Source organism: Variovorax robiniae (genome assembly GCF_037889955.1).
Lineage (GTDB): Bacteria > Pseudomonadota > Gammaproteobacteria > Burkholderiales > Burkholderiaceae_C > Variovorax > Variovorax robiniae.
The window spans coordinates 281,567-395,273 of sequence record NZ_JBBKZS010000004.1 but is presented as its reverse complement, the minus strand read 5'-3'; the positions used below and the strand labels follow the sequence as shown (position 1 = coordinate 395,273).

The 113,707-nt window shown below is 65.8% G+C and carries 105 protein-coding genes, 1 tRNA gene and 1 pseudogene (2 of these 107 cut by a window edge); 54 read left to right on the top strand and 53 right to left on the bottom strand.

Annotated elements, in window-relative coordinates:
* Together WKW79_RS12845 and WKW79_RS12840 are read left to right on the top strand one after the other, a co-directional pair.
* Window positions 1–516 carry the 3' portion of a PLP-dependent cysteine synthase family protein gene (locus WKW79_RS12845; RefSeq protein WP_340335535.1) on the top strand. 549 nt of this gene lie to the left of the window's left edge, so the window shows 516 of its 1,065 coding nt (coding positions 550–1,065); its start codon lies off the left edge, out of view; it ends in the stop codon at window positions 514–516.
* Window positions 513–1,565 (top strand): lipocalin-like domain-containing protein, encoded by a 1,053-nt coding sequence (locus WKW79_RS12840; protein ID WP_340335534.1) that lies wholly within the window; start codon window positions 513–515, stop codon window positions 1,563–1,565. Before WKW79_RS12845 ends, WKW79_RS12840 begins: the two co-directional genes overlap by 4 nt.
* Before the next feature lie 10 nt (window positions 1,566–1,575).
* Here WKW79_RS12840 and WKW79_RS12835 read toward each other — a convergent pair whose 3' ends face one another.
* The 11 genes from WKW79_RS12835 to WKW79_RS12785 form a co-directional block, all read right to left on the bottom strand.
* Window positions 1,576–2,532: an SMP-30/gluconolactonase/LRE family protein gene (locus WKW79_RS12835; protein WP_340335533.1), complete on the bottom strand. Its 957-nt coding sequence runs from the start codon at window positions 2,530–2,532 to the stop codon at window positions 1,576–1,578.
* Window positions 2,529–3,515 (bottom strand): branched-chain amino acid ABC transporter permease, encoded by a 987-nt coding sequence (locus WKW79_RS12830; protein ID WP_340335532.1) that lies wholly within the window; start codon window positions 3,513–3,515, stop codon window positions 2,529–2,531. Before WKW79_RS12830 ends, WKW79_RS12835 begins: the two co-directional genes overlap by 4 nt.
* 6 nt (window positions 3,516–3,521) lie before the next feature.
* The gene (locus WKW79_RS12825; protein ID WP_340335531.1) at window positions 3,522–4,397 is read right to left on the bottom strand and encodes a branched-chain amino acid ABC transporter permease; all 876 of its coding nucleotides are present in this window, start codon (window positions 4,395–4,397) and stop codon (window positions 3,522–3,524) included.
* 66 nt (window positions 4,398–4,463) lie between these two features.
* A complete protein-coding gene (locus WKW79_RS12820; RefSeq protein ID WP_340335530.1) occupies window positions 4,464–5,657 on the bottom strand; it encodes an ABC transporter substrate-binding protein in 1,194 nt (397 codons plus the stop codon).
* A gap of 11 nt (window positions 5,658–5,668) precedes the next feature.
* The gene (locus WKW79_RS12815; protein WP_340335529.1) at window positions 5,669–6,865 is read right to left on the bottom strand and encodes an ABC transporter substrate-binding protein; all 1,197 of its coding nucleotides are present in this window, start codon (window positions 6,863–6,865) and stop codon (window positions 5,669–5,671) included.
* Between the two features lie 25 nt (window positions 6,866–6,890).
* Window positions 6,891–7,601: an ABC transporter ATP-binding protein gene (locus tag WKW79_RS12810; protein WP_340335528.1), complete on the bottom strand. Its 711-nt coding sequence runs from the start codon at window positions 7,599–7,601 to the stop codon at window positions 6,891–6,893.
* Entirely contained in the window at window positions 7,601–8,371 is a 771-nt protein-coding gene (locus WKW79_RS12805; protein WP_340335527.1) for an ABC transporter ATP-binding protein, read from the bottom strand. The genes WKW79_RS12810 and WKW79_RS12805 overlap by 1 nt, the downstream gene beginning before the upstream one ends.
* Before the next feature lie 184 nt (window positions 8,372–8,555).
* Window positions 8,556–10,118 carry a DHA2 family efflux MFS transporter permease subunit gene (locus WKW79_RS12800; RefSeq protein WP_340335526.1) on the bottom strand — a complete coding sequence of 521 codons (1,563 nt, stop codon included), beginning with the start codon at window positions 10,116–10,118 and terminating at the stop codon, window positions 8,556–8,558.
* 26 nt (window positions 10,119–10,144) lie between these two features.
* On the bottom strand, window positions 10,145–11,512 hold the full coding sequence (locus tag WKW79_RS12795) for an efflux RND transporter periplasmic adaptor subunit (protein WP_340335525.1): 1,368 nt from the start codon (window positions 11,510–11,512) through the stop codon (window positions 10,145–10,147).
* A gap of 31 nt (window positions 11,513–11,543) precedes the next feature.
* Window positions 11,544–13,031, bottom strand: a complete 1,488-nt coding sequence (locus tag WKW79_RS12790; protein WP_422823883.1) for an efflux transporter outer membrane subunit — start codon at window positions 13,029–13,031, stop codon at window positions 11,544–11,546.
* Window positions 13,012–13,563 (bottom strand): MarR family winged helix-turn-helix transcriptional regulator, encoded by a 552-nt coding sequence (locus WKW79_RS12785; protein WP_340335524.1) that lies wholly within the window; start codon window positions 13,561–13,563, stop codon window positions 13,012–13,014. The genes WKW79_RS12790 and WKW79_RS12785 overlap by 20 nt, the downstream gene beginning before the upstream one ends.
* Before the next feature lie 76 nt (window positions 13,564–13,639).
* Here WKW79_RS12785 and WKW79_RS12780 point away from each other — a divergent pair, with 76 nt between their 5' ends.
* Entirely contained in the window at window positions 13,640–15,427 is a 1,788-nt protein-coding gene (locus tag WKW79_RS12780) for an ABC transporter transmembrane domain-containing protein (RefSeq protein WP_340335523.1), read from the top strand.
* 8 nt (window positions 15,428–15,435) lie between these two features.
* Here WKW79_RS12780 and WKW79_RS12775 read toward each other — a convergent pair whose 3' ends face one another.
* Window positions 15,436–16,680, bottom strand: coding sequence for a chitinase N-terminal domain-containing protein (locus WKW79_RS12775; RefSeq protein WP_340335522.1), 1,245 nt, complete (start codon window positions 16,678–16,680; stop codon window positions 15,436–15,438).
* A 585-nt stretch (window positions 16,681–17,265) separates the two neighbouring features.
* Here WKW79_RS12775 and WKW79_RS12770 point away from each other — a divergent pair.
* The 14 genes and pseudogenes from WKW79_RS12770 to WKW79_RS12705 all read left to right on the top strand — a co-directional run.
* Window positions 17,266–17,814, top strand: a pseudogene (locus WKW79_RS12770) (carbohydrate-binding protein); the annotation flags it as partial.
* A gap of 234 nt (window positions 17,815–18,048) precedes the next feature.
* Window positions 18,049–19,323 (top strand): chitinase, encoded by a 1,275-nt coding sequence (locus tag WKW79_RS12765; RefSeq protein WP_340335648.1) that lies wholly within the window; start codon window positions 18,049–18,051, stop codon window positions 19,321–19,323.
* Window positions 19,324–19,516: 193 nt separating this feature from the next.
* The gene (locus WKW79_RS12760) at window positions 19,517–21,679 is read left to right on the top strand and encodes a glycosyl hydrolase family 18 protein (RefSeq protein ID WP_340335521.1); all 2,163 of its coding nucleotides are present in this window, start codon (window positions 19,517–19,519) and stop codon (window positions 21,677–21,679) included.
* Window positions 21,680–22,050: 371 nt separating this feature from the next.
* On the top strand, window positions 22,051–22,470 hold the full coding sequence (gene gspG, locus WKW79_RS12755) for a type II secretion system major pseudopilin GspG (protein WP_340335520.1): 420 nt from the start codon (window positions 22,051–22,053) through the stop codon (window positions 22,468–22,470).
* A gap of 15 nt (window positions 22,471–22,485) precedes the next feature.
* Window positions 22,486–23,655 carry a type II secretion system F family protein gene (locus tag WKW79_RS12750; protein ID WP_340335519.1) on the top strand — a complete coding sequence of 390 codons (1,170 nt, stop codon included), beginning with the start codon at window positions 22,486–22,488 and terminating at the stop codon, window positions 23,653–23,655.
* 2 nt (window positions 23,656–23,657) lie between these two features.
* Entirely contained in the window at window positions 23,658–25,328 is a 1,671-nt protein-coding gene (locus WKW79_RS12745; protein WP_340335518.1) for a GspE/PulE family protein, read from the top strand.
* Entirely contained in the window at window positions 25,309–26,094 is a 786-nt protein-coding gene (locus WKW79_RS12740; protein WP_340335517.1) for a hypothetical protein, read from the top strand. The genes WKW79_RS12745 and WKW79_RS12740 overlap by 20 nt, the downstream gene beginning before the upstream one ends.
* 77 nt (window positions 26,095–26,171) lie before the next feature.
* The gene (locus WKW79_RS12735) at window positions 26,172–26,633 is read left to right on the top strand and encodes a hypothetical protein (protein ID WP_340335516.1); all 462 of its coding nucleotides are present in this window, start codon (window positions 26,172–26,174) and stop codon (window positions 26,631–26,633) included.
* The gene (locus WKW79_RS12730) at window positions 26,630–27,190 is read left to right on the top strand and encodes a hypothetical protein (RefSeq protein WP_340335515.1); all 561 of its coding nucleotides are present in this window, start codon (window positions 26,630–26,632) and stop codon (window positions 27,188–27,190) included. Before WKW79_RS12735 ends, WKW79_RS12730 begins: the two co-directional genes overlap by 4 nt.
* Complete coding sequence (locus WKW79_RS12725; RefSeq protein ID WP_340335514.1) at window positions 27,187–27,726, top strand: hypothetical protein; 540 nt, start codon at window positions 27,187–27,189, stop codon at window positions 27,724–27,726. Before WKW79_RS12730 ends, WKW79_RS12725 begins: the two co-directional genes overlap by 4 nt.
* 32 nt (window positions 27,727–27,758) lie before the next feature.
* On the top strand, window positions 27,759–29,612 hold the full coding sequence (locus tag WKW79_RS12720; RefSeq protein ID WP_340335647.1) for a secretin N-terminal domain-containing protein: 1,854 nt from the start codon (window positions 27,759–27,761) through the stop codon (window positions 29,610–29,612).
* A gap of 44 nt (window positions 29,613–29,656) precedes the next feature.
* Window positions 29,657–30,130: a type II secretion system protein gene (locus WKW79_RS12715; protein WP_340335513.1), complete on the top strand. Its 474-nt coding sequence runs from the start codon at window positions 29,657–29,659 to the stop codon at window positions 30,128–30,130.
* Window positions 30,117–30,515, top strand: coding sequence for a type II secretion system protein (locus tag WKW79_RS12710; protein ID WP_340335512.1), 399 nt, complete (start codon window positions 30,117–30,119; stop codon window positions 30,513–30,515). The genes WKW79_RS12715 and WKW79_RS12710 overlap by 14 nt, the downstream gene beginning before the upstream one ends.
* A gap of 22 nt (window positions 30,516–30,537) precedes the next feature.
* Window positions 30,538–31,062, top strand: a complete 525-nt coding sequence (locus tag WKW79_RS12705) for a type II secretion system protein (protein WP_340335511.1) — start codon at window positions 30,538–30,540, stop codon at window positions 31,060–31,062.
* 90 nt (window positions 31,063–31,152) lie between these two features.
* Here WKW79_RS12705 and WKW79_RS12700 read toward each other — a convergent pair whose 3' ends face one another.
* The 28 genes from WKW79_RS12700 to WKW79_RS12565 form a co-directional block, all read right to left on the bottom strand.
* Window positions 31,153–31,584 carry a DUF1178 family protein gene (locus WKW79_RS12700; protein ID WP_340335510.1) on the bottom strand — a complete coding sequence of 144 codons (432 nt, stop codon included), beginning with the start codon at window positions 31,582–31,584 and terminating at the stop codon, window positions 31,153–31,155.
* 11 nt (window positions 31,585–31,595) lie between these two features.
* On the bottom strand, window positions 31,596–32,186 hold the full coding sequence (locus WKW79_RS12695) for an NUDIX domain-containing protein (RefSeq protein ID WP_340335509.1): 591 nt from the start codon (window positions 32,184–32,186) through the stop codon (window positions 31,596–31,598).
* Window positions 32,179–32,493: a DUF2818 family protein gene (locus WKW79_RS12690; protein ID WP_340335508.1), complete on the bottom strand. Its 315-nt coding sequence runs from the start codon at window positions 32,491–32,493 to the stop codon at window positions 32,179–32,181. Before WKW79_RS12690 ends, WKW79_RS12695 begins: the two co-directional genes overlap by 8 nt.
* A 4-nt stretch (window positions 32,494–32,497) precedes the next feature.
* Complete coding sequence (nuoN, locus tag WKW79_RS12685) at window positions 32,498–33,988, bottom strand: NADH-quinone oxidoreductase subunit NuoN (protein ID WP_340335507.1); 1,491 nt, start codon at window positions 33,986–33,988, stop codon at window positions 32,498–32,500.
* 22 nt (window positions 33,989–34,010) lie between these two features.
* Window positions 34,011–35,486 (bottom strand): NADH-quinone oxidoreductase subunit M, encoded by a 1,476-nt coding sequence (locus tag WKW79_RS12680; RefSeq protein WP_340335506.1) that lies wholly within the window; start codon window positions 35,484–35,486, stop codon window positions 34,011–34,013.
* A gap of 25 nt (window positions 35,487–35,511) precedes the next feature.
* Entirely contained in the window at window positions 35,512–37,542 is a 2,031-nt protein-coding gene (gene nuoL, locus WKW79_RS12675) for an NADH-quinone oxidoreductase subunit L (protein WP_340335505.1), read from the bottom strand.
* Between the two features lie 12 nt (window positions 37,543–37,554).
* Window positions 37,555–37,863 carry an NADH-quinone oxidoreductase subunit NuoK gene (nuoK, locus tag WKW79_RS12670; RefSeq protein WP_340335504.1) on the bottom strand — a complete coding sequence of 103 codons (309 nt, stop codon included), beginning with the start codon at window positions 37,861–37,863 and terminating at the stop codon, window positions 37,555–37,557.
* Window positions 37,860–38,519 carry an NADH-quinone oxidoreductase subunit J gene (locus WKW79_RS12665; RefSeq protein ID WP_340335503.1) on the bottom strand — a complete coding sequence of 220 codons (660 nt, stop codon included), beginning with the start codon at window positions 38,517–38,519 and terminating at the stop codon, window positions 37,860–37,862. Before WKW79_RS12665 ends, nuoK begins: the two co-directional genes overlap by 4 nt.
* 27 nt (window positions 38,520–38,546) lie before the next feature.
* Complete coding sequence (nuoI, locus tag WKW79_RS12660) at window positions 38,547–39,056, bottom strand: NADH-quinone oxidoreductase subunit NuoI (protein ID WP_340335502.1); 510 nt, start codon at window positions 39,054–39,056, stop codon at window positions 38,547–38,549.
* A 13-nt stretch (window positions 39,057–39,069) separates the two neighbouring features.
* Window positions 39,070–40,146, bottom strand: a complete 1,077-nt coding sequence (nuoH, locus tag WKW79_RS12655; protein WP_340335501.1) for an NADH-quinone oxidoreductase subunit NuoH — start codon at window positions 40,144–40,146, stop codon at window positions 39,070–39,072.
* Window positions 40,143–42,314 carry an NADH-quinone oxidoreductase subunit NuoG gene (gene nuoG / locus WKW79_RS12650; protein ID WP_340335500.1) on the bottom strand — a complete coding sequence of 724 codons (2,172 nt, stop codon included), beginning with the start codon at window positions 42,312–42,314 and terminating at the stop codon, window positions 40,143–40,145. Before nuoG ends, nuoH begins: the two co-directional genes overlap by 4 nt.
* Window positions 42,315–42,330: 16 nt before the next feature.
* Window positions 42,331–43,671: an NADH-quinone oxidoreductase subunit NuoF gene (gene nuoF, locus WKW79_RS12645; protein ID WP_340335499.1), complete on the bottom strand. Its 1,341-nt coding sequence runs from the start codon at window positions 43,669–43,671 to the stop codon at window positions 42,331–42,333.
* On the bottom strand, window positions 43,671–44,201 hold the full coding sequence (locus WKW79_RS12640) for an NADH-quinone oxidoreductase subunit NuoE family protein (protein WP_340335498.1): 531 nt from the start codon (window positions 44,199–44,201) through the stop codon (window positions 43,671–43,673). The genes nuoF and WKW79_RS12640 overlap by 1 nt, the downstream gene beginning before the upstream one ends.
* Entirely contained in the window at window positions 44,198–45,451 is a 1,254-nt protein-coding gene (locus WKW79_RS12635; protein WP_340335497.1) for an NADH-quinone oxidoreductase subunit D, read from the bottom strand. The genes WKW79_RS12640 and WKW79_RS12635 overlap by 4 nt, the downstream gene beginning before the upstream one ends.
* Window positions 45,451–46,059 (bottom strand): NADH-quinone oxidoreductase subunit C, encoded by a 609-nt coding sequence (locus tag WKW79_RS12630; protein WP_340335496.1) that lies wholly within the window; start codon window positions 46,057–46,059, stop codon window positions 45,451–45,453. The genes WKW79_RS12635 and WKW79_RS12630 overlap by 1 nt, the downstream gene beginning before the upstream one ends.
* A 7-nt stretch (window positions 46,060–46,066) precedes the next feature.
* The gene (locus WKW79_RS12625; RefSeq protein WP_340335495.1) at window positions 46,067–46,549 is read right to left on the bottom strand and encodes a NuoB/complex I 20 kDa subunit family protein; all 483 of its coding nucleotides are present in this window, start codon (window positions 46,547–46,549) and stop codon (window positions 46,067–46,069) included.
* Window positions 46,550–46,551: 2 nt separating this feature from the next.
* A complete protein-coding gene (locus WKW79_RS12620; protein ID WP_213953384.1) occupies window positions 46,552–46,911 on the bottom strand; it encodes an NADH-quinone oxidoreductase subunit A in 360 nt (119 codons plus the stop codon).
* Window positions 46,912–46,969: 58 nt separating this feature from the next.
* Window positions 46,970–47,054 (bottom strand) — tRNA-Leu (locus tag WKW79_RS12615).
* A 118-nt stretch (window positions 47,055–47,172) separates the two neighbouring features.
* On the bottom strand, window positions 47,173–47,601 hold the full coding sequence (gene secG / locus WKW79_RS12610) for a preprotein translocase subunit SecG (protein WP_340335494.1): 429 nt from the start codon (window positions 47,599–47,601) through the stop codon (window positions 47,173–47,175).
* A 44-nt stretch (window positions 47,602–47,645) separates the two neighbouring features.
* Window positions 47,646–48,401, bottom strand: a complete 756-nt coding sequence (gene tpiA, locus WKW79_RS12605) for a triose-phosphate isomerase (protein WP_340335493.1) — start codon at window positions 48,399–48,401, stop codon at window positions 47,646–47,648.
* A gap of 12 nt (window positions 48,402–48,413) precedes the next feature.
* Window positions 48,414–49,409, bottom strand: coding sequence for an NAD(P)H-quinone oxidoreductase (locus WKW79_RS12600; protein ID WP_340335492.1), 996 nt, complete (start codon window positions 49,407–49,409; stop codon window positions 48,414–48,416).
* Between the two features lie 60 nt (window positions 49,410–49,469).
* The gene (gene pnp, locus WKW79_RS12595) at window positions 49,470–51,830 is read right to left on the bottom strand and encodes a polyribonucleotide nucleotidyltransferase (RefSeq protein WP_340335491.1); all 2,361 of its coding nucleotides are present in this window, start codon (window positions 51,828–51,830) and stop codon (window positions 49,470–49,472) included.
* 204 nt (window positions 51,831–52,034) lie between these two features.
* Window positions 52,035–52,301: a 30S ribosomal protein S15 gene (rpsO, locus tag WKW79_RS12590; RefSeq protein ID WP_007837783.1), complete on the bottom strand. Its 267-nt coding sequence runs from the start codon at window positions 52,299–52,301 to the stop codon at window positions 52,035–52,037.
* A gap of 91 nt (window positions 52,302–52,392) precedes the next feature.
* Window positions 52,393–53,322, bottom strand: coding sequence for a DMT family transporter (locus tag WKW79_RS12585; protein ID WP_340335490.1), 930 nt, complete (start codon window positions 53,320–53,322; stop codon window positions 52,393–52,395).
* Between the two features lie 104 nt (window positions 53,323–53,426).
* Complete coding sequence (locus WKW79_RS12580) at window positions 53,427–54,224, bottom strand: helix-turn-helix domain-containing protein (protein ID WP_340335489.1); 798 nt, start codon at window positions 54,222–54,224, stop codon at window positions 53,427–53,429.
* A complete protein-coding gene (locus WKW79_RS12575; protein WP_340335488.1) occupies window positions 54,224–55,387 on the bottom strand; it encodes a pyridoxal phosphate-dependent aminotransferase in 1,164 nt (387 codons plus the stop codon). Before WKW79_RS12575 ends, WKW79_RS12580 begins: the two co-directional genes overlap by 1 nt.
* Before the next feature lie 28 nt (window positions 55,388–55,415).
* The gene (locus tag WKW79_RS12570; protein WP_340335487.1) at window positions 55,416–56,000 is read right to left on the bottom strand and encodes a chalcone isomerase family protein; all 585 of its coding nucleotides are present in this window, start codon (window positions 55,998–56,000) and stop codon (window positions 55,416–55,418) included.
* A 193-nt stretch (window positions 56,001–56,193) separates the two neighbouring features.
* Window positions 56,194–57,486: a branched-chain amino acid ABC transporter substrate-binding protein gene (locus tag WKW79_RS12565; protein ID WP_340335486.1), complete on the bottom strand. Its 1,293-nt coding sequence runs from the start codon at window positions 57,484–57,486 to the stop codon at window positions 56,194–56,196.
* A 136-nt stretch (window positions 57,487–57,622) separates the two neighbouring features.
* Between WKW79_RS12565 and WKW79_RS12560 the strand changes: the two genes are divergently transcribed.
* Entirely contained in the window at window positions 57,623–57,997 is a 375-nt protein-coding gene (locus WKW79_RS12560) for an Hsp20/alpha crystallin family protein (RefSeq protein ID WP_340335485.1), read from the top strand.
* Between the two features lie 182 nt (window positions 57,998–58,179).
* Window positions 58,180–58,896 carry an alpha/beta hydrolase gene (locus WKW79_RS12555; RefSeq protein ID WP_340335484.1) on the top strand — a complete coding sequence of 239 codons (717 nt, stop codon included), beginning with the start codon at window positions 58,180–58,182 and terminating at the stop codon, window positions 58,894–58,896.
* Here the strand turns inward: WKW79_RS12555 and tsaD are convergent.
* Entirely contained in the window at window positions 58,856–59,893 is a 1,038-nt protein-coding gene (gene tsaD / locus WKW79_RS12550; RefSeq protein WP_340335483.1) for a tRNA (adenosine(37)-N6)-threonylcarbamoyltransferase complex transferase subunit TsaD, read from the bottom strand. The genes WKW79_RS12555 and tsaD overlap by 41 nt on opposite strands.
* Before the next feature lie 61 nt (window positions 59,894–59,954).
* Here tsaD and WKW79_RS12545 point away from each other — a divergent pair, with 61 nt between their 5' ends.
* The 11 genes from WKW79_RS12545 to cobA all read left to right on the top strand — a co-directional run bounded on the left by WKW79_RS12545 (window position 59,955) and on the right by cobA (window position 74,180).
* The gene (locus tag WKW79_RS12545; protein ID WP_340335482.1) at window positions 59,955–61,205 is read left to right on the top strand and encodes a nitrate- and nitrite sensing domain-containing protein; all 1,251 of its coding nucleotides are present in this window, start codon (window positions 59,955–59,957) and stop codon (window positions 61,203–61,205) included.
* A 315-nt stretch (window positions 61,206–61,520) separates the two neighbouring features.
* The gene (locus tag WKW79_RS12540) at window positions 61,521–62,765 is read left to right on the top strand and encodes a CmpA/NrtA family ABC transporter substrate-binding protein (RefSeq protein ID WP_340335481.1); all 1,245 of its coding nucleotides are present in this window, start codon (window positions 61,521–61,523) and stop codon (window positions 62,763–62,765) included.
* A gap of 13 nt (window positions 62,766–62,778) precedes the next feature.
* Window positions 62,779–63,717: a nitrate ABC transporter permease gene (ntrB, locus tag WKW79_RS12535; RefSeq protein ID WP_340335480.1), complete on the top strand. Its 939-nt coding sequence runs from the start codon at window positions 62,779–62,781 to the stop codon at window positions 63,715–63,717.
* On the top strand, window positions 63,714–64,544 hold the full coding sequence (locus WKW79_RS12530) for an ABC transporter ATP-binding protein (protein ID WP_340335479.1): 831 nt from the start codon (window positions 63,714–63,716) through the stop codon (window positions 64,542–64,544). Before ntrB ends, WKW79_RS12530 begins: the two co-directional genes overlap by 4 nt.
* 35 nt (window positions 64,545–64,579) lie before the next feature.
* Complete coding sequence (locus tag WKW79_RS12525) at window positions 64,580–64,999, top strand: globin family protein (protein WP_340335478.1); 420 nt, start codon at window positions 64,580–64,582, stop codon at window positions 64,997–64,999.
* A gap of 16 nt (window positions 65,000–65,015) precedes the next feature.
* On the top strand, window positions 65,016–65,912 hold the full coding sequence (locus WKW79_RS12520; RefSeq protein WP_340335477.1) for a GAF domain-containing protein: 897 nt from the start codon (window positions 65,016–65,018) through the stop codon (window positions 65,910–65,912).
* Between the two features lie 27 nt (window positions 65,913–65,939).
* A complete protein-coding gene (gene nirB, locus WKW79_RS12515; RefSeq protein WP_340335476.1) occupies window positions 65,940–68,453 on the top strand; it encodes a nitrite reductase large subunit NirB in 2,514 nt (837 codons plus the stop codon).
* 14 nt (window positions 68,454–68,467) lie between these two features.
* A complete protein-coding gene (nirD, locus tag WKW79_RS12510) occupies window positions 68,468–68,896 on the top strand; it encodes a nitrite reductase small subunit NirD (protein ID WP_340335475.1) in 429 nt (142 codons plus the stop codon).
* A gap of 663 nt (window positions 68,897–69,559) precedes the next feature.
* Window positions 69,560–72,385 (top strand): nitrate reductase, encoded by a 2,826-nt coding sequence (locus WKW79_RS12505; protein ID WP_340335474.1) that lies wholly within the window; start codon window positions 69,560–69,562, stop codon window positions 72,383–72,385.
* A gap of 95 nt (window positions 72,386–72,480) precedes the next feature.
* The gene (gene ybiB, locus WKW79_RS12500; protein WP_340335473.1) at window positions 72,481–73,386 is read left to right on the top strand and encodes a DNA-binding protein YbiB; all 906 of its coding nucleotides are present in this window, start codon (window positions 72,481–72,483) and stop codon (window positions 73,384–73,386) included.
* Window positions 73,383–74,180: a uroporphyrinogen-III C-methyltransferase gene (gene cobA, locus WKW79_RS12495; protein ID WP_340335472.1), complete on the top strand. Its 798-nt coding sequence runs from the start codon at window positions 73,383–73,385 to the stop codon at window positions 74,178–74,180. Before ybiB ends, cobA begins: the two co-directional genes overlap by 4 nt.
* On the opposite strand, the gene WKW79_RS12490 is transcribed toward cobA, so the two are convergent.
* Window positions 74,181–78,038 carry a M48 family metallopeptidase gene (locus WKW79_RS12490; RefSeq protein ID WP_340335471.1) on the bottom strand — a complete coding sequence of 1,286 codons (3,858 nt, stop codon included), beginning with the start codon at window positions 78,036–78,038 and terminating at the stop codon, window positions 74,181–74,183. It lies immediately after the preceding gene.
* 122 nt (window positions 78,039–78,160) lie between these two features.
* Between WKW79_RS12490 and WKW79_RS12485 the strand changes: the two genes are divergently transcribed.
* The 8 genes from WKW79_RS12485 (at window position 78,161) to WKW79_RS12450 (ending at window position 83,354) form a co-directional block, all read left to right on the top strand.
* Window positions 78,161–79,288, top strand: coding sequence for a sterol desaturase family protein (locus WKW79_RS12485; protein ID WP_340335470.1), 1,128 nt, complete (start codon window positions 78,161–78,163; stop codon window positions 79,286–79,288).
* Complete coding sequence (locus tag WKW79_RS12480; protein WP_340335469.1) at window positions 79,288–80,073, top strand: YaeF family permuted papain-like enzyme; 786 nt, start codon at window positions 79,288–79,290, stop codon at window positions 80,071–80,073. Before WKW79_RS12485 ends, WKW79_RS12480 begins: the two co-directional genes overlap by 1 nt.
* Before the next feature lie 64 nt (window positions 80,074–80,137).
* Window positions 80,138–80,359: an addiction module protein gene (locus WKW79_RS12475; RefSeq protein WP_340335468.1), complete on the top strand. Its 222-nt coding sequence runs from the start codon at window positions 80,138–80,140 to the stop codon at window positions 80,357–80,359.
* On the top strand, window positions 80,356–80,667 hold the full coding sequence (locus tag WKW79_RS12470; RefSeq protein ID WP_340335467.1) for a type II toxin-antitoxin system RelE/ParE family toxin: 312 nt from the start codon (window positions 80,356–80,358) through the stop codon (window positions 80,665–80,667). The genes WKW79_RS12475 and WKW79_RS12470 overlap by 4 nt, the downstream gene beginning before the upstream one ends.
* Before the next feature lie 2 nt (window positions 80,668–80,669).
* Window positions 80,670–81,905 (top strand): BaiN/RdsA family NAD(P)/FAD-dependent oxidoreductase, encoded by a 1,236-nt coding sequence (locus WKW79_RS12465; RefSeq protein ID WP_340335466.1) that lies wholly within the window; start codon window positions 80,670–80,672, stop codon window positions 81,903–81,905.
* A 152-nt stretch (window positions 81,906–82,057) separates the two neighbouring features.
* Entirely contained in the window at window positions 82,058–82,270 is a 213-nt protein-coding gene (gene rpsU / locus WKW79_RS12460) for a 30S ribosomal protein S21 (protein WP_007833691.1), read from the top strand.
* A 92-nt stretch (window positions 82,271–82,362) separates the two neighbouring features.
* Window positions 82,363–82,812 (top strand): GatB/YqeY domain-containing protein, encoded by a 450-nt coding sequence (locus tag WKW79_RS12455; RefSeq protein ID WP_340335465.1) that lies wholly within the window; start codon window positions 82,363–82,365, stop codon window positions 82,810–82,812.
* An 80-nt stretch (window positions 82,813–82,892) separates the two neighbouring features.
* On the top strand, window positions 82,893–83,354 hold the full coding sequence (locus WKW79_RS12450) for an NUDIX domain-containing protein (RefSeq protein ID WP_340335464.1): 462 nt from the start codon (window positions 82,893–82,895) through the stop codon (window positions 83,352–83,354).
* On the opposite strand, the gene WKW79_RS12445 is transcribed toward WKW79_RS12450, so the two are convergent.
* Window positions 83,351–84,097 (bottom strand): sulfite exporter TauE/SafE family protein, encoded by a 747-nt coding sequence (locus WKW79_RS12445; RefSeq protein WP_340335463.1) that lies wholly within the window; start codon window positions 84,095–84,097, stop codon window positions 83,351–83,353. The two genes, WKW79_RS12450 and WKW79_RS12445, sit on opposite strands and share 4 nt — an antisense overlap.
* 127 nt (window positions 84,098–84,224) lie before the next feature.
* On the opposite strand from WKW79_RS12445, the gene WKW79_RS12440 reads away from it, so the two are divergent.
* Entirely contained in the window at window positions 84,225–85,121 is an 897-nt protein-coding gene (locus WKW79_RS12440; RefSeq protein ID WP_340335462.1) for a LysR substrate-binding domain-containing protein, read from the top strand.
* Here WKW79_RS12440 and pmbA read toward each other — a convergent pair.
* Entirely contained in the window at window positions 85,116–86,498 is a 1,383-nt protein-coding gene (pmbA, locus tag WKW79_RS12435) for a metalloprotease PmbA (protein ID WP_340335461.1), read from the bottom strand. The two genes, WKW79_RS12440 and pmbA, sit on opposite strands and share 6 nt — an antisense overlap.
* A gap of 100 nt (window positions 86,499–86,598) precedes the next feature.
* Here pmbA and yjgA point away from each other — a divergent pair, with 100 nt between their 5' ends.
* Complete coding sequence (yjgA, locus tag WKW79_RS12430; protein ID WP_340335460.1) at window positions 86,599–87,255, top strand: ribosome biogenesis factor YjgA; 657 nt, start codon at window positions 86,599–86,601, stop codon at window positions 87,253–87,255.
* A 116-nt stretch (window positions 87,256–87,371) separates the two neighbouring features.
* A complete protein-coding gene (mog, locus tag WKW79_RS12425) occupies window positions 87,372–87,956 on the top strand; it encodes a molybdopterin adenylyltransferase (protein WP_340335459.1) in 585 nt (194 codons plus the stop codon).
* Window positions 87,957–88,311: 355 nt separating this feature from the next.
* Here the strand turns inward: mog and cysE are convergent, their stop codons facing one another.
* Together cysE and WKW79_RS12415 are read right to left on the bottom strand one after the other, a co-directional pair.
* Window positions 88,312–89,130, bottom strand: coding sequence for a serine O-acetyltransferase (gene cysE, locus WKW79_RS12420; protein WP_340335458.1), 819 nt, complete (start codon window positions 89,128–89,130; stop codon window positions 88,312–88,314).
* Complete coding sequence (locus WKW79_RS12415) at window positions 89,114–89,881, bottom strand: RNA methyltransferase (protein ID WP_340335457.1); 768 nt, start codon at window positions 89,879–89,881, stop codon at window positions 89,114–89,116. Before WKW79_RS12415 ends, cysE begins: the two co-directional genes overlap by 17 nt.
* Before the next feature lie 114 nt (window positions 89,882–89,995).
* On the opposite strand from WKW79_RS12415, the gene WKW79_RS12410 reads away from it, so the two are divergent.
* From WKW79_RS12410 to WKW79_RS12380, 7 genes are all read left to right on the top strand, one after another.
* Window positions 89,996–91,021 carry an inositol monophosphatase family protein gene (locus WKW79_RS12410; protein WP_340335456.1) on the top strand — a complete coding sequence of 342 codons (1,026 nt, stop codon included), beginning with the start codon at window positions 89,996–89,998 and terminating at the stop codon, window positions 91,019–91,021.
* Window positions 91,021–93,273 carry an FUSC family protein gene (locus WKW79_RS12405; protein WP_422823882.1) on the top strand — a complete coding sequence of 751 codons (2,253 nt, stop codon included), beginning with the start codon at window positions 91,021–91,023 and terminating at the stop codon, window positions 93,271–93,273. The genes WKW79_RS12410 and WKW79_RS12405 overlap by 1 nt, the downstream gene beginning before the upstream one ends.
* Window positions 93,270–94,376 (top strand): mechanosensitive ion channel family protein, encoded by a 1,107-nt coding sequence (locus WKW79_RS12400; protein WP_340335454.1) that lies wholly within the window; start codon window positions 93,270–93,272, stop codon window positions 94,374–94,376. Before WKW79_RS12405 ends, WKW79_RS12400 begins: the two co-directional genes overlap by 4 nt.
* 1 nt (window position 94,377) lies before the next feature.
* Complete coding sequence (locus tag WKW79_RS12395) at window positions 94,378–94,557, top strand: hypothetical protein (RefSeq protein ID WP_340335453.1); 180 nt, start codon at window positions 94,378–94,380, stop codon at window positions 94,555–94,557.
* Window positions 94,558–94,562: 5 nt separating this feature from the next.
* On the top strand, window positions 94,563–94,988 hold the full coding sequence (locus WKW79_RS12390; RefSeq protein ID WP_340335452.1) for a DUF1810 domain-containing protein: 426 nt from the start codon (window positions 94,563–94,565) through the stop codon (window positions 94,986–94,988).
* Window positions 94,989–95,077: 89 nt separating this feature from the next.
* Entirely contained in the window at window positions 95,078–95,671 is a 594-nt protein-coding gene (locus tag WKW79_RS12385; protein ID WP_340335451.1) for a PadR family transcriptional regulator, read from the top strand.
* A 2-nt stretch (window positions 95,672–95,673) separates the two neighbouring features.
* Window positions 95,674–96,510, top strand: a complete 837-nt coding sequence (locus WKW79_RS12380) for a siderophore-interacting protein (protein WP_340335450.1) — start codon at window positions 95,674–95,676, stop codon at window positions 96,508–96,510.
* Window positions 96,511–96,535: 25 nt separating this feature from the next.
* On the opposite strand, the gene WKW79_RS12375 is transcribed toward WKW79_RS12380, so the two are convergent.
* Window positions 96,536–97,048: a MarR family winged helix-turn-helix transcriptional regulator gene (locus WKW79_RS12375; RefSeq protein ID WP_340335449.1), complete on the bottom strand. Its 513-nt coding sequence runs from the start codon at window positions 97,046–97,048 to the stop codon at window positions 96,536–96,538.
* Between the two features lie 83 nt (window positions 97,049–97,131).
* Here WKW79_RS12375 and WKW79_RS12370 point away from each other — a divergent pair, with 83 nt between their 5' ends.
* The 3 genes from WKW79_RS12370 (at window position 97,132) to WKW79_RS12360 (ending at window position 100,086) form a co-directional block, all read left to right on the top strand.
* Window positions 97,132–98,124, top strand: a complete 993-nt coding sequence (locus WKW79_RS12370; protein WP_340335448.1) for a Bug family tripartite tricarboxylate transporter substrate binding protein — start codon at window positions 97,132–97,134, stop codon at window positions 98,122–98,124.
* An 8-nt stretch (window positions 98,125–98,132) separates the two neighbouring features.
* A complete protein-coding gene (locus WKW79_RS12365) occupies window positions 98,133–99,452 on the top strand; it encodes a sulfatase family protein (RefSeq protein WP_340335447.1) in 1,320 nt (439 codons plus the stop codon).
* A 118-nt stretch (window positions 99,453–99,570) separates the two neighbouring features.
* Entirely contained in the window at window positions 99,571–100,086 is a 516-nt protein-coding gene (locus WKW79_RS12360) for a hypothetical protein (RefSeq protein ID WP_340335446.1), read from the top strand.
* Window positions 100,087–100,183: 97 nt separating this feature from the next.
* On the opposite strand, the gene WKW79_RS12355 is transcribed toward WKW79_RS12360, so the two are convergent.
* The 3 genes from WKW79_RS12355 to WKW79_RS12345 all read right to left on the bottom strand — a co-directional run bounded on the left by WKW79_RS12355 (window position 100,184) and on the right by WKW79_RS12345 (window position 103,415).
* Entirely contained in the window at window positions 100,184–101,725 is a 1,542-nt protein-coding gene (locus tag WKW79_RS12355) for a DHA2 family efflux MFS transporter permease subunit (RefSeq protein ID WP_340335445.1), read from the bottom strand.
* Complete coding sequence (locus WKW79_RS12350) at window positions 101,722–102,183, bottom strand: MarR family winged helix-turn-helix transcriptional regulator (RefSeq protein ID WP_340335444.1); 462 nt, start codon at window positions 102,181–102,183, stop codon at window positions 101,722–101,724. The genes WKW79_RS12355 and WKW79_RS12350 overlap by 4 nt, the downstream gene beginning before the upstream one ends.
* A 239-nt stretch (window positions 102,184–102,422) precedes the next feature.
* Complete coding sequence (locus tag WKW79_RS12345) at window positions 102,423–103,415, bottom strand: Bug family tripartite tricarboxylate transporter substrate binding protein (protein ID WP_340335443.1); 993 nt, start codon at window positions 103,413–103,415, stop codon at window positions 102,423–102,425.
* Window positions 103,416–103,546: 131 nt separating this feature from the next.
* On the opposite strand from WKW79_RS12345, the gene WKW79_RS12340 reads away from it, so the two are divergent.
* Window positions 103,547–104,098: a cupin domain-containing protein gene (locus tag WKW79_RS12340; RefSeq protein WP_340335442.1), complete on the top strand. Its 552-nt coding sequence runs from the start codon at window positions 103,547–103,549 to the stop codon at window positions 104,096–104,098.
* A gap of 27 nt (window positions 104,099–104,125) precedes the next feature.
* On the opposite strand, the gene WKW79_RS12335 is transcribed toward WKW79_RS12340, so the two are convergent.
* Both WKW79_RS12335 and WKW79_RS12330 read right to left on the bottom strand, forming a co-directional pair.
* Window positions 104,126–105,157: a helix-turn-helix domain-containing protein gene (locus WKW79_RS12335; RefSeq protein WP_340335441.1), complete on the bottom strand. Its 1,032-nt coding sequence runs from the start codon at window positions 105,155–105,157 to the stop codon at window positions 104,126–104,128.
* 162 nt (window positions 105,158–105,319) lie between these two features.
* Entirely contained in the window at window positions 105,320–106,351 is a 1,032-nt protein-coding gene (locus WKW79_RS12330) for a helix-turn-helix domain-containing protein (RefSeq protein WP_340335440.1), read from the bottom strand.
* Window positions 106,352–106,538: 187 nt separating this feature from the next.
* Here WKW79_RS12330 and WKW79_RS12325 point away from each other — a divergent pair, with 187 nt between their 5' ends.
* Both WKW79_RS12325 and WKW79_RS12320 read left to right on the top strand, forming a co-directional pair.
* Window positions 106,539–112,598 (top strand): hypothetical protein, encoded by a 6,060-nt coding sequence (locus WKW79_RS12325; protein ID WP_340335439.1) that lies wholly within the window; start codon window positions 106,539–106,541, stop codon window positions 112,596–112,598.
* A 25-nt stretch (window positions 112,599–112,623) separates the two neighbouring features.
* Window positions 112,624–113,532 carry an amidohydrolase family protein gene (locus tag WKW79_RS12320; protein WP_340335438.1) on the top strand — a complete coding sequence of 303 codons (909 nt, stop codon included), beginning with the start codon at window positions 112,624–112,626 and terminating at the stop codon, window positions 113,530–113,532.
* Between the two features lie 33 nt (window positions 113,533–113,565).
* Here the strand turns inward: WKW79_RS12320 and WKW79_RS12315 are convergent, their stop codons facing one another.
* Window positions 113,566–113,707, bottom strand: partial view of an AI-2E family transporter gene (locus WKW79_RS12315; protein WP_340335437.1) — the end only. It continues 1,778 nt past the right edge of the window; 142 of the gene's 1,920 nt are visible here — the last part of the coding sequence; its start codon lies off the right edge, out of view; the stop codon is at window positions 113,566–113,568.

Below are 113,707 nucleotides of genomic sequence, written 5' to 3'. Positions count from 1 at the left end.
CATCCGGTGCCGGCCTGGATCGTCGTCGGCGCGGGCACGGGCGGCACCAGCGCAACCATCGGGCGCTTCGTGCGCTATCGCTGCCACGACACGAAGGTCTGCGTGGCCGACCCCGAGGGCTCGGTGTTCGGCGCCTACCACCGCACGGGCGATGCAACGCTGACTGCAGCGGGCTCGCGCATCGAAGGCATCGGACGCCCGCGCGTGGAGCCCAGCTTCATTCGCACACTGGTGGACCGGATGGTCGAGGTGACCAATGCGGATTCGGTGGCCGCGATGCGTGCGCTCTCGACGCTCATCGGCCGCAAGGTCGGGCCGTCGACCGGCACCAACCTGGTGGCCATGCTCGCGATCGCGCAGGAGATGCGCGAGGCCGGCCGGCAGGGATCGATCCTGTCGCTGCTCTGCGATGCCGGCGAACGCTATCTTCCCAGCTACCACGATGCCGATTGGGTGCGCGAAGCGTTCGGTGACGTCGGCGCGGCCGAGCGGCGCATCGAGGCCTTGCTGCAATGACCCTGCGCCTGTCGCGCCGCCACCTGCTGCTAGCTTCACTGCTGCCGCTGCCGGCCTGGGCTTTGCCGCCGCGCACCCTGCAGTTTCCGCGCGACTTCGGCAGCCATCCCGAGCTGCGCACCGAGTGGTGGTACATCACCGGCCAGGCAACGGCAGGTCAACGCATGTTCGGCTACCAGGTGACCTTCTTTCGATCCCGCGTGGACGAGACGCAAGCCATGCAATCGGCCTTCGCGGCCAAGCAGTTGGTCTTTGCGCATGCCGCCATCACGGATCTGGCCGGCGGCAAGCTGCTGCACGACCAGCGCATCGCGCGGGCCGGCATGGGCGTGGCCGAGGCGAGCGAAAGCAATACCCGCGTGCACCTGCGCGACTGGTGGCTCGAGCGCAAGGCCGATGTCTACAGTGCCCGCATTCCGGCCAATGGCTTCTCGCTGGACCTGCGCTTTGCGACGACGCAACCGGTGCTGCTGCAAGGCACCGCGGGCCTGTCGCGCAAGGGGCCGGAGGAGGTCCAGGCCAGCTACTACTACAGCGAGCCGCAGCTCGCGACGAGCGGCCGCATCACCTTGCATGGCCAGCCCTTCGACGTCCAGGGCAAGGCCTGGCTGGACCATGAATGGAGCGAGGCCTACATGCATCCCGATGTGGCGGGCTGGGACTGGATCGGCATGAACCTGGCAGACGGCAGCGCCCTGATGGCCTTCAGCATGCGCCTCAAGAAAGGCGGCGTGCTCTGGGCCGGCGGTTCGTTCCGAACGGCCGGTGGTTCGTCGAGGTCATTCGCGCCGGGCGAGGTCGCATTCGAGCCTCTGCGCACCTGGAAAAGCGCCTCCAGCCAGGCGAGCTACCCGGTCGAATGGAAGGTGCGCACGCCCGCGGGCAACTTCATCGTCAAGGCCCTGCTGGACGACCAGGAACTCGACAGCAGAGGCTCGACCGGTGCGATCTATTGGGAAGGCCTCAGCGATCTGCTCGACGAAGAGGGCAAGCCCGTGGGACGTGGGTACCTGGAGATGACAGGCTACGCGGCGGCGCTGCGGCTCTGATGCAACGCAGTCATGCGCTTGCGGGCAAAGGCGCCTGCGCCCCCTGCGCGTTCACATACAGCGAATAGACCGACTGGCTCGCCGTCATGAACAACCGGTTGCGCGCCACCCCGCCAAAGCACAGGTTGGCGCAGCGCTCCGGCAACGTGATGTGCCCGATGGGCGTGCCGTCCGGCGCGAACACCCGCACACCGTCATTGCCCTCGCCCATGCCCCAGCCGGCCCAGAGGTTGCCATCGGCATCGCAACGGAAGCCATCGGGCCGCTCGCCATCCTTGCATCGGTAGAACACGCGGTCGTTGAAAAGCTGGTCGCCGCCATCGCTGACATCGAACACGCGGATGTGGGGTGGCACCGCACCCGACTCGACCACGTACAGCCGCTTCTCGTCCGGCGAAAAGCACAGGCCGTTGGGCCGGTTCACCCCACTCGCCACCACAGTCGCACGGCCCGTCTTGCCGTCCACGCGGTAGATGTTGGTCGGCAGTTCAGGCTCGGCCTTGTGCCCCTCGTAGTGCCCCAGGATGCCGAAGGGCGGATCGGTGAACCAGATGGAGTCGTCGGACTTCACCACGATGTCATTGGGCGAGTTGAGCCGCTTGCCGTCGAACTTGTCGAGGATCACGGTCACGCGCCCGTCGTACTCGGTGCGCGTCACGCTGCGGCTGCCGTGCTCGCAGCTCAGCAGCCGCCCTTGCCGGTCACGCGTGTGCCCGTTGGCGAAGTTGGACGGCTGCCGGAACACCGTCACATTGCCGCCCTGCTCGTCCCAGCGCATCACGCGGTTGTTGGGGATGTCGCTCCACAGCAGGCAGCGCTGGTCGCCGAACCACACCGGCCCTTCCGCCCAGCGCATGCCGGTGGCGATCCGCTCGATGGCGGCACTGAAGATCATGTACTTGGCGAAGCGCGGGTCCAGCGCCTGCACCGCGGGATCGGGGTAGCGCGTGGCAGGCTGCCAGGTCATTTGGCGTGTCCTCGTTGCCGGTCGATGAAGGCGATGATCTCGCCCATGATCCCGCGGCGGAAGGCCAGCACGCAGATCACGAAGATCAGGCCCGTGACCATCGTCACCGACTCGCCCAGCGTGTTGAACCAGTCGATGGTCGTGATGCGCGCGAGGAAGTTGCCCAGCTCGCCGATCTTGTTCTCCAGCAGCACCACCACCGCCGAGCCCACCAGCGGCCCCGACAGCGTGCCCAGGCCACCCACCAGCGTCATCAGGATCACCTGGCCCGATGCCGTCCAGTGCACGTCGCTCAGCGTGGCAAAACCCAGCACCAGTGTCTTGAGCGAGCCGGCCAGGCCCGACAGCGCCGCCGAGATCACGAAGGCCAGCAGCTTGAAGCGGCTCACGTCATAGCCCAGCGACAGCGCACGCGGTTCGTTCTCTTTGATGCCCTTGAGCACCTGGCCGAAGGGCGAATGGATGGTGCGCACGATCAGCAGGAAGGCCGCCACGACGATGACCAGCGCGACGTAGTACATCGTCAGGTCGTTCGACAGGTCGATCACGCCGAACAGCTTGCCGCGCGGCACGCCCTGCAGGCCGTCTTCGCCGCCGGTGAACTTGGCCTGCAGCGCGACGAAGAACATCATCTGGGCCAGCGCCAGCGTGATCATCGAGAAGTAGATGCCCTGGCGGCGAATGGCCAGGACGCCGAACACCCAGCCCAGCAAGGCGCCGGTCAGCGTACCGGCGATGAGCCCGATCTCGGGCGTCAGGCCCAGCACCTTGATCGCATGGCCCGCGACATAGGCGGAGCCGCCCAGGAAGGCCGCGTGGCCGAACGAAAGCAGTCCGGTGAAGCCCAGCAGCAGGTTGAAGGCGGAGGCGAACAGCGCGAAGCACATCAGCTTCATCACGAACACCGGGTAGGCGCCGAAGAACGGCGCGAGGATCAGCGCAAGCAGCAACAGCGCATAGACGACGGAGGAAATCTTCTTCATGCGCTCTTACTTTTCTTTGCCGAACAGGCCGGCCGGACGAATCAGCAGCACGATGACCATGATCACGAACACCACCGTCGAGGAGGCTTCCGGATAGAACACCTTGGTGAATCCCTCGATCACGCCCAGGCCCAGCCCGGTGAGGATGGCGCCCATGATCGAGCCCATGCCGCCAATCACCACCACCGCGAACACCACGATGATGAGGTTCTGCCCCATCAGCGGCGACACCTGGATCACCGGCGCCGCCAGCACGCCCGCAAACGCCGCCAGCCCGCAGCCGAAGGCATAGGTCAGCGTGATCATCAGCGGCACGTTGACGCCGAAGGCCTCGACCAGCCGCGGGTTCTCCGTGCCGGCGCGCAGGTAGGCGCCGAGGCTGGTCTTCTCGATCACGTACCAGGTCGCGAAGCAGACCACCAGCGAGGCGACGACGACCCAGGCACGGTAGTTCGGCAGCACCATGAAGCCCAGGTCGGTGGCGCTCGACAGCGCATCCGGCGCGTCATAGGGCAGGCCCGAACTGCCGTAGATCGAGCGGAACAGGCCCTCGATGAGCAGCGTGAGCCCCAGCGTCAGCAACAGGCCGTAGAGATGGTCGAGCTTGTAGATCCAGCGCAGCAGCAATCGCTCGATCAGCACGCCGAGGATGCCGACCACGATCGGCGCCAGCAGCAGCATGAACCAGTAGTTGATGCCCAGATACTCCATCGCCATCCAGGTGAAGATGGCGCCCAGCATGAACAGCGCGCCGTGCGCGAAATTGATGACGTTGAGCAGCCCGAAGATCACCGCGAGCCCCAGGCTGAGGATCGCGTAGAACGAGCCGTTGACCAGCCCCAGGAGGAGCTGGCTCAACAGGGCCGGCATCGATATGTTCATGTGAAAGAGATCAGTTCCTGCAGGTCGCCACGCACGGCCGCGCGAAGCGGCCGGGTGGCAAGGTCGTTACTTCCAGAGGGCGCACTTGCTCTCGGCCTTGGTCGTGAAGACCTCGTCGCCCTTGAGCTTCTGCACCAGCTTGTAGTAGTCCCAGGGCTGCTTGGATTCAGCCTGCGACTTCACCTGCATCAGGTACATGTCGTGCACGAAGCGGCCGTCCTCGCGGATCGTGCCCTTGGCGTAGAAGTCGTCGATCGGCGTCTTCTTCATCTGCGCCATGACCTTGTCGGCGTCGGTCGTCTTCGCGGCTTGCAATGCCTTCAGGTAGGTCATGGTGGCCGAGTAGTCGGCGGCCTGGATGTCGGTGGGCATGCGCTTGACCTTCTCGAAGAAGCGCTTGCCGAACTCGCGCGTCTTGTCGTCCAGGTTCCAGTCCCAGCTCGTCGTGACCAGCAGGCCTTCGGCGTTCTTCAGGCCGATGCTGTGCACGTCGGTGACGAACACCAGCAGACCGACCATCTTCATGGTCTTGGTGATGCCGAATTCCTTGGCCGCCTTGATTGCGTTGATGGTGTCGCCACCGGCATTGGCCATGGCCAGCACCTGCGCCTTGGACTGCTGCGCCTGCAGCAGGAAGGACGAGAAGTCGGAGGTGTTGAGCGGATGCTTGACCGAGCCGACCACCGTGCCGCCCTTCTCCTTCACGACCTTGGTCGCGTCGGCTTCCAGTGCCTGGCCGAAGGCGTAGTCGGCAGTCAGGAAGAACCAGCTCTTGTCGCCGCGCGCAATCACGGCGCTGCCGGTGCCCTTGGCCAGTGCAACGGTGTCGTAGGCGTAGTGCACGGTGTACGGGCTGCATTGCTCGTTGGTCAGCGCCGAGCTTCCGGCGCCGTTGACCATGAACACGCGCTTCTTCTCCTGCGCCACCTTGGCCATCGCCAGGCCGGTGCCGGAGCTGGTGCCGCCGAAGAGCATGGTCAGGCCCTGCGTGTCAATCCACTCGCGCGCCTTGGAGGCGGCGATGTCGGCCTTGTTCTGGTGGTCGGCCGTGAGCAGCTCGATCGGCATCCCGTTGACCTTGCCGCCGAAGTCGTCGATGGCCATCTGGATGGCGGTCGCGCCGCCCTTGCCTTCCACGTCGGCATAGAGGCTGGACATGTCGGTGATGAAACCGATCTTGACCTTTTCCTGGGCTTGCGCAGCACCTGCTGCAAGTGCGATGGCCACGGTGATGGCCGAGAGAGCGAGGGTCTTTTTCATGGGTCGGTTCCTTATTTCCAGATGGCGCACTTCGATTCGGCTTGCGTGGTGAAGACCTGCTCGCCAGGCAGCTTCTTGATCACCTTGAGGTAGTCCCAAGGCTGTTTGGACTCGGCGGGTGACTTGACTTCGACGAGGTACATGTCATGCACATAGCGACCGTCGGCGCGGATCTGGCCCTTGCCGAAGAAGTCGTCGATCTTCATGCTCTTGAGTTGGGCCATCACCTTGTCGCTGTCGGTGGTCTTGGCGGCGGCGACGGCCTTCAGGTAGGTCATGGTGGCGGAATAGTCCGCGGCCTGCACGTCGGTCGGCATGCGCTTGGTCTTCTCGAAGAAGCGCGTGGCGAACTTGCGGGTGTCGTCGTTCAGGTCCCAGTACCAGCTGGTGGTGTGCACGAGGCCCTCGGTGTTCTTCAGGCCCAGGCTGTGGATGTCGCTCAGGAAGATCAGCAGACCCGCCAGCTGCATCGACTTGCCGATGCCGAATTCCTTGGCGGCCTTGATGGAGTTGATCGTGTCGCCACCCGCATTCGCCAGACCCAGGATCTGCGCCTTGGAGTTCTGCGCCTGCAGCAGGAAGGACGAGAAATCGGATGCGTTCAGCGGATGCTTGACCGAGCCCACCACGGTGCCGCCCTTGGCCTTGATCACGGCGCTGGTGTCGGCTTCGAGCGCGTGGCCGAAGGCATAGTCGGCTGTCAGGAAGAACCACGTCTTGCCGCCACGGTCAACGACGGTTGCGCCGGTGCCCTTGGCCAGCGCCACGGTGTCGTAGGCGTAGTGGACCGTGTAGGGGCTGCACTGCTCGTTGGTGAGCGCCGAGGTTGCTGCGCCGTTGTTGAAGTAGACGCGCTTCTTCTCCTGCGCCACCTTGGCCGTCGCCAACGCGGTGCCGGAACTGGTGCCGCCGAAGATCATCGTCACGCCGGCCGTGTCGATCCACTCGCGCGCCTTGGAGGCGGCCACGTCGGCCTTGTTCTGGTGGTCCGCAGTGAGCAGCTCGATGGGCTGGCCCAGCGCCTTGCCGCCGAAGTCGTCGATCGCCATCTGGATGGCCGTCGCGCCATTCTTGCCTTCGAGGTCGGCATAGAGGCTGGACATGTCGGTGACGAAGCCGATCTTGACTTTCTCCTGCGCCTGGGCCGGCGCTGCGGCCAACGCGAGCGCGCCAATGGCCAGCGCCAGTGCGGTGAATCGAACTCTCATGCTTTTCTCCATGCGATCAAATGAATCAAACCCCCAGCAGCTCGTTGAGCACGGGCATCTTGGCCTCGAGCTCCTTCGCGCTGAAGGCTTCCACGATGCGGCCGTGCTCCATGACGTAGAAGCGGTCAGCCAGCGGCGCGGCAAAGCGGAAGTTCTGCTCCACCATGACGATGGTGTAGCCCTTTGACCGCAGCGTGACGATCATGCGGGCCAGCGCCTGCACGATCACCGGGGCCAGGCCCTCGGAGATCTCGTCGAGCAGCAGCAGCTTGGCGCCGGTGCGCAGGATGCGCGCCACGGCCAGCATCTGTTGCTCGCCACCGGACAGCCGCGTGCCCTGGCTGTTGCGGCGCTCCGCCAGGTTGGGGAACATCGCGTAGATCTCATCGACCGACATGCCCTTGTCCGCGCCCTTCAGCGCGGGCGGCAGCATCAGGTTCTCCTCGGCCGACAGGCTCGCGAAGATGCCGCGCTCCTCCGGGCAGTAGCCGATGCCGAGGTGCGCGATCTTGTGCGTGGGCAGGCCGACTGTCTCGGTGCCGTGCACCTTGATGCTGCCCTTGCGGCTGCCGGTCAGGCCCAGCACCGCGCGCATCGTGGTGGTGCGGCCCGCACCATTGCGGCCCAGCAGCGTGACGACCTCGCCCGGCTGCACCATCATGTCGACGCCATGCAGCACATGGGACTCGCCGTACCAGGCGTGCAGGTCCTTGATTTCGAGTGCGGGAGTAGCCATCAGTGTGCGCCTTGGAGCTGGCCGTCCGTCGTGCCCATGTAGGCCTCCATGACCTGCGGGTTCCGCGACACCTCGGCGTAGGGGCCTTCGGCGAGCACCGCACCGCGTTGCAGCACGGTGATGGTGTCGGCGATGGTCGAGACCACGCTCATGTTGTGCTCGACCATCAGGATGGTGCGGCCGGCCGACACGCGCTTGATGAGTTCGGCGACGCGGTGCACGTCCTCGTGCCCCATGCCCTGCGTCGGTTCGTCGAGCAGCATCAGCTCGGGTTCCATCGCGAGCGTGGTGGCGATCTCGAGTGCGCGCTTGCGGCCGTAGGGCAGGTTCACCGTCAACTCACTCGCCAAGTCTTCCAGCCCGACCTGCGCAAGCAGTTCACGTGCCCGCGCTTCGAGCGGCTTGAGCGACTTCTCGCTCTTCCAGAAGTGGTACGAGGTGCCGAGCGCGCGCTGCAGGCCGAGCCGCACGTTCTCCAGCAAGGTGAGGTGCGGGAACACGGCCGAGATCTGGAACGAGCGGATGATGCCGCGCCGCGCGATCTGCGCGGGACGTTCCTGGGTGATGTCCTGCCCGTTGAAAAGGATCGTCCCGGAGGTCGGTTCCAGGAACTTGGTCAGCAGGTTGAAGCAGGTGGTCTTGCCGGCGCCGTTGGGTCCGATCAGCGCATGGATCGCGCCGCGTTGCACCGCGAGGTCGACCTTGCTGACAGCCGTGAAGCCCTTGAATTCCTTGGTGAGCTGGCGCGTTTCGAGAATGATGTCGCTCATCTCGCGCGCTCGCCCTTGTGCTGGCGGAAATTTACGGTCATGCAGTCCATCGGTGCGCGCTGCCCATTGAGCGCGCACGGATGTTAGGCGTGGCTACATGCCCTTCCTACTGGGGCAAATGCCTATGCTGCAGTGCAACGGGGCGCCGTCCTACGCGCCCCGTGTAAGCCTGTTGTCAGAGACCCTAATGCGCCCCGGCCGCCGCGTCACCGGCCCCTGCCCCGCCCTTGACCGGACGCGCGAGCCATACCAGCGGGATCAGCATGATGAACAGCACCGCGGAGGCATAGAACAGGTCGTTCGCGGCCAGCATGAAGGCCTGCTGGTCGACCAGGCGGTTGATCTGCCCCAGCACCTGTTCCGCACTGAACCCGCTGTTGGCCAACCCCGCCATCGCGCTGCTCGCCGCGGTGTTGCCGTTGACCACCGCTTCCGCGAGCTGCGCGTGATGCAGCGCGGCGCGGTCCTCCCACACCGTGGTCGCGATCGAGGTGCCCATCGCGCCCGCCGTGATGCGCAGGAAATTCGACAACCCCGACGCCGCCGGAATGCGATCCGGCGTGAGACCCGACAACGTGATCGTCACCAGCGGGATGAAGAAGAAGGCCATCGCCACGCCCTGGATGATGGTCGGGATCATCAGCGTCCAGAAGTCGGCCTGCGTGCTGAAGCGCGAGCGCATGAACAGCACCAGCGCGAACACCAGGAACGAGAAGGTCGTGTAGCGCCGCGGGTCCACCTTGGCCACCGTCAGCCCGACGATCGGCGAGAACACGATCGCCAGCAGCCCCACCGGCGCCGTGATCATGCCGGCATCGGTGGCGGTGTAGCCCATCCACTGCTGCAGCCATAGCGGCATGATCACCACGTTGCCGAAGAAGAGGCCGTAGGCGACCGCCGTTGCAAAGGCGCCCGTCCAGAAGTTGCGGCGCTTGAACAGCGACAGGTCCACCACCGGATGCTCTTCGGTCAGTTCCCAGATCAGGAAGAAGGCGAAGGCGACCACCGCGATCACGGCCAGCGTGACGATGGTGCTCGAATGGAACCAGTCCAGTTCCTTGCCCTTGTCCAGCATGAGTTGCAGCGACCCGACCCACAGCACCAGCAACCCGAGCCCGATCGCATCGATCGGCACCTTGTAGGTCGCGCTGTCGCGATTGCGGTAGGTGCCCCAGGTGATGGCCGCGGCGACGAAGCCGACCGGCAGGTTGATGTAGAAGATCCACGGCCACGAAATGTTGTCGGTGATCCACCCGCCGAGCAGCGGCCCCATCACCGGCGCGACCAGCGTGGTCATGGCCCACATGGCCATCGCCAGCCCGGCCTTGGCCTTGGGATAGCTCGCCAGCAGCAAGGTCTGCGACAGCGGGATCATCGGGCCGGCGACAAAGCCCTGCATCGCGCGGAACAGGATCAGCGTCGTCATGTTCGGCGCCAAGCCGCACATCAGCGAGGTCAGCATGAACAGCACGATGCTCAGCACGAACAGGCGCACCTGTCCGAAGCGCTGCGTCATGAAGCCGGTCAGCGGCACGGCGATCGCGTTGGCGACCGCGAAGCTGGTGATGACCCAGGTGCCTTGCGTCGTGCTGACGCCGAGGTCACCCGAGATGGCCGGCAACGACACGTTCGCGATCGACGAGTCGAGCACGTTCATGAAGGTGGCCGCGGAGAGCGCAACGGTGCCCCAGACGCGCGCGGCGCCTTCGAGGGGTGCGTGGGCTACGTGGGCGGGAGCGGTAGCCATGAAAGGACTGGAAAGCTACCGGTGGATCAGCTGCGCGGCATCGACAGCGCGACCGCCGCCGAATGCGGGCCGCTGTTGGCCTGCGGCGTCTCGGCCGAGGCGCCGGGGCTTGGCACTGTCGGCGTGGGCGTCGCCGGCTGCTTGCCGGCCTGGGGCGCATGCGCACCGCCGATGTTGGCGGCGATGATGCCGCTCACCACGGCGTTGGCGCCTTCATCGAGCGCCTTGTAGACGGCGGTCTGCGTCAACGCGGCGGCGCGCGGCGCGTCGGCCAGCATCTTGCCGTCCTTGTTCGACACGTCGATGGTCGCGTCCATCGACAGGCCCACGCGCAGCGGGTTCGTCTTGAGCTGCTCGGCGTCCAGCGCGATGCGCACCGGCACGCGCTGCACCACCTTGATCCAGTTGCCGGTGGCGTTCTGCGCCGGCAGCAGCGCGAAGGCGGAGCCGGTGCCCACGCCCAGGCCCGCAACCTTGCCGCTGTACTCGACCTTCTTGCCGTACAGGTCGGCGGTCAGCTTGACCGGCTGGCCGATGCGGATGTTGCGCAGTTGCACTTCCTTGAAGTTGGCATCGACCCAGACCTGGTTCAGCGGAACGATGGACATCATCGGCGTGCCGGCCGCGACGCGCTGGCCCAGTTGCACGGTGCGCTTGGCCACGTAGCCGTCGACCGGTGCGGGCATGGCGACGCGCTGCGTGGCCAGGTAGGCCTCGCGCACCTTGGCGGCGGCGGCGAGCACGGCGGGGTGCTTGTCGATGCTGGTGCCTTCGGTCAGCGACTGGTTGCTCACCAGTTGCTCGCGCGCCGACACCACGCCGGCCTGGGCCGCGGCCAGTTGGCTCTTGGCCACCGACAGCGCAGTTTCCGAGTGGCTCAGTTCTTCCTTCGACACCGCGCCGTTGCCGGTCAGGGCCTGGCGGCGCTTCAGGTCTTCCTGGGCGCGTGCGATGTCGCTCTGGGCGCGAACGATGTCGGCCTGGCGCAGGTTGACCTGGGCGGCGAGGGAGCCGTTGTTGGCGTACAGCGTGCGCACCTGGCGCACGGCCTGGGCCAGCGCGGCTTCCGATTGCTCCAGCGCGACCCTGGCATCGGCCGGGTCGAACTGCACCAGCGGCTGGCCGGCCTTCACGAAGTCGGTGTCGTCGGCGCTGATGGACATGACCGTGCCGCTGATCTGCGGCGTGATCTGGATGACGTTGCCCTGCACGTAGGCGTTGTCGGTGTCCTCGTAGTGGCTCGCGACCAGCCACTCGTAGGCGGTCCACGCACCACCGGCGATGACGACGGCGACCGCGAGCGCGGTCAGTGCACGGCGACGCTTGCCGTTGGGTGCGGGAGTGGCGGCCGGTTCTGCCGCGGCGGCGGCGCTGGGGTTGGCGGTGTCGGTCATTTGCGGGCTCTCTGAATGGGTTGTGAAGCGTTCACTGGATCTTGTTCGGGGCGGCCAGCGCGGCGGTGCTGGTCTCGCTGTTCGGCTGCCAGCCGCCGCCGAGGGCGCGGGCCAGGCCGACTTGCGTGTCGAGTGCGCGGGCCGCCAGGTCGACAGCCTGCCGGCGCTGGAGCAGCACGGTGGTCTCCGCGCTCAGCACGTCGAGGTAGTTGCCAAGGCCGGCCCCATAGCGCTGCGTGGCGATCTCGTAGGCACTCTCGGCCGCGGCCTGCGCGTCACGCTGCTGGGCCTGCTGCCGGACCACCGACTGCACCGAGGTGACCGAATCGGCCACGTCGCGCACGGCGTCCAGCACGGTGCTGTTGTAGCTCTCGATGGCCGCGTCCAGGTCGGCCGACTTGCCGCGCAGGTTGGCGCGCAGCCTGCCGCCTTCGAAGATCGGCAGGCGGATCGCCGGGCCGATGCCCCATTGCTGGCTGCCCGACTTCAACAGTGAGTCGACGCCGATCGACTGGAAGCCGGCGAAGGCGACCAGGTTGACGTTGGGATAGAACTGGGTCTTCGCGTTCTTCACGTCCTGCATGGCGGCCTCGACCCGCCAGCGTGCCGCGGCGATGTCGGCGCGGCGGCCGAGCAGGTCGGCCGGCAGCACCGGTTGCAGCGCCATGTTCTTGATCGCGGCCAGTTCGGGCGACTTCAAATTGGCGGTGACGTTGGGCTGGCCGACCAGCGCGTCGAGTGCGTGTTGCGACAGCGCGATCTGCTCGTTGATGGCTTCGATCTGCTGACGCGCCTCTGGGATGCCGCCTTCGCTCTGGCGCAATTGCAGGCGGGTGTCGAGGCCGGCGGAAACACGGTCCTGCACCAGGCGCAAGGTCTCCTCGCGCTGGGCCAGCGTGCGCTTGGCCACCACCAGCTGGTCGTCCCAGCGGGCCCACAGCAGGTAGCCGCGCACCACGTTGCTGGCAAGCAGCACGCGCGCCGCGTCGGCATCGGCGGCGGCCGCATTCGTCGCGCCGATGGCTGCGTTCAGGGCCGAGCGGTTCTTGCCGAAGAAGTCGATTTCCCAGCTGCCATTGAGCTGCAACGTGCCGGTCTCCTGGATCGAGCCACCGAGCGGCGCCGGGTAGATGTAGTTCTCGCTGAACAGCTGGCGCGTCAGGTCGAGGCCGGCGCCGACTTGCGGCAGCTCATTGGCGCCAACGACCTGGCTCTGCGCGCGGGCGCGGACGATGCGGGCCTGGGCCACTTGCAGGCTCGGGTTGCCTTGCAGGGCCTGGTCGACCAGCGCGTTCAGCTGGCTATCGCCGAAGGCCAGCCACCATTGGCTGGCCACGGTGACCTCCGGCGTGGTCTGCGCGGGCAGGTCGAGCGCGGCGGCATCGCGCAATTGCGCGGTCGAGCCGGTCTTGCCCATGTCGGCACAGCCGGCCAGCAGCACGGCCAGGGCGGCAGCGGCGACGGCAGTGCCGCGGCGCGCCGCCTTCATGGCGGAGGAATCAGGAGGAAGAAGGGTCATTTTTTTCTCCACGGGCCGACAGGGCCTGTGCGTTGTCGAGGATGCGGCGCAGGAAGTTCTTGAGTTGCTCCCACTCCTCCGCGCTGAAGCCGGCCAGGTGCTCGTTCTGCACGCGGCTCAGGATGTAGGGGACTTGCTCGGCGGCGATGCGGCCTTCGTCGGTCAATTCGATGTTCACCACGCGGCGGTCGGCCACCGAACGCACGCGGCGGCACAGGCCCTTCGCTTCCAGGCGATCCAGCAGGCGCGTCATGGCGCCGTTGTCGAGCTGGCATTCGCGCGCCAGTTCGGCGACGGTGGCGGCCTGCCCCATGTGCAGCTTGTGCAGGGGCACCCATTGCGGGAAGGTGGGGCTGCCGGGCTCGCACATGTTGAGTTCGACCGACTGGCCGACGGCCGTCATGATGCGCCGCATCAGGTAGCCGATGCTCTCTTCCGACCGGTAGTTCTCGCCCGTGTAAAAGCTCGGCACGGCGCGCTCCGGCTCGGCATCAGGGACGTCGGGCTGCGCAGGAATGTCACGAACTGTCATGGAACAAATATTAGTTGCCTCGGCAATTATTGTCAAGGCGACCTTTGTGCCGGCAGGGTTTAGTTAGAATCCTCCGATGGCTGCAATCGCTTCGTCGTCTTCCCCTGCGAAGGGCTCGCCCCAATCGCTTTCCGGCCTCGCGCCCTTCCTGCGGCCTTATCGACTCCAGATCTCGCTCGCGGCCCTCTTCCTCGTGCTGGCCGCCGTCACCACCCTGGTCTTTCCGATGGCCTTGCGCAGCCTGATCGATGGCGGCCTGGTTTCTACCGACAAGGGCGAGCAGACGATGGCGCTGCGCGACCACTTCCTGGCGCTGTTCGGCGTGGCGGTGGCACTCGGGCTCTTTTCAGCGGCGCGCTTCTACACCGTGAGCTGGCTCGGCGAGCGCGTCACGGCCGACCTTCGCAATGCGGTGTACTCCCATGTGCTGCGGCAAAGCCCTGCCTTCTTCGAAACCACACAGACTGGTGAGGTCTTGTCGCGCCTGACCGCCGACACCACCCTCGTGCAGACCGTGGTCGGCTCGTCGCTGAGCATGGGCCTGCGCAATGCGGTCATGGGCGCCGGCGCGCTGGCCATGCTGGTCTGGACCAATCCTTACGTGATGTTCCAGGTGCTGCTGATCCTGGTACTCGTGGTGCTGCCGAGCATGTGGTTCGGCCGTCGCGTGCGCAAGCTCTCGCGCGCCAGCCAGGACCGCGTGGCCGACTCCAGCGCCATCGCGGCCGAAGTGCTGAACGCCATTCCGGTGGTGCAGAGCTACACGGCAGAGGCGCGCGAGGCCGAACGCTTCGGCACCTCGACGCAGCATGCCTTCCTCACCGCCGTGCGGCGCACCAAGGCACGCTCGGTGCTGGTCGCCTTCATCATCATCGCGACCTCGGCCGCGCTGCTGTGGGGCCTGTACCAGGGCACGCAGGCTGTGCTGCATGGCGACATCACGGCGGGGCACCTGGGCCAGACCGTGGTCTACGTCATCATCCTGGCCAGTTCAGCGGCCGTGCTCGGCGAGGTGTATGGGGATCTGCTGCGGGCCGCGGGCGCCACCGAACGCCTGATGGAACTGCTGCATGCGGAATCGGCCATCGTGTCGCCGGTCAACCCGGCGCAAACGCCGGTGCCGGCCGCCGGCAGCGCGATCCGCCTCGAGGACGTCACCTTCCACTACCCTTCGCGCCCGCAGACGCCGGCGCTGCGCCACTTCAGCCTGGACGTGACGCCTGGCGAAACGGTGGCGCTGGTCGGCTCCAGCGGCGCGGGCAAGAGCACGGTGTTCCAGTTGCTGCTGCGCTACTACGACCCGCAGTCGGGCCGCATCGTGCTGGACGGTTCCGCCTTGACGGACCTCTCGCTCGACCAGTTGCGCCACCGCATCGGCCTGGTGCCGCAGGACGCGGTGATCTTCTCGACCAGCGCGCTGGAAAACATCCGCTACGGACGGCCGGAAGCCACCGAGGCCGAGGTCCACGAAGCCGCCCGCGCCGCCTTTGCCGACGACTTCCTGCGCGCCCTGCCCGAGGGCTACGACACCTTCCTGGGCGAGCGTGGCGTGCGCCTGTCGGGCGGGCAGCGCCAGCGCATCGCCATCGCACGCGCCATCCTCAAGAACCCGCCGCTGCTGCTGCTCGACGAAGCGACCAGCGCACTGGACGCCGAAAGCGAGCGCATGGTGCAGGCCGCGCTGGAGTCGGCGATGGAAGGCCGCACCACCCTCGTGATCGCGCACCGACTGGCCACGGTGCAGAAGGCCGACCGCATCATCGTGCTCGACCACGGCGGCATCGTGGAGCAGGGCAATCACGCGACGCTGGTGGCGCAAGGCGGGGTCTATGCGCGCCTGGCCGCGCTGCAATTCGCTGGCTGAAGATTGGTCTACTGGCCGGGCGCCGATCGAGGCCGGTTGGTCGCGCGCCGAACGAGCGCCAAGGATGGACTGTCGAAGCATTGCGTTCCGGCGCAGACGCGGACCATGGCGGACGTGGGCGCGTTGGCCGTGGGCAGCAACGCGTCGCCGCAGTAGCCGGCAACGGCGGTCTCCTCGTCCTGGCTGCTGACGGCGGGGCACTGGCTGACCGTCTGCTTCGCCACCAGCACTGTGTCGGACGCGGGGTTTCGCAATTGCCAGCTGTCGGGCGGCCCCGTGTCATAGGCATAGGGCAGGCGCCAACTCACCAGCCATTCCCCTTGCGGCGTCACGCTCGATTGCAGCAGGATCGTCGGGGGACGCGGCACCGGCAGCAGCACGGTGACCCGGGTCGAATCGCTGGCCACGCACTGGTTGGCACTGCAAAGATTGATCCGCAGGTCATGCGCCTGCGCGCTGGGCGACTCGATGCGAATGACACCGGACTGGACCGCACGGTCCGAGGGCGCAAACCTGCGTGATTCGACGACCACGGCATCGTTGTCGAGCAACTGCCAGTACTGCCCCGGCTGCCCCCACCACAGGTTCCACCGCACTTCCAGCGGCCCGCCGGTATTGACCGAAGGCATGGACTCGATCTGCGGCTTGCCGGGCGAGGACTTGTCCTCACCACCCACCCAGGTCACGGCATCGTACCTGGCGCACAGTGGCTCATTGCCGGTGCCGGTACTGCACAGGTTGATCATCAGTTCATGCCGCCCGGGGACCAGTTTCAGGGTGTAGACGCCGCTCTGCATCGCCAAGGTCCTCACGCTGAAGGACGGCCCCTCCAGCCCGCTGTTGCTGGCGATCGCGCGCTGCGTGAATTGCCGGCCGCGGTAGCGCAATTGACCGTTGTCCCAGATCTCCCAGTACTGCACAGGAATTCCGTAATTCAGGTCCCAGCCGATGTCCACGGAGCCGGTGTCCGAGGTCGCCGGGATCGGGTCGAATCCCGGCGTGTTCGGGCGATTGATGGTCGTATTTGAAAAGCTCTCGGGTGAAAGAGGAATGCCCGGCAACGGCTGGATGGAAGGATCGTTGGCCACAGGCGGCGGCGGAAGGGGAACGGGTGTGCACGCCAGCAGACCGCTTTCGTCCGGCTGGCATGCGACATCGGCGGCCTGCTCCGCTTCGTCTCGCGTTACGCGGATCTGCGCGCCGGCAATAAGCGGTAAAAACAGGAAGAGCGCGTTGCAGAAACTTTTATTCATGGAGGTAACTTCGCATCTGCGACGACATGGTTATTCCGGCTTGGGGTCTCAAATAATTCGTCACGTATATTAATTAAAATACTCGGACGAGAATCATTCTCGCTATTGCGGTTATTTGAACGAACTCGAATGTGAAAATGTGTAAATATATCTTCGACAACACTCTGAACAATATCCCCGCAGCGAAGTCTCGAGCCAAATGACCCTAATTGCATGTCAGGCAATGGGCCATTAATACTTTGGAATTAATAGACGCATCCGGCCTAATTGGCTGATATGAATCCGGCCCGGCCGCTTGGGCCGCCTGCCAGCAGAAGCAATGCACATTGCGCGCCCCCGCGGAGAACCCGCGCACCGACAGCCGCCCCATTTGGTATTGAGACGTGCCCGACATTTTTCAGGCGCCGCTCATCAAGCCTGTCAAACCCCAATTGAGTCAGGGCTTTTGTCAGAGAGTCCGGCCCGAATTCAGCGCCTAGGGGCGCGTGTAAACGCCTCGTCGGCAGGGTCTTTGCGGTTACATATTTCGTTTACAGGGTCACCCGAAGCGCTAACCATACGTCCCGCTCAAGACTGGAAAGAATCATGCATTCATTCAAAGTTCGATCGGCGACTGCAATTGCACTATTAGCAACAGCCGCCGCGACTTGGTCTGCAACGCCGTGGCAGGAGGGCGCCACGTACAAAGTGGGAGACGTGGTGACTTATAACGGCCGTGATTACGCGGCCATTCAAGCGCACACGGCCTACATCGGAGCGAATTGGACACCGTCGGGCACGCCGACCCTGTGGCGTGAACTCGGCGCCGCCGCGCCGGCGCCGGCACCCGCTCCCGCACCTCCAGCGCCGGCACCGGCACCCGTTCCAGTACCTCCCCCGCCGCCACCGGCGCCTGCACCTGTTCCAATACCTCCACCACCGCCCGCTCCGGCACCCGTTCCGGTACCGCCGCCTGCGCCGGCTCCTGCCCCCGCGCCAGCACCCGCGCCGGCGCCAGCCCCAGCCGGTTGCTTTGCGGCGTGGTCCGCATCGCAGACCTATGCCCAGCCGGGTACGCGCGTCACGCATCAAGGACGCAACTACCAGAACAAGTGGTGGACGAGTGGCGACGACCCCTCCAAGAGCGGGGCCTACGGCGCCTGGCAGGACCTCGGCGCATGCGGCGGTGCACCAGCTCCCGCGCCTGCATCCTCGCCAGTTCCACCGCCCCCCGCACCGGCGCCGGTGCCAGTCCCGCCGCCGCCGCCGCCTGCGCCTGCGCCTGCGCCTGTCCCCGTGCCGCCACCACCGCCCGCGCCAGCGCCAGCGCCCGCACCGGCACCGGCTCCCGTCCCGGCACCCGCACCTGGCGCGTCCAACAAGCCGCAGGTGACCTTTATTGCCGCGCCTACCGGCTATCCGACTTCAGCGCAATTCACAGCGACGGAGACCGATCTCGGCAAGAGCGTGTCGGCCACCGACCCGGGCGTGCTAGACCGGATTCGCGCGGCTTTGAGAACCTTGCCGGACCAGCAAGTCGATGCCATTGCAGCAGGCGCGGCAGCCAATCCGGACAACGTCAAGCGTGTCGAACGCCTGCTGCCCGCGGCCAAGTTCGACGAGATGTTCCCCGTCCGGAACATCAAATACACCTATCTCAACCTGCTGAAAGGCATTGGCAAATTCCCGGCGTACTGCGCGACCTACTCCGATGGACGCGATTCCGATGCGATCTGCAAGAAATTGCTCGTCACATCCTTCGCCCATTTCGTGCAGGAGACCGGCGCCAATTGGCCATCCCTGACGCCAGCCACCGCACGCGGATACCCCGACCAGAACAATGCCGTGCTGGCCACGATGCCCCAAGGCACGGCCATACCGTCGCATCACCAGGGACTCTGGTACCTGCGCGAGTCCGGCTACCAGGAAGGTTCCGCGGTCGGGTCTTACCAGGACTGCTATACCGGCCAGGGAAGCACGATCTTCTCGGTCTTCTACGCCTGCGGATTCAATTCACAAGGCGCGACGCTGGATTATTTCGGGCGAGGCTCCAAACAACTCTCCTGGAATTACAACTTCGGGCCATTCAGCAAGGCTGTCTACGGCGACCCGGCCGTCCTCCTTGACGATCCCGGAAGAGTCGCGGACACCTGGTTGAATTTCGCTTCGGCCGTCTGGTTCGCGGTCACGCCGCAATCTCCCAAGCCATCCATGATCTGGGTCGTCGACGGCACCTGGAAACCCAATACGGTGGACGTGGCCAACAACATGACGCCCGGATTTGGTGCAACGGTTCACATCATCAACGGCGGCATCGAATGCGGCGGCGGAACCGAGCGGCAGCAAGTGATCAACCGCATTGCCGCCTATCGCGCATTGGCCGGTGAAATGGGCGTCGTCATTCCTGCGGATGAACAGGTGGGATGCGCCAACATGAAGGGCTTCCAGCCCGGCTCGGCCGCGGTCACAAAGGTCTACCTCGACAAGGGATGGAATTACAACCCGAGCAACCCGGGTGGCGTCAGTTGGTCCTGCCAATTGGTGGATTACCAAATGCCTTTCTCCTTGGTCAATCCCGGCGATTACCAACTCTGCGTCAATTACATGTTCCGCGGCCAGGTCTTCTGGAAGGGCAACATGGTCATCGACAACACCAAACAATAACCTGCGCTGCGGTCACACGCCGGCAAATGACACGAAGGAGAAGGATCCGCCAAGACTCGAATTCATCGCCAATCAGATGCACTGGAAAATTAAACCATCCTAATTTATGCAACAGTGCAACCCACTATCTATTTTGAGGGTGAAAATAATGCGTTCATTCAAAGTTAGATCAACAATAGCGGTTGCATTGTTAATGACTGCGGCTTCCGGCTGGGCGGCCACGCCATGGCGCGAAGGTTCGAACTACCAGGTCGGCGATGTCGTGACCTACAACGGGCGCGACTATGCGGCGATCCAGGCGCATACGGCGTACGTCGGCGCGGGCTGGACGCCCTCCACCACGCCCACACTGTGGCGGGAAATCGCCGGAGCGCCTGCGCCATCGCCGGCCCCGGCGCCAGCACCCGTGCCCGTCCCGCCACCTCCCCCCGCTCCCGCGCCGGCCCCTGTCCCGGTTCCGCCACCACCTCCGGCGCCAGTCCCGCCCCCGCCTCCCGCGCCGGCACCCGCACCTGCTCCGGCGCCCGCACCTACCGCCTGTTTCCCGGCATGGTCGCCGACGCAGGCTTACGCAACGGCTGGCACGCGGGTCACGCACCAAGGACGCAACTACCAGAACAAGTGGTGGACCAGCGGTGACGATCCTTCGGCAAGCGGCGCCTATGGTGCGTGGCAAGACCTGGGCGCTTGCAGCGGTGGGCCGGCACCCGCTCCCGCTCCCGCGCCAGCGCCCGTCCCGGTGCCGCCACCACCTGCACCGGCGCCGGCCCCCGTTCCGGTTCCACCACCCCCGCCTGCGCCGGCACCTGCGCCAGTTCCGGTGCCACCGCCACCGCCCGCACCGGCGCCTGCGCCTGTGCCGGTTCCACCACCGCCGCCGGCGCCGGCACCCGCCCCCGTCCCGGTGCCACCACCGCCGCCGGCGCCCGCACCCGCGCCCGTGCCGGTTCCGCCGCCACCTCCAGCGCCGGCACCCGCACCCGCACCCGCACCGGCCCCAGCGCCTGCTCCCGCCCCGGCGCCAGCCGCCGGTGGCCCGGAAGTCGGCGCCTATTTCGCCCAGTGGGGCATCTATGGCCGCGGCTACCAGGTCAAGACCATCGACACCAGCGGCTCGGCCGCCAAGATGACCTTCCTGAACTACGCGTTCGGCAACATCTACAAGGACTCCGACGGTTCCTATCGCTGCAAGGCGGGCGTCAACCAGCTGGAGGCCGGCGCGACCGACCCGAACGCACCCGGCGCCGGCAACGGCGGGGATGCCTGGGCGGACTACCAGAAGGGCTTCACCGGCACGGACACGATCGACGGCGTGGCCGACGCCTGGGGTTGGCCGCAATGGGACGACCCGCGCAACGGCAAGTCCGGTCCGCTCAAGGGCAACTTCAACCAGTTGAAGAAGCTCAAGGCCAAGTACCCCAACATCAAGATGATCATCTCGTTGGGTGGCTGGACCTGGTCCAAGCACTTCGGCGCCCTGGCGACGACCGATGCCATGCGCAAGACCCTCGTCTCGTCCTGCATCGACGTCTACATCGACGGCAACCTGCCCTTCGACACCGCCTCCAACGCGGGTGGTCCGGGCGTGCTGGCCGGCGTGTTCGACGGCATCGACATCGACTGGGAATTCCCCGGCGGTGGCGGCCAGCCCTACAACGTCGTCGATGCGAACGACAAGCAGAACTACACGCTGCTGCTGCAGGAATTCCGCCGGCAACTGGACACCAAGGGATCCCAGACTGGCAAGAAGTACCTGCTGACCGTCGCCATCAGCGCGGGCAAGGACAAGATCGACAAGACCGACCCGGCCAACTACAGCAAGGTGCTGGACTGGATCAACATCATGGCCTACGACTACCACGGCGGCTTTGAATCGACCGGGCCGACGGACTTCCAGGCCAACCTGTACCAGGATCCGGCCAGCCCGAATTCCAAGGACCCGGTGCTGTCGACCTACAACACGGACAACGCCGTGAAGCTGCTCCGGGCAGCCGGCGTGCCAGCCCAGAAGATCATCATCGGCATCCCGTTCTATGGCCGCGGATGGACTGGCGTGGGCAACACCAACAACGGCCTCTACCAGAAGGCCGCGAAGCCTGCGGCGGGAACCTACGAGGCCGGCATCGAGGACTACAAGGTGCTCAAGAACGCGCCCGGCACGGTCTACACGAACCAGGCCGCAAAGCAGACCTGGAAGTACGACGGCAGCACCTTCTGGAGCTACGACACGCCCGCCGACGTGCAGACCAAGGTGGACTACGCCAAGCAGAACGGTTTGGGCGGCGTGTTCTCCTGGTCGCTCGATGGCGACCTCAATGGCGAACTCATGAACGTCATGAGCAACATGAGGAAGTAGCGGCGCCGCACCCGTCGGCGTCGCGAGGCGCCGACGGGCCTGTCGCGCATGCGGTGAGCAAGGCCCGCATGCGATCGACCACCTTTCTTGCACAAGTTCGGCCGGGAGTTTCCCGATGGGTTTCATGCAAACAGCGCCACCGTTCGACGACCTGTCGTTTCAGGGCCCAGATGAAACTCATCCATCGCAGACCCCGCCATGGGCTGCGCCGAAGGCAGGACGCGGACGACAGGTCCGCGCTTGCCGCTGCTTCCCAGCCAGGGATCCCCATGCGCCACGCTGCGCGACAGCCGGGTCGGCACCGCCTGTCGCGCGCGAATGCATGAAGCGCATTTGATTTCCCCACTCACAGATGGATTGGAAAATCGGAAATGACAAACCGCTTGCGCAAATCCGGCTTCACGCTCCTGGAACTGCTGGTTGTCCTCTTGATCATTGCGTTGCTGGCCGGGTACGTCGGACCGCGCCTGTTTGGCGAAGTGGACAAGGCCAAGATCAAGGCCGCGGCCAGCCAGATGAAAACCCTCAGCGATGCGATGGACCACTATCGCCTCGATGTCGGCTCGTACCCCACCACCGAACAGGGCACCAAGGCGTTGGTCGCCAAGCCCGACGGCGCCGGCAACAAGTGGCAAGGCCCCTACCTGGCGAAGGATGTCCCGCTGGACCCCTGGGACCATCCCTATGTCTACAGGAAGCCCGGAAAAGCCGGAAAGGAATACGACCTGATCAGCCTGGGCGCAGACGGAAAAGAAGGTGGGAGTGGAATAGACGCGGACATCGAATACTGACGTTGGCAAACCGCGATGCGCTACAAGGTCAAGGTCCTGGCCCAAGGGCAATTGCAAGAGCGCGATGTCGATGCGCCCGATGAAAACGACCTGCGCCGCCAGGTTGTCGCGCAGGGCCTGCAACTGGTGGGGTGGAAAGCGCAGAAGCAGTTTTCCCTGCGCAAGACCGAATTTGGAATTTCCCTCTTCACGCAGGAATTGATCGCCCTGCTGGAAGCGGGCTTGACGCTGGTGGAAGGCGTCGAGACGCTCAAGGACAAGAGCGCGCACGACACCAATCGGATCGTGCTGGGGCGCATCGAGGAAGGCTTGTACCAGGGGTTGACCTTTTCCCGGGTGCTGTCGCAAATGCCGGAATATTTTCCACCCCTGTATATCGCAACGGTCAGTTCCGCGGAGCAGACCGGGCACTTGGCCGACGCGCTCAAGCGCTACCACCATTACGACAGCCGCTTGGGCATCGTCAAGAAAAAGGTCATGTCGGCCATGATCTACCCGCTGGTGATCATTTCGACGGGGGCGGGCATCATCCTGTTCCTTCTGTTCTGGGTGATTCCGAAATTCAGCCAGATCTATGCGTCGATGAAGAATATTCCGTTCAGCGCGGAAGTCATGCTGTGGTGGGGAGAACTGGTCCAGGCGCACGGCATGGTGATGTTCATCGGCATTGTCGGAACGATCGCGGGTATTGTTTTCTTCCTGCGGACCGAAGCGGTGCGCGAGAAGATCAAGGAAGTTTTCTGGCGCCTGCCGCGCCTGGGTGAATACCAGCGCATTTTTGCCCTCACGCGCTTCTACCGCACCACCAGCCTGCTGCTGGCCGGCGGCGTTTCGGTCGTGGGCGCGATGGAAATGGCCGAGCAACTGCTCGCGCCCAAGATGCGAGTCCAGATGGCGAAGGCACTGACCGATATCAGGTCCGGCCAGTCCGTGTCGGCCACCTTGCCGCGCTACGGCATGACCACCTCGGTCTCCGAGCGCCTGCTGCGGGTGGGCGAGGAAGGAGGCGACTTGTCCGCCATGTTCGAGCGCTCCGCCCAGTTCTGCGACGAGGAGGTGGACCGCGCCATCGACCTCGTCACCAAGTTGGTCGAACCCATCCTGATGCTCGTCGTGGGCGCGCTGGTGGGTGTGATCGTCTTTCTTTTGTACATGCCGATTTTCCAATTGGCCGGGAATGTCTGACCATGGACACCACAAAGATGCCGCTGAACCTGGATTTGATCCAGAGAATGCGCGAAGGCAAATCGGAAGAGCAGAGCCTGTCGCAACGCCTGCAAGCCAACCTGCACCTGGACGACGAGAAATACGTCGATTCGGTCGCGCAATTCCTAGGCTTGCCGGTGATCGAGCGCGAGCGCATGGACATGGGCAAGCCGCGCTATGACCTCGTGTCTTACGCGGAAGCGATCGCGCGCCAATGCGTGCTGCTGGAATTCACGGATGGTGATCGCGTACTCGTGTATGGCGAGCCCTTTGACGTGGTCACGCGCAACTGGGTCACGCAACGGCTGCAAATTGAATACCGCAGCGCGGTCGCACATTACGAGACCGTCAAATCCTATTTGCAGCAGTTCGAATCGTCCCATCGAACGATGGAGCAGATTTCAGGCTCCGGGAACATCGAAGCCGGCGAAGTCAATGCCATCGAGATCTCGCTGGCCAGCATCGCCCACGATACGAATCCGGTGATCAAGTTCATCAATTCGACGCTTTACGACGCGCTCAAGTCCAAGGCGTCGGACATTCACATGGAGAGCACCCCCAACGGGATGGAGGTGAAGTATCGGATCGACGGCGTGCTGCTGCACGTCGGCGGCGCCAATGGGACGGATACCGCAGAGCAGGCCATCTCGCGCATCAAGGTGCTGGCCGATCTCGACATTTCCGAGCGGCGAATTCCGCAGGACGGTCGTTTCAAGGTCCTGATGAACCAGCGGGACATCGATTTCCGCATTTCGATCATGCCGTCCATCCACGGCGAGGACGCCGTGCTGCGCGTGCTCGACAAGCAGGCCGGCGGCACCATGACGCAATTGCGCCTGGACGGCCTCGGCCACGAGCCGGACAACGTGGAAGCCATCCGCAAACTGGCCAATGAACCGTACGGCCTGCTGCTGGTGACGGGCCCCACCGGCTCCGGCAAATCGACCACGCTCTACGCCATCCTCTCGGAAATCAATACGGGCGAAGAAAAGATCATCACCATTGAAGACCCTGTCGAATTCCAGCTCGGCGGCGTCCTGCAGATTCCGGTCAACGACAAGAAGGGCCTGACCTTCGCCCGCGGCCTGCGCTCCATCCTGCGGCACGACCCCGACAAGATCCTGGTCGGCGAAATCCGCGACGGCGAGACCGCCGGCATCGCGGTGCAGGCCGCACAAACAGGCCACCTCGTGCTCACCAGCGTGCATGCCAACGACTGCTTCTCCGTGCTGGATCGCTTCCTGCACATGGGCGTGGAACCGCACAGCTTCGTGGATGCGCTGATCGGCGTGGTGGCGCAGCGCCTGATCCGCAAGATCTGCCCGCATTGCATCACCGACGACGACGTGGATGCAGAGTTGCTGCGCCTTTCCGGCCTGACGCCGGAGGACGTGGCGGACTGGACATTCCGCAAGGGCGCGGGCTGCCAGGTGTGCCGCAACACGGGCTTCCTCGGCCGGCGCGCCATTGCCGAAGTGCTGCGCCTCAACGACGACCTGAAGCAGGCACTGATCCGCCGCGCCCCGCCCAGCGAAATGAAGGCGCTGGCCCGCAGCAGCGGCTACATGTCGATGCGGCGCATGGCGTTGCGGCAGGTCGCACGCGGCGAAACCACCCTGCAGGAGGTCAATCGTGCCACCTTTGTGGATTGACCACTCACTCTGGATCCTGAACGGCCATCTGCGCCTGCTGAGCACGGTGCGCTGGTCGAAGGCGCCCGGGCAGGAGCAATTCATCGAGATCGACAACACCGTGGACGACATCGTCCTGAGGCTGCAGGAAGTCCTGCTGCAAGCACCCCATGGCCCCTTGCGAATGGACGGCCTCGAGGTCCACGTCGGCTCCCCGTGGATCAAGTACGACATCGTTCCCTGGCAGGAAGGCCTGCGCAAGCCTGGGGACTGGGCGGATTACGCCAGGATCATCATGGGCCAGCATTTCGACACGGACGCCATGGGCTGGCACGTCACCGTGTCGGAAGGCGACTATGGCGAATCCCGCGTGGCCGCCTCCATCGACGAGGTCCTGTACCAGGCCATCCTCTCCTTCGCCAAGTCGCAGCGCCTTCAGATACGAGCCTTCGACACCGCGCTGTTCGCCACGGCCAACATGTTCGCGGACAAGCTGGTCGCACCCGAATTCGCATTGGTGGTGCTCGAGCAGAAGCACACCAGCTATGCCTTCCATCGCGACGGCGTGTGGCAAGGCGTGGGCTCCTTCCCCATGCGCAGCGAGCAGCCTGACGGCAGCCAACTCGCGGCGCTGCTGCGCGATGCGGCGATGTTGAGCAGCAATCCCCTGCCAAAACAGGTCTATCTGAGCAGCTACAGCCGGATGCCGAGGGAATTGCAAAGCATGGCGGGGTTCACGCCGAGCTGGCTGGGCTTGAGCTTTCCGCAGGAAATCACGGCCAGGTAGTTTCAGCCATGAAATTCAAGCCAATTCACCTGGATTTTTGCAAGAAGGCGAGGCCCTTCCCTTGGCTCGGCGCGGCCTTGCTGGTGATCGGCGGGCTGGCATTGGTCTGGCAGGCCCATCGCGAAGAAAACATCAGCTACCGCAAGGACCAGGTCGACATGCGCGCCGACAGGCTGGCGGAGCGCGCCAGGGATCTGGACCCCGAGGGCCAGGCCCCCGCCGAGCCCGGCACCGAAGAGGTCGTGGCCGCGATCGTGGCCAAGCAGCAGGAGGCGCCGACGGTGGGCCTGCGCCTGCTGGAAAAGACGTGGTCGCGGGAAATCGCCTATTTGCGGGTCGACGTGGAAACGCTGGAGCGAAGCGTCAAGATCGAATTCGAGGCCAAGCAGCGCGAAAACATCCTCGCCCTGGTCGACACCATTTCAAAACAGCCCGAGGTCGACCGAGTCACGCTGGTCCGGCAGACCGCCAAGGTCACCGACCCCTTCCTCCCAAGCCAAGCGCAAGTCGAATTCTGGTGGAAGGAAACCCCGCCATGAAAAAGATGCCGGAAAGCGGACGCCTGTTGTGGCAGATGGCAAAACTGCCGGCATTGACCGGGCTTTACGGCATTGTGGGCATCGTGATGGTGGTGCTGGCGCTGGTGTCATTCTTCGACAAGCAACGCCCGGTCGAGCGTGATCTCGATGCGCGCGAAATCGAACTGGCGCAGAAGGAACTGGACCTGGCAAGGCGCGCCAAGGAATTGGCCGAACCGCCGGATGCCAATGCGCCACTGCCCCGCAGCGTGGTGCGTACGGAAGAAACCTACACCACCTTCCTGCGCGCCGGCGTGCGCCTTGCCGCGCAAAACCATTTGAAGGGCACGCAGATCGAATACCGCACCCTGTCCGAAGCGGGCGGACGGCTGGTCCGCTATGGCGTGCAATTCCCGGTCGTCGGCACCTATCCGGACCTGCGCAATTTCGTGATTCAGATCAGCCAGATTCCCGGCGTCCGGATCGAGCACATGGAATTCACCCGCACGCAGATCGGCGATACCGAGGTCTCCGCGCAGATCCAGCTGAGCTATCTGACCCAGGTCAAGAAGCCATGAAAGTGTCGCGGCCCATCCTGATCCTCGCCATCCTGGCGATCCTCTCCGCCTTGTATTTGGCCTGGCGCGACCGCACCGAAGACAACACGGTCCAGGTCGCCATTCGCCGGCCCGTGACGCCCGCTCCCGCTCAACGAGGGGGCCCGGCCGGGGAAGACCAAGGCGCTACGCCGGCACAGCCGGTGGAAATCAATCTCTTCGGCCCGCAAACCTGGGCGCCACCGCCTCCCCCGCCGCCTCCACCACCCACACCCGAACAAATTGCAGAAGAAATCCGGAGAAATCCGCCAAGACCTCCGCCATTGCCATTCCAGGTCGTCTCGATCTGGCGCCAATCAGGCACCACCTACATCGGAATTACCGCCAATGGCCAGGACGTGATCGTTTGCCAGAAATGCACGCTGCCCGGCAGCATCCGGCGCGGCGATACGCTGCTTCACAACTACCGGCTCGACCAGATCAGCGACAGAAGCCTGGTGTTTACCTTCCTGCCTCTAAAGATAAAACAAGAACTGCCAATAGGGGACATGCCGTGAACAGATTGCTGACCTCGATCGTGACGTCGATCATGCTGACCGCCTGTGCCAATTACGGCATGAAATCGGCCAGCGACCAGGCGCTTGCACAGCCCAGCCCGCAGCAGGCGTTGATCGAAATGCGCGACAGGTTGGCGGCCAATCCGCTGGATATCGACACCCGGACCGCCTACAACGTCATGCTCAACAACTACACCAACAGGTTGTTGAACGAGGGTGCGGCCGCCCTGCAATCGGGCGATACCGACCTGGCGGCGGCGCGCTACGAGCAGGTGCTTTCCTGGGATGCGCAGAACGCCCGCGCGCAGGAAGGCCTGCGCCTCGCGGGCATGGGACGGCGCCACGAGATGATGCTGCGCTACGCCACCAGCATCCAGGACAGCCGTCCAGAGCAGGCCCTCACGATCCTGCGCGACCTGCTCAATGAAAATCCGCGCAATATCCTGGCCATCCAATTGCGCACCACGATCGAGGGGCGGTTGACCCGAGACGTCAACCTGCGTCCGTCCATCGGCGAAGAAATGAAAAAGACGGTCGCCATGCAATTCCGCGACATGCCGATCGTCAACATGATCGATTTCATTTCCCGCATCACCGGCGTGAATTTCATCTTCGACCGCGATGTGCAAAAAGCGGCCACCACCACCATATTTGCGCGCAGCACCACCGCCGAGGACGCATTGAATCTGGTCCTGCTCACCAATCAATTGGACAAGAAGGTATTGAACGACAACACCATCCTGATTTATCCAAAGCGCCCGGACAAGGACCGCGACTACAAGGACCTGGTCATGCGCACCTTCTATCTCAACAACGCCGACCCGAAACAGGTCGTCGCGATGATCAAGCAGATGACCAAAACCAAGGACGTCTACATCGACGAGCGCCTGGGCATGCTGGTCCTGCGCGACACGCCGGAAGTCGTCGCGGTGGTCGAACGACTCATCACCGCGCAGGACCTGCCCCAGTCCGAAGTCCAGTTCGACGCGATGGTGCTGGAGGTCAACGGCTCCGACATCCTGAACATGGGTGTCCGCTACCCTGACACCGTCGGCTTCACGGTGGGCGGCATCACCGAAAACGGAATCTTCACACCCGGCCAGATCACCCTGCGCGACCTGAACAACATCAACAAGGGCAACGTGCTGGTCAATCTCGGCGATCCGACCATCTCGGTGAACCTGGCGCACAGCACCACCTTCGGCAACATCCTGTCGAACCCCAACATCCGCGTGAAGAACCGGGAAAAGGCCAAGATCCTGATCGGTGACCGCTTGCCGGTGGTCACCACGACCAATTCCAACGGCGTCGTCAGCGAAACGATCAACTACCAGGACGTCGGCCTGACGCTGAACGTGGAACCCTCCATCGGCCAGGATGGCAGCGTGGGGGTGAAGATCCAGCTGGAAGTCTCCAACGTCACCAGCACGATCCGCACGCAAACCGGCCTGCTCGCCTACCAGATCGGCACCCGCCGCGCGGAAACCAACATGAACGTGAACGACGGGCAGACGCAGGTGCTGGCCGGTCTCCTGTCGCGCACCACGCAACGCAGCAGCCAGGCCATTCCGGGTATCGGCGACCTGCCGGTGCTGGACCGGATCTTCGGCAACAGGGGCGACACCGCCAACAAGACCGAACTGGTGCTGCTGCTCACGCCGCACATCGTGCGCAACACGCCGATCCCCGGCTCGGACATCACCAATTTCGCGAGCGGCACCGAAGGCAGCATCTCGATGACGCCGACGATGCTGCGCACCCAGGGCGGGCTTTCCGTCACCGCTTCGCCCGGCGGCGCGCCCGGCCAGCCACCGCCTCCGGGGCCGCCGCCCCAGGCGCAACCACCCGGTCCGCCGCCACAGGGCGGCGGCTTCGGCAGAAGGTGACCCGCTTGCCTGCGGCACATCGCGGAATTCGTGACGAGGGCACCATGCGCAAGGCTTCGGGCTTCACGCTCATCGAACTGATCGTCACGCTGACCATCCTCGCGGTGCTGTCGACGGTGGCGCTGCCGCTCTCGCAGATCGCGACGACCCGCAGCCGCGAGCAGGACCTGCGTCGCGCCTTGTGGCAGATCCGCGGCGGCATCGATGCCTACAAGAAGGCCTACGACGACGGCAAGCTGCCGAAGACGCTGGATTCCTCCGGTTATCCGCCCAAGCTCGGCGTACTGATCGAAGGCGTGCGCGACGCCACGGATTCCACCGGACGCCGGATTTACTTCTTGCGCCGCATTCCCCGGGATCCATTCTGCGATTGCCCCAGTCGCAGCAACGAGCAAACCTGGGGGTTGCGCAGCTACTCCAGCCCTCCGGACGCTCCGCAGGAAGGGCGCGATGTGTTCGACGTGTATTCGATGTCCAAGGGACTCGCGGTAGACGGGACCTCCTATGCAGACTGGTAAGCGTCCACGGGCGGGATGGCGGCAACGCGCCTTCACGCTGATCGAACTGCTGGTGGTGCTGGCCATCATGGCGACCCTGCTGACGCTGGTCGTGCCACGCTATTTCCAGCACACCGATCGCGCCGCGGAAACCGTGCTCAAGCACAACCTCATCGCCATGCGCGACTCCATCGACAAGTTCCGCGCCGACAACAACCGCTACCCCGCCAACCTGGAAGAGCTCGTGACCAAGCGCTACCTGCGGGAGATTCCGATGGACCCGGTGGCCGGCACCAACAACGCCTGGGTCATCACCAGCCCGCCGGATGGCACGCCGGGTGTGTACGACGTGAAAAGCTCGGCCAAGGACAAGGACCATGACGGCAAGCTGTTCACGGAGTATTAGGGAGGGCCGCAGCAGGTCCACCTTGCGGCGCACGTTCTCTCGCATGCACGAGCGGGGGCAGGTCCCGCGGCTGCGCAAGGCGCAGCGCGGCTTCACCCTCATCTGGGCCTTGATGACAGTCTTCATCCTGGGCATCTACCTGGGCGAGGTCGGCACGCTGTGGGGTACGGAAATCGCCCGGGACAAGGAGGAAGTCCTGCTGCACCAGGGCGACGAAATCCGCGAGGCGATCCGCCGATACATGGAAGCAGGCGGCGCCGCCGGCGGCATGCAATACCCGCGCAAGCTCGACGACCTGGTCAAGGACCCGCGCGTCCCCTTCGAGCGACGCTTCCTGCGAAAGGCCTACAAGGACCCGATGACCGGCAAGGACTGGTCCTATATCGGCGCGCCGGGCGGCGGCATCATGGGCGTCTACAGCAGCGCCAGCGGCACGCCCTTCAAGCAGGAGGACTTCCCGAAGGTGTACAGCTCCTTCACCAGGCAGACTTCCTATGAAGGATGGAAGTTCGCGCACTACCCTGGCAGTGCGGGGCTGCGACGCTGAATCACCCCGAATCGCCTGCGGCAAGGGTGCGAACCCGCCGGGCCGGCAAAGCCATCCCAGGCATTGACGCCGGTGGGCGTCAACCGCCGTCTATTGCAGCGTTTCCTTGAGCACTGCAGGGATGGGCAACTGCAGCACGGGAATGCCCTCCTCCGCCAGTGCCTCGGCCTGCTCGCGCGTGGCCTGGCCGCGAATGCCCCGGTCGGCGGCTTCGCCGTAATGGATCCTGCGAGCCTCGTCGGCAAAGCGTTCGCCCACGTCCTCCGTCCTTGCCATCAACTCACGCGCGGCCTTCATCCAGCGCGCCGATGCTTCTGTCGCCACCGGCTGCTCGCTCGGCTGAGATGGCGCGGGCGCGCCCAGGTTGAGGCGCGGCGCGCTCAGCAACTTGGTGATGCGGGTGTCGCTGCAAACCGGGCACTCCACCAACCCGCCGGCCAGTTGCGTCTCGAACGCTTCGTTCGACGCGAACCAGCCTTCAAAGCCGTGCCCCAAGGCGCATTGGAGGTTGAGGACCTTCATGCCACCGATTATCAGGCTCCGCCCGATCCGTCCAGGGGCTGCCAGTCGAGTGACCACGCGCCGGACTGCACGTTCTGCAGCCACAGCGTGCAGGTCAGCGTCTTGGCATCGGTCACGGTGCCGTCGCGGCACCAGCCCATCAGCTCCTCGGGCGTTGCGGTGATCACGTCGAGGAACTCGCCGTGGTCGAGCTGGCGCGCGCCCAATTCGAGCCCGCGCGCAAAGTACACATGGATGATCTCCGTCGAATAGGCCACGGCCAGGTGCATCGCCCCGGCATGCGCCCACTCACGTGCGCGGTAGCCCGTCTCTTCCAGCAGCTCGCGCTGGCCGCACAGGAACGGGTCCTCGCCCGCGTCCAGCTTGCCGGCAGGAAACTCCGTCATCACATGGCCGATCGGGTAGCGGAATTGCCGCTCCAGCACCACGCGCCCATCATCGAGCAAGGGCACCACCACCACGGCGCCCGGATGCACCACGTACTCGCGCGTGGCGCTGTGGCCATCGGGCAGACGCACGGTGTCGCGGCGCGCGACCAGGAAATTGCCCTCGAATAGCAACTCGCTGTCCGTGGCCTCTTCTCTCAGATGTGAATCAGGCATGGCCGCCTTTGCGGTGTTTGAGCAGGTAGCGCCAGGTGAAGCCGGGGAACGCCAGCACCAGGAACATCGCGCCCGTCACGGCGTAGAACTCCCAGCCCTGCGGGGCGATCTGGCCGACACGTCGTTCGAAGAGCAGGCCGACGCCACCCGCCACGAAATACATGACGACGAGTTCCGCCAGGCGAACGGCCAGCGACTTCGCGCCCGACAGCGGGATCACCGTCAGCAGACGCTCATTGACAAAAGGAAGGTTGGCCGCGACCAGCGCCACCAGCAGGACCACCCAGACCGACGCTGCCTGCGACACAGGGTCAGGTGGCCAGCGTGGCCACGATCGCCTTTGCGCAGAGCGTCATGAGGCCGCCCGGCAGGATGCCGAGGATCAGGATCAAGGCGCCATTGATCGACAGCACCGTGCGCACATCGAAAGGCGCCGACACCGTCGTCGCCGTCACCGGCGCATCGAAGTACATGACCTTGACCACGCGCAGGTAGTAGAAGGAGCCGACCAGCGACATCATCACCGCGAACACCGCGAGTCCGATGTAGATCGGCTGGCCCGATGCAATCAGCGCCTGCAGCACCGCGAACTTGGCATCGAAGCCGACCAGCGGCGGCAGGCCCGCCAGCGAGAACATCGCGATCGCCATCACGCCGGCATAGAGCGGGCTACGCTGGTTGAGGCCGGCCAGGTCGACGATCTCCTCGCTCTCGAAACCCTCGCGCGCCAGCAGCAGGATGATGCCGAAGCTCGCCAGCGTCGTCAGCACATAGCTGATGACGTAGAACATCGAAGCGCTGTAGGCGTACTGGGCGTTGTAGGTGTTGTCGTTGACCACGCCGGCCACCAGGCCAAGCAGCAGGAAGCCCATCTGCGCGATGGTCGAGAAGGCCAGCATGCGCTTCAGGTTGCTCTGAGCGATGGCCGCCAGGTTGCCGACCAGCAGCGAAGCCACGGCCAGCACGGCCAGCATCTGCTGCCAGTCGATCGCCAGCGGCAACAGGCCTTCCACCAGCAGGCGGATGATGATCGCAAAGGCGGCCAGTTCCGGTGCGGCGCCGATCAGCAGCGTCACCGCCGTCGGAGCGCCCTGATACACGTCAGGGACCCACATGTGGAAGGGCGCGGCACCGACCTTGAAGGCCAGGCCCGAGACGATGAACACCAGGCCGAAGACCAGCACCTGGTGGTCCACCTTGCGGCTCGCGATGGCCTTGTAGACCTCGTTGATGTCCAGCGAACCCGTCGCGCCGTACAGCATCGACATGCCGTACAGCAGGAAGCCGCTGGCCATCGCGCCGAGCACGAAGTACTTCATCGCCGCTTCGCTCGCCACCGCATTGTCGCGGCGCAGCGCCACCAGGGCGTAGCTCGACAGCGTCAGCAACTCGAGGCCCAGGTAGATCATCAGGAAGTTGGCGCCCGACATCATCACGAAGATGCCGAGCAGCGCGAACATGCTGATGGTGAACATCTCGCCGCCGCGCAACATGCCGCGATCGGCCGCGTACGGGCGACCGTAGACCAGCGTCACCATCAGCGCGATGGTCGCGAAGCACTTGAGCCAGTTGCCCATCGGGTCGCTCACGACCAGGCCGCCAAAGGCGTAGGCCGTCGTTCCACCGGCCGCATTGAGGCCCGTAAGCAAGGCCACGACGGCCAGCGTCAGCGAGGTCAGCAGATAGGTGCGCGTGCGGCGCGGGCTCTTGTCGCCGATGTCGACCAGGCAAATGATGCAGGCCATGACCAGCAACACGACCTCGGGGTAGACGGGAGCCAGCCAGCTGAGTTTGTCAATCATCTCGTTCTCTTCTTCAGCGGGTTCAAGGCAGCTTGGACACGGCGACGTGCTTCAGCAATCCGTCCACCGAAACGTTCATCACGTCGGTAAAGGGCTTCGGATGAATACCCATCCACAGCACGGCGATCGCCAGCAGCGACAGCATCAGGAACTCGCGGCCGTTGATGTCCGACAGTTCCTTGACGTGGTCATTGCCGGGGTCGCCCAGGTAAACGCGCTTGTACATCCACAGCGTGTAGGCCGCCCCGAAGATCAGCGCCGTGGCCGCCGCGAAGCCGAGCCAGAAGTTGGCCTTGACCGCGCCCAGGATCACCATCCACTCGCCCACGAACCCGGCGGTGGCCGGCAGGCCGCAATTGGCCATCGCGAACAGCAGTGCAAAGGCGGCGAACTTGGGCATGGTGTTGACCACGCCGCCGTAGTCCGCGATCTGCCGCGAATGCACGCGGTCATACAGCACGCCGATGCAAAGGAACATCGCGGCCGACACGAAGCCGTGCGAGATCATCTGCACGATGCCGCCCGACACGCCCAGGTCGCTGAAGATGAAGAAGCCGAGCGTCACGAAGCCCATGTGGGCGACCGACGAATAAGCCACCAGCTTCTTCATGTCCTGCTGCACCAGCGCGACCAGGCCCACATAGATCACGGCGACGACCGACAGCGCGATGATGAACCAGGCCCACTCGTGCGAGGCGTCCGGCGCGATCGGCATCGAGAAGCGCAGGAAGCCGTAGGCGCCGAGCTTCAACATGATGGCGGCCAGCACAGCGGAGCCACCGGTCGGCGCTTCCACGTGCACATCGGGCAACCACGTGTGGACTGGCCACATCGGGACCTTGACCGCGAAGGCCGCAAAGAAGGCGAAGAACAGCAGCGTCTGCGCCGTGCTGCCCAGCTTGAGGTCGTGCCAGCTCAGGATGTCAAAGCTGCCGCCCGAGGTGTTATAGAGGTACACCAGCGCGACCAGCGTCAACAACGAGCCGAGCAGCGTATAGAGGAAGAACTTGAAGGCCGCGTAGATCTTGTTCGGGCCGCCCCAGATGCCGATGATCAGGTACATCGGGATCAGCGTGGCCTCGAAGAACACGTAGAACAGGATGCCATCCAGCGCGCTGAACACGCCGATCATGAAGCCCGAGAGAATCAGGAACGCGGCCATGTACTGGTTCACGCGCTCGGTGATCACTTCCCAGGCCGAGATCACGACCACCACGGTGATGAAGGCCGTCAGCAGCACCAGCCACAGCGAGATGCCGTCGACGCCGACGTGATAGTTGATGTGGAAGCGGTCGATCCACGGCGCCTTCTCCACGAACTGCATCTTGGCAGTCGTGATGTCGAAGCGCGTGTACAGCGGAATCGTGACCAGGAAGCTCGCGATGGAGCCGACGAGTGCGACCCAGCGCACCATGCGCACGTGCTCCTCGCGACCGAACGCCAGCAGCACGGTGCCGATGACGATCGGCATCCAGATGGCAAGGCTCAACAAACCCATTTTTCTTTTTCTCCAGTGCTGCCGGTCAAGGCTTGACCCAGATGAAGTACGTCATCAGGACGAAGACGCCAAGCAGCATCGCGAATGCGTAGTGGTAGATGTAGCCGGTCTGCAACCAGCGCACCGCGGCGGAAATACGGCCGACCAGCTTCCAGGAGCCATTCACGATGGCGCCGTCGATGATGGCCTGGTCGCCGCCCTTCCACAGGCCCACGCCCAGCGCGCGAGTGGCGCGTGCGATGACGTTCTCGTTGAACCAGTCCATGTAGTACTTGTTGTCGAGCAGGTTGTAGATCGGGCTGAACATGCGCTTGATCGCGGCCGGCAGCGCCGGGTTGATCATGTACATGTAGAACGCAGACGCCACGCCCGCGAACGCCAGCCAGAACGGCAACGAGGTCAGGCCGTGGATCGCCATGGCGACCGGGCCGTGGAAGGCTTCTTCCATTTCCTTCATGGCATGGTGCTTCGCAGCGTCCACGAAGATTGCGTCCTTGAAGAACTCGCCATAGAGCATCGGCTGGATCGTCATGAAGCCGATCACGACCGACGGGATCGCCAGCAGCACCAGCGGCAGCCAGACCACCCACGGGGATTCGTGCGGCTTGGCATCGTGCCCGTGGTGATCGTCGTGGCCATGATGGTCGTCATGGTGGTGCGCGTTCGGGTTCTGGTCGTAGCGCTCCTTCCCGTGGAACACGAGGAAGTACATGCGGAACGAATAGAAGGCCGTCACGAACACGCCCGCCATCACCGCGAAGTAGGCAAAGCCCGACCCCCACAGGTGGCTCTCATGCACCGCCTCGATGATGCTGTCCTTCGAATAGAAGCCCGCGAAGAACGGCGTGCCGATCAGCGCCAGCGAACCCAGCAACGAAGTGATCCAGGTGATCGGCATGTACTTGCGCACGCCGCCCATCCAGCGGATGTCCTGGTTGTGGTGCATGCCGATGATGACCGAGCCGGCACCGAGGAACAGCAGCGCCTTGAAGAATGCGTGCGTCATCAGGTGGAACACCGCGACCGAGTAGGCCGAGGCACCGAGCGCCACCGTCATGTAGCCGAGTTGGGAGAGCGTCGAGTACGCGACCACGCGCTTGATGTCGTTCTGGATGATGCCCAGGAAGCCCATGAACAGCGCCGTGATCGCACCGATCACGAGTACGAAGCTCAGCGCCGTGTCGCTCAGCTCGAACAGCGGCGACATGCGCGCCACCATGAAGATGCCGGCCGTCACCATCGTGGCGGCGTGGATCAGCGCGGAGATGGGCGTCGGGCCTTCCATCGAGTCGGGCAGCCACACATGCAGCGGGAACTGCGCGCTCTTGCCCATCGCGCCGATGAACAGGCAGATGCAGATGACCGTGATCAGCATCCATTCGGTGCCGGGGAAGGTCAGCTTGGCCAGGCTGTCCGCCTTGGCAAAAGCTTCCGCATAGCTCAGCGTGCCGGCATAGGCCGCGATGAGGCCGATGCCGAGGATGAAGCCGAAGTCACCCACGCGGTTGACCAGGAAGGCCTTCATGTTCGCGAAGATCGCGGTCGGGCGGTTGTACCAGAAGCCGATCAGCAGGTACGACACCAGGCCCACCGCTTCCCAGCCGAAGAACAGCTGCAGCATGTTGTTGCTCATGACGAGCATCAACATCGAGAAGGTGAACAGCGAGATGTATGCGAAGAAGCGGTTGTAGCCGTCGTCTTCCTGCATGTAGCCGATGGTGTAGATGTGCACCATCAGCGACACGAAGGTGACGACGCACATCATCATGGCGGTGAGGCCGTCGACCAGGAAGCCGACTTCCATCTTCAGGCCGCCGACGACCATCCATTCATAGATGGTTTCGTTGAAGCGGGCGCCGTCGGTCACGACGCTCTTGAGCGTCATGGCCGAGATGACGAAGGCCACGAACACGCCGAGGATGGTCAGCGAATGGGTCACCGTGCGGCCGAGGCGGTCACCGGCGAACTTGGTCCCGAACACGCCCGAGACGACGGCGCCCAGCAACGGCGCCAATGGCACGACGAGCAGGGTGGATGCAGATAGCGTTGCGCTCATGGTGATCTCTTGTTATCCCTTGAGTGCGTTCAATTCGTCGACGTTGATGTTCGACTTGTTGCGGAACAGCAGCACCAGCAGCGCCAGCCCGATGGCCGACTCGGCCGCGGCCACCGTCAGGATGAAGAACACGAACACCTGGCCGTGCATGTCGCCCAGGTAGTGCGAGAACGCGACGAAATTCATGTTGACCGCGAGCAGCATCAGTTCGATGCACATCAGCAGCACGATCAGGTTCTTGCGGTTCAGGAAGATGCCGACGACCGACATCGCGAACAGCATGGCGCCAAGCGACAGGTAATGAGGGAGCGACAAGGTCATGCTTTTTTCTCCGCTGCGGCCGTGGGTGCCGTTTCAGCCGGCGGTGCCGGGGCTGGTGCAGGTTGCGTGGCGGCCAGCTTGACCACCGCCATGCGATCGCGCGCCTTGACCTTGACCTGGTCGTCGACGTGAACGAACTTGGTGTCCTTGCGTGCCCGCAGCGTCAGTGCGATGGCCGCGATCATCGCCACCACGAGGATGACGGCCGCGATCTGCACGGGATAGAGGTATTCGGTGTAGAGCAGGATGCCCAGCGCCTTGGTGTTGGACACCTGGCTGGCCGCCGTCTGCGCCACGGCCGGCATCTGGCGGAAGAAGCCGCCCATGAGCACGTAGGCCATTTCGAGCGCGATGACCACGCCAACCGCTGCGGCCAGCGGGAAGTGCTTCCAGAAGCCCTGTCGCAAGCTGTCGACGTTGAGGTCGAGCATCATCACGACGAAGAGGAACAGCACCATCACGGCGCCGAGGTACACGAGCACCAGCACGACGGCCAGGAACTCGGCCTGCAACAGCAGCCACACCGCCGACGCCTGCGAGAACGCAAGCATCAGGTACAGCACCGCATGCACGGGATTGCGCGCGGTGATCACCCGGAAGGCTGCGAACAGCAGCACGACCGAGAACAGATAGAAGAAGCCAGTCTTGACGTCCATGGAATTTTTCTTTGGGGCGTCTGCCGTTTAGCGGTACTTCGCGTCCGCGGCCTTGTTGGCCGCGATCTCGTTTTCGTAGCGGTCACCCACGGCCAGCAGCATTTCCTTCGTGAAATACAGGTCGCCGCGCTTTTCGCCGTGGTATTCGAGGATGTGCGTCTCGACGATCGAATCGACCGGGCAGCTTTCTTCGCAGAAGCCGCAGAAGATGCACTTGGTCAGGTCGATGTCGTAGCGCGAGGTGCGGCGCGAACCATCGTCACGGACTTCCGATTCGATGGTGATCGCCACCGCCGGGCAGACGGCTTCGCAGAGCTTGCAGGCAATGCAGCGCTCTTCGCCGTTTTCATAGCGGCGCAACGCATGCAGGCCGCGGAAGCGCGGGGAAAGCGGTGTCTTTTCCTCGGGGAACTGGACCGTGATCTTGCGCTTGAACGCGTATTTTCCGGTGAGCATCATGCCCTTGAACAACTCCGCGAGCATGAAGCTCTTGAAGAAGTCCTTGACCGAAAAGGAGGAGGCAGCAACGGCTGTCATTTTTTCTCTCCGCTTATTTCCAGATGTTCCAGGGCGTCTGCATCCAGCCCCCGACCACCAGCAGCCACACCAGGGTGACCGGAATGAAGATCTTCCAACCCAGACGCATGATCTGGTCATAACGGAAGCGCGGGAAGGTGCCGCGAATCCAGATGAACAGCGAGACCACGAAGAAGGTCTTCGCGCCCAGCCAGATCCAGCCCGGAATCCAGTCGAGGAAGCCGACCGGCGAGAGCCAGCCGCCCAGGAACATCAGCGCGGCCAGGATCGACACCAGCCACATGCTGGCGTACTCGGCCAGGAAGAAGATCGCGAAGCCCATGCCCGAGTACTCGACCATGTGGCCGGCCACGATTTCGGCCTCGCCTTCCACCACGTCGAAGGGGTGGCGGTTGGTCTCGGCCACGCCGGAGATCACGTAGACGATGAAGATCGGCAGCAGTGGTAGCCAGTTCCAGGACAGGAAGCCCAGGCCCATGTTGGCGAAGGTGCCCTTGCCCTGCACCGCGACGACGTCGCCGAGGTTCAGGCTGCCAGTGACCATGATGACCACGACCAGGCAGAAGCCCATCGCGATTTCATAGCTCACCATCTGTGCCGAAGCACGCAGCGCGCCGAGGAAGGCGTACTTCGAGTTCGAGGCCCAGCCCGCGATGATCACGCCATACACCTCGATGGAGGTGATCGCCATGATCAGCAGCAGGCCGGCGTTGACGTTGGCCAGCACGGCTTCCGGGCCGAATGGGATCGCCACCCAGGCGGCGAGCGCCGGCATGATGGCCATGATCGGGCCGAGACGGAACAGGCCCTGGCTCGCGGCCGAGGGGTTGATCAGTTCCTTGGTCAGCAGCTTGAGCGCGTCGGCGATCGGCTGCAACAAACCGAAGGGGCCCACGCGGTTGGGGCCGAGACGCACCTGGATGAAGCCCAGGAACTTGCGCTCCCACAGCGTCAGGTAGGCCACGGCGCCCAGCAGCGGCAGCAGCACGCAGACGATCTTGATCAACGACCAGATCACGGGCCAGCCACCGCCGACCCACCAACCAGCAGAACTCAGTCCGCGGCCAAATCCGTAGATGGCGTCGATCATGCGGGAACTCCGTCGAGCGTCGGAACAGTGCCGCGCACAGCCTGGCCGCGGGCATCTGCTGTCAGCTGAAGCGAAGTCGCGCGTCGCACCAGGCCGTCGAGTTGATAAATGGCCGCCACCGCAGGCACCACGGAGGCGCCTTGCGCCACGGCAGGGAAATTGCCAACTGCGGGCGCCGCATTGCTCAGGCGGTCCGCCGGGACATGCGTCGCAGCCGCACCCTGGACGGATGCCAGCACTTCTTGCGACGACTCGAAGTCGAAGCCTTGCAGGCCCAGCATGTTGCCCAGCACGCGCAGCACCTTCCAGCCCGGACGTGCGCCGCCTTGCGGCTTGACGACGGCGTGGAAGCTCTGCACGCGGCCTTCCGCATTCACGAAAGTGCCCGGCGTTTCAGTGAAGGGCGCGATCGGCAGCAGCACGTCGCTGAACGCGAGGTTGGCCTTGAACGGGCTCAAGGTCACGACCATCTGCGCATGCTCGAGGCCGGCCGGCGCATCGGCGCCGATGGCCGAGTCGAACTCGGGCTCGTTGTTCAGCAGGATCACGGCCTTGAGGCCGCCCGTCAGCATCTGGGCCGCGTTGAGGCCACCGCTCTTCGGCGTGGTGCCGACCCATTGCGCGCCGACCGTGTTGGCGGCTTCGGTGAGGTAGCCGACGCTCGCGCCAGTCTGCTCACCGATCCACTGCGCGATCGCCAGCAGTTGCGAAGCCTGCGGATGGTGGGCGGCAGCATTGCCGAGCAGGATGGCCTTGCGTTCGCCGCCGAGCAGCGACTTGGCAAGTGCCTTGGCCGCATCGTTCGCATCGCCTGCGGCCGGCGTGGCAACGCCCTTCTCCGCACCGATGGCCGACGCCAGGTTGTTCAGCGCCAAAAGCCATTCGCCCGAAGAAGCCGTCTGCGCACTGGCGAGCGACATCGCCCAGCCATCGCGCGAAGCGAGTTCCTTGCTCGAATTGATCGAGTGAACCGCCCCACCCTTGCGCGCCGCCTGGCGGATGCGTTGGGCAAACAGCGGATGGTCCTTGCGCAGGTTCGAGCCGACGACCAGCACGCGTTGCAGTTGTGACAGCGAGGCGATCGAGGTGCCGAGCCAGCGGATGCCGCTGGTCGCGGTGAAGTCGGCATTGCGCAGGCGATAGTCGATGTTGTCGCTGCCAAGGCCACGCACCAGGCCGCTGGCCAGCGCCAGTTCTTCCACCGTGCTGTGCGGGCTCACGAGGGCGCCGATGGCCGCAGCGCCATGGTCGGTCTTGATCTGGCGCAGGCCGTTCGCGACGTATTCCAGCGCGGTCTGCCAATCGACGGCCTGCCACTTGCCGCCCTGCTTCAGCATGGGCTGCGTCAGGCGTTCGTCGCTGTTGAGCGCTTCATAGGAGAAGCGGTCGCGGTCGGCGATCCAGCATTCGTTGACGTCCTCGTTCTCCAGCGGAACGACGCGCATCACCTTGTTGTTCTTGACCTGCACGATCAGGTTAGCGCCCGAGGAATCGTGCGGCGCCACCGACTTGCGGCGCGACAGTTCCCAGGTGCGGGCGCTGTAGCGGAAAGGCTTGCTGGTGAGCGCGCCGACCGGGCAGATGTCGATCATGTTGCCGGAGAGCTCGGAATCCACCGTCTCGCCGAGCACCGTCGTGATCTCGGAATGTTCGCCGCGATGGATCATGCCGAGCTCCATCACGCCAGCCACTTCCTGGCCGAAGCGGACGCAGCGCGTGCAATGGATGCAGCGGCTCATCTCTTCCATGCTGATCAGCGGGCCGACGTCCTTGTGGAACACGACCCGCTTCTCTTCCTCGTAACGCGAAGAAGAACCGCCATAGCCCACGGCCAGATCCTGCAACTGGCATTCACCGCCCTGGTCGCAGATCGGGCAGTCGAGCGGGTGATTGATGAGCAGGAACTCCATCACCGATTGCTGGGCCTTGATGGCCTTGTCGCTCTTGGTACGGACGATCATGCCCTGCGTCACCGGCGTGGCGCAGGCCGGCATCGGCTTGGGCGCCTTCTCGACATCGACCAGGCACATGCGGCAGTTGGCCGCGATGCTGAGTTTCTTGTGATAGCAGAAGTGGGGGATGTAGGTTCCCGCCTTGTCGGCCGCATGCATGACCATGCTGCCTTCGGTGATCTCCACCTTCTTGCCGTCGATTTCCAGTTCAACCATATGTTTTTCCCGTCCCTCAGGCCTTGGCGGCCGCTGCAGGGACGTAGCCCGGAATGAGCGCCTCGAACTCGTGGCGGAAGTGCTTGATCATGGCGCGCACCGGCATCGCCGCAGCGTCGCCCAATGCGCAGATCGTGCGGCCCTGGATGTTGTCGGCCACCGAGTTCAGCAGGTCCATGTCGGTGGCCTTGCCTTGCCCGTTGTGGATGCGCTCGACCACGCGGTACAACCAGCCCGTGCCTTCGCGGCAGGGCGTGCACTGGCCGCAGGATTCGTGCATGTAGAAGTACGACAGGCGCTTGAGCGACTCGACCATCGAACGACTGTCGTCCATGACGATCACGGCGCCCGAGCCCAGCATCGAGCCGGCCTTGGCGATGGAGTCGTAGTCCATCGTGCATTCCATCATGATGGACGCCGGCAGCACCGGCGAGGACGATCCACCCGGGATCACCGCCTTGAGCTGGCGGCCCTTGCGCACGCCGCCGCAGAGTTCGAGCAGCTTGCTGAACGGCGTGCCCATCGGCACTTCGTAGTTGCCGGGCAGTTCCACGTCACCGCTGACCGAATAGATCTTGGTGCCGCCGTTGTTCGGCTTGCCGCATTCGAGGTAGGCCGGACCACCGTTGTTGATGATCCGCGGCACGGCCGCGAAGGTCTCGGTGTTGTTGATCGTCGTCGGCTTGCCGTAGAGGCCGAAGCTCGCCGGGAACGGCGGCTTGAAGCGCGGCTGGCCCTTCTTGCCTTCGAGCGATTCGAGCAGCGCGGTTTCTTCGCCGCAGATGTAGGCGCCGAAGCCGTGGGCCGCGTGCAACTGGAAGTTGTACGTGCTGCCCATGATGCCGTCACCCAGGTAGCTGGCCGCACGCGCCTCTTCCAGCGCTTCTTCAAAGCGTTCGTACGACGCGAAGATCTCGCCGTGGATGTAGTTGTAGCCGACGCTGATGCCCATCGCGTACGCGGCGATGGCCATGCCTTCGATCACGATGTGCGGGTTGAACTGCAGGATGTCGCGGTCCTTGCACGTACCCGGCTCGCCTTCGTCCGAGTTGCAGACGAGATACTTCTGGCCCGGGAACTGGCGGGGCATGAAGCTCCACTTCAGGCCGGTCGGGAAGCCCGCGCCGCCGCGGCCACGCAGGCCGGAGCTCTTGACCTCTGCAATCACCTGGTCCGGCGTCATGCCTTCGGTCAGGATCTTGCGCAGCGCGGTGTAGCCGCCGCGCGCTTCGTAGTCGGCGATGCGCCAGTTGGTGCCGTCGAGGCCCGCATAGATCTGCGGCTCGATGTGGCGATTGTGGAAGCAGGTCTGGACGCCCGTCGCCTGGAACTGGGCGAGGACTTGATCGGCGTTCATCACGAGGCACTCCCTTCGGCCGCACGCAGGCCGTCGATGAGCTGGTCGAGCTTGTCGTTGCTCATGAAGCTGCACATGGTCACGTCGTTGACCAGCATCACCGGCGAATCGGCGCACGCGCCCAGGCATTCGCTCTGTTGCAGCGTGAACAGGCCATCCGCCGTGGTGTCGCCCATCTTGATGCCGAGCTTCTTCTCCAGGTGCGCCAGCGCAACCACGCCGTCGCGCAACTGGCACGGCAGGTTGGTGCACACGTTGAGCTTGAACTTGCCCACCGGATGCTGGTTGTACATGTTGTAGAAGGTCGTCACTTCATGGACGGCAATCTGCGGCATACCAAGGTAGTCGGCAATGACCTTCTCGCTGTCGATGCTGACCCAGCCGTGCGCCTTCTGCACGATCTGCAGGCAGGCCATCACGGCCGATTGCGCCTGCTCGGCCGGGTACTTGGCGACCTCGCGCGCAAACAGTGCGCGCATCGCGTCGTCGATCACCTGCGGGCTCGCAGGCGTGTGGTGGGGATTGCTCATCGATCGATCTCTCCGAACACGATGTCCAGGGTTCCGATCACCGCCACGGTGTCGGCGATCATGTGGCCGCGCGCCATTTCATCGAGCGCGGCAAGGTGCGCGAATCCGGGCGCGCGAATCTTCAGGCGATAGGGCTTGTTGGCGCCATCGCTGACCAGGTAGATACCGAACTCGCCCTTCGGGTGTTCGACGGCCGCATAGGCCTCGCCTTCCGGCACGTGGAAGCCTTCGGTGAAGAGCTTGAAGTGATGGATCAGCTCTTCCATGTTGGACTTCATGGATTCGCGTGCGGGCGCCGCCACCTTGTGGTTGTCGGTGATGACCGGACCCGGGTTCACGCGCAGCCAGTCGACGCACTGCTTGATGATGCGGTTGGACTGCGCCATCTCTTCCATGCGCACCAGGTAGCGGTCGTAGCAGTCACCGGTCTTGCCCACGGGGATGTCGAAATCCATGCGGTCGTAGACGTCGTAGGGCTGCGTCTTGCGCAGGTCCCAGGCGATGCCGGAGCCGCGCAGCATCGGACCCGTCAGGCCGAGGCTCAACGCACGCTCTTGCGTCATCACGCCGATGTTGACCGTGCGCTGCTTCCAGATGCGGTTGTCGCTCAGGAGTGTGTGGTACTCCTCCATGTGCTTCACGAAACGCTTCGTGAAGTCATCGATGAAGTCCAGCAGCGAACCCTGGCGGTTCTCGTTCATGCGAGCGAGCGCCTTGGCATTCTTGATCTTGCTGACCGTGTACTGCGGCATGGTGTCCGGCAGGTCGCGGTAGACGCCACCCGGACGGAAGTAGGCCGCGTGCATGCGCGCGCCCGACACCGCTTCGTACATGTCGAACAGGTCTTCGCGTTCACGGAACGCATAGATCAGCACGGTGGAGCTACCGCAATCGTTGGCATGCGAGCCGAGCCACATCAGGTGGTTCAGCAGGCGCGTGATCTCGGAGAACATCACGCGGATGTACTGCGCACGGATCGGCACTTCGAGGCCGAGCAGCTTCTCGATCGCCAGGCAGTAGGCGTGCTCGTTGCACATCATCGACACGTAGTCGAGACGGTCCATGTACGGCAACGATTGGATGAAGGTCTTGCCTTCTGCGAGCTTTTCAGTGGCGCGATGCAGCAGGCCGATGTGCGGGTCGGCGCGTTGCACGACCTCGCCGTCCAGCTCCAGCACCAGGCGCAGCACGCCGTGTGCGGCCGGGTGCTGCGGGCCGAAATTCAACGTGTAATTCTTGATGTCGGCCATTACTGCAGGCCTCCATAGTTCTCTTCGCGGATGATGCGCGGCGTGACTTCACGCGGCTCGATCGTCACGGGCTGGTAGACCACGCGCCGCAGTTCTTCGTCGTAGCGCATCTCGACATGGCCCGACAGCGGGAAGTCCTTGCGGAACGGATGACCGATGAAGCCGTAGTCGGTCAGGATGCGGCGCAGGTCGACGTGGCCATCGAACACGATGCCGTAGAGGTCGAAGGCCTCGCGCTCGAACCAGTTGGCCGAATTCCAGATGTGCATGACCGAGGGAATGACGGGGAAGTCGTCGTCCGGGCAGAACACCTTGACGCGCACGCGCTGGTTCAGCGACACCGACAGCAGATGGGACACGGCGCAGTAGCGCGGGCCATCCCATTCCGTGTCGCGCCAAGCCGAGTAGTCCATGCCGCAGATGTCGATGAGCTGCTCGAACTTGCAGCCAGGCGCATCGCGCAGCGCTTCCATCGCCTCGAGGTAGGCGTCGGCCTTGACGGTCACGGTGACCTCGCCCAGCGCCACCTTGATGCTGGCGACTTTGTCGCCGAGCGCGGCGGAGATCGTGTCCCTGAGGACTTCGGGAGCAATCGCAAAAGTGGTCATGAAATGCTCAGGCCCGCGCGATGGTGTTGGTTCGGCGAACCTTCTGCTGAAGCTGGATGATCCCGTAGATCAGCGCTTCGGCGGTTGGCGGACAGCCCGGCACGTAGACGTCGACCGGCACGATGCGGTCGCAGCCGCGCACGACCGAATAACTGTAGTGGTAGTAGCCACCACCGTTCGCGCACGAACCCATCGACAGCACCCAGCGCGGCTCCGCCATCTGGTCATAGACCTTGCGCAGCGCCGGCGCCATCTTGTTGCACAGCGTGCCGGCCACGATCATCAGATCGGACTGGCGTGGACTGGCACGGAACACCTCGGCGCCGAAGCGGCCGATGTCGTAGCGCGCGGCAGCCGCATGCATCATCTCGACCGCGCAGCAGGCCAGACCGAAGGTCATGGGCCACAGCGAGCCGGTCTTGGCCCAGTTCACTACGGCGTCGTACGACGTGGTGACGAAGCCTTCCTTGAAAACGCCTTCAATGGCCATTGTTATTCCCAGTCGAGCGCGCCTTTTTTCCACTCGTAGACGAAGCCCACGACAAGGATGGCGAGAAAGATGACGACGGCCCAGAAACCTGCTGCACCCACTTCCTTCAGCGCGACGGCCCACGGAAACAGGAAAGCGATTTCAAGATCGAAAAGGATGAAGAGGATGGCCACCAGGTAGTAGCGGACATCGAACTGCATGCGGGCATTTTCGAAAGCTTCGAAGCCGCACTCGTAAGGGGAGTTTTTTGCAGAGTCGGGACGATTCGGCCCGAGGATGTAGCCGAGGATCTGGGGCGCAATGCCTACCCCGATACCGACCAGGATGAACAACAGGACTGGGAGGTATGTTTCGAGGTTCATCGGGAAGGTTCTATCACCGCTTGCCACGGGCAGGAAGCGATTTCCTGCCCGTGAGATTTGGTGCGGTCGGCGAGACTCGAACTCGCACAGCTTTCGCCACTACCCCCTCAAGATAGCGTGTCTACCAATTTCACCACGACCGCGGTTTTTCTTGTCTATCTGGATGGCATGAGGACCGTGAAGGATTTGGCTTTCCAGACAGAGTCAGAGTTTACCCTGAAATGAAACGTTTTCTTGCACCGAGTGCATCGAACTACGTATTTACTTTGCAGGAATCTGCGCTGCGCCACCAGCGGGTGCGGCCGGTTCTGCGGCCGGTGCAGCAGTGCCCGCCGCCGGAGCTGGCGTCGCAGGGATTTGCGCGGCCGAACCCGACGCCGGAGCGACCGGTGCGGGCGCTGGTGCGGTGGTCGCGGCGCGCTCGATCAGGCTGCCGCCACCGCTGCTCGGGCGAGCATGGCTGAGGTAGGCCAAGCCGAGCGTGCAGGCGAAGAAAACCGCCGCCAACACCGCCGTGGTGCGCGACAGGAAATTGGCGCTGCCGCTTGCACCAAAGAGGCTCCCGGCACTGCCGCTGCCGAAGGCCGCACCCATGTCGGCGCCCTTGCCATGCTGGATCAGGATCAGGCCGATCATCGCCAGCGCCGCGAGCATCTGCACGCCCGTCAAGATGTTGAGAAACACGTTCATTCGTTCTTACTCCAGGTTCGATTCGTATCGCAGTGCGCTGAGGCTCAGCGCGCTGCCGCAATGATTTGCAAAAAGTCAGGGGCCTTGAGCGACGCACCGCCGATCAAGCCACCGTTGATGTCGGGTTGTGCGAGCAACTCGGCCGCATTGGCCGCATTCATGCTGCCGCCGTAGAGGATGCGGATGCCGGCCGCGTGTTCGCTCGCGGCGTGATGCAACTGCGCACGCAGCAACGCGTGCACCGATTGCGCCTGCGCGGGCGTGGCCGTCTTGCCGGTGCCGATCGCCCACACGGGCTCATAGGCCACCACGATTTCGCTGATGCAGTGGCCATTGACGTGGATCACCGCGGCGAGTTGCCGCTTGACCACTTCCTCGGTCTGGCCTGCCTCGCGTTCCGCCAGCGTCTCGCCGACACAGACGATCGGCGTAATACCGTTGGACAATGCGGCGGCCGTCTTCGCGGACACCGTCGCGTCCGTCTCGCCGTGGTACTGGCGGCGCTCCGAATGCCCGACGATGGCATAGCGCACGCCAAAGTCCTTCAACATCGCGCTCGACTGCTCGCCGGTGTAGGCGCCTTGCGCCTGAGCCGACACGTCTTGCGCACCCAGCGCCAGCGGCGAGCCCGCCACCAGCGACTGCACCTGCGCCAGGTAAGGCGCCGGCACGCACAGCGCGACGTCGCAGGCCGGTTCGCCCACGCCCTGCTTCAGCGCTTCCACCAGCGCCGCGTTGGCAGCCAGGCTGCCGTTCATCTTCCAGTTGCCCGCGATCAGCTTGTTCTTGTGAATCGTCATTTCTCGATTGCCCTACCAGGTCAGCACGATCTTGCCGATGTGCTGGTTCGACTCCATCAGTTCGTGCGCCTTCACCGCGCCGCCCTGCTCTCGCGCCGCGAAGCGGCTGTGGATCACGGGCTTGATGGCGCCGCGTTCCAGCAATGGCCAGACCTTTTCGCGCAAGGCCTTCGCGATCGCGGCCTTGAATGCGATGGGGCGTGGACGCAGCGTCGAGCCGGTGACCGTCAAACGCTTGCGCAGCACCAGGCCCGCATTGATCTCGCTCTTGATGCCGCCCTGCACGGCGATGATCACGAGCCGGCCGTCTTCGGCCAGGCATTCGATCTCGCGCGCCACGTAGCTTCCGGCGACCATGTCGAGGATCACATCGACACCCTTGCCGCCGGTCAGCTTCTTCGCTTCCTCGACGAAATCGGCAGTCTTGTAGTTGATCGCATGGTCGGCGCCGAGTTTCAGGCAGGCTTCGCACTTGTCGTCGCTGCCACCCGTCACGATCACCGTCGCCCCGAGCGCCCTGGCCAGCTGGATCGCCGTCACGCCAATGCCGCTGGAGCCACCCTGGATCAACAGCGTTTCACCGGCCAGCAAGCGACCGCGTTCGAACACGTTGCTCCAGACGGTGAAGAAGGTCTCGGGCAGCGTGGCCGCCTCGACGTCACTCCAACCCTTGGGCACCGGCAGGCATTGCGCGACCGGGGCGACGCACAGCTCGGCATAGCCACCACCCGCGACCAGCGCGCAAACGTGGTCGCCGACCTTCAGGCCGGCGGCAGCCATCGCCTCGGCATCGCCGGAAACGACTTCGCCTGCCAGCTCGAGGCCAGGCAGGTCGGACGCACCCGGCGGCACCGGATAGTGGCCGGCGCGTTGCAGCACGTCGGGCCGATTCACGCCGCTGGCCGCCACGCGGATCAGCAGCTCGCCGGCACCCGCGACAGGCGCGGGGCGCTCGGTCAGGCGCAGCACCCCGGGGGCGCCGAACTCGGAGATTTCAATAGCTTTCATGGGACCCAGCCGCTATGAAAAAAGGCCGGGGCGCCTTCCGGCAGCCCCAGCCAGTCGACCTCAAGGCTGACGGTCGCCGTTGTCGCCTTCGACGCGCGAGGCGAACACGCTTTGGCCTTCGGCCAGGGCCGGTGCGGCTTCGCGTTGTTGCTGCGGTTCGTTGCGCGGCTCGCGCGGCGCCTCGTTGCGCTCGCCTTCGAAGCGCGGTGCACGCGGCTCGCGCGGCTCACGGTCGCCACGCGGCGGACGATCGCCACGTTCACGACGCTCGCCACCGCGGTCGCCGCGGTCTTCACGCGGTGCACGCTCCTGGAATTCCATGCCGGCCGGACGCTCGGTCAGGGCCTTCATCGACAGCTTGACGCGACCCTTCTCGTCGGTTTCCAGGACCTTGACCTTCACGATCTGGCCTTCGCTCAGGTAGTCGGTGACCTTCTCGACGCGTTCGTGCGCGATCTGGCTGATGTGCAGCAGGCCGTCCTTGCCGGGCAGCAGGTTGATCAGCGCGCCGAAGTCCAGGATCTTGGTGACCGGGCCTTCGTAGACCTTGCCGATTTCGACTTCGGCCGTGATCTGCTCGATGCGCTTCTTCGCAGCTTCCGCCTTTTCAGGATCGGTCGACGCGATGGTGATGGTGCCGTCTTCGTCGATGTTGATCTGCGTGCCGGTTTCTTCCGTCAGTGCGCGGATGACCGAGCCGCCCTTGCCGATCACGTCGCGGATCTTCTCGGGGTTGATCTTCATCGTGAACAGGCGCGGTGCGAAGTTCGACACTTCGGCCTTGGCCTCGCCCATCGCTTCCTGCATCTTGCCGAGGATGTGCATGCGGGCTTCCTTGGCTTGCGCCAGTGCGACCTGCATGATTTCCTTGGTGATGCCCTGGATCTTGATGTCCATCTGCAGCGCGGTGATGCCGTTGGTGGTGCCCGCAACCTTGAAGTCCATGTCGCCCAGATGATCTTCGTCACCCAGGATGTCGGTCAGCACCGCGAAGCGGTTGCCTTCCTTGATCAGGCCCATGGCGATGCCGGCGACGTGCGCCTTCATCGGCACGCCGGCGTCCATCATCGACAGGCAGCCGCCGCAGACCGAAGCCATCGACGAGGAGCCATTCGACTCGGTGATTTCCGAGACGACGCGGATGGTGTACGGGAACTCTTCCTTGGTCGGCAGGCAGGCGACGAGCGCGCGCTTGGCCAGGCGGCCGTGGCCCACTTCGCGACGCTTGGTCGAACCCATGCGGCCCACTTCGCCGGTGGCAAAGGGAGGCATGTTGTAGTGGAACAGGAAGCGGTCTTCGTACTCGCCGGCCAGTGCATCGATGCGTTGTGCATCGCGCTCGGTGCCCAGCGTGGTCACGACCAGCGCCTGCGTTTCACCACGGGTGAACAGGGCCGAGCCGTGGGTGCGCGGCAGCACGGAATTGCGGATCTCGATGGGGCGCACGGTGCGCGTGTCGCGGCCGTCGATGCGGGGTTCGCCTTCGAGGATCTGGCTGCGCACGATCTTCGCTTCGATGCCGAACAGCAGGTCGTTGACCTTGCCGGCGTCGAAGGGTTCGCCGCTTTCCTTGAGCGAGGCCATCACGGAAGCGTTGGCTTCGCGCAGGGCTTGGGTGCGGGCTTGCTTGCTGCGGATCTGGTAGACGGCGCGCAGCTTTTCTTCGGCCAGGCCCTTGACCTTCGAAACAAAGGCTTCGTCTTCGGCCGGGGCTTGCCAGTCCCACACCGGCTTGCCGGCGTCGCGCACGAGTTCGTGGATCGCGTTGATGGCGATGTTGGCTTGTTCATGGCCGAACACCACGCCGCCGAGCATGATTTCTTCGCTCAATTGCAGGGCTTCGGATTCGACCATCAGCACGGCGGCTTCGGTGCCGGCGACGACCAGGTCCATCTGCGAATCCTTGCGGGCCGTCTGGCCCGGATTCAGCACGTACTGGCCGTTGATGTAGCCCACGCGGGCGGCGCCGATCGGGCCGCTGAACGGGATGCCGGAGATCGACAGGGCGGCGCTCACACCGACCATGGCGGCGATGTCGGCGTCGACTTCAGGGTTCAACGACAGCGTGTGGATGACCACGTGCACTTCGTTCAGGAAGCCTTCGGGGAACAGCGGGCGGATCGGGCGGTCGATCAGGCGGCTGGTCAGCGTTTCATGTTCGCTGGGCTTGGCTTCGCGCTTGAAGAAGCTGCCGGGGATCTTGCCGGCGGCGTAGGTCTTCTCGATGTAGTCGACGGTCAGCGGGAAGAAGTCCTGGCCCGGCTTGGCGGACTTGGAAGCAACGACCGTGGCCAGCACGACGGTGCCGTCGATGTCGACCTTGACGGCGCCAGACGCCTGGCGCGCGATTTCGCCCGTCTCCAGGACGACGGTCTTGTCGCCCCACTGGAAGGACTTGGTGACTTTGTTGAAGAGGCTCATGTTTGCTCCTGTTGTGATGGCAGGGTCACGCGACCCTGTGGACTTTGGAGCGCTCGTCAGAACACGATGCCATTCCAGCGAAGCTCAAGCCGAACTTCCCTGGAATGACACAGCTTCGCTCTGTTGGGCACTCCGAAATGGAACCGCGAAGTAAAAAACGCCTGAGCTAGCGGACTAACTCAGGCGTTCTTGCATGCGGTTGGCTTACTTGCGCAGACCCAGCTTGGCGATCAGCGCTGTGTAACGGTCAGCGTCCTTGGACTTGAGGTAGTCGAGGAGCTTGCGACGGCGGCTCACCATGCGCAGCAGGCCGCGGCGACCGTGGTGGTCCTTGGCGTGCGTCTTGAAGTGAGGGGTGAGTTCGTTGATGCGGGCGGTCAGCAGTGCGACTTGGACTTCGGGGCTGCCAGTGTCATTGGCGGCGCGGGCGTTGTCCTTGACGACTTCGGCCTTGATGGAGGCTGCGATCATTTGAAATTTCCTTGTTCCGGGTGGAATTTGACTTGCGGTGTGCGCTGGAACTGCACGCACCGTGCGCGATGCGGAATGCAAAGCCTGTCGATTATAGCCCGAGCGCGCTGGATGGTCTTTCCGGGTGTTTTGCGCCGGAATCGCCCCGTGATGCCATGGCGACCGCGCCCAGCACGCAAAGCGCCCCGCCGATCTGCGCGGCGCTGATGGTTTCGCCGAGCCATAGCGCCGCCAGCACCAGTGCGGAGACGGGCAGGATCGCGGTGAAAAGTGCCGCTTCCGCCCCGTTCAGGCGCGAGGCGCCGGCGAACCACAGCACGAAGCCCAGCACGGTCGGAACGAAGGCGTAGTAGAGCACGCCGGCCAGCGCATCCGCGGAGACGGGTTGCGTCCAGGCCTGCTCCGCCAGTGCAGGTCCCAGCGAGAGCAACAGCCCGAAGGCGGTCATCAGCGTCGAAAGCGCCAATGGCTGGACCGGCACGCGCAAGCGCTTGTTGAGCAGGATGAACGCCGCCTCGCAAAACACCGCGCCCAGCACGAGCAGGTTGCCGGTGAAGGCCGCGGGCGAACGCATCGCCGCATCGGAAGCGGACGGCGACCAGCTGATGGCCAGCACGCCCGCCGTTGCCAACGCCACGCTTCCGACCAGGTAGCGCCCCGGACGCTCACGCAACGCGACCACGGCCACCAGCGCGGCGACCGCAGGCAATGTGCCGGCGACCACGCCCGCATCGGCGGCAGGCGCCAGCCGCACGCCCATGATGAGCAGCACCGTGTAGCCAACGCTGCCCAATCCCGCCTGGCACGCCAGCAGCAGCAGGTCGCGCCGGTCAGGACGAGGCCAAGACGTGCGCGTCAATGCCATCAGCAGCGCGAATGCCGGCAGCGCCAAGGCAAAGCGCAACGCCGTTGCGGTGAAAGGCGGCAATCCATGGGCGATGACCTTGCTGGCCACCACCGTGCTGCCCACCGTGACCATGGCCAGCGCGCACAGCCACATGCCCTTGCTTCGTTCCGACATGAAATTCGCCCCGCTCCATGATTGAAAGAGCCACGAGCGTCGCTCACGGAGGACGGGCGGTCTTGAACGAAATTGCAGGCGGTGCGAGACGGTAAGCGACCGAATCAATGGCGGTGCGCCGCCGCATAGGCGCCTGGCGTGAAACCCAGGAAGCGCACGAAGGCCCGCGTCATGTGGCTCTGGTCGGCAAAGCCCGCACCGACGGCGGCGTCGGCCAGAACGCTTCCTTGGGCGATCAGCGCCCGGGCCCGGGACACGCGACACTGCTGCAGCCAGGCATGCGGCGGCAGTCCGAAGGCGGCGGCAAAGCCGCGCAGGAGTTGGTAACGGCTCAAACCCGCTTCGCAGGCCAGTTCGGCAAGCGTGGGCACATTCACGCAATCGTCGGCGAGTCGGGCGCGGGCGCGCTCCATGGACGCGACGGCCACGCGCGACATGGGCCTCGAGACCGGCCCGCCGGGCGCGTCCTGCAGCAGTTGCAGCACGCTCTGCTCGAGCGCCAACGCATCGGCGCCCTGGGCGACGGCGACGAACAACCGGTGCACGCGCCATCGAAGCGCCGGATCGTTGAGGACCGGGCGCGTCCATTCAAGCCCCGGCGCGAAGTCGGACACCAAGGCGGGCGACAAGTGCAACATCCGCCAGGTTCGCATCCGGCCTTGCATCGCAATGCCGTCGTGCACCTCGCCCGGGTTCACCGTGATCACATCGCCACGCACTGCTTCGACCGCGCCGCGTCCGCTGTCAGAGCGCTGTCCGCCGCGATCGATCACGCCGATCCCGAACACGTCATGGAGATGACGCGGGAAGCTGCGTTTCGACGCCGCCGCAACGGTCTGCAGGCCGGCGAGCGCCGACCCACGAACGCGCACCGCATCGACCGGAGCGCGTTTCGAGGTCATCAGGTCCTTGAGCTCAGCAGCCACCCGCGCAGGCGCTCGACGCCCTGGACCAGGCGCTGCGGATCCTTGGACGCGAAGCACCACCGCAACCAGCCCTGGGCCTCGGGCGCGAAGGCGTTGCCGGGGGCGAGGCCGAGGCCGGCTTCGGCGACCAGGCGCTTGGCGACTTCGAGCGAATCGGAAAAGCCCTCGAGCTGGAAGAAGGCATACATCCCGCCCTTCGCCGGCGCGACCTTGACGCCGGGAACGCCTTGCAGCAAAGGCACCAGGGTGTCGCGGCACTGTTTCAGGTGGGCGACGACGCGGGGCGTGACCTCATCGGTGCGCTTCAGTGCCTCGATGCCGGCGCGCTGGGTGAAGACGCTGGCGCAGGAGGTGTTGTATTCGATGAGCTTGCCCATGCCGTCCATCAGCGAGGGCGGCAACACCAGCCAGCCCAGGCGCCAGCCGGTCATGAGGAAGCTCTTGGAAAAGCTGTGCGCGACCACGAGACGGTCTTCAGGCGTCGAGATGTCGAGAAAGCTCGGCGCACAGCCGTTGGGCGTGGGCTCGAAGTAGAGGCGCTCGTAAACCTCGTCGGCCAGGATCCAGGTGCCGGTGGCGCGGCAGTGGTCGAGGATGGCTTGCTGCTCTTCGCGCGTGAGCGTCCAACCCGTCGGGTTGTTCGGGGCGTTGATGATCAGCAGCTTGGTTCGGCTCGTGACGGCGGCGCGCAATGCATCGAGGTCCAGCGTCCACTCGCCATTTCGGGGCACCAGGGAGACGCAGCGCACGGTCGCGCCGAGGATCGCCGGCTGGGCCGTGAGGTTGGGCCAGACCGGCGTGACCGCGACCACTTCGTCGCCCGCATCGACCAGCGCCTGCACCGCCAGCATCAGCGCATTGACGCCGCCAGAGGTGACCGCGATGCGCCCCGCGTCGACGCGTGGATGGAGCTTGCTCGCGTATGCCGCGATGGCTTCGCGCAGCTCCGGCAGGCCGAGGTTGTGCGCATAGAAGGTCTCGCCCTTGGCGAGCGAATCGATGGCGGCCTGGCGGATGAAATCGGGCGTGACTTCGTCGCTTTCGCCGAACCAGAAGGCGAGCACGTCGTCGCGGCCGAGCCCGGCATTGGCGACTTCACGGATCTTGGAGGCTTCGAGATGGAGGATGGTTTGACGCATCGGGCGATTCTGCCTGCCATGCCGCCCCTCAACGGCTCAGCAGCGCATCCTTCAAGAGCGGATCGGCCGGCGACGGGCCCAGCCAGATGTTCAGGACCATCGCGAAAAATTCAGCGTCGCCGACGGGCGCGCCCTGCGCCTCGTTCATGATGAAGAAGGTCGTGCCGATGCCGGGCACGTATTCCATGGCAAAGCTCTGGCCGGCAAGCACCTTCGACCGCGTCGAAAAGATCTCGATGAGGCGATTGATCTCGGGCGTGTGGCGCAGCATCTGCTCCGGGGTCGCGTTCATGCGCATGGTCTTGACGAAGCCGAGGCCCACGTCCGTCGTGTCGAGATCGCGCAGAGCGATGAAGTTCAATCGCTTCGGCCCCGCAAGCGCGATGACCTCCTCGGGCGTGCCGACCTTGGCCGTGGTGTACATGCCGACGTCGTAGACCTTGAAGACCGCGCGGTATCGCGTGCCGCTGCCGTTGAGGATCAACGGCGTGCCGCGAACCTGCGTGGTGGTGGCGAACTTGTTGACCGGCGCCGCCGACGCATCGATCGATGCGAACAACGCCAGCACCATGCATACCGCGCCGATGCGCGCGCGCAAGACCCGCAAAGTCATCTTTTCTTGTCCCTGAAGAAGCTGCATTTCCACGCGCTCCTGCAATGGGCGCGGCGGTCGCCAGGCACGCTCCATCGCATACCCGGGGACGCCGATTGTGACCTTTTGGCTTAACGCGCTCCAGCAACATCCTCCGCGCAGCCCCGCGAGCACTGGCGGCCAGCCTGGCGCCTTGGCGTATCCGGGGTGGGCGCTACCCCTCCCGGCGCATCCGGCAGGTCGTCTGCATTTCGGCCCGCGCCGCGTCGATCGTCTTGATCACGCGGAAACCATAGCCCGAGCCTTCGACGTCGAACTTGACGCCGGGCGCACCTTGCTTGTCCATGATGCCGACCACGAGTTGCTGCTGGAACTGGTGGTCGCTCGCGCGCATGTGGCCGCGCCGCCCGGCGAGGGTCACGTCGGCATGCTCCAGCGCCTTGGCCAGCGGCACCGCATCGGTGCTGCCGGCGCGCTCCAGCGCCTGCGCCAGCGCCTCGACCAGCAACTGCATGCGCATGTGCACGTAGTCGTCGGCGGGCTTGGGGAAGCGCGTGCGAAACGATTGGTAGAAGGCTTCGGAGGCCGGCGTCTGCACGTTCGGCAGCCAGTCGGCGACCGCCACGACGCGGCCGATGCCGGCATCGCCGATGGCCGCCGGTGCCCCCAGCGCATTGCCGTAGAAGGTGTAGAACTTGCCCTGGTAGCCGGCCTCGCGCGCGGCCTTGACCAGCAGCGTCAGGTCATTGCCCCAGTTGCCCGTGACCACGGCCTGCGCGCCGCTGGAGAGGATCTTGCTGGCATAGGGCGCGAAGTCCTTCACGCGGCCCATCGGATGCAGTTCCTCGCCAACGATCCTGATGTCGGGCCGGAGTTGGCCGAGCTGCCGCTTCGATTCGCGCAACACCGACTGGCCGAAGCTGTAGTCCTGCCCGATGAGGTACACGCGCTCCAGCGTGGTGTCGTCCTTCATCACGTCCATCAGCGCGGTCACGCGCATGTCGGCATGGGCGTCGAAGCGGAAGTGCCAGAAGCTGCAGCGCTCGTTGGTCAGGATCGGGTCGACCGCCGAGTAGTTGAGGAAGATCACGCGCTTCGAAGGGTCGCGCTCGTTGTTCTTGTCGATGGCGTCGAGCAGCGCCGCGGCGGTGGCGGACGAGTTGCCCTGCAGCACGATGCGCGAGCCGTCGTCGATGGCGGCGCGCAGGGCGGACAGCGCCTCTTCGTTCTGGCCCTTGCTGTCATAGCGTTCGAGCTGGAGCGGCCGGGCGACGCCGTGCAACTTGACGCCACCGCGCGCGTTGACGCGCTCCACGCCCCATTGCAGGTTGCGGAACACGGCCTCGCCGGTGTTGGCGAAGGGGCCGCTGAGGCTTTCGATCAGGGCCAGCTTGATCGGCTCGGCCTGCTTTGCCTGCGAGATGAACGACATCGATGCCGCAAGCGCGCCTAGCGCCAGCGCGCCGGATTTCAAGGCCCGGCGGCGCGAAATATTGGAGAGATTCATGCTCTTGAAAGGCGTCCGCACAGGCCTAGATGTGGAGGCATGCGGCGCGCATGTTTTGAAAGGCCGCGCAGTGTAAGGGGCCACGACCAACCGCCCCATTTGTCCTCAACGACCCTTCGGGATTCAGGAGATTCACATGTTCTTTGCACCCACCCTCTACACCAACTCTGCACGTGTCAATGACCGCAGCTTCGAGCGCTTCGTCAACCGCGCCTTTGCCAACGCCACCGTGTCGCGCCACAACGTGAACATCGAGCAGGACGACACCAGTTGGACGCTGTCCTTCGACGTGCCGGGCCTGAGCCGCGAAGACCTTTCGGTCAGCATCGAAGGTGCCGTGGTTCGCGTCGAGAGCAAGGCCGAGGCCAAGCGCCAGGTCAAGGCGGCCTACGAGATGCCGCTGGAAATCGACACAGCCACCAGCGAAGCAAAGCTCGAGAACGGCGTGCTGACCCTGAAGCTGGGCAAGTTGCAGCCCGTCTCCAGGAAGGTCGACCTGTCGATCCTCTGATTCGACTTCCCCCCAAACACAAGCCGGCAACTTTTAGTTGCCGGCTTTGTTTATTTTGCAGCCACAATACCTACAAAACTCACATATTGTGACGTTTAATAAACATTTTTTCTTACATTGACACCCGGGATTCGGTCAGTACGCTGACGCCATCGGGTGCTCTTTTGTTACACGAAACACCGATGGACACGCATCTGCACGCCGCCCAAGCGCATTCGCGCGCCGACACGCTGCTGGTCTTCCTGCCCGGCGCCTTCCTGAAACCGGAGGAATTCGAGCGCGAAGGTTTCGTGGACGCCGTGCGACAGCATCACGTCGATGCCGACGTGTTGATCGTGGATGCCAACGTTTCCTACTACTACGACCAGACATTCATCGAGCGCCTGCACTCGGGCGTGATCCAGCCGCAACGGGACCGGGGTTACAAGTCGATCTGGCTGGTGGGCATTTCGATCGGCGGTTTTGGTGCGCTGATCCATGAACTCGCGTCGCCGGGCAGCGTCGACGGGATCGTGACGCTCGCGCCCTACCTCGGACGCCGGCCGCTGGGGGCCGACATCGCCCGCGCCGGTGGCCTGCGGTCCTGGCGGGTGGCCGAAGGGCCGCCGACGGATGGAGAGGCGGATCGCCTCTTGTGGCCCTGGTTGCAGCAGTACGCCTTCCCGACGCCGTCCCGGCGGCTGCCGCCGCTCTACCTGGGCTTCGGGCTGGCCGACCGCTTCGCCTGCAACCACAAGGTGCTGGCCGAGGTGTTGCCCGAAGGCCACGTCTTCACCACGGAAGGCGGCCACGACTGGCCGCAATGGTCGCGGCTCTGGCGCGACATGCTGCAGGTGCTGCCGCTGCCGACCTTGGCGCCTACGCCGCCTGCAAGGAATCCAGTGGCCATCGCGGCTTGACGTCGAAGGCGTAGCGCGGGCTGGCCTCGGCCATGCCGGCTTGCAGCCGCATGGCCGCGGCCATCGCGATCATGGCGCCGTTGTCGGTACACAGCTGAAGCTCTGGATAGTGCACGCGAACGCCACGCCGGGCGCAGGCTGCGTCGAGTTGCCGGCGCAGGTCCTGGTTGGCACCGACGCCGCCGGCTACGACGAGCCGCTTCATGCCCGTGGATTCCAGCGCCGCCAGGCTTTTCTTCAGCAGCACTTCGACGATCGCGGCCTGGGTCGACGCGGCCAGGTCGGCCTTGCGGGTTTCGAGGTCGTCTCCGAGCTTCTTCGCCTGCGTCATCACCGCGGTCTTGAGGCCGGCGAAGGAGAAATCCAGGTCGCCGCTGTGCAGCAGCGGACGCGGCAGCTTGAAGGCCGTGGCATCACCCTGCTCCGCCAATTTGGCCAACCAGGGACCACCGGGGTAAGGCAGGCCCATGAGCTTGGCGCTCTTGTCGAAGGCTTCGCCGGCGGCGTCGTCGATGGTCTCGCCGAGGATCTCGTAGTGGCCCACGCCATCGACGCGCATCAGTTGAGTGTGGCCCCCGGACACCAGCAAGGCGACGAAGGGGAACTCGGGAGGGTCCGCACTCAAAAAGGGCGACAGCAGGTGGCCTTCAAGATGGTGCACGCCGAGCACCGGCTTGCCCAGCGCCGCGCCCAGCGCGCATGCCACGCCCGCCCCCACCAGCAGCGCGCCGGCCAGGCCTGGCCCGCGCGTGTAGGCCACCACATCGACGTCGGCCAGTTCCCGCCCGGCTTCCAAGAACACGGTCTGCGCGAGCGGCAGCACGCGGCGGATGTGGTCGCGGCTGGCGAGTTCCGGCACCACGCCGCCATAGGCCTGGTGCATGGCGATCTGGCTGTGCAGCGCATGGGCGCGCAGCAGCGGCGTCGCGCTGCCTTGCGCTTCCACGAGCGCAACGCCGGTTTCGTCGCAAGACGATTCGATTCCGAGTACAAGCATTCAGGGAGTGTAGAAGCCGCACGGTTTCGGGGCACGGATGTTGCTCCATGACCTTCCAACGATGAAATCAGGACTCAGCTTTCTTGTTGCAGCGCGACGCTGCGAAATCGACGAACTGGACCAGCTCGGGCGCACCAGCGAACTGGTGGGCACGATCGGCCGGCTGGTGCATGCGCTGCAGCGCGAGCGCGGGCTTTCCAACGTGCTGCTGGCGTCGCAGGGCAGACGTTTTGCCGCGCAACGCAGCGTGCAGGTCGGCGAATGCATCCGGCTGGAGCATGAGGTGCGCGCCGGCTTCGACGGGCTGCAGGCCGAGGCGCGTCGACTGGGCAGCGGGACGCGCCTGTTCAGCCGCATCGCCTGGGTGCTGCCGGGGCTCGATGCCCTGCCCGTGCTGCGGCGGCGCGTCGGCGCGCTGGAGATCGGCGTGGCGGACGCCTCGGCGGCCTTTGCCAAGCTGATCGCGGGGCTACTGGCGGTAGTGTTCGAGGCGGCCGATGGCGCGACGGACCCGGAGATATCACGGCTGCTCGCGGCCATGTTCAATTTCATGCAGGGCAAGGAGTTCGCGGGCCAGGAGCGTGCATGCGGCGCGGCCGCATTTGCCGCGGGCGTGGATGACGGAACGCGCCAGCAGCAGTGGCTGCAACTCATCGCGGCGCAGGAGCGCTGCTTCCATGTGTTCACCGAGTTCGCCGGGCCGGTGCTGGCGACGCTGTGGCAGGAGAGCCAGCCCGGAGAAGAAACCGCCGAGCTGGAGCGCCTGCGCCGTGCGGCCATCACGACGGCCCCGGGCGAGCCGCTGGACTCCGAACTCAGCACGGTCTGGTTCGACTGCTGCTCGCTGCGCATCGACGCGATGAAGGCGATCGAGGACCGGCTGGCGAGCGACCTGCGTGCGCTGTGCGACCGCAAGATCACCGAGGCGCGGGCCGAGGCAGATGCGAACGAGGCGCTGCTGGACCAGGTGGCAGGTACGGAGGGAACGTCGGCCTTCTTCGACGACATCGCGCCGCAGCCACCCACGGTCAAGGCGTACGGGCACCAGCTCGAACGTTCGGTGCTCGACATGCTGCAGGAACAGTCGCAACGCCTGCAGGCCATGAGCGACGAGCTGGATGCCGTGCGCGCCGGCCTCAACGAGCGCAAGCTGGTGGAACGGGCCAAGGGTCTGTTGATGGCGCACCGGCGCATGACCGAAGAAGAGGCGCACAAGATGCTGCGCCAGACCGCGATGAACCAGAACCGGCGGCTGGTCGATGTGGCCGAGTCGGTGCTTTCGATGGCGGACTTCCTGCCGGGCACAAGCTGAATTGGTGCGCTGCACAAATCGGGTGCCCTGGACTCGATTTCAACCTGATGGGACGGAAAGCGCTGCTACATCAGCGCTTGTTGCTATCACTTTCATAGCAAACAGCCACTCCAAATCGCTGGCACGCCGCTTGCATTCAATCCCGGCATAGACCAAAGACGGTCGTCAGGCAGGTGGCCTCCAACGACGGATGCCGCTGACCCACAGGACAAAGGCGTCCTTGCCCGCATGCACTCGTAAATCACTCGAGCGGCTGATGCGCGGCGAGGACGCCTTTTTGTTTTTCGTTTTGTTGTTTTGACCGGAGTTCGCCCCATGACCGATGCGCTGAAATTCAAGTTGAGCCGACGCACTGCGTTGAAGGCCGCCGCCGCGGGTGCGGTCGGCATCGCCCCCGCCTTGCGTGCCGCCGTCTGGGCCCAAGGCTCGGACAAGCCCGAGAAGGCCGAGGTGAAGATCGGTTTCATCCCGCTGACCGACTGCGCCAGCGTGGTGATGGCCTCGGTGCTCGGCCTCGACAAGAAGTACGGCGTGAAGATCACGCTGAGCAAGGAAGCCAGCTGGGCCGGCGTGCGCGACAAGCTGGTCAATGGCGAGCTCGACATGTCGCACGTGCTCTATGGCCTCATCTACGGCGTGCACGTCGGCGCTGGCGGCCCGAAGAAGGACATGGCGGTGCTGATGGGCCTGAACCGCAATGGCCAGGCGATCACGCTGTCGAAGACGTTGGCCGACAAGGGCGCGGTCGACGGCCCCTCGCTGGCCAAGCTGATGGCCAAGGAGAAGCGCGAATACACCTTTGCCGGCACCTTTCCGACCAGCACGCACACGATGTGGCTCAACTATTGGCTGTCGGCCTCGGGCATCAGCCCGATCAGCGATGCCAAGGTCATCGTGGTGCCGCCACCGCAGATGGTGGCCAACATGCGCGTGGGCAACATGGACGGCTTCTGCGTCGGCGAGCCCTGGGGCCAGCGCGCCATCATCGACAAGATCGGCGTGACCGCGATCACCACGCAGGACATCTGGAAGGACCATCCCGAGAAGGTGCTCGGCACGCGCGCCGAGTTCGTGAAGGCCAACCCCAACACCTGCCGCGCCGTGATGATGGCCGTGATGGAAGCGGGCAAGTGGATCGACGCCAACCTGCAGAACAAAGCCAAGATGGCCGAGACGGTGGCCGAGAAGTCGTACATCAACACCAGCGCCGACGCGATCAACCAGCGCATCCTGGGCCGCTATGAGAACGGCATTGGCAAGACCTGGGACGACCCCAACCACATGAAGTTCTTCGATGACGGGCAAGTCAACTTCCCGTACCTGTCGGACGGCATGTGGTTCCTCACGCAGCACAAGCGCTGGGGCATCCTGAAGGAGCATCCGGACTACCTGGGGGTGGCCAAGCAGATCAACCAGATCGACCTCTACAAGGACGTGGCCGGCGCGATGAAGGTCAGCGTGCCGAAGGACCCGTTGCGCACCAGCAAGCTGTTCGATGGTGTGGTGTGGGATGGCAAGGACCCGAAGAAGTACGCGGACTCGTTCCGTGTGCAGGCTTGAGAGGAGCGCGGACATGGTCAGTGCTGTTTTTCACTCTCCCCTTGACGCTGCCATTCCTCTCCCTCTCCCGCGTGCGGGAGAGGGGCGGGGTGAGGGTGTGGCTCGTGTCGAGGCTGCCCCTCACCCCAGCCCTCTCCCCAGGGGGGAGAGGGAGAAACGCAAGTCCATTGATCTGCGCTGGTTCTGGATGCGGGTGTTGCCGCCGCTGGCGGGCTTCGGCTTGCTGGTGTTGATCTGGGAACTGGTGGCGCTGCGCAGCACCAACGGCTTCCCTTCGCCGCTGGAGACCTGGAAGCAGGCCGTCGATGTGTTCAGCGATCCGTTCTACAGCAACGGACCCAATGACCAGGGCGTGGGCTGGAACGTGCTCTCGTCGCTCAAGCGCGTGGCCTTCGGCTTCGGGCTTGCTGCGGCGGTGGGCATTCCGGCGGGCTTCGCGATCGGGCGCTTCGAGTTCCTGTCGCGCATGTTCAACCCGCTGATCAGCCTGCTGCGGCCGGTGTCGCCACTGGCCTGGCTGCCGATCGGGCTGCTGGTGTTCAAGGGCGCCAACCCGGCGGCCATCTGGACCATCTTCATCTGCTCGATCTGGCCGATGATCATCAACACTGCGGTCGGCGTGCAGCGCGTGCCGAGCGACTACATGAACGTGGCCAAGGTGCTCAACCTCAGCGAGTGGAAGATCATCACCAAGATCCTCTTCCCCGCCGTGCTGCCCTACATGCTGACCGGCGTGCGCCTCGCGGTCGGCACCGCCTGGCTGGTGATCGTTGCGGCGGAGATGCTGACCGGCGGCGTCGGCATCGGCTTCTGGGTGTGGGACGAGTGGAACAACCTCAACGTCAAGAACATCATCATCGCGATCTTCGTGATCGGCATCGTCGGCCTGTTGCTGGAGTTCGCGCTCATCAAGATCGCCACCGCGTTCACGTTCGAAGAGGTGAAGTCATGAGCGAAGTCACATCCGTGATCAGCAAGGCGGACAGGAAGTTCATCGACATCAGCGAGGTCGAGCAGACCTTCAAGACGCCCAAGGGCAGCTTCCAGGCGCTGCGCGACATCAACCTCACCGTGGCCAAGGGCGAGTTCGTGGCGCTCATCGGCCACTCCGGCTGCGGCAAGTCGACGCTGCTCAACCTGATCGCCGGGTTGACAAAGCCCACGCATGGCGCGCTGCTGTGCGCCAACAAGGAAATCAGCGGACCGGGTCCTGAGCGTGCGGTGGTGTTCCAGAACCATTCGCTGCTGCCCTGGCTGACCTGCTACGAGAACATCTACCTGGGCGTGGAGCGCGTTTTTGGTGCCACCGAGAAGAAGGCGCAACTCAAGGCGCGCACCGATGCGGCGCTGGCGCTGGTCGGGCTCACGCCGGCCACGAACAAGCGACCCGGCGAGATCTCGGGCGGCATGAAGCAGCGCGTCGGCATTGCCCGCGCGCTGGCCATGGAGCCCAAGGTGCTGCTGATGGACGAGCCCTTCGGTGCGCTCGATGCATTGACGCGCGCAAGGTTGCAGGACGAGTTGCTCGCCATCGTGCAGAAGACGCAGAGCACGGTCGTGATGGTCACGCACGACGTGGACGAAGCGGTGCTGCTGTCCGACAAGATCGTGATGATGACCAACGGCCCCTCGGCCACGATTGGCGAAGTGCTGACCGTGAACCTCGAGCGTCCGCGCAATCGCGTGGAACTGGCGGAAGACCGCAACTACGTTCACTATCGAAAGGCGGTGATCGACTTCCTGTACACGCGACAGGGTCATGTCGAGAAGGCCGCGTGAGTGTTCGTCTTCCACAACCAACGAGGAGCTTCACGATGACCCCCAATCAGATCCAACTGGTGCAGTCCAGCTTTGCCAAGGTCGTACCCATATCCGACCAGGCCGCCGCGATCTTCTATTCACGGCTGTTCGAATTGGCGCCGGATGTGCGGGCGCTGTTCAAGGGCGACATGGTCGAGCAGGGGCGCAAGCTCATGACGATGCTGGGCAGCGTGACCCGCGGCCTTGGCAACCTCGACACGCTGGCGCCAGTGGCCCAGCGGCTTGCAGAGCGACACGTCGGCTACGGCGCGCAGCCCGCGCACTACGCGGTGGTGGGTACGGCCCTGATCGATACGCTCGACAAGGGGCTGGGCGAGGAGTTCACGCCCGATGTGCGCAGCGCCTGGGAGACCGCCTACGGTACGCTCTCGGACGTGATGATCGCGGCGGCCCAAAAGACGGCTGCGGCCTGAATCCGGAGGCACGGCCGTGAAGACATTCATCCGCGTCATCGAGTTCTGGGTCCCCAGCGAGGATGGCAGCCTGCTTGAATTCGGCGGTGGCCTGTTCGGCCCCGCCCATCGCTTCGCGGCCGTCAGCCAGAACCTCTGCTTCGGCCGCGGCGAAGGCTTGCCGGGCCGGGCCTGGGACACGGGCCGCCCGATCGTCCTCAAGGAGTTGTCGGGCTCCTACTTCCGGCGGGCCGCGGCGGCCAAGACAGCAGGACTGACCTGCGCCATCGCGCTCCCGATCTTCAAGGGCGACCGGCTGAGCTCCGTCGCCGTGATCTTCTGCGGCGACGATGAGGAGCATTCAGGCGCCATCGAGCTCTGGGGCAACGACCCGGAAGAGTCCGCCGACATGACGCTGGTCGACGGCTACTACGGCACCACCGGCGACACCTTCGAGTTCATCTCGCGCGCCACCGCGTTCCGTCGCGGCACGGGCCTGCCCGGCATGGCGTGGGACGCACAGAAGCCGGTGTTCCTGCCGGACCTGGGCAAGGGCGCGGGATTCATTCGCGCCGACAGCGCAGTGAAGGTCGGCATCAACCGCGGCTTCGCGATCCCGTGCTCGACGCTGGACGGCTCCAACTTCGTGATGGCCTTCCTGTCGGCTCGCGCAACGCCGATTGCGCGCCGCATCGAAGTCTGGGAGCCCGATGCAAGCGGCACGCACCTGCGGCGCAGCCTCGGCTTCTCGGAGGCCGCCACGAAGTACGAAGACGCCTTCGAGGCCATCTCCATGGTAGGCGAGGCGCCGGACGCTGCCGGCGCCATCGCTCGCGCTTTCGCGAGCGGCGTTCCGTTCACGGCCGAACCCATGATCGCCATCCCCGTCGCGCCGCAAGGTCGCATCACGGCGGTGATGGCGCTGCACTTCTGATCACCTCTTCATTCAGGAAGGCACACGATGAAAAAGATGAAACTGGTCCTGGTGGGCAACGGCATGGCCGGCGTCCGCGCGGTAGAGGAGTTGATCAAGCTCGCGCCCGACCTCTACGAGATCACGGTGTTCGGCGCCGAGCCACATCCCAACTACAACCGCATCCTGCTGTCGCCGGTGCTGGCCGGCGAGCAGACGGTCGAGCAGATCATCCTGAACTCGTGGGAGTGGTATGCGGAGAACGACATCACCCTGCATGCCGGCAAGCTGGTGACCGAGGTCGATCGCGTGAAGCGCATCGTGCGGGCCGAGGCGGCGGACGGCAGCATCGTGGAAGCCGAGTACGACCGCCTGCTGCTGTGCACCGGCTCCAACCCCTTCATCCTGCCGGTGCCGGGCAAGAACCTGAAGGGCGTGATCGCCTATCGCGACATCGCCGACACGAACACGATGATCGAGACCGCGAAGACGCACAAGCATGCGGTCGTCATCGGTGGCGGATTGCTCGGCCTGGAAGCCGCCAACGGACTCATGCTGCGCGGCATGAGCGTGACGGTGGTGCACGTCAACGCCTGGCTCATGGAGCGCCAGCTCGATGATGTGGCGGGCGGTCTGCTGCGCAAGTCGCTGGAAGAACGGGGGCTCGATTTTCGGTTGAATGCGCAGACGCAGGAACTCGTCGATGACGGCGAAGGCCGCGTCAAGGCGGTGAAGTTCAAGGACGGCAGCGAGGTGCCGGCCGACCTGGTGGTGATGGCCGTCGGCATCCGCCCCAACACCACGCTGGCCGAATCGATGCGGCTGCATTGCAACCGCGGCATCGTGGTCAACGACACCATGCAAACGGTAACCGATGCACGCATCTACTCGGTCGGCGAATGCGCCGCGCACCGCGGCATTGCCTATGGCCTGGTGGCGCCACTGTTCGAGCAGGCCAAGGTCGCGGCGAATCACCTCGCGCAGTTCGGCATCGGGCGCTACCAGGGCTCGCTGACCTCGACCAAGCTGAAGGTCACGGGCATCGACCTGTTCAGCGCCGGCCAGTTCATGGGCGGCGAAGGCACAGAGGAAATCGTGATGAGCGATCCTTTCGGCGGGGTCTACAAGAAGCTGGTGATCAAGGACGACAAGCTGGTGGGCGCGTGCCTGTATGGCGACACGGTGGACGGCAGCTGGTACTTCAAGCTGCTGCGAGACGGACGCAGCGTGCACGACATCCGCGAGAAGCTGATGTTCGGCGAATCGAACATCGGCGACGTCGGCCATGAGGGCCACAGCAGCGCCGCGACGATGCCCGACGAGGCCGAGGTCTGCGGCTGCAACGGCGTGAGCAAGGGCACGATCTGCAAGGCGATCAAGGACAAGGGCCTGTTCACGCTGGACGAGGTGAAGAAGCACACCAAGGCCAGCGCGTCGTGCGGCTCCTGCACGGGCCTGGTCGAGCAGATCCTGATGTTCACGGCCGGCGGCGACTATTCGGCTGCGCCGAAGAAGAAGGCCATCTGCGGCTGCACCGACGCAAGCCACCAGAACGTGCGTGACGCCATTCGCAAGGAGAAGTACCTCACGCACGCGGAGGTCTACGAAGGCCTGGGCTGGACCACGCCGAACGGTTGCGCCAGCTGCCGCCCGGCCGTCAACTACTACCTCATCAGCACCTGGCCGAAGGAGGCCAAGGACGATCCGCAAAGCCGCTTCATCAACGAGCGCAGCCACGCCAACATCCAGAAGGACGGAACGTACTCGGTGGTCCCGCGCATGTGGGGCGGGCACACGACGCCGGACGAACTCAGGCGCATTGCCGACGCGGCGGACAAGTACAAGATCCCGACGGTCAAGGTCACGGGCGGCCAGCGCATCGACCTGCTGGGCGTGAAGAAGGAAGACCTGCAGGACGTGTGGCGGGACATCGGCATGCCCAGCGGCTTCGCCTACGGCAAGTCGCTGCGCACGGTGAAGACCTGCGTGGGCAGCGAGTGGTGCCGCTTCGGCACGCAGGACTCGACGCAGATGGGCAAGGACCTGGAGCATGCGCTGTGGGCGATGTATTCGCCGCACAAGGTGAAGCTGGCCGTCTCGGGCTGCCCGCGCAACTGCGCTGAGGCGGGCATCAAGGACGTGGGCGTGATCGGTGTGGACTCGGGATGGGAGGTGTACGTCGGCGGCAACGGCGGGATCAAGACCGAGGTGGCGCAGTTCCTCGTGAAGCTCAAGACGAGCGAGGAAGTGATGGAGTACACGGGGGCGTTCCTGCAGCTGTACCGCGAGGAAGGCTGGTACCTGGAACGCACGGTGCACTACATCTCGCGCGTGGGGCTGGACCATGTGAAGAAGAAGATCGTCGAAGACGTTGCCGGTCGCAAGGCACTGTGGGAGCGCTTGCAGTTCGCGCTGGATGGCGAGCCGGATCCGTGGTTCGAGGCGAACCGGGCGCAGGTCGATGTGCGGCAGTTCGTGCCGGTGGCCGATGCGACGACGGCGCCGCTGGTCTACATGCCGAAGGCCAGCATCGCCTCGCCGGATCTCGCCGATATCTCGTGATGCAGGAGGCACCGATGACCGAATGGAAAACCATCTGCCGCGTCGACGAGATCCCGGTGCTGGGCTCGCGCCGCGTGTCGCGCCCGGTGGGCGTGGCCGTGGCGGTGTTCCGCAACAGCCAGGACGAGGTGTTCGCGCTGCTGGACCGCTGCCCGCACAAGGGTGGGCCGCTGTCGCAGGGCATTGTGTTCGGCAACAGCGTGGCCTGTCCGCTGCACAACTGGACGATCGGGCTGGAGGACGGCTGCGCGAAGCAGCCCGACGAGGGGTGTACGCCGAAGTTTGCGTGCCGGGTCGAGGGTGGGCACGTGCTGCTCGACGCGCATGAGTTGGCGACACATGCGCTGGACCTCAAGGCGCCGCGTGCCGGTCCTGGTCAGGCTGCGCCCGCGGGTCCGTTGGGAGACGAAACCTTTGATGTGCAGGCGCCTCATGCTTCCTGAATTTGTCGTTGCGGGCATGTCGAACGCATCGGGCGCATTGGGGACATCGGGTGGGTCATGGGCCAGGGGCGCGTCGACGGGCGGCATGCGGCACGGGCCGGCCGACCCTACTGCGCTGGTCGCTTCGCGACTCCCCTGCAGTGCCCGCGCTTGGCGGGGTCCACATGAACTCGCTTCGCTCAAACAGCATGTGGCCCTGATCCGCCAAACGCTGCGCGCTTCGGCAGCGCACAAGGGATCGACCAACCCGCACCGCATGCCACCCGCCGACGTGGACAGGCTTGTGTTGCTCGGCCGCTCATCGAAGGACAACGCTCGGGGCTTCTCACCGTGCCGGCTGTTGGTCTTCCTCCCTCTCCCTCTGGGAGAGGGCTGGGGTGAGGGCAGCCGCACCCAAAAAGGGGACGAGGCCTTAGTTCACCCCCAAGCCCGGTGCGCGGTGCGGGTCGGGCGATCCCTTCTGCGCCGCCGAGCAGCGCAGCGTTGCGCGGATCAGGGCTCGCGATTGTCTGAGCCGAAGGCGAGTTCGAGCCAGACCCCGCGAAACGCGAGCAGCGCAGGGCAGCCGCGAAGCGGCCGGTGCAGTGGGGTTGCACGGCCCGTACCGCGTACCGGGCGCTCCGCCCAAGGGACGACTTCGCCCGCATCCAAGTCACAAAAGCCATGAAAGAAACCAAGTCCACCTGCCCCTACTGCGGCGTAGGCTGCGGGGTGATCATCGAATCGCAGGGCGACCAGATCACCGGCGTGCGTGGCGACCCGGACCATCCGGCCAACTTCGGCCGCCTCTGCACCAAGGGCTCGACCCTGCACCTCACCGCATCGGCCGAAGTCACCCGCCAGACGCGCCTGCTGCAACCCATGCAGCGCCTCGAGCGCAACGCCGCCCCGCAACCCGTCACCTGGGACACCGCCCTCGACACCGCCGCCGACAAGTTCGCCGCCATCATCCGCGACCACGGCCCCGACGCCGTCGGCTTCTACGTCTCCGGCCAGTTGCTCACCGAGGACTACTACGTCTTCAACAAGCTCGCGAAGGGCCTTGTCGGCACCAACAACATCGACACCAACTCGCGCCTGTGCATGAGCAGCGCCGTCGCGGGCTACAAGAAGACGCTCGGCGCCGATTCGCCGCCGGCCTGCTACGACGACTTCAAAGACGCCCAATGCCTCTTCATCGTCGGCAGCAACACCGCCTGGGCGCATCCGATCCTGTTCCGCCGCATCGAGGATGCGAAACTCGCCAACCCGGCGATGAAGATCATCGTGGCCGACCTGCGCCGCACCGACACCGCCGAGATCGCCGACCTGTTCCTGCCGATCCAGCCCGGCACCGACGTGATGCTGTTTCACGGCATGCTGCACCTCATGCTGTGGGAAGGCTGGACGAAGCCCGAGTACATCGCCGCGCATACCACCGGCTTCGACGCGTTGAAGACCACCGTTCGCGACTGCACGCCCGACAAGGTCGCGCAGACCTGCGGCATCGACAAGGCCGACCTGCTCGAAGCCGCGCGCCTCTTCGCCACCTCCGCCGCCACGCTGAGCCTCTATTGCCAGGGCCTGAACCAGTCATCCTCCGGCACCGCCAAGAATGCCGCCCTCATCAACCTGCACCTGGCCACCGCGCAGATCGGCAAGCCCGGCGCCGGCCCCTTCTCGCTCACTGGCCAACCCAACGCCATGGGCGGGCGCGAGGTCGGCGGGTTGGCCAACCTGCTGAGCGCGCACCGCGACATGTCCAACGCCACACATCGTGCCGAGGTCGCCGCGTTGTGGGGCGTGCCCGACGTGCCCGCCATCCCCGGAAAGACCGCCGTCGAGATGTTCCAGGCCGCCGCCGACGGCGAGATCAAGGCGCTGTGGATCGCCTGCACCAACCCTGCCCAATCCATGCCGGACCAGGCGACGGTGCGCCGCGCCCTCGAACGCGCCGAGTTCGTGGTGGTGCAGGAGGCCTTTGCCACCACCGCCACCTGCGCCTATGCCGACCTGCTGCTGCCCGCCACCACCTGGGGCGAGAAGACGGGCACCGTGACCAACAGCGAGCGCCGCATCTCGCGCGTGCGCCCGGCCGTCGCGGCGCCTGGCGCGACGCGGCATGACTGGTCCGCGGCGACGGACTTCGCCCAGCGCCTGGAAGCCCGCCTGCCCACACGCGCATCGACGACGCTCTTCCCCTACCTGCTCGACAACGAAGTCGGCGCCGAATCGATCTGGAACGAGCACCGCGAGTCCACACGCGGGCGCGACCTCGACATCACCGGCTTGAGCTGGCCGATGCTCGATGCCCAAGGCCCGCAGCAATGGCCCCTGCCCGAAGGCGCCAGCACGGGTCGTATACGTCTCTACGAGGACGGCCGCTTCCCGACACCAGACGGCCGCGCCCGCTTCGTCGACACCCCCTACAAACCCCTCGCGGAACAACGCGAGGCCCGCTTCCCCTTCTCCCTCAACACCGGCCGCCTGCGCGACCAATGGCACGGCATGAGCCGCACCGGCACGCTCGGCCGGCTGTTCGGCCATGTGGCCGAGCCGGTCGTGCAGATGCATCCGCAGGACATGGCCCGGCGCCACCTCAAGGAGGGCGACCTGGTCCACCTGACGTCGCGCCGCGGCAGCATCGTGCTGCCGGCCCAGGCCAGCCGCGAGGTCGGCATGAGCCAGGCCTTCGTCGCGATGCATTGGGGGGAGGAATACCTGAGTGGCCTTGCCTCCAACGGCGAACGCCTCGCCGGCATCAATGCACTCACCACCCCGGCCTTTTGCCCCGATTCGAAGCAACCCGAGCTCAAGCACGCGGCGATCAAGATCCTCAAGGCCGAACTGCCGTGGTCCCTGCTCGCGGCGGCCTGGCTGCCGGACGGCACGGCGCTGAGCACGCGGCAGCAGTTGCGCGAACTGATGAAGGAATTCCCCTTTGCGAGCTGCGTGCCCTTCGGGGCCGGTGGTGCGCTGTCGGCGGGCGCGGCCGATCGCACCGGCCTGCTCTTCCGCGCCGCCGGCCACGAAGCCGCCCCCGATGCCCTGCTGGCCCGCATCGAGTCCCTGCTGGGCCTGGCCGCCGCCGACACGCTGCGCTACGCCGACGTGCGCCACGGCCAACGCCGCGCGGCGCGCCTGGTGCGCAGCACCGACGTTGCTGGCGAAGCGCACCTGGAGGGCTTCCTGCTGGCCGGCGACACACGGGCCGAGGCCTGGATCACCGCGCTGCTGCGCGGCCAATTGCCCGCGCAATCCTTCGGCAGGCAACTGTTGCGCCCCGGCGCCACCGCGCCGGTGGGCGTCGCCGCGCGCGGCAAGATCGTCTGCAGTTGCTTCGGCGTGACCGAGACGGCCATCGTCGAAAAGCTGCAGGGCTGCACCGGCAACGACGAACAGCGCCTCGCGGCGCTCCAGGGCGCGCTGCAATGCGGCACCAACTGCGGCTCCTGCATTCCCGAACTCAAGCGCATGGTCCGCACCGAGCTGGCGGAGGCGGCGCTGTGAGCGCAGCGCCGGGCCCGATGACCACCCATGCATCGCCCGCGGGCATAAGCCGACTCGCGAATTGGCATAACGCTTGCGGGACAATCCCTGCACCCATGGGAATCAGCCAATACATCAAGGAAATCGGCCGCGGCGCGCGCGGCGCGAAGCCACTCACCCGCGAACAGGCCACCGACCTGTTCGGCCAGGTGCTGGACGGCACCGTCACCGACCTGGAAATCGGCGGCTTCTGCCTGGCCATGCGCATCAAGGGCGAGACGCCCGAGGAGATGGCCGGTTTCCTCGACGCCACGCACACCCGCCTGAACCGCATCCCGGCCGGCGACCGCCCGCTCATCGTGCTGCCCAGCTACAACGGCGCGCGCAAGTTGCCGGTGCTCACGCCCCTGCTGGCGCTGCTGCTGGCGCGCGAGGGCCTGCCAGTGCTGGTGCACGGCGCGGCCACGGAATCCACTCGCGTGCTGGCGTCGAGCGTGCTCGCCGCACTCGGCACCCAGCCCATGACCGCCATCGCGCCCATCGCCAATGGCGAAGTCGCCTTCGCGCCGACGGAGTTGCTCAGCCCCGGCCTCAAGCGCCTGCTCGACGTGCGCCGCGTGGTCGGCCTGCGCAATCCGGGCCACAGCGTCGTCAAGCTGATGCAGCCGACCGAAGGCCCCTGCGTCGTGGTCGGCAGCTACACCCATCCGGCCTACGCCGAGTCGATGGCCGCCACCTTCGAGCTGATGGGCATCACCGCCCTGCTCTCGCGCGGCCTCGAAGGCGAAGTGGTGTCGGACCCGCGCCGCACCGCGCAGATCGACGGCTTCCTCCGCGGCACGCGCACCGAGCTCCAGGCGCAGCAACCCGGCACGCAAGGCGAGGTCGAGGGCCTGCCGACCGAGATCGACATCGAAACCACGGCCGACTACACGCGCCGCGTGCTGGCCGGCGACGCGCCGGTTCCGGCCGCGATCGCGCAACAGGTCGAATACATCCAGCAACTGGCGAACCGGCTATGAGCAAAACCATATTCCCCACCCAAGGCACCTGCACCCTCGTCGGCGCCGGCCCGGGCGACCCGGACCTGCTGACGCTGAAAGCCGTCAAGGCGATCCATGCAGCCACCGTGCTCTTCGTCGACGACCTGGTCAACGACGCCATCCTGGGCTATGCACGCCCGGAGGCGCGCATCGTCCACGTGGGCAAGCGCGGCGGCTGCAAGAGCACGCCGCAGGCCTTCATCGAGAAGCTGATGATCACCGCCGTGCGCGAAGGCGAGGCCGTGGTGCGCCTGAAGGGCGGCGACCCGTTCATCTTCGGCCGCGGCGGCGAGGAGGTGGAGCACCTGCGCGAGGCCGGCATCGAATGCACCGTGGTCAACGGCATCACCGCCGGCCTGGCCGCCGTGACCTCGCTCAACGTGCCGCTCACCCATCGCGACCATGCGCAGGGCGTGGTGTTCGTCACCGGGCATGCCAAGACCGGCGCGGGTGCCGCCGAGGCGCCGACCGACTGGCGTGCCCTGGCCGCCACGGCGCGCGACGCGCGACTCACGCTGGTGATCTACATGGGCGTGTCGGGCGTGCAGCACATCCAGGATGAATTGCTGCACGGCCTGCCGGGCGACACGCCCGTCGCGGTGATCCAGCATGCCACGCTGCCCTCGCAGCGCCACATCGCGACCACGCTGTCCCGGCTCAAGGCCGGGATTGCGGAGGCCGCGCTGGCGAGCCCGTCCATCATCGTGGTCGGTGACGTGCTGCGCGGCCTGGCCGCCGCCGGTGCCGAGAACCAGTCCCGCTTCGGGACCTGATCAGCCGCTGAAGTAAGGCCGCTCCGCCGGCAAGAGTGCCCGCTTGGCAAAGCTGCGCCATGGCGCCGGCGCACGCTGGCCCCAGGCGATCAGCCCGATGCCGTAGGCTTGCGCGCGCAATTGCGGCGACACGCCTTGCAGCAGTGCCTCCAAGTGGGTCCGGTCGCGGAATATCGGCTCGGGCCGCTGGGGGTCACGCGGCGGGTCGCGCAAGGCCTCCACGGACGCCACGAATTTTCCCAGTGCCTTCGCCTCCGCGGCCGGCAAGCGGCGCACGAGCGCCGCCAGTACCTGATCGGTCTTCTGCCCCGACTTGATCGCGAGACCGACGGCCATCCACGCATCGTCCCAATCCATGGCCAGGCGGGCTTGCGCCTTGAGCGCCGCTGCGACGGCCGCGGGCGTGGCGCCGTCGGACGCCCCGACCATCAGCGCCAGTCGGGGTTCCGGCGCCGACGGGGCCTCGGCGAGTGCGAGCGCCCTGTCGAGCTGGCCCCGGTCCAATGCGGCATAGCCCAGCGCCGCCCCGTCTGACAGCGACAAATTGCTGCCCCGCAACTCGACCAGTGTCTGGAGCAGTTGGGAATGAGCCGCCAGGTCGGCAAGGTCGGCGCCCTCGCCACTCTCGATGCGACGGATGCGCGCCAAGTCCAGCGACACGGCATGACGCAGCGACGGATTCCTCCCGGCCGCCTCCAGCGCCTGCCGCGCCTGCGGCCAGGCCTGCTCGGCAGCCCAGACATGGGCAGCGGCGTAGGCGAACCAGGCGCTGCCCGGATACTGGGCCGCGCCGCTCTTGAAGGTCGCGTCCCTCACCGCCGCATCGTCGATGCAGCGCACCGTGAGGTGGACCAGGTCGCCCTGGTCAGGCCGCGCCCGCTGCAATTCCCGGTGGCGATCGCAGACGCGATGGCGCTCGCCCGGCACCGCGACGTCCTGAAGGGCGCGCAGTGCAACGATTTCATAGGGGTCGCGTTGCAAGCGCTCTCGCAGGATCGCATCGCGCCCGGGCAGCGCTTGCGCCAGCGTGATCCAGTCGAGCAGGTCGGGCGAATCGGTGGCGTCCCAGCGGGCATGGGCGGCGATCAGCGCATTGCGTTCCGTCTCGCTCTCCAGCAGGCCGAGGTTCTCTCGCACCGAGCGCGTTTCCGCGGGGCTCAAGGCCTCGCGCGTGCCACCGCCGCCCGAGGTCCGGATCTGCTTCGGTGGGGCCTCGAGCACGTACTGCGCCGCCTGGCTCGACCAGCGCGGCGCGCCGAGCAGCCTGGCCTGGCGCGCCGTTGCGTCGCCATAGGTCGCGGTCCAGGCCAGCAAGGGGCTGGCGCCTGCGATGTTGTAGACATAGCGGGCGCCAACCTGCTCCGGCGTCACCGTCAGCGAGTCGATCGCGGCGCCCTCGGCCGTGTGCGCCGCCAGCACGAGCGGCCGGTTGGACTCGACCTCGAACTGCTTCGACGCACCCGCCGCCAACATCGCGCGCTGGCCGCCCACCTGCACCTCGACATGGCGGGCCAGCCCGTTGAATGCCGTGACCTTGGACGTGCCCCAGGACGCGCTCACACCCATCAGGCTGGCGACGACCCCGCCCGCCACCGCAAAGCGTGCCGCTCCCGCCCACCAGCCATCGGCGATCTGGAAGCGCGACCAGGCGTCGAGCTTCAGTTGACGCGGTCGTTCCTGTCCCGCGACCAGCGTGTCGTAGCGGTCTGGCGTGACGGGCATCACCGGCGCCTCGCCCAACGGCTGCCGGGTGATGGCCGCGTCGCGCAGCCGCGCTTCCGCCCGCAGCAGGCTGTCGAGCGCCGCACGCCGAAGGCAGCGCAAGGCCCGCATCATCGGGTTGAGCCAACTGTCGAGCGCCTTCAGCCACTCGTTGATGTTCTCGTGCGAGGGATGGACGAAATCGAACTCGCCGACGTCCAGCATCTGATCCCAGTTCGCATGCCCGAGCAGCGCCATCACCTCGACGCCGGGCAGCATGGTGATCCGTTCGCGCGAGACCTGCGACATCAGCATGAACAAGGCGCCGGCATCGCAGAGCGCACGCTCGGCTTCGCTGTGGCTGGTCTTGCGCTTGGCCGTGACCATTGCGACCGTGTTCTGCAGCACCGCATGCATGTCGAGCAGGTTGGCTTCGGTGTGCTCCGCGTAGTGCAGCAGGCGCAGCAGGCCGAACCAGCTCGCCTCCCACTCCGCGCCCGCCCTGGACGCCAGCACGCGGCAGGTGCTGCGGCACAGCCGGTCATGCGCCGCCAGCGCGCGCTCGATGTCCGAGATCTCCCGAGTGACCTCGTCGATCGCTCCCGCGAGTTCGCGCCGCTTGATCGGGCGCCCGCGATGCTCCAGCCGCGTGCCGGCGCTCACCGCGGCGCCATTGCGAAGCGCGGTCAGCGCAGCGCGCTCGTGGCACAACGCGTCGAGCCGTTCGAGGTCGGCGGACAGCGAATCGGGGTACAGCTCGGCGGACGCTTCTGCAGAGCCTTGCAGGTCGAACAATTGCTCCGCCGTCGTCTCCGATCGCGTCACGGCGCGAGCCAGGTAGAGCCCGCGATATTGGCGGCGGTACGACTCGCGGTCGTACTCCGCATCCAGCGCGGCCTGCGAGGCCTCGCGCGAAGCCACCATTGGCGCCGGTTCGATGTGCCGGATCAGGCTGGCGCAGATCCGCTCGCGCAGCGCATGCGGCTCGTTGAACAAGGCCCAGCTCGACTCGCCACGCAACTCCGCCGACAGGTACATGCGCTTGGCGTTCTCCTCGCGCTCATGGCTGGCCGGGTGCGTGGACCACATGCGCGACATCTGGATCTTGTCGCGCTTGAAGACGCGGTGCTCGGCGGATACGGGCGACGCGACCGTCGGCGGCACGCCGTAGCCCGGGTCGTCGTAGACCGCGCGCAGTTTCACCAGAACGCGCGCCTGGATGTCGTAGAGGTCGGCGGTCGCCTGGCCCTTCTTCAACTGCTGGTTGGCGAACTCCAGCGTGCGGTCCCAGGCGGTCTCGGCCGCCTGCATCTTGTAGAGCGCATGAACCAGCGCATCGCTGCCCGCCAGTCCCACCGCCACGCGGTCGGCCTGGAACTCCATCTCGCGCGACAGCGCACGGTCGGCCAATACCACCACGCGGAAGAAGCTGTCCACCAGCGAACGGATGGCCCACACCAGCACGGAGAACAGCCAGCCGACCCAGGCCACGCGAATGTCGGCACGCGACACGCGGCCAAGGAAGTTGTCGAAGCGGTCGCGCTTGGCCACCACATGCCCGGCGATCTGCTGCGCCAGGTAGACCCAGCGTCCGACCGCCATCGTGCGCTGTGCGAAATGCCCGAACTCATGGGCCAGCACGGCCTTGAATTCCGACACCGTCAGCATGTTGACCAGCGCCAGCCCGATCTCCAGGTTCTTGCGCGAGGGCAGGAACAGGTTGGCCAGCGACAGGTCGTAGAACACCGCCGCGTTGACGCGGGTCGACAGGTACACCTTGTGCGGCCGCGGCGCATTGGCTTCGTCGGCCAGGCGATGCAGGAAGGCGAACAGCCGGGGTTGATCGGCCGCGGAAATCTCGGTGAGCGAACCGAGTTCGCCGCGGCGCACGAACACCAGCGCCTTGAGCATGAAGAAGGCCAGGAAGCCAGCCGCCACACCGACCAACAGTTGCAGCACACCGTCGGGCGAGCCATGCAGGAACGCCCGCACCGACACCCATGCCTTCCAGGCCAGCCAGACTGAAAAACCGAGGTAAGCCGCGACAAATGCCAGCAATGCCGCCATCGCGAGCCAGGCTTGCCGACGGTAAGCCGCGCTGGCCCTGACAATCGCCTCCTTCCCCGCACCCGGACCTGCCGGATACAACGCATCCATGTTGTGAGCTCCCTCCAGCCGAGGATGCGAAATGGGAGAGACCCCACTGACAATCGCCATCCGCTGGTTCAAAAATAGTGACAGGGATGATCCATGTGCGACCCGATGGCGGAAAGCTAGAAATGCTCGGAAAACTCAACGAATTCAGCGAGAGCCACGGCGAACTCCAGCCGGGCAAGGGATTAGTCACAGGAACCATCGCGCTTACGCTCGGCATCCTGTGCTTCCTGGGGGTGCTGGCCTTCCATTTCCCGCAGTACCTCACCACGCCGGAGCTGCGGCGCAGCTACAACGTCGACGTGATGCGCTACATCCTGCTGACGGCGATGGTGATCGCGGGCGGCCTGTCGCTGGTCAACGTGATCTTCAACCGGGCCCGCTGGCTGTCGGCCTTCGCGTTCCTGCTGGTCGCGGCCGCGCTGCTGCTCGGCGGCCACAAGGTGCCGGTGGACAGCAACTTCCCCGACCATACGCCCTACATCGGGCTCGACTGGTTCATCCTCGACCTGCTTGGCTCCTCGCTGATCTTCATCTTCATCGAGAAGCTGTTCGCCTACCGCAAGGAGCAGCCCGTGTTCCGCGATGAATGGCAGACCGACCTGTACCACTTCATCGTCAACCACATGATCGTCGGCTTCGTACTGCTGGCGACCAACCTGCTGGTGCACAAGCTGTTCGGCTGGGCCGCCAACGACGGCATCCGCGGCTGGGTGGCCGACCTGCCCTTCTGGGCCGGGCTGCTGCTGATCATCCTGGTGGCGGACCTGGTGCAGTACTGGACGCACCGCGGCTACCACGAGGTCCCTTTGCTGTGGCGCCTGCACGCGGTACACCACAGCGTGAAGAGCATGGACTGGATGGCCGGCTCGCGCCAGCACATCCTGGAGCTGCTGATCACGCGCACGCTGGTGCTGGCGCCGATCTACGTGCTGGGCTTCAGCAAGGACGTGATCGACGCGTACATCGTGGTGGTCGGCTTCCAGGCGGTGTTCAACCATTGCAACGTGAACGTGCGCCTCGGGCCGCTGCGCTACATCATCGTCACGCCCAACTTCCACCACTGGCACCACAGCCAGGACGACGAGGCGATCGACAAGAACTACGCTGCGCACTACGCCTTCCTCGACTACCTCTTCGGCACCGCCGTGAAGAGCACCAAGCTGTGGCCCGAGCACTATGGCGTGGTCGGCGACTACGTGCCGAACGGCTTCTTCAAGCAGCTCAAGTTTCCGTTCGTCTGGAAGGGATGATGAAGTTCCCTGCCCTGGTCGCCGCGACGGGCGCGGCGCTGCTGCTGTCGGCCTGCGCTTCGCGCGTCGACCTCCCCACGCGTGACACACCGCCGGCCCTTCGCATCCAGAGTTCCGCCATTGCGCCAGGCAACGGCGGTGAACTCATCACGGCCGCTTCGCTGGAGCCCGGCGACATCCTGCTGACCTCGGTCGCCACCCTCACCTCCTTCGGCATCCGTCTCGGCAGCTTCGCGCCGGTCAGCCATGCGGTGCTCTACCTGGGTGACGGGCGCATCGCCGAGGCCGTGGGCAGCGGCGTTCGCGCGCGCAGCCTGGCCGAAGTCATCGCGGAGGAGCAGATGGTGGTGGCCTTCCGCGCCCCCGGCCTGGACGCCGCCCACATCGAGCGCATGCGCGCGTGGGCGCTGTCGCAGGTCGGCACGCCCTACAACACGGTCGGCGTGATGCTGGATGCACCCTTCGTGCTGAATCGCCGCGTGTGCGAGTTGCCGGGCGTGCCGTCACCGGTCAGCAACTTCTGCATGACCGGCATGGCCACCGTGCAATTGGGCGCCAGCCGCAACGACCGATTCTTCTGCTCGCAGTTCGTGCTGGAGGCCTACAAACAGGCCGGCGCCCCGATCACCACCGCCGACCCGCGCTGGGTCAGTCCGGCCGACCTGCTGCACATGCGCGAAGGCGACGTGCCGTCGATCCCGGCGACACAGCCGCTGCGCTATGTGGGGCATCTGAAATACAACCCGGTGCCGGTCATCACGGCGGATGGGGCGACCTCGCGGTGAAGGCCCCGAGGGGGCGCTTTTGCTAGCATCGGCTTTCCTCTGCCCGAACGTCCTGGAGCCCACCATGCAAATCGCCGAACTCGCAGCCTTGCCGCTGCCAGAGCGCCTCGCCGCCATGGAAGCGCTGTGGGATTCCTTGAGTCACGACCCGGCGCATGACCCCAGTCCAGCGTGGCACCAGGAGGTCCTGGCGCAGCGACGCAAGGAACTCGCGCAAGGCCACACACTGCCTTGGGACGAGGTAAAGCGCCACCTTCGCGCCTTGCGCGACGACAAGCCACATTGACGCCGGTGCATGACATCGAGCTCCTGCCTTCGGCGCAGGCGGATCTTCAAACCGGCTTCTGGTTCTATGAAATGCAAGCCGATCGCCTCGGTGACTACTTTCTTGACTGCCTGATTGCGGATATCGAGTCGCTCCGCCTGTTTGCAGGCATCCACCCCAGGTCGCATGGCGACTTCCATCGAACGCTCTCGAAGCGATTTCCATTTGCCATCTACTACGAAGTCGTCGACGACGTCGCCATCGTCACGGCCGTCCTGGATTGCCGCCAAAACCCAGCATCAATCCGGGCGCGTCTACAGGATCGCTGAACATGTCTGACGCAACGCAATTCGACGTCGTCGTCATCGGCGCAGGCGCCGCTGGCCTCTTCTGTGCGGCTCAGGCCGGCCAGCGCGGCCTGAAAGTCTTGCTGATCGACCACAGCGAACGCATCGCCGAAAAGATCCGCATCTCGGGCGGCGGGCGCTGCAACTTCACCAACCGCGACCTGGACCCGCGCGCGCCGCAGAAGCACTTCGTCGGCGAGAACCCGAACTTCTGCCGCTCGGCCCTGTCGCGCTACACCGCGCAGCAGTTCATCGCGCTCGTGGACCGCCACGGCATCGCGCACCACGAGAAGCACAAGGGCCAGTTGTTCTGCGATGGCCCGTCGCAGCAGATCATCAACATGCTGCTGGCTGAATGCGCCGACGGCGGCGTCATCCACTGGCAGCCTTGCAGCGTCAAGTCGGTGGCGTATTCGGCGGCCGACGGCGGCGCGCGACGCTATCAGGTCGACACCAGCCGCGGCCCGGTCGCGGCCCCGAACCTCGTCATCGCCACCGGCGGCCTGTCGATCCCGCAACTTGGCGCGAGCGACTTCGGCTACCGCATCGCGCGCCAGTTCGACCTGGAAGTCATCCCGCCGCGTCCCGCGCTGGTCCCGCTGACCTTCGCCGGCGAAGGCTGGGCGCCCTATGCGGGCCTGGCCGGCCTGGCGCTTCCGGTGCAGATCGAGACCGGCGCCAAGAAGGAGCGCATGGCCTTCCTGGAAGACCTGCTGTTCACGCATCGCGGCCTGTCGGGCCCGGCGGTGCTGCAGATCTCCAGTTACTGGAAGGAAGGCACGCCGCTGACGATCGACTTCGCGCCCGGCACCGACGTGGCCGCCGCGCTGGGCGAGGCCAAGGCCCGCTCGCGCAAGCGGATCGGCAACGAACTGGCGACGCTGGTGCCCTCGCGCCTGGCCGATGCCTGGGTCGACGGCGAACCGGCCCTGCAGCGCCCCATCAACGAGGCGGCCGACCGTGCGCTGCAGGCGCTGGCCGAGCGCATCGAACGCTGGCAGATCACGCCCGCCGGCACCGAGGGCTACAAGAAGGCCGAGGTGACGGCCGGCGGCGTCGACACCCGCGAGCTCTCGTCCCAGACCATGGAATCGCGCAAGCAGCCCGGGCTCCATTTCATCGGCGAGGTGGTCGACGTCACGGGTTGGCTCGGCGGTTACAACTTCCAGTGGGCCTGGGCCAGCGCCTTCGCCTGTGCCGCGGCACTTTCATCGGCCTGATCGTTGTGCTAAAAGCTGCCCGCGAGCCATTTGTTGCTATAATCTTTGGCTAACTTCTGGCCTCCCCTCAACGGCCGCCAAAATTTTCAGTTGAGGAACCCCGGTCCGGGGCCTCGATCTCTCCGGGCCAAATCCAGTTCAACGAATCATCAATGACCACCATCCGCGTTAAAGAAAACGAGCCCTTCGACGTCGCACTGCGTCGCTTCAAGCGCACCATCGAAAAGCTCGGCCTGCTGACCGACCTGCGCGCCCGCGAGTTCTACGAAAAGCCGACCGCCGAGCGCAAGCGCAAGAAGGCCGCTGCCGTCAAGCGCCACTACAAGCGCGTGCGCAGCATGCAGCTCCCCAAGAAGCTGTACTAAGCACAGCTTCCGCTGGCCCCGCGCCAGTGAACCGAGCCGCGCCGGGGTGACCTGCCGCGGCTTTTGTTTTTGCCCCCTCTCCAGGATTCGCCATGAGCCTCAAGGAAAAGATCACCGACGACATGAAGACCGCGATGCGCGCCAAGGACTCCGAGCGCCTCGGCACCATCCGCCTGCTGCTGGCCGCGATGAAGCAGAAGGAAGTCGACGAGCGCGTGGAATTGGACGACCCGATGGTCGTGGCCATCGTCGACAAGCTGGTCAAGCAGCGCAAGGACTCGGTCGCCGCCTTCACGCAGGGCGGCCGCACCGACCTGGCCGACAAGGAAGCCGCCGAGATCAAGGTGCTGGAGGTCTACCTGCCGCAGCGCATGAGCGCCGATGAAGTGGCCGTCGAGGTCAAGGCCATCGTCGCCGAACTGGGCGCAAAGGGCCCCGGCGACATGGGCAAGGTTATGGGCGCCGTCAAGACCAAGCTGGCCGGCAAGGCCGACATGGGCCAGGTCAGCGCGGCGGTCAAGGCGGCACTCAGCGGCGCATGAGCGAAGCGCCGGGCCGCCCCAAGCGAGCTCGCGCCCCCTCGGGGGGCAGCGAGGACACGCAGTGCCGAGCTTGGGGGCTCATGGACACAGCGCCGGGCCGCCCCGTCCTCAAGGCTTGCGCCTGCCTTGTGGATGTGCAAGGCCGCCTGCTGGTGTTCGACCACCCGGTCGACGGCGGCATGCAACTGCCCAAGGGCACCGTCGAGCCGGGCGAGCATCCGGAAGATGCCGTGCGGCGTGAACTGCTCGAGGAATCGGGCATCGCGTACGCCGGCCAACTTGAAGACCTCGGGACGATGGACCGCTATTGCGAAGCCGGCGTCGAAGGCAACAAGCGACGCCACCCGCAGCTCTGGCACCTCTACCTGATGCGCAGCAGCGCGCCGCTGCCCGAGACCTTCGAACACATCGCCATGGGCAGCCCCGAGGAAGACGGCCTGGTCTTCTCCTTCCGCTGGCTGGCCGCCGACGACACGATCGATGACTTCGCCCCGCCCTACCAGCGCGTGATCGAACGCGTGCGTGCCACCTTGCGTTCCTAGGCGAGCAACTGCTTCGCCGCCATGTAGGCCCCCAGCAGTGCCAGCCCGGCGAAGAAGCAGCGCCGGAATGTCGCCACCGGCAGCCGTTGCCGCAACGCCGTGCCGGCCACCATGCCGAGCAATGCCGGCAGCAGCATCGGCAGGGAACTCTGGAGCGAGGCGCCGGCATAGCCGCCGCTCAATGCGAGGCCCCCGGCCAGCGCCAGGGTCGACGTGGTGAACGAAATGCCCATGGCCTGGATCAGCGCGTCGCGCTCCAGCGCCAGCCCTTGCAGATAGGGCACGGCCGGCAGCACGAAGACACCCGTCAGCGCCGTCAACAGGCCCGTCAGCGCGCCCGCCAACGGCCCCAGCCAACCCGCATGCCGCTCCGGCACCTGGACGCGCCAGCCTGCGAGTCCCCAGATCGCGTAGCCGATCAGGGCCAGTCCCAGCACCACCTCGGCCCCCGCACCCGAGGGCGCGCCAAAGGCTACGGAACCGCCGAGGGTGCCCAGCACGATGCCGACTTGCATGCCGCCCAGCCGGCGCAACAGCCCCGGCAGTGCCTTCAGCGGACCGGCCTGCCAGACATTGGTGACCAGCGACGGAACGATCAGCAGCGCGGCCGCCTGCGCCGGCGGCATCCACAGCGCCAGCATCGCCATCGACACGGTGGGCAGGCCCAGCCCGATCACGCCCTTGACCATCCCGGCCATGAGGAATACGGCGGCGGTGGCCAGCCAGGCAGTCCAGATCGTCATGAATCGCTTTGCTCCTTTGCTGCGGCAAGTCTGCCGCCGAAGCCTTCCTCAGGAAATGCGGATCTCGCGCAGCCAGCCTCAGCCTGGGACTGAGCCCCGGCCTGCATCCCGTGCTACCTTGGCGGCCATGCGATTCGACCTCACCGACCTGCGGCTCTTTCTCAACGTCGTCGAGGCCGGCAGCATCACCGCCGGCGCCGAGCGCACGCACATGACCCTGGCCTCCGCGAGCCAGCGCGTGCGCGGCATGGAAGACACGCTCGGCACGCCCCTGCTGTCGCGCCATGCGCAAGGCGTGGCGCCGACCGAAGCCGGACGAACGCTGCTCCACCACGCACGCGTCGTGCTCCAGCAGATGGCGCAGTTGCACGGGGAACTCGGCGAATACGGCCAGGGGCTCAAGGGCCACGTCCGCGTGCAATGCAATACCTCCGCCATGACGGAACACCTGCCCGCGCCGCTGAGCCGCTTCCTGGCGGAACACCCGCGCGTGTCGGTCGACCTCGAGGAGCGGCCCAGTCCCGAGATCGTCGACGCATTGCGCGGCGGCCTCTGCGACATCGGCATCGTCTCGGATGCCGTGGACGTGGAAGGGCTCGCCCATGCTGCGTTCCGCCGCGACGACCTGGTACTGGTGGTGCCGCGCGGCCATGCACTGGCCCGGCGCCGGCGCGCCCTGCTGGCCGATGTGGCCGATGGCGACTTCATCGGGCTGTCCGCAGCCAGCCCCTTGCAGCAGCACATTGCCCAGCACGCGCGGCGGATCGGCAGGCGGCTGAACTACCGCGTGCGCGTGGGCAGCTTCGAGGCGATCTGCGGCATGGTCGAACAGGGCATCGGCGTCGGCATCGTGCCGCTAACGGCCGCCGAACGCTGCGCCGCGACCATGAAGATCAGGCCCATCCGGCTCACCGACGATTGGGCCGCGCGCAAGCTGCTGGCCTGCGTGCGCCAGGTGGATGAACTCTCGCCGAATGCACGGCGCCTGCTGCAGCACCTGCTGCCGCAAGACCCAGGCTTATGAGCCCGCCACCTTCATGCGATTGACCAGCACCGAGCCGGTCGACTTCGCGCCGTAGTTGTAGACGTCGGCGCCCACGGCCTCGATGCCCATCAGCATGTCCTTGAGGTTGCCGGCGATGGTGATCTCCTGCACCGGGAACGCGATGCGTCCCTTTTCGACCCAGAAGCCGCTGGCACCACGCGAGTAGTCGCCCGTCACGTAGTTGACGCCCTGCCCCATCAACTCGATCACGAACAGGCCGGTGCCGAGCTTGGCCAGCATCACGTCCAGGTCGTCGCCGGCTTGCGTGAGGCGCGAACGCAGCGTCAGGTTGTGCGAGCCGCCAGCGTTGCCCGTGGTCTTCATGCCGAGCTTGCGCGCGGAGTAGGTGCTGAGGAAATAGCCTTCGAGCCGGCCCGCGTCCACCACCTTGCGCGCCTTGGTCGTCACGCCTTCATCGTCGAAGGGCGAGCTGCCCTTGCCGCGCAGCACATGCGGGTCTTCGGCGACATCCATGTGGTCGGGCAGCACCTGCTTGCCAAGCGAGTCGAGCAGGAAGCTGCTCTTGCGATACAACGCACCGCCGCTCGTTGCCTGCACCAGCCCGCCGAGCAGGCCAGCGGCCAGCGGCGACTCAAACAGCACCGGACATTCGACCGTCTTGATCTTGCGCGCCTTGAGCCGGCTCAGCGCCCGCTCCGCGGCGTAACGACCCACGGCCGCCGGGGCCGCCAGTTCATCGGCCGAACGCATCGAGCTGTACCAGGCGTCGCGCTGCATGTCGTCGCCCTTGCCGGCGATCGGCGCGACCGAAATGGAGTGGCGCGAACTGGCATAGCCACCGCGGAAACCATGCGTATGCGCGCTGAAGAAATGGCTCTGCTGCGCCGAGACACCCGCGCCTTCGCTGTTGGTGATGCGCTTGTCGGTCGACATCGCGGCCGCTTCGCATTCCAGCGCGATGCGCGCGGCTTCCTCGCTCGTCACCGCCCACGGGTGGAACAGGTCCAGGTCGGGCTGCTCCGTGACGATGTCCTCCACGTCCGGCAGGCCGCTGACCGGGTCTTCCGCCGTGAAGCGCGCGATGTCGTAGGCCGCCTGCACGGTCTGCGCGATGGCGGCTTCGGAAAAGTCGGAGGTGCTGGCATTGCCGCGGCGATGGCCGACGTAGACCGTGATGCCCAGCGACTTGTCGCGGTTGCGCTCGACGTTTTCCAACTCGCCCTTGCGTACCGAGACGCTGAGCCCGCAACCCTCCGACGCCTCCGCGCCGGCATCCGTCGCGCCCAGCCGCTTGGCATGCGCCAGGGCCGTATCGACCAGGTTTTCAAAGAAGGGGCGGCTGTAGGCAAAGCCGGATTCCGCAGGCGCGGGCGATGTCTTTGGGGTGGTCTTCATGTAGTGGCTATGATACTTGCGCCCCCTGTGTCGGATGACGCGGTTCCTCCCAAAGGCCCGTTCCGGATTTCCAGAACGCGCCCAATCCCCACGCCTGCACATGTCACGCAAACCCAAAAAAGGCTATTTCGTCCGCGGCCAGTTCGTTGCCGAAGGCAGCGAGCTCGACCTTGAACTCAAGCGCGAGCTCAAGGGTACCGACGAAGCCAGCAAGACCGAACTCAAGCGCGAGAGCGCCGAACTGCAAAAGCTCGGCGAAGACCTGCTGACCCTGCGCGCCGGCCTGTTCGACCCGCTGCCCCTCGGCGAGAAACTGGCCGACGCGATCCGCGAAGCCAAGCGCATCACCAACTTCGAAGGCAAGCGCCGCCAGATGCAGTTCATCGGCAAGCTGATGCGCGGCCTGGACCCCGAGGTGCTCGACGCCGTGCGCGCCGCCCTCGCCGAACAGCACCGCGCCCCCGCCGAGGAGACCGCCATGCTGCACGAAGCCGAGCGCTGGCGCGACCGCCTGATCGCCGACGACGATGCCCTCGGCGGCTGGATCGAAACCCATCCCGCCACCGACGCCCAACAGTTGCGCGCCCTGGTGCGCCAGGCCCGCAAGGACATCAAGGCCGGCCCGCCCGGCGAAGCGCCGCGCCAGGGCAAGGCGTACCGGGACGTGTTCCAGATTGTGCGCGAACAACTGGCCGCTCATGGCAATGCGGACCACGTCGCCCAGTCGGAAGACCTGGAGCGCGAGGACGACGCATAGGGGCGCTGCCCCGAGGCGAGCGTCCCTCATGACGCCGGGCAACTCCGCGCGGAGCTATGCCAGCGGCCGGCAGAGCCGGCCCGCGGAATTTCAAGAAAACTGAATGGAGTTTTGGTGTGAGCTTTGATGAAGTGCGAATCGGCATCGTCTCGGTCAGCGACCGCGCGTCGAGCGGCGTCTACGAAGACAAGGGCCTGCCCGCGTTGAAGGAGTGGATGTCCCGGGCCCTGCTGAATCCGATCACCTTCGAAGCCCGCCTGATCCCCGACGAGCAGGCCGCCATCAGCGCCGCCTTGATCGAACTGGTGGATGCCGGCTGCTCGCTGGTGCTCACCACCGGCGGCACCGGCCCTGCCCTGCGCGACGTGACGCCCGAAGCCACGCTGGCCGTCGCCCACAAGGAAATGCCCGGCTTCGGCGAGCAGATGCGCCAGATCAGCCTGCACTTCGTGCCGACCGCCATCCTGTCGCGCCAGGTCGCCGTGATCCGCGACAAGTGCCTGATCCTCAACCTGCCGGGCCAGCCGAAGTCGATCGCTGAAACGCTGGAAGGCCTCAAGGACGCCGACGGCAAGCAGATCGTGCCGGGCATCTTCGCGGCCGTGCCGTACTGCATTGATTTGATCGGCGGCCCGTATTTCGACACGGATGACAGCGTGTGCAAGGCATGGCGGCCGAAGGCGGCGATCCGGCCGAAGTAAGGGAAAAGGTCGCCTGCGCCCGGTGATGTGTACGCAGGCAGGCTGACCAGGAAGCGGAAACGGACGGCCGCAAACACCCAAAGCCCGGTATGCGGTGCGGGTCGGGTGACCCTTCTGCGATGCTGAGGAGCGCAGCTTTGGGCGGCTCGCGAAGCGGGGATCCGCTCACTTCGCGCAGCGAAGTTATGCGGATACCAACGGGGCCACATGCTGTTTGAGCGAAGCGAGTTCATGTGGACCCCGCGAAAAGCGAGCACCGCAAGGGAGCCCCGAAGGGGCCGCCGCAGTAGGGTCGCACGGCCCGTACCGCATGCCGGGCGCTCCCCGCAGCGAGCGCACATGTAAGCGCAACGCGTTACTTGCCCACCAACTCCGTCAGCTTCTCAGCCTCAAAACACTCATCCCGCGCCGCGTCACAAGGCACGCAATCCGACTTCTTCCCCCGCTCCGCAGACAGCGTCTCGATCGCCTGCCAAAGCAGCGCAATCTGGTGCTCCTGCGACGATGCGTTGTCGATCAACCCGCGCATGGCCAGCGACAACGGATCGTCGCTCTGCGTCACACCGTAAGCCAGGAACTTCTCACCGTTCTCGCCCGACGCCCGATCCGCCTTGCCCGGGATGATCCGCGCCGGAATCCCCACCGCCGTCGCACCCGCCGGCACCGGCTTGATCACCACCGCATTGGCGCCGATCCGCGCCCCATCGCCCACGGTGAACCCGCCCAGCACCTTCGCCCCCGCGCTCACCACCACGTTGCGCCCCAGCGTCGGATGCCGCTTCGTGCCCTTGTAGAGCGAAGTACCTCCAAGGGTCACACCCTGGTAGATCGTGCAGCCATCGCCGATCTCCGCCGTCTCGCCGACGACGACACCCATCGCATGGTCGAAGAACACCCGCTCTCCGATCTTCGCGGCCGGGTGGATCTCGATGCCCGTCATCCAGCGCGAGAAATGCGAGATGAAACCGCCGAGCCAGCGCAGCCCATGGTTCCAACACCAGTGCGCCGGACGATGCAGCACCACGGCATGCAGGCCGGGATACAGCGTCAACACTTCCCAAGCCGAATGGGCGGCCGGGTCGCGCTCGAGGATGCACTGGATGTCGGAGCGGATTCGGGCAAACATCTTTGGGTGATATCGATAGGGGAAGCGCAGTCTAAGGCCCCGTGTCATCACCTACGGACGCTGTGGATTCCCCGTCGAGTGGCGGCCGGTGCGGATCGACCATCGCCTTGGCAATGCCGCGCAGGATGTGGATCTCCTCCTGCGTCGGCTGCGCGCGGTTGAACAACTGTTGCAAGCGCGGCATCAGCTTCTTGGGCGCGGCAGGGTCCAGGAAGCCGATCTGCACCAGCGAGCGCTCCCAATGCGCCAGCATGCCGGCCACGGCTTGCGCATCGGCCGGCAACTGCACCGGCGCCACATCGCGCACCTCGAACCCACCCAGCGCCAGCCGCCATTCATAGGCAATCAACTGGATCGCCGCCCCCAGGTTTAAGGAGCCAAAAGCCGGATCCGCCGGAATGCTCAACGCCACATTGCAGCGATAAACGTCCTCGTTGCGCATCCCGAAGCGCTCCGAGCCGAACAAAAAGGCCACATGCTGCTCGCTCCCCTTCGCCAGCGGCTCCAGGTGCTCGCGCGGCGTGCGCGTCGGCGGGCCGAAGTCGCGCGGGATCATCGCCGTGGCGCACAAATGCGTGATGCCGTCCAGCGCCTCGTCCAGCGTCTCGACGATGCGGGCGTTGGCCAGCACGTCCAGCGCGCCGCTGGCCCGCTGGATCGTCTCCTCGCGCCGCAGCACGTTGGCCCAGCGCGGCGCCACCAGCACCAGGTCGCCGAAGCCCATGGTTTTCATCGCCCGCGCGGCGGCGCCGACGTTGCCGGCATGGCTGGTCTGGATCAGGATGAAGCGGGTGCGCATGAGGTCGATGGGGGACGGAAAGGGGCCTGCGGGTAAACTCGGGGGATTGTCGCCGCCCGCATCGCCGGGTCGTATCCACCGGGCCCGCGGGCCCCGCGTTCTTTCTCACAGTCCATGTCTTCACCCAATCTGCATCCCATGATCAATGTGGCCATCAAGGCCGCACGCGCCGCGGGCGCCATCATCAATCGCGCCGCGCTCGACGTCGAGGCCGTGCGCGTCTCGCAGAAGCAGGTGAACGACTTCGTGACCGAGGTGGACCACGCGAGCGAGCGCGTGATCATCGAAACTCTCCTGACGGCCTACCCCGGCCACGGCATCCTGGCCGAGGAATCCGGCACCGAGCATGGCGCCAAGGATTCGGAATTCGTCTGGATCATCGACCCGCTCGACGGCACCACCAACTTCATCCACGGCTTCCCGGTGTACTGCGTGTCGATCGCGCTCGCGGTCAAGGGCAAGATCGAGCAGGCCGTCATCTACGACCCGAGCCGCAACGACCTCTTCACCGCCACCAAGGGCCGCGGCGCCTTCATGAACGACCGCCGCATCCGCGTGAGCAAGCGCACCCGCCTGAACGAGTGCCTGATCTCCACCGGCTTCCCCTTCCGCCAGGGCGACAACTTCAAGCAGTACCTGGCCATCATGGCCGACCTGATGCCGCGCGCCGCCGGCCTGCGCCGCCCCGGCTCGGCCGCACTGGACCTGGCCTATGTGGCCGCCGGCTTCAGCGACGCCTTCTTCGAGACCGGCCTGAACCCCTGGGACATCGCCGCCGGCTCGCTGCTGGTGACCGAGGCCGGTGGCCTGATCGGCAACTTCACCGGCGAGCCCGACTTCCTGGAACAGCGCGAATGCCTGGCCGGTGCGCCGCGCATCTACGGTCAGTTGGTGCCGCTGCTGACCAAGTATTCGAAGTTCGCCGGTGTCGACGACAAGATGGCGGCCAGCGACCGCATCCGCGCCGTCGACTCGTCGAAGGACCTCTATGCCCGCAGCACGGTCGACCTGCAGCAGCCCGATGGCGGCACGGCATCCGATGCCATCGACTCCGTTCCCGTTGCTGCCTCAGCGAAGCCCCGCAAGCTGACCCGCGCCCGCCCACCCGTCGCCACGCCGGCCGATCCCGCCGCCGAGTGATGCAAGGGGTGGCGCCACACGCCGCCGCGGCGCAGCGCACGCGCGCTGCGCTGCGCGTCGCGTTGAGCCACTATGTTGCGAACGGGCTGTCGGTCGCGCTCGGCCTGTTCCTGATCTCCGGCCTGGTGCACCTGTGGCTGGGGGCTATCGCCAGCGCCGCGGCCACCGTGGGCGTGATCGTGGCCACGCCGCCCGACCAGCCCGGCCCGCGCCGCGGCAAGTTCCTGCAGATGCTGCCGGCGCCGCTGCTGTCCATCCCGCTCTTCTTCGCGGTGCAGGTGCTGCACTCCATGCCGATCCGGCTCGGCATGGTGATCATTCCCGCCACCTTCATCGCTTTCAGCGCCATGGCCTGGGGCAAGCGCGGCATCGGGATCGCCATCGCCGTGATGTTCGCGATGATCTTCTCGATGGCGACCCCGGCGCCGACCGGCATGCTGGAGGCGATCGAGCGCACATGGCATTTCGCGCTGGGTGCCGGGCTCTACGTGCTCTATTCGACGCTGGCCAACCTGGCGCTCAACGGGCGCTACCGCACGCAGATGATCGCGGACGTGCTGTATTCGATGGCCGCGCTGATGCGCACCGAGGCCAGCCAGTTCAAGGCGCCCGACGAGACCAGCGACGTGCGCGACACGCCCGCGCCGCTGCTCGGGCGGCTGTTGCAGCAGACGGCCGCCTTCGCCGACCAGATCCAGGGCGCGCGCGACATCGCCCTCGAATCGCCGCGCACGCCAAGGCGCCAGCGCCTGGCCGGCATGCTGGTGATCGTGCTGGAGATGCGCGACCAGTTGCTGGCCAGCGAACTCGACCTGGACGCGCTCACCAAGCTGCCCGAACACGCGCCCGCGCTGGCCGAGATGCGCGCCGTCATGGAACAGCTGTCCGATGAAGTCGTCGCGATCGCCGATGCCATGCTGATGTTCCGCACGCCGGGCCCGCTCGCCGACCTGCGGCCACGCCTGTCGATGATCCACCTGCCGTCCGACAACCCGCATGCGCCGCCGCATGCCGGCCCGTCGCCTGCCGTGCTGGCGCGCGGCCTGGCCAACCGCATCGGCCACATCAACGACGAGGTGCTGCGGCTGAACCAGCTCATGCGCCACGAGATCGAGCCCGACCTGGCCGTGGTGCGCGCCAACTGGCGCGTGTTCGTGAGCCCGACCGCCTGGTCCTGGCGGCCCTTCATGACGCTGTGGCACTGGGACGCGCCGCCGCTGCGCCATGCCATCCGCGCCACGCTGGCGATCGCGGTCGGCTATGCCATCGCGGTCTGGATGCCCTGGGGCTCGCACGACTACTGGATCCTGCTGACCATCGTGGTGGTGCTGCGCGGGAGCCTGTCCCAGACGCTGGAGCGGCGCAATGCCCGGGTGGCCGGCACCTTGCTGGGTTGCGTGCTGGCCGTGGGCCTGCTGGCGACGCATCCGTCGGCCATGGTGCTGCTCGCCTGCGTGACCTTCGCGCAGGCGATCGCGCATGGCTTCGCGGTGCGCAAGTACCTCGTCACATCCGTGGCCGGCACCGTGCTGGGCCTGGTGCAGGCGCACCTGCTGAACGTCGGCGCGAGCACGACCTTCGCGCTGGTCGAGCGCATCGCCGACACGCTGATCGGCGTCGCCGTCTCCTGGGCTTTCTGCTACGTGCTGCCGTCCTGGGAGCGCGGCCAGATTCCGGACCTGGTGCGGCGCACGCTGGTCGCGCAGGCGCTGCACGCGCGGCTGGCACTGGGCCTGGGCCAGTTGCATGACATCGACAACAGCATCGAGCTGGCCTGGCGGCTCGCGCGGCGCGAGGCCTTCGACAGTCTTTCCGCGCTGGTGCAGGCCACCCAGCGCTCCCTCGCCGAGCCCCGTGCCGTGCGCCCGCCGCTGGAGCCGCTGGAGCACTTGCAGGTCCACAGCTACCAGTTGCTCGCGCAGCTCAGCGCCATCAAGTCGATGCTGGTGCTGCGGCGCGACCGGCTCACGCCGGGCCAAGTCGAAGGGCCGCTGGTGCGCACCGCGGAGCGCATCGAATCGCTGATCGGCAGCGCGCCGATCGCGTCCTCGCCGCTGCCCACGAACGCGCCCGCCACCGCGCTGGGCGGTGCGATCCCGCTGCCCGATCCCTTCGACAACGACATCAGCCCGTGGCTGCTGCGCCGGCTCGACCTGGCCACGGGCATCGCGACGCAGCTCCGGGACGACGCGGCGCGCATCCTGCAACCGTCGTCGGCATCCCTCGCCGAGTCCCCTTCCGTCGCTTCATGAACACAGAGCTGCTCCTGAATCACCCCTGGTTCGGCACCTGGCTGGCCGCGCTGATCGCCGTGCCGGCATCGCTGGTCGCCTACCGCATCGGCGGCCTGGTTCTGATGCGTGTCACGCGGCCCACGCCGGGGTTGCACGCGATGGTCGACAAGGCTCGCTCGGCCGCGCGCTGGGCGCTGCCGCTGATCGCATTGCAGATGGTGTGGCAGGCGGCGCCGGACGATCTGCACTACATCAACAACGTGCGGCACCTCACCGGGTTGCTGGTGATCGCCACGCTGACCTGGCTGCTGACGCGGGCCATCTCGGGCTTCACCGAAGGCCTGCTGACCAAGTACCCGGCGCATGTCGCGGACAACCTGAATGCGCGCCGCATCCACACGCAGGCGCGCGTGCTGTCGCGCACGGCGCTCGGGATGGTGCTGGTGGCGGGCGTGTCGCTGATGCTGATGCCCTTTCCGGGGGCGCGTCAGGTCGGCGCCAGCCTGCTGGCCTCGGCCGGCATCATCGGCCTGATCGTGGGTCTCGCGGCCAAGCCGGTGTTCAGCAACCTCATCGCCGGCTTGCAGATCGCGCTGGCACAGCCGATCCGCCTCGACGACGTGCTCGTGGTCGAGGGCGAATGGGGCACGGTCGAGGAGATCAACGGCACCTTCGTCGTGATGAAGCTGTGGGACGACCGGCGCCTGATCCTGCCGCTCAGCTATTTCATCGAGAAGCCCTTCCAGTGCTGGACGCGGCACACCTCGCAGTTGCTGGGCTCGGCCTTCATCTACGTGGACTACGGCACGCCGCTCGCGCCATTGCGCACGGAGCTGGAGCGCATCGTGCGCGCGGCGCCCGAATGGGACGGCCGCACTTTCGTGCTGCAGGTGACCGACGTCACCGAACGCAGCATGCAGTTGCGCATGCTGGCCACCGCGGCAACGGCGGGGCAGGCCTTCGACCTGCGCTGCCGCATTCGCGAGGGAATGATGACCTTCATGCAGCGTGAATACCCACAACATCTGCCCAAGCTTCGGACGGAGGAAGCAGGCGCAGGGTCGTATGCTGAAGGGCCGCCGGCACCGGATGGTGTGCCGGCCATCGCTTCAAGGAGCTGAATTGAAGAAGATCCTGATTGCTTCCACCTTCGCGGCCCTGCTCGGCCTCATGGCCGGCTGCGGCACGGCCCCATCCTCACCCGCCAGCGGCAGCCAGGGCGCCGGCACCTCAAGCGGCGGCAGCGGCGTCGAGGTCTTCGGCACCATCGACGCGGGCGTCTCGCGCTACGGCACGCGCTGACGATCATGAGCGCTCCGGACGCCCTGCAACGCTTCGTCGATGCGCAGGCGCCGGTCTACGACACCGTGCTGGCCGAGCTGCGCGCCGGCCGCAAGCGCAGCCACTGGATGTGGTTCATCTTTCCGCAACTTGATGGGCTGGGCCACAGCGCCATGGCCCGCCGCTATGCGCTCGCGTCGCTGGCCGAGGCGCGCGACTATCTCGCGCACCCGCTGCTTGGGCCACGGCTGGAGGCCTGCAGCGCGCTGGTCCTCGCAGTGCCGGACACGCCGCTGGACCTCATCCTCGGCCCGCCGGACGACCTCAAGTTCCGGTCGTCGATGACGCTCTTCGCCAAGGCGGCGCCGGAGAAGACGGTGTTCGACGCCTGCCTGCGCAAGTACTTCGACGGCATTCCCGACCCTCGCACCCTGGCCTTCCTGGAACCCTGATCCCATCAGGGTCGTCTTGCATCCGACTTGTTTTAGATTCAATTTAGATGTATCGTAATTGCATCTAAATAAGCCAAGAGGACATGCAAATGCGCCATTTCAAGAACTTCGAGCACCGCATCCGCCGCGGCGAACACGGCGACGGCCCCGGTGGCGGCGGACGCGGTCGCGGCGAGCACCATCGCGACGGCATGCGTGAAGGGATGCGAGGCGGCGGCCGCGTGTTCGGCCACGGCGGCCTGCGCTTCGTGCTGCTGCAACTCATCTCGGACAAGCCCAGCCACGGCTACGAACTGATCAAGTCGATCGAAGACCGACTCGGCGGCAGCTACAGCCCGAGCCCGGGCACCGTCTACCCCACCCTCACCCTGCTGGAAGAACTGGGCTACCTCAGCGTGGACGAGGCCGATGCCGGTGGCCGCAAGCGCTACAGCATCACCCCGGCGGGGAAGGACTTCCTGGCCGACAACCGCGTCACGGCCGATGCGATGCTGGCCCGCATGCAGGGCGGCGTCGATGGCGCCGGCCCGCGCGGCGGACGACCTCCGCAGGTCACACGCGCCATCGAAAACCTCAAGCTCGCGATGCGCATGCGCCTCTCGCGCGAGCCCCTCACGCCGGCGCAAGCCAGCGCCTTCGCAGCCGTGCTCGACAGCGCGGCCCAGCAACTGGAACAGATCTGAAGATGAGCACTGAAACCCTCGCCACCCTCCCCGACCGCCTGCCGCAGCGCGTGCGTCATCCGCTGCGCTTTCGCAAGCTCGAAGTGCACAGCGTCGAACGCGTCACGCCGCACCTGGTGCGCATCACGCTGACCGGCGATGCGTTGGAAGGCTTCATCAGCCTGGGCTTCGACGACCACGTCAAGCTGACGCTGCCCGACGCCGTGACCGGCGTGCTCACCGTGCCGACCATCGGCGCCGACGGCAGCCCGTCCTGGCCGCCGGGCCCGAAGGCCATCATGCGCGACTACACGCCGCGCCGCTTCGACGCCAATGCGCGCCTGCTGGAGATCGACTTCGCCCTGCACGAAGCCGGCCCCGCCACGCGCTGGGCCGAGCAGGCACAGCCGGGCCAGGTCATCGGCATCGGCGGGCCACGCGGCTCCTTCGTCGTGCCGATGGACTTCGACTGGCACCTGCTGGTCGGCGACGACACGGCGTTGCCCGCGATCTCGCGCCGGCTGGCCGAATTGCCTGATGGCGCGCGTGCGCTGGTGCTGGCCGAAGTGGACGGGCCGGCCGATCACATCGCGATGGAGAGCCGCGCCGAAGTGGAAGTGATCTGGGTGCACCGGAATGACGCGGGTGCGAATCCGTCGGAGCCGCCCTTGTTGACCGCCCTGCGCGACGCACGCTTGCCGGCCGGCGATTTCCACGGCTGGGTGGGCTGCGAATCCGCCGCCGCCAAGGCGGTGCGGGCCTACCTCGTCAACGAGTGCCGCGCCAATCCGAAGTGGATTCGCGCCTCAGGCTATTGGCGCCGGGGTGCCGCCGCCACACACGATTCGCACGACGAGTGAGCGCTGCGACGCGACGCAAAAAGCGTCAGTCGCGCTCTGGTGAAGGAACGCTACCGCGCCGGCGCCGGTCGGCCTTCGGCAGATCGGCCGCCGCCACCAGCGCATCGGCCCGGGCCTGCAAGCACTTCAATGCATCGTCCAGCGAAGCGCGTGCCGCCTCGTCGAGCGCGCCCATCAATTGCGCATTGATGTCCGTCGTGAGCGGCAGCAACTCGGCATGCAGCGCCTCGCCCTTGGGCGTCAGCCGCAGCACCACGTGCCGCTTGTCGCCCACCGGCTGGTTGCGCGACACCAGTCCCTTGGCCACCAGCGAGCCCACCGCCTTGGAGGTACGGCCCCGGTCGAGCTGCGCATGCCCGGCCAGTTGCGAGGACCCGAGCGCGCCGTGGCTGGCCAGCGTCGCCAGCAGCCGCCATTCGCGCCGCGTGATCCCGAAGCGCCCTTCGCACAGGCGGATCACCATGCCGCCGGCCACCGACAGCAGGCGGCTGATGCGGTAGAGCAGCAGGTCGTCGAGCGGGGGCGGCGCCTCGGCCATCGGGAAAATCCGGGGATTGGTTGATTAGATGAATCGATTGTCCGCGCTCTAAAGTGAGTCAACGCCCACAAGGAGAGACATCGATGCCCCTGGCACCCGACCTGCAACGCCGCCGCCTCGCCCTGGCCGCCCTCGGCGCAATCGCCCTGACGCCCTTCGCCACGGCGCAGAACGCCATCACGCCCGGCACGCCCATCAAGGTGCTGATCGGCGTGCCCGCGGGCGGAACCCAGGATGTACTGACGCGTGCCATTGCGCAGCAGGTGCGGGACTCGCTCGGCCCACTCATCGTCGACAACCGATCCGGCGCGGCGGGCCGCATCGCGGTCGAGGCGGTGAAGAACGCGGCGCCCGACGGCCACACCCTTCTGCTGGGCACGGCCGGCATGATGACCATGTACCCGAGCGCCTACAAGAGCCTCTCGTACGACCCGGTGAAGGACTTCCAGCCGATCATCAACGCGGCCCGCTTCGAGCTCGCGCTGGTGGTCAACAAGGAGGTGCCGGCCAACACGCTGGCCGAGTTCATCACCTGGGCCAAGGCGCAGGGCGGCGCGGTCAGCTTCGCCTCCTATGGCGCCGGCACGCCCTCGCACTTCCTCGGCGAGATGCTGAACCGCGCGGCCGGCTTGCAGATGGTGCATGTGCCTTATCGAGGCTCGACGCCGGCGCGGCAGGACGTGATGGGCGGCAGCATCCCGGTCTACTTCGACACCGTCGGCGGCGCCTTGCAGATGCTGCCGAGCGGCCGCGTGAAGGTGCTCGCGACGAGCGGCGACAAGCGTTCGCCGTTGATGCCCAGCCTGCCCACTTTTTCGGAAGCGGGGTACAGGGACGTGATCGCCACTGCCTGGTTCGCCTACTACGCGCCCGCAAAGACACCCAAGCCCATCGTCGACCAGTTGCGTGCCGAATTCACACGCGCCGTGAACACACGCGAAATGCGCCAGCAACTGTTGCAGAACGGCATGTACCCCACCGGCGACAACGCCGACGCCCTGCTCAAGACCATGCGCGAGGACACCGCGCGCTGGGCCACGATCATGAAAGCCGTCAACTTCCAGGCGAACGACTGAGCACCCGAATGACCAAGCGCCCCAACATCATCTTCATCGTGGCCGACGACCTCGGCTTTGCGGACCTTGGCTGCTACGGCGGGCGCGATGCGAGCTTCGGCCCGGTGTCGCCGGTGCTGGACGGCCTGGCCGCGCGTGGCCTGCGCTTCACCGACGGCTATTCGAACTCGCCCGTCTGCTCGCCGACCCGTTTCGCGCTGATGACCGCGCGCTACCAGTACCGCCTGCGCGGCGCGGCCGAGGAGCCGATCAACAGCAAGTCGCGCGGCAGCACTACGCTGGGCCTGCCACCGGAGCATCCGACGCTGCCCTCGCTGCTGCGCAAGGCCGGCTACCGCACGGCGCTGGTCGGCAAGTGGCACCTGGGCTATCCGCCCGCCTTCGGGCCGCTGCAATCTGGTTACGAAGAATTCTTCGGACCGTTGTCGGGCGGCGTCGACTATTTCACCCATTGCGACTCGCGCGGCACGCATGACCTGTACGAAGGCAACGAGGAGAAGTTCGCGGAGGGCTATCTCACGGACTTATTCTCGCGCCGTGCCGTGGATTACATCGAACGGATGAGCGCGCAGCCCGATCCCTTCTTCCTCTGCCTCACCTACACCGCGCCGCATTGGCCCTGGGAAACGCGCGACGATGCAGGCACCGCGCCCCAGGTAGCCGACAACCTGTTCCATCTCGACGGCGGCAACGTCGACACCTACCGCCGCATGATCCATCACATGGACGAAGGCATCGGCTGGATCATGGCCGCGCTCGAGAAGGCCGGCATCGCCGACGACACGCTCGTGGTCTTCACCAGCGACAACGGCGGCGAGCGCTTCTCGGACAACTGGCCGTTGGTGGGCGGCAAGATGGACCTGACCGAAGGCGGCATCCGTGTGCCCTGGATCGCGCATTGGCCTTCCACCATCCGTCCCGGCGGCGAGAGCGCACAGCACTGCATGACGATGGACTGGTCGGCCACGATGCTGGAGGTGGCCGGCACGGCGGCGGACCCGGCGTACCCGCTCGATGGCGTATCCCTGCTGCCGGTGCTGCGCGATCCTTCGCAGTTCTTCGCGAGGCCCATGCACTGGCGCATGAACCATCGCGACCAGCGGGCCCTACGCGACGGTGACTGGAAATACCTGCAGGTCGACGGCAACGAATACCTCTTCAACATTCCTGCCGATGCGCGTGAACGGGCCAACCGCGCCAAGCGCGAACCCGAGCGCCTGGCCGCGATGCGCAACGACTGGCTGGCCTGGAACGCCACCATGCCACCCATCCCCGCCGACGCAACGGTCAGCCTCGGCTACTCCGCGAAGGACATGCCACAGCGCTGATTCCACTTCGCAATGCACCAGATGGCGCTGGCCATTTGTCCGGTTGACATTTAAATACACGGACTCGCAGAATTCACCGCACTTGAATACTTTAGAACTAGCCGCGGAGAAGACTGCAATGGATCTACTTGAGAAGTGGCAACTGGTCGGCTGCATGGTGACAGCCGTGGTCGTGCTGGCCTTCCTCTATTGGGGATGGAACCAGAAGGCCATCAAGAGCGAGCAGGCGCGGCGCATCGAAGCCGCGCGCATCCGATCCGGCCACGTCCCGCTCGAAATCCCGACAACGCGCAGCGGCCTGCGCAGCGCTGGCGAGCACGACGCCCCCGACACGCTGCCGGAATGGTTCATCCAGGGCTCGGGCGAACACGCCATGGTCGACGAGACGCCACGCATGCAGATCCGCTACCTGGACGTCGATGGCCGCAAGGTCCAGAACGTCTTGCAAGTGGAGCAACTCGACCTGCAGAAGAAGTTGATCGTCGGGCGCACCGACACGCCTGGCGACGTGCGCAAGATCTTCCTGCATCAGGTGCTGGCTGCGCGCAGCGCGGAGACGGGGCAGCGCTTCAACCTGGATACGTGGGTGGAGGCCGTTCGCGTGGCCCGCCGCCGCCGCGGCCTGGCGCACTGAAAGGACGACCCACCCCCGAATGCGCCTGCGGCGCTCCCCCTCAAGGGGGCGCACCCAGCGGCCCGGCAAAGCCGGTTCCGCGGGTGCCCACGAAGGGTCAGTGAGGCACCTCAACCGCTGCACCCGCAACCGGCGCGCGCTTGGGGCTGCGGATCAGCAGCAGCAGCGGAATCGCGGCCAACGTGATCACCATCATGATGCCGAAGTCATTCAGGTAGCCGATCAGTGCGCCCTGGCGCGTGACCTCCGCATTGAGCAGGGCCAGCCCGCCAAGGGTGTCTGGGTTCATCATCGGCGGCAGCGACGGCAGGCCCAGGTTGCCCGGTGACACCGTGTATGAGAGCTGCGCATGCGCGCGACTGGAACCTTGTGTCAACAGCGCCTGCACGATCGAGATGCCCACGCTGCTGCCGATGTTGCGCAGCAGGCTGAACACCGGCGTGCCCTGGTTGCGCAGGCGCGGCGCCAGCGTCGCGAAGGTGGCGGTCGACAGCGGCACGAAGGTGAAGCCGATGCCCAGGCCCTGGATGAAGCCCGACATCACGATCAGCGTGCTGTCCATCTGCAGCGTCAGGCGCGTCATCTGCCACAGCGAGAAGGCAGTGAGGCTGAAGCCCACGGCCATGATGGCCCGCACGTCGTAGCGCTGCACCAGGCGGCCAACCAGGATCATCGCGATCATGGTGCCGATGCCGCGCGGCGCCGTGACCTGCCCGGTGTAGATCACCGGATAGCCCATCAAGCCCTGCAAGAAGTTGGGCAGCAGCGCCATCGTCGCGAACAGGATCATGCCGACGATGAAGGCGAACAGCAGGCCGGTGACGAAGTTGCGGTCCTTCAGCAGTTCGCGGTCGAGGAAGGACACGCCGCGCACCGTCCACGTGTGGACCACAAAGAAGCCGAAGGCGACCAGCGCGGCGGCGGCCTCGAGCTTGATTTCCCAGGAGTCGAACCAGTCGAGCTGCTCGCCTCGGTCCAGGAACATCTGCAGCATGCCGATGGCCAGCGACAGCGTGACGAAGCCGAAGACATCCAGCTTCTCGCCCTTGGGCCGGCTCTCCGGCAGGTAGCGCGCGATGCCCCACAGCGCGAACAGGCCGACCGGCAGGTTGATGAAGAAGACCCAGCGCCAGTCGAAGTTCTCCGTGAGCCAGCCGCCCAGCAACGGCCCGAGGATCGGCCCGACCATGATGCCCGCGCCCCAGATCGCCATCGCCTGGCCGACCTTCTCGCGCGGGTTGATGTCCAGCAGCACCGCCTGCGACAGCGGCACCAGCGCCGCGCCGAAGATGCCTTGAAGCAGCCGGGCGCCGACGATCTCGGCCAGCGAACCGGCCAGGCCGCAGAGCGCGGAGGCGATGGTGAAGCCGACCACCGAAATGATGAACACGCGGCGCCGGCCCCAGTGGCCGCACAGCCAGCCGGTGAGCGGCAGCGCAATGGCCGAGGCCACGATGTACGACGTTAGCACCCAGGTGATCTGGTCCTGGGAGGCCTGCAGGCTGCCCTGCATGTGCGGCAGTGCGACGTTGGCGATGGTGGTGTCCAGCGCCTGCATGATGGTCGCGAGCATGATCGAGAGGGTGATCATGCCGCGATGAGGGAAGCTGGCGGGGCTGGCGGCGCTGGCGGCGCTCATGGCTTTTCTCCCGATGCCGAGTCGAGCAGCCCGCTGCGCACCTTGCCGAGCAATGCGAGCAACTGAACACGCTCGGCCGGCTCCAGCACGCCGAGCGTCCGGGCCTGCAGGCTGTCGCTGATGGTCAGCGCGCCGTCGAGCGCCTTGCCGGCGCTGGGCTCCAGGTGGATCAGGTTGATGCGACGGTCGGTGGTGCTGGGCTCGCGGCGAATCCACCCGGCCGCGGCCATGCGGTCGCACAGCGTGGCGACGGCCATGGTGCTGAGGCCGAGGCGCTGCGCCAGTTCGGTCTGAGACAGCGTGCCGTCCTCGTCGTTCATCGCCAGCACGCCGAGCAGGCGGCACTGCGCCCGCGACAGGCCGATGCGCTCGCGCGCAAGACGGTCGAAAGCCTCGCCATGGAGCTTGGCCACGTCATTGACCAGGAAGCCGAAGCGCTGGGTGAAGTCTCTCTTCATAAGCCTGCCGATTATAAACATGCTTATGAAATACCGTGGTCAGGCCCAGGGGCAAGGCAGATGAGGGGCCCGCCGCACGCGCGAGCATCCTCGCCAGCGACGTGACTCGTGAAAGTGGACGGCGAGCCGGTCGCGAGCCTGGCCGCCTTGCGCGACCGGATGACTATTGCTGGACTCATTCCCCCTGCCGCGCCTTGCGCGCGCCTTCTTGCCGACCAGATCACTGCCGGCGCGCGCCCTCACTCCCCTTGCACTCTCGCGACCCTCGCCATCGTTTGCAATGACCGGGTCTCGGCGTCATAGAAGGCACTGGCCTCCTGCAGACCCATCGTGGGCGGGACGGTGCCTCCGGTGGTTTCCAGCAAGCGCCGGGTGTCCTCGCGCTCCAGGGCATCCGTGACGGCCCGGTGCATTTGCAAGGTCAAGTCATCCGGCATGTTCCGCGCCACGAAGATCCCGACCCACACGGTCGGATGGCCGAAGCCCCTGGCACTTGCGCTTTCATCCAGCGTGGGCGTGGCGGGATAGCGTGCAGCGCGCTTGGCGGCAGCAACGCCCAGCACCTTGATCTTGCCGCCGTCGACCAGCGTGCCCAGCACGTTGTCGACCGGCAGCATGGTCAGGTCGATGGTGCCTGCCATCAGGTCCTGCAACAGCGGTGCGCCGCCGCGGTAGGGAATGTGCGTCGCGTCCAGGCCGGTCGCCTTGTTGAGATTTTCGGTGACGATGTGATAGAGCGAGCCCGGGCCGGTGCTGCCGTAGTTGAGGGGGGCGTTGCCCGGGCGCTTCGACAGCGCGGCCAGCTCGTCCACCGAGCCGGCCTTCAGGTCGCGCCGCGCATAGAGCGCCAGCGGTGCCGTGTAGACCACGCCGAGCAGGCGGAAGTCGGCCGGCTTGTAGTTCAGCCCCTTGATGGTGATGGGCGTCAGGATGGTTTCTGTCGACGTGCCGACCAGCACCAGCGATCCGTCATGCGCCCCGCCCAGGACTTTCGCGGCCCCTATGGACCCGCTGGCGCCACTCAGGTTCTCGACGATGACCGTGCGATCGATGGCCTTCGCGAAGGCCGGTGCGAAATCGCGCGCCAGCACGTCGGAGACGCCGCCCGACGGATAGGGCACGACGAGCGAAATGGTGCCGCGGGTCAGTTCCTGCGCATCCACGCGGGCGCCGATCAGCAGCATGCATGCGCAGGCCATGCCGAGTGCCAGGAACGACGGTCTGGTGATCACTGCTTCTCCATGACGGACAGGCAACTATTGCGAGACGGCGGGTGGACGATGAGGTGCTCCGATGAAACGCCGGGGCATGAAATGGGACCCGGCGGCCACACGACAGCACTGCCGGTTTCTACCATTTCCTCATGCAAGAACCGGCCCACGACCTCCTTATCCCGCACAAGGCCTCCCGGCCCTCTCCCGACGCGGCGCCCATCCTCAGCACAGCGCGACCGCACCGACGCGAGCCGATCATCCGCATCCCTGCGCTGGGACTGACCGTACGCGTGCGCTTCGGGTGCGAGCGCGACGGGCAGGAGGTCAGCGTCATCGAGACGACCCATGCGGCCGGCTTCGGGCCACCGCTGCATCGGCGTGCGGAAAGCGAGATCTTCGAGATCGTCGCCGGCCGCTTCCTGTTCGAGGTCGACGGCAGGCGCTTCGTCGCCCGGCGCGGCGATCTCGTGCGCGTCCCTGCCGGTGCGGCGCGTGCCTACGTCAACGTCACGGGCACGGGCGCGCGCCAGCAGATCACCATCCAGCCGGGCTTCGACGCCGCGAGCTTCTATGCGGAGCTGGCCGAGTTGCTCACGGCGGAAGCGCAATCGCTGGAAAGTCTTCGCCGATTTGGAAAACGCTGGGACATCGTGGTGCTCGGCGCGCCGCTCGATGCGGCCTTCGATGCCTTCGACGCCTGACTTCCGCGGCGAGGCGGACGCGCCCCCTTACTGGTAGAGCGAGCCCAGCAACTGGTCGAAGCGTTCGCCCGACGTCCTGTGGCCGGGCAATGCGGGCAACGCGTCCGGACGCTCCACTTCGCGCGGGCTGTAGCCGAATTGCGCCCGAAACGCCTTGCTGAAATGCGCGGAACTCTTGAAGCCATGGTCTTCCGCCAGCCGCGCAATGGATTGGCGCTCCGTGGTCTGGCTCAGGATCTGGTGCACACGGGCGAGGCGGCGTTCCTTGATGTACTGCGCCACGCCGCCGAAGGGTTCGAACAGGCGATAGAGCGTCGAACGCGAGATGCGCAACGCCGCGCACAACTGTTGCGCGCCGAACTCGCAATCCATCAATTCATCCTCGACGTGCTTTCGCGCCCGCCGCAGGATGCTGCCGTCGATGGCGACGCCGGTGGTCTGCGGATCGATGGCGGTGGGCGCGAGACTCGCGGCCACCAGGCCCACGGTGGCAGCCGCCAGCGAGGGCAGCTCTTCCGGCGCCGCCTCGGGCAGGCTCCTCAGCAGCGCGAACAGGTGGTCGGCGAGCAGGTGGGCGCAGGCACCGTCCGGCGAGAGGCCATGCAGGCGCATGGGCTGCGGCAGCGCCTGGTCGAGCTTGTCGCGCGGGACGTAGAGCACCGCGCTGTTGCAGGCCAGTTCGCTGGACTCGGGCAGGGCCATGTCGGAAATGACGAAACGGCCCGGTGTCAGCGAGACCTGCCGGCCCGCGGCGTCGCAGCGGAATACGCCATCGTGCAACAGGATGATGCGGTAGTGGTCGAGCTGGTCGGACTGGATGTTGCGCTCGCGGCGCATGCGCGTCTGCACCGGGCCGAAGCGAGCCGCACCCACCATGAGGTCGGCCATGCGCCACACCGAGACGTCGGCATGGAAGTCCGAAGCGGCCGCCTGGTCGGGCACCGACATTTCCCAGCTCTGCGAGAGCGAGCCGCGCCAGTAGTCCAGCGCTTCATGCGCCGCGATGGCGCTCGAATCGAAGCGCATGTGAGGCTGAGTGGGCGACTGCACGTGCGACATGATGAGGTTCCAGGATGCGATGGGTCGATTCTAGGAATCGGAGGACTGTTTGTCTCGACAGCGCGTCCCAGTTCTTGCTCCTCTGTCTCACGGGGTATGGGACGCAGGGACTGGTGGGCGCGCTACGTACGCATGGCGAGTGGCCATTCGTTGCATGGCTATTCAGTCTCGCAGGCCGCGAAGGAAATGACCGAACGCCTTCGGGTCCGAGCCGATCCCGGACGATGCCGGATTCGCGGTCCCGCGATCGCCACGCAGCACGTCGCTGGGGCTGCATCCGTACTGGTTGCGAAATTGGCGGCCGAAGATCGTCGGGTTGTTGAACCCCAACTCGGCAGAAAGCCGGACCAGATGGACCCTGGCGCTGGAGGACGTCAGCAACTCATGGGCACGGGCGAGTCGCCTTTCGGTAATGAACCCCTGGACGCCTCCGAGCGACGCGAACATTCGATACAGCGTCGCAGGCGAGATCTTGAAGAAGCCCGACAGTTGCGTCACCGACAAGCCGGGCTCCTTCACATGCAGGTCGATGTATCGACAGACCTGGCGCAGCAGCGTGCTTTCGATGATCGGCTTGGCGTGGTCGAGCGTCCGGGCCGACGGCGTGAGTGCGGCCGCAACAAGGTTGATGGTCGCGTCGCCCAGCGGGTTGATTTCCTGCGCGCTCAGGCTTGGCGCGACGCTCATCAGGCCTCGCATGTGCGAGGTGAGGAGTTGGGACACTCGGCCACCGAGAACGAAGCCATGCAGGTCGCACGCGCGGGGAAGCGCCTCGTCCAGCACCTCCCGCGGTATGAACAGCGCGACCGTCGCTCCAGCGCTCGATGCGAAGAGCTCCGGTCGCGACATGTCGGTCACGAGCACTTCGCCCGGCTTGACCACGCGCGCCACGCCATCTGCGTCGCTGTGCAAGGTTCCTTCGTTCAGCAAGGTCAGTCGATAGTGGTCGAGCTGGTCCTGGCGAATGATCCGGTGGGTGCGTTCCTGCGCACGCGGCGCGAAGCTGGCGTGGTTGAACAGGAACTTGTTGAATCGCAGGAAGGCGAAGTCGAAGTGGAACTGATCCGCGCGCAGTCCCTTGGGCAGCGATGCGCAGTAGGAGCTGCCCTGGCCGACGCGCCAGCGTTCGAATCGCTCCTTCGCCGGGAAGAGCGAAGAGCTTGTTTGTCCGAAAGGCACGCTGTCCTGGGGCATGGTGGGCGTCCGGCGCCTGGTTGATAGGCAAAGGCGAGGATTGAGACGAACAGGAAACTCGGGTCGGGGTTAAAAAAATATCGTCCAGGGCATGTCTCAACCCACCCCTCCACATGCCATGAAATCACATCGCTTCCACGGGCGCACCGTCCGCTTTCGTTTCACACAAACACGCCTTGCACGTCTCATGCAGATGGTCGTCGGCGCCTCTGCGGGCGGCCTGATCATGACGTCGGTGCATGCACAGGTCAACACGCCGCCACCCGGTTCGCAGTACGGCTCCTACATGCTGGGCACGCCCGGCGCTCCCGGCGAGGGCGGCGTCAATGGCGGGCGCGGCGGCGATGGTGGAATCCCGGCAGACGTGCTCAACACCTTCAAGGGTCCGAGCACCTACAACGGTACCGTGCTCGGCGTGGTGAGCGTTGGTGGCGATGGTGGTGCCGGTCTCACTGGCAGCGACTCAAGCAGCCCTGGCGGCAACGGTGGGGCGGGCGGCGCCGCGCAAGCGCAGTACCTGGGCAGTACCTCGACCGGCACTTCCGGCTCGCCCACCATTCTGATCAGCAGCACCGGTGGCAATGGTGGCGATCCAGGCGTCATGATCAATTCGCTAGGCACTCCCGGTGGCCCAGGTGACGGCGGCTCCGGCGGCAATGTCGAGTTCGACAGCTACGGTTCGCCCGGATCACAGATCATCGCGACCCAGGGATGGAACGGCACCAACGTTGGCGCAACGGCCGTGCAACTGAATTCCACGGGCGGCAAAGGCGGCGCACCCAGCGCCGGCGCGCAGTCGATCGGCGATGTCGACGGGGCGGCCGGCGGCAACGGCGGCATTGGCGGCAACATCACTGCCACGCTGGGGGCCACAACGATCCAGTCCCAGGGCTCAGGCCTGGTTGCCATCAGCCAGGGCGGGGCGGGCAACACTGGGACCCAAGGCGCAGGCGGCTTGGGGAAAGGGGCAGGCGGTGACGGCGGCGTCGGGGGCAACGGCGGCGCAGTCACGATGAACGTCCAGGATGGTCTGGTCATCGGTGCAGCAGGCGCTCCCAAGGCGGCCGCAGGTGCCCAGATACCCATCGACCAGAACGGCAACACGGCGCAGGCCGCTTCATTGGCTGCGGCTATCTTGCTGCAAAGCCTGGGTGGCGCCGGCGGCCAAGGCGGCTCAGGCACCGGCCTGGATGGAGTGGCGGGCGCCGGCGGCGCGGCAGGCCAGGCAGGCTTTGTCACGCTCAATCCGGCCAATGGATCGATGCAGGTGTCGACCACGGGTTTTTCTGCGCCTGGCGTGGTGCTGCAGGCGATCGGCGGTTCGGGCGGCAAGGGCGCCCAGGCCGGAGGTGCCTTCTCATCTCATCAGGGCAATGGGGCCGAGGGAGGCAACGGCGCGACCGTCTATGCGGCCTTCGCCGACAAGCCGGGCGGCAACGGCTTCATCGCTACGCAGGGAAACGACTCGGCCGCGGTCATCGCGCAAAGCATCGGCGGTGGCGGTGGCGCGGGTGGCAGCGCGCAGACGGGCTCGGCGGGCGTCACCTTCGCGATCGGCGGCAACGGCGAGAGCGGTGGTGACGGCGGATTCGTGGACCTTTACAACGGGCAGGCGGCCAGGAACGAGACCGGCTACGTCATCACGACCAAAGGTAACAACTCCAGCGCCTTGGTCGCGCAAAGCATCGGCGGCGGCGGTGGCTCGGGCGGCGCCGCCGGCTCCACCTCCATCGGCGTGCTGAACTATGTGGTGGGTGGCCGCGGAGGCGGTGGTGGCGAAGCAGGCGTGCCCGGGTCCAGCGGGCCGATCTGGGTCGACACCGAGAACAACGGCATCGTCTCGACCGCCGGCGATCATTCGAGAGGTCTGGCAGCGCAGGCCGTGGGCGGTGGTGGTGGCGAAGGCGGATCGGCCGTCTCGTTCACAGCGAGCGCGCAGCTGGACATCAACGTTTCTACGGGTGGTTCGGGTGGCGGCGGAGGCAATGGCGGCAATGTACGGGCCGTCAACAATCAACAGATCCTGACCTCGGGCGCGGATTCGTGGGGCCTGCTTGCGCAGAGCGTGGGCGGTGGCGGCGGCAATGGCGGCTCGAGCAAGGCCGACTCCTGGCTGCTCGTCCCACCGGGGCCCGTCCCCAACCTGAGCCTGGAAGTGAGCGTGGGCGGCAACGGGCAGAAGGGTGGCACGGGCGGCGACGTGACCGCCACCAACAGCGGCCTGATCATGACCAGCGGCGCGGCCGCTCACGGCATGCTGGCCCAGAGCATCGGTGGCGGCGGGGGCAACGGCGGTGACTCGTCGGGATTGAACGAAGCGGTGGGCACCGGTGAATCGCTGAACGTCTCCGTCAATGTCGGCGGGCAGGGCGGCACCGGCGGTAGCGCGGGCAGCATCACAGCGACCAATGCCGGCGGCGGCTTGATCTGGACCACCGGCGACAGCGCCCGCGGCATCTTCGCGCAGAGCGTGTCGGGCGGCGGCGGCACCGGCGGCACGGCCAAGACAGACAGCGACTTTTTGAAAAGGGCTGGCGCCGACAGCACCAACTACACCGTGACGCTAGGTGGCACCGGGGGCGGTGGCGGCGACGGCTCGTTGGTCAGCGTCACCAACAACGGCAATATCCTGACCCTGGGCAATACGGCTGACGCAGTCTTTGCGCAGTCGGTTGGCGGCGGCGGTGGGCTGGGCGGTCATGCGAGCACGCAGGGCTCGGGCGGGCAAAACAATGCCAAGCTCTCCATCGGCGGAGTCAGCGGCAGCCCCAGCGACGGCGGCAGCGTACAGGTCGCGAACAACGGCAACATCCTCACGCGCGGAGGCAACTCCTCCGGCATCTTCGCCCAGTCGGTGGGTGGGGGCGGCGGCAAGGCCGGCACGGCTACGCAAGGCGGCGATGCGCCGGCCACGATGAGCGTGCAAAGTTTCTTGGCAGACCCTTCGATGGCGGCGTATGTCACCACCTACGCGGATGGCACGATCGGCTGGGCGAACCGCGCCTGGGCCAACCTGGGCTTGGCTGACCTGCAGGAACTCGCTGCGCTCTACCACGCAGCCAATGCCAAAAACCCTTCGCCGGGCAACAGCGAGCCGGACACGCAAAGCGGATCGGACAACCTGAACCTGGGCAATGGAACCAAAGATCCAAATGCCCGGGCGCCCAATGGCGCTGGCGGGACGGTCGCGGTGAACAACAGTGGGCAGATCCAGACCAACGGGCCTCTGGCGGCGGGCATCTGGGCGCAGAGTGTCGGCGGCAGCGGTGGCGACGTCGGTGCCACTCACGTTGGCGCGACGGGGTCGGGCACGCTCGCCAGCCACAACACCACCGCAGGTGTGGGCGGGCAAGGCTTCAACGTTGGCGACGGCGGCGCGGTGACCGTCAGCCACACCAGTTCGATCTCGACCGCCGGCGATGCGAGCTACGGCATCCTGGCACAGAGCATTGCGGCGGGCGGCGGCCATGCGACCACCACCGACAGTGTCGACGCCAGCACCATCGGCACGCTCAAGATCGCGCTGGGCGGCGTCGGCAACGTGCGCGGCGATGGGCAAAGCGTGTCGGTGCAGGCCACCAACAACGGCAACGCAGTCATCAACACTCTGGGCAACGACGCCATCGGCATCTTCGCGCAGAGCATCGGAGGCGGTGGCGGTGCGATGGTGGTCATGCACTCGTCGGCCAGCGCCGATGGCTACGCGAGCGGCAGCACCAAGGGTTATGGAGATCCGAGCACCGCCGGCCTGAACACGGTCCTGACGATCGGCAGCGACTATGTGGGTCCCATGAATGATCCGACCGGCCTGCCGACGTGCCACGGCCAACTGGTGTCCTCGTGCGGCAATGGCTTTACCGTGGCAATCGCGGCAGACGCGATCTCAACCCAGGGTCGCAATGCGCACGCCATCCTCGCCCAAAGCATCGGCGGCAGCGGCGGCGCGTTGCTGGGTGCGACGCCGGATTCGGGCAACCCTTTTGTCAATTTCGCAACGACGCTGGGCAGCGCCAATGTAGTGTCGGCGACGGTCAACAAGTCCATTGCGACCACGGGACCTGGTGCTTACGGCGTGTTGGCGCAAAGCATCGGCGGCGGCGGCTTGCTGGCGGGAGACCTGTCGGCCGCGCGTCTGGATTCGGCCACCGCATTTCCGGCCTGGCAGGGCAACGAGGGCCCGACCTCCAGGTTCCTGGAAGGCAATGGAGGCCCGGTCACCGTCACCGTCGGTCCCAATGCGACCATCGACACCCAGGGCGCTTACGCCCACGCGATCTTTGCACAGAGCGTGGGTGGCGGCGGCGGCCTGGTGCAGACCACCGGCGGAACCCTGATGGGCTCCATGGGCGGCTCCGGCAACGCCGGCCCGATTTCAGTCGTCATCTCCCAAGGCGCCAAGGTCGAGGTCGACGGTCCCAATGCCATCGCCGTGTTCGTCAACTCCGAAGGGAGCGACGGCAAGAGCAATGTCAACGTGACCAACGCGGGCTGGATTCTCGGCTCCGGCGGCGCTTCGCCGGCGGTCGTGTTGAGCGGCAACGGCAACATCAACGGGAACGGCACGGTGGACAACTACGGCGACATCGAGGGTGAACCGGCGTCGGCCGTGGTGGCCCAAGGCACCTTGCTTGACGGAAGGCCGGCGTTTGCGGCGGTGAACAACCATCCGAGTGGCACGATCAATGGCGACCTGCAGCTGGGCAGCGGAGGCTGGCTCAACAATCAGGGGACGTGGGCGTACTTCGCCAACAGCACCGTCGGCACGGTCAACAATCTCAGCGGCGGTACGATGGATCTGGGGTCCAACCTGTCGGCCACAGGGCCGACCAGCACGATCAATGGCAACCTGGTCAGCGCCGGCAACCTCCTGACGACCGTCGACTTCACCGGCAAAGCCGCCAGCAATCTGAAGTTGAGCGGTTACGCCAGCCTCACGGGAGGACAGATCCAGGTGCAGGTGGCATCCAATGGCGGCTTGCAGCCCACGCCAGTCCAGGTGCTGGCCGCGAGCGACTACGTCACCATTGGATCGGGCGTCGCAGCGGTGAATGCGTTCAACTCGAGCGTGACCTACGCCATCTCGTCGACCAACGACACCTCCGGCGGCGGCGGAACTGTCAGTGTCACGCCCAGTACGCAGTTCGCCGCCATGGGGGCGCAACGCGGGTACTCGGCGAATCAGCAGAGCATGAGCGCGCATCTGGATTCCGGCTTCACCAACAACATCTCGCCTGCCATGGCCCGCGTCTACGGGCGCCTGGCCAACATGGACGATGCGCATGTGCAAGGCGCGATGGACTCGCTCGGCAATGAGGCGGTGCAGTCAGTGGGCGTGGCGCGCCTCACGGCCAGCCAGGACTTCGTCGAACGCATGAACAGCTGCCCGCAGTTCGGACCCGGCGGCCTGCAACTCGTCGAGCAGGACTGCCTGTGGTCCCGCGCCGTGGACAACCAGGCCCACCGCGACGGCAGCAACACCGCGATCGGTTACCAGACCAGCGCCAGCAAGTTCCAGGTCGGGGGCCAGAAGAGCGTGGGTGACGGCTGGTTCGTCGGCGGCTCCATCGGCTACGACAACACCAGCTTGACCGCCCCGCAGACCAGCGTGAAAGGCACCGGCTGGACCGCGGCCCTGATCGCCAAGAAGCAAGTGGGCGACTGGCTGTTCTCGGGCACCATCGATGCGGGCTCGGGCTCGTATGACACGACGCGGCAGGTGCTTCTGGGCGACGTGCCGGAGACCGCCACGGCCTCCTTCGATGCGGAGCACATCGGCCTGCATGCTCGCGTGGCGCGCCAGATCGGCATGGACGGCTGGTACCTCAAGCCCTACGTCGACGTGCACGCGGTGCACCTGCGCACGGGTGCCTACACCGAGACCGGTGCGAACGAACTCAACCTGCAGGTGAACGCCTCGAACGGAACGGCCGTCACGGTCACGCCGATGCTGGAAGCCGGCAGCCTGTTCGATCTGGGTGGCGACATGCAGTTGCGCACCTATGTGAGCGGTGGCGTGGCCTGGTCGAACCAGAACGCCTGGTCCGCCAACTCGAGCCTGCAAGGGTCGGTGCCGCAAGCGGGCCAGATCAGCACGACATCCGAGCTGCCCGACGAGCGCTTCAAGCTCAACGTGGGCGCGGACCTGATCGCGAAGAAGAATCTGGACATCCGGCTGGAATACACCGGCGAGTTCGCACACGGCTTCCGCTCGAACGGCGCGATGCTGAAAGCGGCCTACGCGTTCTGAACCCACTCCAAGGATTGACCGTCCGATGAATACGCCATCCAGAATCGTTGACGCCCACGTTCACTTGTACGACCACAAGCAGAACCGCCACACCTTCCTCGATCAGGTCGATCCCGGCTATGAGGCTTTCGTGGGCAATTACGATGCCTTGCCGCGACGCTACCTGCTGGCCGATTACCTGGCTGACACCCAAGGCTATCGGGTCGACGCCATCGTGTGGCATGAGTTCCTGTCCGATGACCCATGGAGCGAGGCGGCCTGGGCGCAGGAGCTCGCCGGACGAGGAGGCGTGCGCCACGCGTTGGTTGCGATGGTGGACTTCCTGGACCCCGACCTGGAGCGGAAGCTGGATCAATACGAAACCCTGCCCCATCTCACTGCCGTCCGCGAGCATCTGGTCTGGGACGAATCGAATCCCCTGAAGCGCTTTGCGAAGCGGCCTGATCTGCTGCGAGACCCGGCCTGGCAAAAGCAGTTGCACTTGCTCGACCGCCGCCGTTTCAAGTGCGGGCTCGAAGTCTTCGCGCACCAGTTGCCGGACCTGATTCACGTGATCCGCCGGCATCCGGAGATCGGATTCACTGTCGCCGTGATGGGCTGGCCAATGGACCTTTCCGCAGCGGGCTTCAGCCGCTGGCAACGCAGCCTTGCCGACCTGGCGGCTTGCGACAACATCCGCATGGGCATCTCCGCACTGGAGTGCATCTTCGGGATGAAGTGGTCGGCCGACGACGCGGCCGGATGGGTGCATGCCGCGATCGATACCATCGGCCCGTCGCGCTGCATGTTCGGCAGTCATTTGCCGATCGCCCGCCTTTCAACGGAATTTGGCGACCTCTTTCAACGCCATTCGGCATTCGTCAGCAGATATTCCGCGGAGGAGATCGACGGCATGTTCCACGGCGTGGCGGATGGCTGGTTCAGGCCGGCCTGACTGCCATGCAGGTCCTGCCGATGGCCCGATCGTTCAGGCCGACTTCGCAGTCAGCGACTCGTTCCGGCCCTCGAAATGCGACATCGCGTGCTGGGCGGCTTCCTCGAACGACCCCACCACCAGCTCGCCCGCATGCTCCGATCGGATCACGGGGCCGCCGGGTGCCTCCGGAAAA

Coding starts and splice junctions, on each gene's coding strand:
- WKW79_RS12840 (WP_340335534.1), top strand. CDS start 513: ATGACCCTGCGCCTGTCGCGCCGCCACCTGCTGCTAGCTTCACTGCTG.
- WKW79_RS12835 (WP_340335533.1), bottom strand. CDS start 2,532: ATGACCTGGCAGCCTGCCACGCGCTACCCCGATCCCGCGGTGCAGGCG.
- WKW79_RS12830 (WP_340335532.1), bottom strand. CDS start 3,515: ATGAAGAAGATTTCCTCCGTCGTCTATGCGCTGTTGCTGCTTGCGCTG.
- WKW79_RS12825 (WP_340335531.1), bottom strand. CDS start 4,397: ATGAACATATCGATGCCGGCCCTGTTGAGCCAGCTCCTCCTGGGGCTG.
- WKW79_RS12820 (WP_340335530.1), bottom strand. CDS start 5,657: ATGAAAAAGACCCTCGCTCTCTCGGCCATCACCGTGGCCATCGCACTT.
- WKW79_RS12815 (WP_340335529.1), bottom strand. CDS start 6,865: ATGAGAGTTCGATTCACCGCACTGGCGCTGGCCATTGGCGCGCTCGCG.
- WKW79_RS12810 (WP_340335528.1), bottom strand. CDS start 7,601: ATGGCTACTCCCGCACTCGAAATCAAGGACCTGCACGCCTGGTACGGC.
- WKW79_RS12805 (WP_340335527.1), bottom strand. CDS start 8,371: ATGAGCGACATCATTCTCGAAACGCGCCAGCTCACCAAGGAATTCAAG.
- WKW79_RS12800 (WP_340335526.1), bottom strand. CDS start 10,118: ATGGCTACCGCTCCCGCCCACGTAGCCCACGCACCCCTCGAAGGCGCC.
- WKW79_RS12795 (WP_340335525.1), bottom strand. CDS start 11,512: ATGACCGACACCGCCAACCCCAGCGCCGCCGCCGCGGCAGAACCGGCC.
- WKW79_RS12790 (WP_422823883.1), bottom strand. CDS start 13,031: ATGACCCTTCTTCCTCCTGATTCCTCCGCCATGAAGGCGGCGCGCCGC.
- WKW79_RS12785 (WP_340335524.1), bottom strand. CDS start 13,563: ATGACAGTTCGTGACATTCCTGCGCAGCCCGACGTCCCTGATGCCGAG.
- WKW79_RS12780 (WP_340335523.1), top strand. CDS start 13,640: ATGGCTGCAATCGCTTCGTCGTCTTCCCCTGCGAAGGGCTCGCCCCAA.
- WKW79_RS12775 (WP_340335522.1), bottom strand. CDS start 16,680: ATGAATAAAAGTTTCTGCAACGCGCTCTTCCTGTTTTTACCGCTTATT.
- WKW79_RS12760 (WP_340335521.1), top strand. CDS start 19,517: ATGACTGCGGCTTCCGGCTGGGCGGCCACGCCATGGCGCGAAGGTTCG.
- gspG (WP_340335520.1), top strand. CDS start 22,051: ATGACAAACCGCTTGCGCAAATCCGGCTTCACGCTCCTGGAACTGCTG.
- WKW79_RS12750 (WP_340335519.1), top strand. CDS start 22,486: ATGCGCTACAAGGTCAAGGTCCTGGCCCAAGGGCAATTGCAAGAGCGC.
- WKW79_RS12745 (WP_340335518.1), top strand. CDS start 23,658: ATGGACACCACAAAGATGCCGCTGAACCTGGATTTGATCCAGAGAATG.
- WKW79_RS12730 (WP_340335515.1), top strand. CDS start 26,630: ATGAAAAAGATGCCGGAAAGCGGACGCCTGTTGTGGCAGATGGCAAAA.
- WKW79_RS12725 (WP_340335514.1), top strand. CDS start 27,187: ATGAAAGTGTCGCGGCCCATCCTGATCCTCGCCATCCTGGCGATCCTC.
- WKW79_RS12720 (WP_340335647.1), top strand. CDS start 27,759: ATGCTGACCGCCTGTGCCAATTACGGCATGAAATCGGCCAGCGACCAG.
- WKW79_RS12715 (WP_340335513.1), top strand. CDS start 29,657: ATGCGCAAGGCTTCGGGCTTCACGCTCATCGAACTGATCGTCACGCTG.
- WKW79_RS12710 (WP_340335512.1), top strand. CDS start 30,117: ATGCAGACTGGTAAGCGTCCACGGGCGGGATGGCGGCAACGCGCCTTC.
- WKW79_RS12700 (WP_340335510.1), bottom strand. CDS start 31,584: ATGAAGGTCCTCAACCTCCAATGCGCCTTGGGGCACGGCTTTGAAGGC.
- WKW79_RS12695 (WP_340335509.1), bottom strand. CDS start 32,186: ATGCCTGATTCACATCTGAGAGAAGAGGCCACGGACAGCGAGTTGCTA.
- nuoN (WP_340335507.1), bottom strand. CDS start 33,988: ATGATTGACAAACTCAGCTGGCTGGCTCCCGTCTACCCCGAGGTCGTG.
- WKW79_RS12680 (WP_340335506.1), bottom strand. CDS start 35,486: ATGGGTTTGTTGAGCCTTGCCATCTGGATGCCGATCGTCATCGGCACC.
- nuoL (WP_340335505.1), bottom strand. CDS start 37,542: ATGAGCGCAACGCTATCTGCATCCACCCTGCTCGTCGTGCCATTGGCG.
- nuoK (WP_340335504.1), bottom strand. CDS start 37,863: ATGACCTTGTCGCTCCCTCATTACCTGTCGCTTGGCGCCATGCTGTTC.
- WKW79_RS12665 (WP_340335503.1), bottom strand. CDS start 38,519: ATGGACGTCAAGACTGGCTTCTTCTATCTGTTCTCGGTCGTGCTGCTG.
- nuoI (WP_340335502.1), bottom strand. CDS start 39,056: ATGACAGCCGTTGCTGCCTCCTCCTTTTCGGTCAAGGACTTCTTCAAG.
- nuoH (WP_340335501.1), bottom strand. CDS start 40,146: ATGATCGACGCCATCTACGGATTTGGCCGCGGACTGAGTTCTGCTGGT.
- nuoG (WP_340335500.1), bottom strand. CDS start 42,314: ATGGTTGAACTGGAAATCGACGGCAAGAAGGTGGAGATCACCGAAGGC.
- nuoF (WP_340335499.1), bottom strand. CDS start 43,671: ATGAACGCCGATCAAGTCCTCGCCCAGTTCCAGGCGACGGGCGTCCAG.
- WKW79_RS12640 (WP_340335498.1), bottom strand. CDS start 44,201: ATGAGCAATCCCCACCACACGCCTGCGAGCCCGCAGGTGATCGACGAC.
- WKW79_RS12635 (WP_340335497.1), bottom strand. CDS start 45,451: ATGGCCGACATCAAGAATTACACGTTGAATTTCGGCCCGCAGCACCCG.
- WKW79_RS12630 (WP_340335496.1), bottom strand. CDS start 46,059: ATGACCACTTTTGCGATTGCTCCCGAAGTCCTCAGGGACACGATCTCC.
- WKW79_RS12625 (WP_340335495.1), bottom strand. CDS start 46,549: ATGGCCATTGAAGGCGTTTTCAAGGAAGGCTTCGTCACCACGTCGTAC.
- WKW79_RS12620 (WP_213953384.1), bottom strand. CDS start 46,911: ATGAACCTCGAAACATACCTCCCAGTCCTGTTGTTCATCCTGGTCGGT.
- secG (WP_340335494.1), bottom strand. CDS start 47,601: ATGAACGTGTTTCTCAACATCTTGACGGGCGTGCAGATGCTCGCGGCG.
- tpiA (WP_340335493.1), bottom strand. CDS start 48,401: ATGACGATTCACAAGAACAAGCTGATCGCGGGCAACTGGAAGATGAAC.
- WKW79_RS12600 (WP_340335492.1), bottom strand. CDS start 49,409: ATGAAAGCTATTGAAATCTCCGAGTTCGGCGCCCCCGGGGTGCTGCGC.
- pnp (WP_340335491.1), bottom strand. CDS start 51,830: ATGAGCCTCTTCAACAAAGTCACCAAGTCCTTCCAGTGGGGCGACAAG.
- rpsO (WP_007837783.1), bottom strand. CDS start 52,301: ATGATCGCAGCCTCCATCAAGGCCGAAGTCGTCAAGGACAACGCCCGC.
- WKW79_RS12585 (WP_340335490.1), bottom strand. CDS start 53,322: ATGTCGGAACGAAGCAAGGGCATGTGGCTGTGCGCGCTGGCCATGGTC.
- WKW79_RS12580 (WP_340335489.1), bottom strand. CDS start 54,224: ATGACCTCGAAACGCGCTCCGGTCGATGCGGTGCGCGTTCGTGGGTCG.
- WKW79_RS12575 (WP_340335488.1), bottom strand. CDS start 55,387: ATGCGTCAAACCATCCTCCATCTCGAAGCCTCCAAGATCCGTGAAGTC.
- WKW79_RS12570 (WP_340335487.1), bottom strand. CDS start 56,000: ATGACTTTGCGGGTCTTGCGCGCGCGCATCGGCGCGGTATGCATGGTG.
- WKW79_RS12565 (WP_340335486.1), bottom strand. CDS start 57,486: ATGAATCTCTCCAATATTTCGCGCCGCCGGGCCTTGAAATCCGGCGCG.
- WKW79_RS12560 (WP_340335485.1), top strand. CDS start 57,623: ATGTTCTTTGCACCCACCCTCTACACCAACTCTGCACGTGTCAATGAC.
- WKW79_RS12555 (WP_340335484.1), top strand. CDS start 58,180: ATGGACACGCATCTGCACGCCGCCCAAGCGCATTCGCGCGCCGACACG.
- tsaD (WP_340335483.1), bottom strand. CDS start 59,893: ATGCTTGTACTCGGAATCGAATCGTCTTGCGACGAAACCGGCGTTGCG.
- WKW79_RS12545 (WP_340335482.1), top strand. CDS start 59,955: ATGAAATCAGGACTCAGCTTTCTTGTTGCAGCGCGACGCTGCGAAATC.
- WKW79_RS12540 (WP_340335481.1), top strand. CDS start 61,521: ATGACCGATGCGCTGAAATTCAAGTTGAGCCGACGCACTGCGTTGAAG.
- ntrB (WP_340335480.1), top strand. CDS start 62,779: ATGGTCAGTGCTGTTTTTCACTCTCCCCTTGACGCTGCCATTCCTCTC.
- WKW79_RS12530 (WP_340335479.1), top strand. CDS start 63,714: ATGAGCGAAGTCACATCCGTGATCAGCAAGGCGGACAGGAAGTTCATC.
- WKW79_RS12525 (WP_340335478.1), top strand. CDS start 64,580: ATGACCCCCAATCAGATCCAACTGGTGCAGTCCAGCTTTGCCAAGGTC.
- nirB (WP_340335476.1), top strand. CDS start 65,940: ATGAAAAAGATGAAACTGGTCCTGGTGGGCAACGGCATGGCCGGCGTC.
- nirD (WP_340335475.1), top strand. CDS start 68,468: ATGACCGAATGGAAAACCATCTGCCGCGTCGACGAGATCCCGGTGCTG.
- WKW79_RS12505 (WP_340335474.1), top strand. CDS start 69,560: ATGAAAGAAACCAAGTCCACCTGCCCCTACTGCGGCGTAGGCTGCGGG.
- ybiB (WP_340335473.1), top strand. CDS start 72,481: ATGGGAATCAGCCAATACATCAAGGAAATCGGCCGCGGCGCGCGCGGC.
- cobA (WP_340335472.1), top strand. CDS start 73,383: ATGAGCAAAACCATATTCCCCACCCAAGGCACCTGCACCCTCGTCGGC.
- WKW79_RS12490 (WP_340335471.1), bottom strand. CDS start 78,038: ATGGATGCGTTGTATCCGGCAGGTCCGGGTGCGGGGAAGGAGGCGATT.
- WKW79_RS12485 (WP_340335470.1), top strand. CDS start 78,161: ATGCTCGGAAAACTCAACGAATTCAGCGAGAGCCACGGCGAACTCCAG.
- WKW79_RS12480 (WP_340335469.1), top strand. CDS start 79,288: ATGAAGTTCCCTGCCCTGGTCGCCGCGACGGGCGCGGCGCTGCTGCTG.
- WKW79_RS12475 (WP_340335468.1), top strand. CDS start 80,138: ATGCAAATCGCCGAACTCGCAGCCTTGCCGCTGCCAGAGCGCCTCGCC.
- WKW79_RS12465 (WP_340335466.1), top strand. CDS start 80,670: ATGTCTGACGCAACGCAATTCGACGTCGTCGTCATCGGCGCAGGCGCC.
- rpsU (WP_007833691.1), top strand. CDS start 82,058: ATGACCACCATCCGCGTTAAAGAAAACGAGCCCTTCGACGTCGCACTG.
- WKW79_RS12455 (WP_340335465.1), top strand. CDS start 82,363: ATGAGCCTCAAGGAAAAGATCACCGACGACATGAAGACCGCGATGCGC.
- WKW79_RS12450 (WP_340335464.1), top strand. CDS start 82,893: ATGGACACAGCGCCGGGCCGCCCCGTCCTCAAGGCTTGCGCCTGCCTT.
- WKW79_RS12445 (WP_340335463.1), bottom strand. CDS start 84,097: ATGACGATCTGGACTGCCTGGCTGGCCACCGCCGCCGTATTCCTCATG.
- WKW79_RS12440 (WP_340335462.1), top strand. CDS start 84,225: ATGCGATTCGACCTCACCGACCTGCGGCTCTTTCTCAACGTCGTCGAG.
- pmbA (WP_340335461.1), bottom strand. CDS start 86,498: ATGAAGACCACCCCAAAGACATCGCCCGCGCCTGCGGAATCCGGCTTT.
- yjgA (WP_340335460.1), top strand. CDS start 86,599: ATGTCACGCAAACCCAAAAAAGGCTATTTCGTCCGCGGCCAGTTCGTT.
- cysE (WP_340335458.1), bottom strand. CDS start 89,130: ATGACACGGGGCCTTAGACTGCGCTTCCCCTATCGATATCACCCAAAG.
- WKW79_RS12415 (WP_340335457.1), bottom strand. CDS start 89,881: ATGCGCACCCGCTTCATCCTGATCCAGACCAGCCATGCCGGCAACGTC.
- WKW79_RS12410 (WP_340335456.1), top strand. CDS start 89,996: ATGTCTTCACCCAATCTGCATCCCATGATCAATGTGGCCATCAAGGCC.
- WKW79_RS12405 (WP_422823882.1), top strand. CDS start 91,021: ATGCAAGGGGTGGCGCCACACGCCGCCGCGGCGCAGCGCACGCGCGCT.
- WKW79_RS12400 (WP_340335454.1), top strand. CDS start 93,270: ATGAACACAGAGCTGCTCCTGAATCACCCCTGGTTCGGCACCTGGCTG.
- WKW79_RS12390 (WP_340335452.1), top strand. CDS start 94,563: ATGAGCGCTCCGGACGCCCTGCAACGCTTCGTCGATGCGCAGGCGCCG.
- WKW79_RS12385 (WP_340335451.1), top strand. CDS start 95,078: ATGCGCCATTTCAAGAACTTCGAGCACCGCATCCGCCGCGGCGAACAC.
- WKW79_RS12380 (WP_340335450.1), top strand. CDS start 95,674: ATGAGCACTGAAACCCTCGCCACCCTCCCCGACCGCCTGCCGCAGCGC.
- WKW79_RS12375 (WP_340335449.1), bottom strand. CDS start 97,048: ATGGCCGAGGCGCCGCCCCCGCTCGACGACCTGCTGCTCTACCGCATC.
- WKW79_RS12370 (WP_340335448.1), top strand. CDS start 97,132: ATGCCCCTGGCACCCGACCTGCAACGCCGCCGCCTCGCCCTGGCCGCC.
- WKW79_RS12365 (WP_340335447.1), top strand. CDS start 98,133: ATGACCAAGCGCCCCAACATCATCTTCATCGTGGCCGACGACCTCGGC.
- WKW79_RS12360 (WP_340335446.1), top strand. CDS start 99,571: ATGGATCTACTTGAGAAGTGGCAACTGGTCGGCTGCATGGTGACAGCC.
- WKW79_RS12355 (WP_340335445.1), bottom strand. CDS start 101,725: ATGAGCGCCGCCAGCGCCGCCAGCCCCGCCAGCTTCCCTCATCGCGGC.
- WKW79_RS12350 (WP_340335444.1), bottom strand. CDS start 102,183: ATGAAGAGAGACTTCACCCAGCGCTTCGGCTTCCTGGTCAATGACGTG.
- WKW79_RS12340 (WP_340335442.1), top strand. CDS start 103,547: ATGCAAGAACCGGCCCACGACCTCCTTATCCCGCACAAGGCCTCCCGG.
- WKW79_RS12335 (WP_340335441.1), bottom strand. CDS start 105,157: ATGTCGCACGTGCAGTCGCCCACTCAGCCTCACATGCGCTTCGATTCG.
- WKW79_RS12330 (WP_340335440.1), bottom strand. CDS start 106,351: ATGCCCCAGGACAGCGTGCCTTTCGGACAAACAAGCTCTTCGCTCTTC.
- WKW79_RS12325 (WP_340335439.1), top strand. CDS start 106,539: ATGCAGATGGTCGTCGGCGCCTCTGCGGGCGGCCTGATCATGACGTCG.
- WKW79_RS12320 (WP_340335438.1), top strand. CDS start 112,624: ATGAATACGCCATCCAGAATCGTTGACGCCCACGTTCACTTGTACGAC.